This is a genomic window from Shewanella ulleungensis, assembly GCF_014648315.1.
GTDB classification, from domain to species: domain Bacteria; phylum Pseudomonadota; class Gammaproteobacteria; order Enterobacterales; family Shewanellaceae; genus Shewanella; species Shewanella ulleungensis.
In genome coordinates this window covers 1-93,633 of sequence record NZ_BMQW01000013.1, presented here as the reverse complement: position 1 = coordinate 93,633, position 93,633 = coordinate 1, and the positions used below count along the sequence as shown (strand labels likewise).

At 42.0% G+C, this 93,633-nt stretch carries 89 protein-coding genes, 1 pseudogene and 1 riboswitch; of the genes and pseudogenes, 23 read left to right on the top strand and 67 right to left on the bottom strand.

Annotated elements, in window-relative coordinates:
* Positions 1 to 347: 347 nt before the first annotated feature.
* Positions 348 to 791, top strand: coding sequence for an RNA recognition motif domain-containing protein (locus IEY40_RS18400; protein WP_188958804.1), 444 nt, complete (start codon positions 348 to 350; stop codon positions 789 to 791).
* A 26-nt stretch (positions 792 to 817) separates the two neighbouring features.
* On the opposite strand, the gene murI is transcribed toward IEY40_RS18400, so the two are convergent.
* Positions 818 to 1,597 (bottom strand): glutamate racemase, encoded by a 780-nt coding sequence (gene murI, locus IEY40_RS18395; RefSeq protein ID WP_188958802.1) that lies wholly within the window; start codon positions 1,595 to 1,597, stop codon positions 818 to 820.
* 129 nt (positions 1,598 to 1,726) lie between these two features.
* On the opposite strand from murI, the gene trmA reads away from it, so the two are divergent.
* On the top strand, positions 1,727 to 2,824 hold the full coding sequence (gene trmA, locus IEY40_RS18390) for a tRNA (uridine(54)-C5)-methyltransferase TrmA (protein ID WP_188958801.1): 1,098 nt from the start codon (positions 1,727 to 1,729) through the stop codon (positions 2,822 to 2,824).
* Between the two features lie 73 nt (positions 2,825 to 2,897).
* On the opposite strand, the gene fabR is transcribed toward trmA, so the two are convergent.
* Complete coding sequence (gene fabR, locus IEY40_RS18385; protein ID WP_188958799.1) at positions 2,898 to 3,515, bottom strand: HTH-type transcriptional repressor FabR; 618 nt, start codon at positions 3,513 to 3,515, stop codon at positions 2,898 to 2,900.
* Between the two features lie 155 nt (positions 3,516 to 3,670).
* Between fabR and IEY40_RS18380 the strand changes: the two genes are divergently transcribed.
* Entirely contained in the window at positions 3,671 to 4,777 is a 1,107-nt protein-coding gene (locus IEY40_RS18380) for an acyl-CoA desaturase (RefSeq protein WP_188958797.1), read from the top strand.
* Between the two features lie 53 nt (positions 4,778 to 4,830).
* Here the strand turns inward: IEY40_RS18380 and IEY40_RS18375 are convergent, their stop codons facing one another.
* Together IEY40_RS18375 and IEY40_RS18370 are read right to left on the bottom strand one after the other, a co-directional pair.
* A complete protein-coding gene (locus tag IEY40_RS18375) occupies positions 4,831 to 6,708 on the bottom strand; it encodes an MFS transporter (protein ID WP_188958795.1) in 1,878 nt (625 codons plus the stop codon).
* Entirely contained in the window at positions 6,705 to 7,310 is a 606-nt protein-coding gene (locus IEY40_RS18370; RefSeq protein WP_188958793.1) for a TetR/AcrR family transcriptional regulator, read from the bottom strand. Before IEY40_RS18370 ends, IEY40_RS18375 begins: the two co-directional genes overlap by 4 nt.
* Before the next feature lie 192 nt (positions 7,311 to 7,502).
* Here IEY40_RS18370 and selD point away from each other — a divergent pair, with 192 nt between their 5' ends.
* Both selD and mnmH read left to right on the top strand, forming a co-directional pair.
* Entirely contained in the window at positions 7,503 to 8,561 is a 1,059-nt protein-coding gene (gene selD / locus IEY40_RS18365) for a selenide, water dikinase SelD (protein WP_188958791.1), read from the top strand.
* On the top strand, positions 8,558 to 9,661 hold the full coding sequence (gene mnmH, locus IEY40_RS18360) for a tRNA 2-selenouridine(34) synthase MnmH (protein WP_188958789.1): 1,104 nt from the start codon (positions 8,558 to 8,560) through the stop codon (positions 9,659 to 9,661). Before selD ends, mnmH begins: the two co-directional genes overlap by 4 nt.
* 42 nt (positions 9,662 to 9,703) lie before the next feature.
* Here mnmH and IEY40_RS18355 read toward each other — a convergent pair whose 3' ends face one another.
* From IEY40_RS18355 to nudE, 3 genes are all read right to left on the bottom strand, one after another.
* Positions 9,704 to 11,035 carry a hypothetical protein gene (locus IEY40_RS18355; protein WP_188958787.1) on the bottom strand — a complete coding sequence of 444 codons (1,332 nt, stop codon included), beginning with the start codon at positions 11,033 to 11,035 and terminating at the stop codon, positions 9,704 to 9,706.
* Between the two features lie 104 nt (positions 11,036 to 11,139).
* Entirely contained in the window at positions 11,140 to 11,949 is an 810-nt protein-coding gene (gene cysQ / locus IEY40_RS18350; RefSeq protein ID WP_188958785.1) for a 3'(2'),5'-bisphosphate nucleotidase CysQ, read from the bottom strand.
* A gap of 134 nt (positions 11,950 to 12,083) precedes the next feature.
* Positions 12,084 to 12,650, bottom strand: a complete 567-nt coding sequence (gene nudE / locus IEY40_RS18345; RefSeq protein ID WP_188958783.1) for an ADP compounds hydrolase NudE — start codon at positions 12,648 to 12,650, stop codon at positions 12,084 to 12,086.
* A 77-nt stretch (positions 12,651 to 12,727) separates the two neighbouring features.
* Between nudE and yrfG the strand changes: the two genes are divergently transcribed.
* A complete protein-coding gene (gene yrfG, locus IEY40_RS18340; protein WP_188958780.1) occupies positions 12,728 to 13,375 on the top strand; it encodes a GMP/IMP nucleotidase in 648 nt (215 codons plus the stop codon).
* A gap of 100 nt (positions 13,376 to 13,475) precedes the next feature.
* Here the strand turns inward: yrfG and IEY40_RS18335 are convergent, their stop codons facing one another.
* The 12 genes from IEY40_RS18335 to gspC are packed head-to-tail and all read right to left on the bottom strand — an operon-like array spanning position 13,476 to position 24,942.
* A complete protein-coding gene (locus IEY40_RS18335) occupies positions 13,476 to 14,237 on the bottom strand; it encodes a type II secretion system protein N (protein WP_188958778.1) in 762 nt (253 codons plus the stop codon).
* A gap of 9 nt (positions 14,238 to 14,246) precedes the next feature.
* Positions 14,247 to 14,723 (bottom strand): type II secretion system protein M, encoded by a 477-nt coding sequence (locus tag IEY40_RS18330; protein ID WP_188958776.1) that lies wholly within the window; start codon positions 14,721 to 14,723, stop codon positions 14,247 to 14,249.
* Between the two features lies 1 nt (position 14,724).
* Entirely contained in the window at positions 14,725 to 15,933 is a 1,209-nt protein-coding gene (gspL, locus tag IEY40_RS18325; protein WP_188958774.1) for a type II secretion system protein GspL, read from the bottom strand.
* A gap of 51 nt (positions 15,934 to 15,984) precedes the next feature.
* On the bottom strand, positions 15,985 to 16,971 hold the full coding sequence (gene gspK / locus IEY40_RS18320; protein ID WP_188958772.1) for a type II secretion system minor pseudopilin GspK: 987 nt from the start codon (positions 16,969 to 16,971) through the stop codon (positions 15,985 to 15,987).
* Positions 16,971 to 17,642, bottom strand: a complete 672-nt coding sequence (gspJ, locus tag IEY40_RS18315; RefSeq protein ID WP_188958771.1) for a type II secretion system minor pseudopilin GspJ — start codon at positions 17,640 to 17,642, stop codon at positions 16,971 to 16,973. The genes gspK and gspJ overlap by 1 nt, the downstream gene beginning before the upstream one ends.
* Positions 17,623 to 18,021, bottom strand: coding sequence for a type II secretion system minor pseudopilin GspI (gspI, locus tag IEY40_RS18310; RefSeq protein WP_188958770.1), 399 nt, complete (start codon positions 18,019 to 18,021; stop codon positions 17,623 to 17,625). Before gspI ends, gspJ begins: the two co-directional genes overlap by 20 nt.
* Entirely contained in the window at positions 18,014 to 18,625 is a 612-nt protein-coding gene (gene gspH, locus IEY40_RS18305) for a type II secretion system minor pseudopilin GspH (RefSeq protein WP_428848171.1), read from the bottom strand. Before gspH ends, gspI begins: the two co-directional genes overlap by 8 nt.
* Positions 18,588 to 19,022 (bottom strand): type II secretion system major pseudopilin GspG, encoded by a 435-nt coding sequence (gene gspG / locus IEY40_RS18300; RefSeq protein WP_188958769.1) that lies wholly within the window; start codon positions 19,020 to 19,022, stop codon positions 18,588 to 18,590. Before gspG ends, gspH begins: the two co-directional genes overlap by 38 nt.
* 60 nt (positions 19,023 to 19,082) lie before the next feature.
* On the bottom strand, positions 19,083 to 20,315 hold the full coding sequence (gene gspF, locus IEY40_RS18295) for a type II secretion system inner membrane protein GspF (RefSeq protein WP_188958767.1): 1,233 nt from the start codon (positions 20,313 to 20,315) through the stop codon (positions 19,083 to 19,085).
* 3 nt (positions 20,316 to 20,318) lie between these two features.
* On the bottom strand, positions 20,319 to 21,863 hold the full coding sequence (gene gspE / locus IEY40_RS18290) for a type II secretion system ATPase GspE (protein WP_283108131.1): 1,545 nt from the start codon (positions 21,861 to 21,863) through the stop codon (positions 20,319 to 20,321).
* A gap of 7 nt (positions 21,864 to 21,870) precedes the next feature.
* Positions 21,871 to 24,003 (bottom strand): type II secretion system secretin GspD, encoded by a 2,133-nt coding sequence (gene gspD, locus IEY40_RS18285; protein WP_188958765.1) that lies wholly within the window; start codon positions 24,001 to 24,003, stop codon positions 21,871 to 21,873.
* A gap of 24 nt (positions 24,004 to 24,027) precedes the next feature.
* Entirely contained in the window at positions 24,028 to 24,942 is a 915-nt protein-coding gene (gene gspC, locus IEY40_RS18280) for a type II secretion system protein GspC (protein WP_188958763.1), read from the bottom strand.
* A gap of 253 nt (positions 24,943 to 25,195) precedes the next feature.
* Here gspC and hslR point away from each other — a divergent pair, with 253 nt between their 5' ends.
* From hslR to IEY40_RS18260, 4 genes are all read left to right on the top strand, one after another.
* Positions 25,196 to 25,594: a ribosome-associated heat shock protein Hsp15 gene (gene hslR, locus IEY40_RS18275; RefSeq protein WP_188958761.1), complete on the top strand. Its 399-nt coding sequence runs from the start codon at positions 25,196 to 25,198 to the stop codon at positions 25,592 to 25,594.
* A gap of 27 nt (positions 25,595 to 25,621) precedes the next feature.
* Entirely contained in the window at positions 25,622 to 26,482 is an 861-nt protein-coding gene (gene hslO / locus IEY40_RS18270) for an Hsp33 family molecular chaperone HslO (protein ID WP_188958759.1), read from the top strand.
* A 247-nt stretch (positions 26,483 to 26,729) separates the two neighbouring features.
* Entirely contained in the window at positions 26,730 to 28,286 is a 1,557-nt protein-coding gene (locus IEY40_RS18265; protein WP_268244205.1) for a phosphoenolpyruvate carboxykinase, read from the top strand.
* A gap of 144 nt (positions 28,287 to 28,430) precedes the next feature.
* Positions 28,431 to 30,293: a M14 family metallopeptidase gene (locus tag IEY40_RS18260; RefSeq protein WP_188958755.1), complete on the top strand. Its 1,863-nt coding sequence runs from the start codon at positions 28,431 to 28,433 to the stop codon at positions 30,291 to 30,293.
* Between the two features lie 34 nt (positions 30,294 to 30,327).
* Here IEY40_RS18260 and IEY40_RS18255 read toward each other — a convergent pair whose 3' ends face one another.
* Both IEY40_RS18255 and IEY40_RS18250 read right to left on the bottom strand, forming a co-directional pair.
* Positions 30,328 to 31,197 carry a transporter substrate-binding domain-containing protein gene (locus tag IEY40_RS18255; RefSeq protein ID WP_188958753.1) on the bottom strand — a complete coding sequence of 290 codons (870 nt, stop codon included), beginning with the start codon at positions 31,195 to 31,197 and terminating at the stop codon, positions 30,328 to 30,330.
* Between the two features lie 50 nt (positions 31,198 to 31,247).
* Positions 31,248 to 31,547, bottom strand: a pseudogene (locus tag IEY40_RS18250) (GIY-YIG nuclease family protein); the annotation flags it as partial.
* Positions 31,548 to 31,680: 133 nt separating this feature from the next.
* Between IEY40_RS18250 and moeA the strand changes: the two are divergent.
* Together moeA and moeB are read left to right on the top strand one after the other, a co-directional pair.
* The gene (moeA, locus tag IEY40_RS18245; protein ID WP_188958749.1) at positions 31,681 to 32,934 is read left to right on the top strand and encodes a molybdopterin molybdotransferase MoeA; all 1,254 of its coding nucleotides are present in this window, start codon (positions 31,681 to 31,683) and stop codon (positions 32,932 to 32,934) included.
* Positions 32,935 to 32,941: 7 nt separating this feature from the next.
* On the top strand, positions 32,942 to 33,712 hold the full coding sequence (moeB, locus tag IEY40_RS18240) for a molybdopterin-synthase adenylyltransferase MoeB (RefSeq protein WP_188958747.1): 771 nt from the start codon (positions 32,942 to 32,944) through the stop codon (positions 33,710 to 33,712).
* A 61-nt stretch (positions 33,713 to 33,773) separates the two neighbouring features.
* Here moeB and IEY40_RS18235 read toward each other — a convergent pair whose 3' ends face one another.
* Positions 33,774 to 33,947, bottom strand: a complete 174-nt coding sequence (locus tag IEY40_RS18235; protein ID WP_188958745.1) for a DUF2986 domain-containing protein — start codon at positions 33,945 to 33,947, stop codon at positions 33,774 to 33,776.
* A gap of 107 nt (positions 33,948 to 34,054) precedes the next feature.
* Entirely contained in the window at positions 34,055 to 34,228 is a 174-nt protein-coding gene (locus tag IEY40_RS18230) for a YqaE/Pmp3 family membrane protein (RefSeq protein ID WP_160055483.1), read from the bottom strand.
* 201 nt (positions 34,229 to 34,429) lie between these two features.
* Between IEY40_RS18230 and IEY40_RS18225 the strand changes: the two genes are divergently transcribed.
* Positions 34,430 to 35,611: a GGDEF domain-containing protein gene (locus tag IEY40_RS18225; RefSeq protein ID WP_188958743.1), complete on the top strand. Its 1,182-nt coding sequence runs from the start codon at positions 34,430 to 34,432 to the stop codon at positions 35,609 to 35,611.
* A gap of 57 nt (positions 35,612 to 35,668) precedes the next feature.
* On the opposite strand, the gene IEY40_RS18220 is transcribed toward IEY40_RS18225, so the two are convergent.
* From IEY40_RS18220 to moaA, 11 genes are all read right to left on the bottom strand, one after another.
* Positions 35,669 to 36,346, bottom strand: a complete 678-nt coding sequence (locus IEY40_RS18220) for a TIGR01621 family pseudouridine synthase (protein ID WP_188958741.1) — start codon at positions 36,344 to 36,346, stop codon at positions 35,669 to 35,671.
* 41 nt (positions 36,347 to 36,387) lie between these two features.
* Positions 36,388 to 37,629 (bottom strand): sensor histidine kinase, encoded by a 1,242-nt coding sequence (locus tag IEY40_RS18215; RefSeq protein ID WP_283108130.1) that lies wholly within the window; start codon positions 37,627 to 37,629, stop codon positions 36,388 to 36,390.
* A 67-nt stretch (positions 37,630 to 37,696) separates the two neighbouring features.
* Positions 37,697 to 38,380 (bottom strand): response regulator transcription factor, encoded by a 684-nt coding sequence (locus IEY40_RS18210; RefSeq protein WP_188958739.1) that lies wholly within the window; start codon positions 38,378 to 38,380, stop codon positions 37,697 to 37,699.
* 7 nt (positions 38,381 to 38,387) lie between these two features.
* The gene (locus IEY40_RS18205) at positions 38,388 to 38,849 is read right to left on the bottom strand and encodes a hypothetical protein (protein ID WP_229777156.1); all 462 of its coding nucleotides are present in this window, start codon (positions 38,847 to 38,849) and stop codon (positions 38,388 to 38,390) included.
* Between the two features lie 187 nt (positions 38,850 to 39,036).
* Complete coding sequence (locus tag IEY40_RS18200; protein WP_188958734.1) at positions 39,037 to 40,155, bottom strand: ABC transporter ATP-binding protein; 1,119 nt, start codon at positions 40,153 to 40,155, stop codon at positions 39,037 to 39,039.
* A complete protein-coding gene (modB, locus tag IEY40_RS18195; RefSeq protein ID WP_188958732.1) occupies positions 40,136 to 40,816 on the bottom strand; it encodes a molybdate ABC transporter permease subunit in 681 nt (226 codons plus the stop codon). Before modB ends, IEY40_RS18200 begins: the two co-directional genes overlap by 20 nt.
* The gene (gene modA, locus IEY40_RS18190) at positions 40,816 to 41,649 is read right to left on the bottom strand and encodes a molybdate ABC transporter substrate-binding protein (RefSeq protein WP_188958730.1); all 834 of its coding nucleotides are present in this window, start codon (positions 41,647 to 41,649) and stop codon (positions 40,816 to 40,818) included. Before modA ends, modB begins: the two co-directional genes overlap by 1 nt.
* Before the next feature lie 143 nt (positions 41,650 to 41,792).
* Positions 41,793 to 42,254 (bottom strand): molybdopterin synthase catalytic subunit MoaE, encoded by a 462-nt coding sequence (moaE, locus tag IEY40_RS18185; RefSeq protein WP_188958728.1) that lies wholly within the window; start codon positions 42,252 to 42,254, stop codon positions 41,793 to 41,795.
* A gap of 2 nt (positions 42,255 to 42,256) precedes the next feature.
* Complete coding sequence (gene moaD / locus IEY40_RS18180; RefSeq protein ID WP_188958726.1) at positions 42,257 to 42,505, bottom strand: molybdopterin synthase sulfur carrier subunit; 249 nt, start codon at positions 42,503 to 42,505, stop codon at positions 42,257 to 42,259.
* Between the two features lie 47 nt (positions 42,506 to 42,552).
* Positions 42,553 to 43,029, bottom strand: coding sequence for a cyclic pyranopterin monophosphate synthase MoaC (moaC, locus tag IEY40_RS18175; RefSeq protein WP_188958724.1), 477 nt, complete (start codon positions 43,027 to 43,029; stop codon positions 42,553 to 42,555).
* A gap of 67 nt (positions 43,030 to 43,096) precedes the next feature.
* Complete coding sequence (moaA, locus tag IEY40_RS18170; protein WP_188958722.1) at positions 43,097 to 44,077, bottom strand: GTP 3',8-cyclase MoaA; 981 nt, start codon at positions 44,075 to 44,077, stop codon at positions 43,097 to 43,099.
* Positions 44,065 to 44,197, bottom strand: a riboswitch (molybdenum cofactor riboswitch). Its footprint overlaps the gene before it by 13 nt.
* A 232-nt stretch (positions 44,198 to 44,429) precedes the next feature.
* Between moaA and IEY40_RS18165 the strand changes: the two genes are divergently transcribed.
* Entirely contained in the window at positions 44,430 to 46,079 is a 1,650-nt protein-coding gene (locus tag IEY40_RS18165; RefSeq protein ID WP_188958720.1) for an electron transfer flavoprotein-ubiquinone oxidoreductase, read from the top strand.
* A 235-nt stretch (positions 46,080 to 46,314) separates the two neighbouring features.
* Entirely contained in the window at positions 46,315 to 48,234 is a 1,920-nt protein-coding gene (locus IEY40_RS18160; RefSeq protein ID WP_188958718.1) for a methyl-accepting chemotaxis protein, read from the top strand.
* A 150-nt stretch (positions 48,235 to 48,384) separates the two neighbouring features.
* Here the strand turns inward: IEY40_RS18160 and IEY40_RS18155 are convergent, their stop codons facing one another.
* The 6 genes from IEY40_RS18155 to IEY40_RS18130 all read right to left on the bottom strand — a co-directional run bounded on the left by IEY40_RS18155 (position 48,385) and on the right by IEY40_RS18130 (position 53,482).
* Complete coding sequence (locus IEY40_RS18155) at positions 48,385 to 48,744, bottom strand: DUF4870 domain-containing protein (RefSeq protein WP_188958716.1); 360 nt, start codon at positions 48,742 to 48,744, stop codon at positions 48,385 to 48,387.
* A 65-nt stretch (positions 48,745 to 48,809) separates the two neighbouring features.
* A complete protein-coding gene (locus IEY40_RS18150) occupies positions 48,810 to 49,502 on the bottom strand; it encodes an MOSC domain-containing protein (RefSeq protein ID WP_188958714.1) in 693 nt (230 codons plus the stop codon).
* A gap of 217 nt (positions 49,503 to 49,719) precedes the next feature.
* Positions 49,720 to 50,565, bottom strand: a complete 846-nt coding sequence (locus IEY40_RS18145) for a PfkB family carbohydrate kinase (RefSeq protein WP_188958712.1) — start codon at positions 50,563 to 50,565, stop codon at positions 49,720 to 49,722.
* Positions 50,566 to 50,642: 77 nt separating this feature from the next.
* Positions 50,643 to 51,980 (bottom strand): coproporphyrinogen III oxidase family protein, encoded by a 1,338-nt coding sequence (locus IEY40_RS18140; protein ID WP_188958710.1) that lies wholly within the window; start codon positions 51,978 to 51,980, stop codon positions 50,643 to 50,645.
* 260 nt (positions 51,981 to 52,240) lie between these two features.
* On the bottom strand, positions 52,241 to 52,570 hold the full coding sequence (yqfB, locus tag IEY40_RS18135) for a N(4)-acetylcytidine aminohydrolase (protein WP_188958708.1): 330 nt from the start codon (positions 52,568 to 52,570) through the stop codon (positions 52,241 to 52,243).
* Positions 52,571 to 52,612: 42 nt separating this feature from the next.
* Positions 52,613 to 53,482 (bottom strand): AraC family transcriptional regulator, encoded by an 870-nt coding sequence (locus tag IEY40_RS18130; protein ID WP_188958706.1) that lies wholly within the window; start codon positions 53,480 to 53,482, stop codon positions 52,613 to 52,615.
* Positions 53,483 to 53,769: 287 nt separating this feature from the next.
* Here IEY40_RS18130 and IEY40_RS18125 point away from each other — a divergent pair, with 287 nt between their 5' ends.
* On the top strand, positions 53,770 to 54,933 hold the full coding sequence (locus tag IEY40_RS18125; protein ID WP_188958705.1) for an iron-containing alcohol dehydrogenase: 1,164 nt from the start codon (positions 53,770 to 53,772) through the stop codon (positions 54,931 to 54,933).
* Between the two features lie 111 nt (positions 54,934 to 55,044).
* On the opposite strand, the gene IEY40_RS18120 is transcribed toward IEY40_RS18125, so the two are convergent.
* The 20 genes from IEY40_RS18120 to IEY40_RS18025 form a co-directional block, all read right to left on the bottom strand.
* Entirely contained in the window at positions 55,045 to 55,377 is a 333-nt protein-coding gene (locus tag IEY40_RS18120) for a DMT family transporter (RefSeq protein ID WP_188958703.1), read from the bottom strand.
* Between the two features lie 30 nt (positions 55,378 to 55,407).
* Positions 55,408 to 56,277 carry an EamA family transporter gene (locus IEY40_RS18115; protein ID WP_188958701.1) on the bottom strand — a complete coding sequence of 290 codons (870 nt, stop codon included), beginning with the start codon at positions 56,275 to 56,277 and terminating at the stop codon, positions 55,408 to 55,410.
* A 112-nt stretch (positions 56,278 to 56,389) separates the two neighbouring features.
* On the bottom strand, positions 56,390 to 56,833 hold the full coding sequence (locus IEY40_RS18110; RefSeq protein ID WP_188958699.1) for a GNAT family N-acetyltransferase: 444 nt from the start codon (positions 56,831 to 56,833) through the stop codon (positions 56,390 to 56,392).
* Positions 56,834 to 56,845: 12 nt separating this feature from the next.
* Positions 56,846 to 57,232, bottom strand: a complete 387-nt coding sequence (locus IEY40_RS18105) for a DUF2306 domain-containing protein (RefSeq protein WP_188958696.1) — start codon at positions 57,230 to 57,232, stop codon at positions 56,846 to 56,848.
* Positions 57,233 to 57,417: 185 nt separating this feature from the next.
* Positions 57,418 to 58,389 carry a formate dehydrogenase subunit gamma gene (locus tag IEY40_RS18100; protein WP_188958695.1) on the bottom strand — a complete coding sequence of 324 codons (972 nt, stop codon included), beginning with the start codon at positions 58,387 to 58,389 and terminating at the stop codon, positions 57,418 to 57,420.
* Between the two features lie 80 nt (positions 58,390 to 58,469).
* Complete coding sequence (gene fdh3B / locus IEY40_RS18095) at positions 58,470 to 59,039, bottom strand: formate dehydrogenase FDH3 subunit beta (RefSeq protein WP_188958694.1); 570 nt, start codon at positions 59,037 to 59,039, stop codon at positions 58,470 to 58,472.
* 28 nt (positions 59,040 to 59,067) lie between these two features.
* Positions 59,068 to 61,926: a formate dehydrogenase subunit alpha gene (locus IEY40_RS18090; RefSeq protein ID WP_188958693.1), complete on the bottom strand. Its 2,859-nt coding sequence runs from the start codon at positions 61,924 to 61,926 to the stop codon at positions 59,068 to 59,070.
* Between the two features lie 18 nt (positions 61,927 to 61,944).
* Complete coding sequence (locus tag IEY40_RS18085) at positions 61,945 to 62,142, bottom strand: formate dehydrogenase (RefSeq protein WP_188958691.1); 198 nt, start codon at positions 62,140 to 62,142, stop codon at positions 61,945 to 61,947.
* Between the two features lie 383 nt (positions 62,143 to 62,525).
* The gene (locus IEY40_RS18080; RefSeq protein ID WP_188958689.1) at positions 62,526 to 63,518 is read right to left on the bottom strand and encodes an alpha/beta fold hydrolase; all 993 of its coding nucleotides are present in this window, start codon (positions 63,516 to 63,518) and stop codon (positions 62,526 to 62,528) included.
* A gap of 93 nt (positions 63,519 to 63,611) precedes the next feature.
* Positions 63,612 to 64,532, bottom strand: a complete 921-nt coding sequence (locus IEY40_RS18075) for a formate/nitrite transporter family protein (protein WP_188958686.1) — start codon at positions 64,530 to 64,532, stop codon at positions 63,612 to 63,614.
* A 147-nt stretch (positions 64,533 to 64,679) separates the two neighbouring features.
* Entirely contained in the window at positions 64,680 to 65,474 is a 795-nt protein-coding gene (locus IEY40_RS18070; RefSeq protein WP_188958684.1) for an EcsC family protein, read from the bottom strand.
* Between the two features lie 83 nt (positions 65,475 to 65,557).
* On the bottom strand, positions 65,558 to 65,944 hold the full coding sequence (locus IEY40_RS18065; protein ID WP_188958682.1) for a septal ring lytic transglycosylase RlpA family protein: 387 nt from the start codon (positions 65,942 to 65,944) through the stop codon (positions 65,558 to 65,560).
* A 215-nt stretch (positions 65,945 to 66,159) separates the two neighbouring features.
* Positions 66,160 to 67,176: a formate dehydrogenase subunit gamma gene (locus IEY40_RS18060; RefSeq protein WP_188958680.1), complete on the bottom strand. Its 1,017-nt coding sequence runs from the start codon at positions 67,174 to 67,176 to the stop codon at positions 66,160 to 66,162.
* A gap of 47 nt (positions 67,177 to 67,223) precedes the next feature.
* Positions 67,224 to 67,820 (bottom strand): formate dehydrogenase FDH3 subunit beta, encoded by a 597-nt coding sequence (fdh3B, locus tag IEY40_RS18055; protein WP_188958678.1) that lies wholly within the window; start codon positions 67,818 to 67,820, stop codon positions 67,224 to 67,226.
* Between the two features lie 25 nt (positions 67,821 to 67,845).
* On the bottom strand, positions 67,846 to 70,695 hold the full coding sequence (locus tag IEY40_RS18050; RefSeq protein ID WP_188958806.1) for a formate dehydrogenase subunit alpha: 2,850 nt from the start codon (positions 70,693 to 70,695) through the stop codon (positions 67,846 to 67,848).
* A gap of 16 nt (positions 70,696 to 70,711) precedes the next feature.
* Positions 70,712 to 70,909 (bottom strand): formate dehydrogenase, encoded by a 198-nt coding sequence (locus IEY40_RS18045; protein WP_188958675.1) that lies wholly within the window; start codon positions 70,907 to 70,909, stop codon positions 70,712 to 70,714.
* A 51-nt stretch (positions 70,910 to 70,960) separates the two neighbouring features.
* Positions 70,961 to 71,626, bottom strand: a complete 666-nt coding sequence (locus tag IEY40_RS18040; RefSeq protein ID WP_188958673.1) for a TorD/DmsD family molecular chaperone — start codon at positions 71,624 to 71,626, stop codon at positions 70,961 to 70,963.
* A 10-nt stretch (positions 71,627 to 71,636) separates the two neighbouring features.
* Positions 71,637 to 73,322: a 4Fe-4S binding protein gene (locus IEY40_RS18035; RefSeq protein WP_188958671.1), complete on the bottom strand. Its 1,686-nt coding sequence runs from the start codon at positions 73,320 to 73,322 to the stop codon at positions 71,637 to 71,639.
* Between the two features lie 142 nt (positions 73,323 to 73,464).
* The gene (locus tag IEY40_RS18030) at positions 73,465 to 74,091 is read right to left on the bottom strand and encodes a DUF3306 domain-containing protein (protein ID WP_188958669.1); all 627 of its coding nucleotides are present in this window, start codon (positions 74,089 to 74,091) and stop codon (positions 73,465 to 73,467) included.
* A complete protein-coding gene (locus IEY40_RS18025; protein WP_188958666.1) occupies positions 74,088 to 74,555 on the bottom strand; it encodes a DUF3305 domain-containing protein in 468 nt (155 codons plus the stop codon). The genes IEY40_RS18030 and IEY40_RS18025 overlap by 4 nt, the downstream gene beginning before the upstream one ends.
* 341 nt (positions 74,556 to 74,896) lie before the next feature.
* On the opposite strand from IEY40_RS18025, the gene IEY40_RS18020 reads away from it, so the two are divergent.
* A complete protein-coding gene (locus tag IEY40_RS18020; protein ID WP_188958664.1) occupies positions 74,897 to 75,766 on the top strand; it encodes a formate dehydrogenase accessory sulfurtransferase FdhD in 870 nt (289 codons plus the stop codon).
* Between the two features lie 8 nt (positions 75,767 to 75,774).
* Here IEY40_RS18020 and rlmF read toward each other — a convergent pair whose 3' ends face one another.
* Together rlmF and IEY40_RS18010 are read right to left on the bottom strand one after the other, a co-directional pair.
* The gene (gene rlmF, locus IEY40_RS18015) at positions 75,775 to 76,830 is read right to left on the bottom strand and encodes a 23S rRNA (adenine(1618)-N(6))-methyltransferase RlmF (protein ID WP_188958662.1); all 1,056 of its coding nucleotides are present in this window, start codon (positions 76,828 to 76,830) and stop codon (positions 75,775 to 75,777) included.
* Positions 76,830 to 77,228, bottom strand: coding sequence for a flagellar basal body-associated protein FliL (locus tag IEY40_RS18010; RefSeq protein WP_188958660.1), 399 nt, complete (start codon positions 77,226 to 77,228; stop codon positions 76,830 to 76,832). The genes rlmF and IEY40_RS18010 overlap by 1 nt, the downstream gene beginning before the upstream one ends.
* A 126-nt stretch (positions 77,229 to 77,354) precedes the next feature.
* Between IEY40_RS18010 and IEY40_RS18005 the strand changes: the two genes are divergently transcribed.
* The gene (locus IEY40_RS18005; protein WP_188958658.1) at positions 77,355 to 77,921 is read left to right on the top strand and encodes a chorismate--pyruvate lyase family protein; all 567 of its coding nucleotides are present in this window, start codon (positions 77,355 to 77,357) and stop codon (positions 77,919 to 77,921) included.
* 74 nt (positions 77,922 to 77,995) lie between these two features.
* On the opposite strand, the gene IEY40_RS18000 is transcribed toward IEY40_RS18005, so the two are convergent.
* The 3 genes from IEY40_RS18000 to IEY40_RS17990 form a co-directional block, all read right to left on the bottom strand.
* Complete coding sequence (locus IEY40_RS18000; protein ID WP_188958656.1) at positions 77,996 to 80,848, bottom strand: immune inhibitor A domain-containing protein; 2,853 nt, start codon at positions 80,846 to 80,848, stop codon at positions 77,996 to 77,998.
* The gene (locus tag IEY40_RS17995; RefSeq protein ID WP_188958654.1) at positions 80,848 to 81,153 is read right to left on the bottom strand and encodes a hypothetical protein; all 306 of its coding nucleotides are present in this window, start codon (positions 81,151 to 81,153) and stop codon (positions 80,848 to 80,850) included. Before IEY40_RS17995 ends, IEY40_RS18000 begins: the two co-directional genes overlap by 1 nt.
* A gap of 191 nt (positions 81,154 to 81,344) precedes the next feature.
* A complete protein-coding gene (locus IEY40_RS17990) occupies positions 81,345 to 81,941 on the bottom strand; it encodes a YhgN family NAAT transporter (protein WP_188958653.1) in 597 nt (198 codons plus the stop codon).
* 265 nt (positions 81,942 to 82,206) lie between these two features.
* Between IEY40_RS17990 and IEY40_RS17985 the strand changes: the two genes are divergently transcribed.
* The 3 genes from IEY40_RS17985 to hemN all read left to right on the top strand — a co-directional run bounded on the left by IEY40_RS17985 (position 82,207) and on the right by hemN (position 86,220).
* Entirely contained in the window at positions 82,207 to 83,850 is a 1,644-nt protein-coding gene (locus IEY40_RS17985) for a metal transporter (RefSeq protein WP_188958652.1), read from the top strand.
* Positions 83,851 to 83,909: 59 nt separating this feature from the next.
* Positions 83,910 to 84,659 carry an NRDE family protein gene (locus tag IEY40_RS17980; RefSeq protein WP_188958651.1) on the top strand — a complete coding sequence of 250 codons (750 nt, stop codon included), beginning with the start codon at positions 83,910 to 83,912 and terminating at the stop codon, positions 84,657 to 84,659.
* A 184-nt stretch (positions 84,660 to 84,843) separates the two neighbouring features.
* Complete coding sequence (hemN, locus tag IEY40_RS17975) at positions 84,844 to 86,220, top strand: oxygen-independent coproporphyrinogen III oxidase (protein ID WP_188958649.1); 1,377 nt, start codon at positions 84,844 to 84,846, stop codon at positions 86,218 to 86,220.
* Positions 86,221 to 86,325: 105 nt separating this feature from the next.
* On the opposite strand, the gene add is transcribed toward hemN, so the two are convergent.
* The gene (gene add, locus IEY40_RS17970; RefSeq protein WP_188958647.1) at positions 86,326 to 87,324 is read right to left on the bottom strand and encodes an adenosine deaminase; all 999 of its coding nucleotides are present in this window, start codon (positions 87,322 to 87,324) and stop codon (positions 86,326 to 86,328) included.
* 221 nt (positions 87,325 to 87,545) lie between these two features.
* Here add and IEY40_RS17965 point away from each other — a divergent pair, with 221 nt between their 5' ends.
* Positions 87,546 to 89,363, top strand: coding sequence for a DUF885 domain-containing protein (locus tag IEY40_RS17965; protein WP_188958645.1), 1,818 nt, complete (start codon positions 87,546 to 87,548; stop codon positions 89,361 to 89,363).
* Positions 89,364 to 89,422: 59 nt separating this feature from the next.
* Positions 89,423 to 90,397, top strand: a complete 975-nt coding sequence (locus IEY40_RS17960) for an alpha/beta fold hydrolase (RefSeq protein WP_188958643.1) — start codon at positions 89,423 to 89,425, stop codon at positions 90,395 to 90,397.
* On the opposite strand, the gene IEY40_RS17955 is transcribed toward IEY40_RS17960, so the two are convergent.
* Complete coding sequence (locus IEY40_RS17955; RefSeq protein ID WP_229777155.1) at positions 90,363 to 92,684, bottom strand: putative bifunctional diguanylate cyclase/phosphodiesterase; 2,322 nt, start codon at positions 92,682 to 92,684, stop codon at positions 90,363 to 90,365. The two genes, IEY40_RS17960 and IEY40_RS17955, sit on opposite strands and share 35 nt — an antisense overlap.
* Positions 92,685 to 93,633 lie beyond the last annotated feature (949 nt).

Sequence of the window (93,633 nt, the reverse complement as noted above, 5' to 3'; positions counted from 1 at the left end):
TTTTTGCCGTTATCTCTGCCACCTCAATGGTTTGATAACACTCACCGGCTTTTGCTTTCGCTGTCTGCCGTGTCAGTGGATGCGCATTATAGGCAGCTTAAGATTTAGTGCAAGCGCTTTTAAGTAATATAAGTTTGAACGTTGAACTTTTGCTCAAATCGATTCTTTTTTGACTTCTTTGCTCAAAGAACCACCTTTTCCTAAATCACAATATGCTTATTTTTGATATTAAAGTGAATTTGAGCTCAATTTTTCAACAGTAGTCTGGTGTAACTGGTAAATTTTAATTACTATGTAACGGTTTTTAACAGTTATTTATCATTTTCATATTCATTAGAGATTATTTTATGCAGAAATCATTCGTGATTGTTTTGATTGCGGCGCTTCTAGGCGCTTTTGTTTTTTCTCAGTTTGGCGGTACATCTTCTTCTGTAGCGTTTATTGCTGGTGTTGTCGTGGCAACGTTAATTTTCACCTTTATCCCTACAAGCTCAGCAAATTCTGCTGATGAGCCTTATGTAGGACCAACTATGACACTATATGTAGGTAATTTGCCTTATCGTGTCCATGAAGGTGAAGTGAAGGCTTTGTTTGGTGAGTATGGTCCGGTTAACTCTGTGCGTTTGGTCCGTGACCGTAAAACTGGGCGTCGTAAAGGATTTGGTTTTGTTGAAATGTCTGAAGCAGGTGCTCAGAAAGCCATGTCTAAACTGAATGACTATAGTTTCCAGGAACGTACTTTAAAAGTAAGAGAAGCTAAATCACAAGAGTCTGACTCTGATAACAGCTAATTCTATTTTGTTTATTTAGTACTGTGTTAGTCGATTATGGTTACCAGCGAAAAATCACTAAAACCATAATCGACTAATGTCTCTTTAAGCCCTTCATTTATGTCTTTGGTATAACAAGCTTGTAATTGTTTATTGCCATTGTGTTCTTTACTCAATAAAAACCTCACCCGCTTTGCTACAGCTTCTCCTGAATCCAGTAATACAACGCCTTTACCAAGATAATCACTGATCTCTGCTGCTATCATCGGGAAATGAGTACATCCCAATACTAATACATCAATCTCTGACGCTTTTATTGGTTCAAGAAGATTATGAAGTTTATCCATATCTATTTTTTGTCTTGCGACATGCTGTTCGGCTAATAATACTAAATCTGATGTACCAAACAGTTCTACTTTACAGTCTCCGGCAAATTGCTGGATTAATGTTTGAGTATAATCTCGTTTCACCGTACCAGGCGTAGCCAGTAAACCTATATGCTTTTTGGTTGATAACATTGCTGCAGGTTTAATCGCAGGCACCACACCGACTACAGGAATGGTTAATAGTCTACGCAAATGCGGCAATACTAAAGTGCTCGCAGTATTACACGCGACAACAACAATGCAGGCATTAAGCCGTTGCGCATGAAGAGTGATCAACGCAACACAACCGGTGATCAGCTCTTGCTCTGATAAGTTACCATAAGGCAAACGGGCATTATCAAACAAATAACAATAATCGTGCTGTGGTAGTTGTTTTCTAATTTCACTCATAACCGACAATCCGCCGATACCAGAATCAAACACTAAAATAGGTCCAGACAATATTGGCTCCAATTATCAATATGTTCAGTATTATTTGTCTTGTCGCTTTATACTAGGGTGCGTAACACTAGACATGAGCGTCATTTAGTATAATATTTGCGCCCTTTTTTACAGCCTTAGGTGGACAACATGAATTTAGCCGCAATGGATCCTAAAAACTACGATGCACAATTACAACAAAAGCGCATCAAGCTTGAAGAGGCCTTTGCCGATTTCACACCACCAGCGCTTGAAGTCTTTGCTTCAGAACCAATGAATTATCGCATGCGTGCTGAATTTAGAATGTGGCATGAAGGCGATGACTTATATTACTACATGTTTGATAAAGCACTGAATGCAAAAGTGCGTTGCGATCAATATTTGCCTGCTGGTGTACTCATTAATCAAATGATGGCTGAATTGATTGTTGAATTAAAACCTAATCCAGCATTACGCCATAGATTATTTCAAATCGATTTTTTATCGACATTAAGTGGCGAAATATTAGTGTCATTGCTTTACCACCGCCAGCTTGATGAAGAATGGCGCGAGCAAACAACTCAATTAAAAGCTAAGTTAGCAGCCAAATATAATGTCAATATTATTGGCCGCGCCCGTAAACAGAAAATCGATTTAGATAAAGACTTCGTTGTCGAGTCATTAACAGTCAATCAACAAGTATTACAGTACAAGCAAATTGAAAACAGTTTTACTCAACCTAATGCCAAAGTGTCGGTAAAAATGCTTGAATGGGCAATAGATGCGACTAAGCAAAGCCAAGGTGATTTACTGGAACTGTATTGCGGTAATGGTAATTTCACCATTGCTCTAGCGCAAAATTTTAACCGTGTATTAGCAACTGAATTAGCTAAACCGTCTGTTGATGCCGCACAATATAACATTGATATAAATAACGTGACGAATGTTCAAATCATCCGTATGTCTGCAGAGGATTTTAGTGATGCAATGGCGAAAAAGCGTGAATTTAGGCGTTTGGAAGGTATTGATTTAGACAGTTTTGACTGCAATACCATCTTTGTCGATCCGCCGCGTGCAGGTATCGACCCTGAAACGTTAAAGCTTGTACAAGGCTACGAGCGTATTTTATATATCTCGTGCAACCCTGAAACCTTAAAAGACAACTTACTCACACTAAGCGAAACCCATGAAATAAGTCGTTTTGCCCTTTTTGACCAATTCCCGTATACCGACCATATGGAATCTGGCGTATTGCTAGTGCGTAAGTAAGTACATAAAAATTCACTAACACAAAGGCGCGATGATTCGCGCCTTTATTTTTTCAACTTTATAACCCATCCAGTTAAGCTCGATTATCCATCTTTTGTTGTAACGCCTCAGCACCTGTAGCAACCATACGCAGCTGTAACACAAGCTGATCGGCCAATGCTTTACGCTCACTACGTTTAATATCTAATGCTGATGCTCCTGCGTTAAAGACTAAAATAACCAACGCTTCTGCCTGTGCTCGAGCTAACTCAGGAGTACGCTTAGCTTGTGCTTCGGTGTAATGAGCCAATTCAGAAATAAAATGCTCAATTTCACGCTCAACTGCCGCTCTAAAAGCTGCAGAGGTGCCAGAACGCTCATGTAGCAAGATACGAAATACGTTTGGATTAGACTCTAAAACTTCTATAAAGGTATCGACGGAAATACGGATCACACTGCCACCAGCTTCAGCACGTTGACGGCCTTTGCGCATCATTTGACGCAAGGTTAAACCGCCCTCATCAACCATGGTTAATCCGAGCTCGTTCATGTCTTTAAAATGACGATAGAAAGAAGTGGGAGCAATACCAGCTTCACGGGCAACTTCACGTAAACTTAAGCTTGAAAAACTCCGCTCTGCACTTAATTGATTAAATGCAGCATCTACTAATGCACGACGCGTTTTTTCCTTTTGTTGTGCTCTAACACCCATCTCTAATCCAATCAGTCAATATTTAGCAACAGATAATACCGTTTTTAAAACAGAAACACAGCCCTGTTAAACTTGACCCGTCCCTATCGACTAAGTTAAATTAGCGTACAATTGTACGCTCAACTTGTTATAACCTATTATTGGAATCTTATTAAATGAAAAAACCTCCAATCATTTGGCTTAATACCCTGCTATTTGCCATTACCTTAATTGGCGCTGTGGTACTAATCCCTTGGCGTGGCTTCACCCATGGCTTTGACGGCATTGAATGGATTGCATTTGTTGTTTTTGCTTACGCTAGTGGTTTATCTATTACTGCTGGTTACCACAGACTATGGTCTCATAAAGCGTATAAGGCTCACCCAGCTGTACGCTTTTTATATGCTCTTGGTGGAGCATTAGCACTACAAAATAGTGCACTACATTGGTGTAGCGATCATCGTATACACCACAAACATGTTGATAATAATGATAAAGATCCATATTCAGCAAAAATGGGGTTTTGGTATAGCCATATCGGCTGGATGCTTAGAGAGTATCAGGCGAGTCGCTACAGTGATTATAATAACGTCCGTGATTTACAAAACGATCGCATTGTTATGTGGCAGCACAAGCACTACCTAGCGTTAGTCATTTTAATGAACATTGGTTTACCGGCATTTTTAGGTTGGTTAAACGGTGACATACTCTCTATGGTCCTAATGGCGGGTTTACTTCGCTTAGTAGTAGTCCATCACTGTACATTCTTTATTAACTCATTAGCACACATCTGGGGAAAACAGCCGTACACAGATAAAAACACGGCTCGTGATAATGCATTTTTAGCTTTATTGACTTATGGCGAGGGCTATCACAACTTCCACCATATTTTTGAAAACGATTACCGCAACGGCATTAAGTGGTGGGACTACGATCCAACTAAGTGGTTAATTAAAAGTATGAGCTGGCTTGGATTAACGACCGATTTACGTAAAGTACCACAAGAGCGTATTGAAAGTGCTCGTTTGCAAATGCAACTTTTACGAGCACAGAATCAAGTGGCTCACTTGCCTAACTGTGACGAAATCATTGAGAAGTTTCAGGCTGAATACGACTTAATGAAACAGCACTTACTTGAATATTATCAAGCTAAAAAAAGCTTATTAGATGCGAAACGTAAGCAGTTAGCAGACCATAATCTTAAGCAACAAGTACAAGATTTACGTAGTAAGTTTTTAGAAAGGCAGCGACATTGGCAAAGTTTAACTGCTGCTTATGCATAATAAATTGAGCACAACAAAAAGCCATCTTGATTAAATCAAGATGGCTTTTTTATTTATTGTATCTCTACTATTGAGTGTTCGAATTGCTGTGTCACTTGTTGTTGGAGCGCGATTCGATTGGTTGTATCACCAGCAACCACAGGCGCAATATTCACCTTAACACGAGACCAAAATCGTGTTGGCATAGTCGTTAATGCATGTCCGCCTTTATGACTAAAGTACGATCCCCATAGTCCATTGAGCGCTAACGGTATAACTGGTACTGGGTCGCGTTGTAAAATGGTCTCTATTCCGGGTCTAAACTCGCCGATATCACCATCTGAGGTTAAACGTCCTTCAGGAAATATACACACTAGTTCATCATTAGCTAACGCATTATGAATTTGTTCGAACGCATTAAGATAAGTCGCCTCACACTTTTTAGGCGAGCAAATAGGAATAACACCAGCATGCTTAAATACATACTTTAATAGCGGGATTTCGCTAATCGACTTGTCCATAACAAAACGAATTGGACGAGTTGATGCCCCCATTATAATCAGCGCATCAACATAACTCACATGGTTACTCACTATGATCCCTGCACCTTGAGCCGGAATGTACTGCCTTCCTTGCACTTTAACTCGATACATTACGTGGCTAAGCAAGTAGCTAATAAATCGTTGAGTAAACTCGGGCACTTGAGAGTAAACATAAATCAGTACCACTAGGTTAAGTACACCGATAAGCGTAAATAATTCAGGAATACTCCAACTGAATACCCCTAGTAGGACTATCGACAACACCGCAGAACCAACCATAAACAACGCATTAATAATGTTGTTTGCTGCGATTGCTTGCGCACACTCTTGTTTTTCTGCGCGAGTTTGAATAAACGCATATAAAGGTACAATAAATAGTCCCCCGCTTAACCCCACCAGAAACAAATCAATCATCACACGATAATGCTGCGTGTTAGCAACAAAAGACTCAAAACTATAGACAAAACCTGGCTCAACCACTTGTAGCGGTATTGCGCCTATCATGTCAAAGCTAAATATACTGAGTCCCAATACCCCAAACGGTAATAAACCTAATTCAACATGGCCAAAAGAAAAACGTTCACACACAAAAGAGCCAACAGCAATCCCCACAGAAAATAGCGCTAACAGTAAAGACACCACCGTAGCATCGGCATGTAAATGTAGCTTGGCAAAATTAGGAAACTGAGTCAGATATGTCGCACCGACAAACCAAAACCAACTAATGGCTAAAATTGCCATCCAAATTGAGGTTGTTTCACGTGCTTTATTGATACACCGCCATGTGCCTGAAAATAACGAAAACTTATACGGGTTTAATTTACCTTGTGCAGGTAATGATGGAATTGCACGACTAGCCAAATAGCCGCAAACAGCAAGCACGCAGACTATAATGGCAGCCCAAGTTAAGCCGTTTTCATTCGACACAACCAAGCCAGCACTTAGCGTACCAATAAGAATCGATAAAAAAGTGCCCATTTCAACTAAGGCATTACCTTTCACCAATTCAGCCTCGCTCAGAGCTTGAGGCAATAAAGAATATTTAACCGGACCAAAATAAGCCGATTGGCTACCGGTTAAAAACAACAGCACCAACATGACCATATAACTCTGACTAACAATCGCAATAGCCGCTGTGGACATGATGATGAGTTCGAGTAGCTTTAAGCGTTTGATCAATACTGCCTTATTCATGTTGTCTGCCACTATACCTGCATGGGCAGAAAATAAGAAAAACGGTAAAATGAACACACCAGCGGCTAAATTGACAAACAAATTAACGTCGATAGGTAATGCATTAAGCTGACTGTAAGTCACCAGCAATAACAGGACATTTTTATAAAAGTTATCATTTAGCGCACCTAAACACAGGGTTGCAAAATAAGGAAAAAAGCGTTTGGTTAATATCATACGAACTCCCTGTTGATGCCTATTCCGGCAATATATCCTTGTACATGACTGCAAAGCATTGCTTGCAAGTCACTGTGTGTGACAAATAGTTTCCCATCTAACGCTAAACACGTTAACCCGTGAATACCGCCCCAAAGTACCCTGCTCATCAACTCCACTTTTTGAATGCTAATGTCTGCTATACATAAACGCAGCTGAGACTCGACTAATGCAAATAGTGATTTAACTAAAGCTGAATGATTAGCTGGTAAAGGTTGCTCGTTGGGCATCGATAACTCAAATACTAATCGGAAACAGCTTTTATGTTGCAAAGCAAACACACTGTAAGCTTTTGCCATATTTTGAATATTTAATATTGGAGCCTGCTCTGTAAATCCCTGCAAAGCTGCGGATAGCTTAATTAAAGTATGTTCCGAAACGGCTAATAATAAGTATTGATAGCTACCGAATATATTGATCAAAGTACTTGGCACATAACCGATTTCGGCAGCAACCTTTCGTAAGCTCAACGAATGAATGTTGTCATACTGTAAATGCTTCACTACCGCGGCGATCGCCATTTGTCTAATTTGCTCATGAGTATGTTCTTTGCGTCTAGCCACAGCGCTATCCAATATCCATTATCTTGATGACAGCTAAATTAACAGCAAACAAAATAAAAAACAATGTTCATAATAATATTATTATTTAATAAGAAACGACGACCTAGTTTGATAAACGACTAAAACACAAGATATTCTGTCTAATAATGATTATAATTACTGCTCAATACGCCATCGAAAGATCACCCTATTATGTCTGAGCAAGCAGTTAAACTTACCGAATATAGTCATGGCGCCGGTTGCGGCTGTAAAATCTCTCCTAAAGTACTAAGCACTATTCTTGCATCGCAGCTCCCCGTTTTTACCGATCCTAATTTACTCGTGGGTAATCAAACGCGTGATGATGCCGCTGTATATAAGCTCAATGAACAAACAGGTATTATCAGTACCACAGACTTCTTTATGCCAATCGTTGACGACCCATTTACTTTTGGGCGTATCGCCGCAACGAATGCGATTAGCGACATATACGCCATGGGCGGTACACCTATAATGGCCATTGCAATATTGGGCTGGCCGGTCAATATACTACCTCCTGAAATAGCACAACAAGTCGTCGATGGCGGACGTCAAGCCTGCGCTGATGCCGGTATTATGCTTGCCGGTGGTCACAGTATTGATGCCCCAGAACCTATTTTTGGTTTAGCCGTAACTGGACAAATTCCATTAGAATTAGTCAAGCAAAACAATACAGCTAAAGCAGGCGATCGTTTATATCTCACTAAGCCGCTTGGCATTGGCATTTTGACCACGGCGCAAAAACAAAAGAAATTACGCGATGAAGATAGCCAAATAGCCCCGCAAGCCATGTGTCAGCTAAATACTATTGGGATTGAGATCGCTAAAATCACTGGTGTCAATGCTTTAACAGATGTCACAGGGTTTGGTTTAGCAGGCCATTTAATTGAAGTGTGCCAAGGCGCAAAACTCAAAGCAAACCTCGCGTTAAATAACGTACCTTTACTGCCCAAGGTGGCTGATTACCTAGCTCAAGGTTGTGTACCTGGCGGCACTCATCGCAACTTTGACAGTTACGGTGAGCATTTACCGCCTTTAACCGACGACCAAAAAGCCATTTTATGTGATCCACAAACCAGCGGAGGGTTATTAGTAGCAGTTAACGCAGAAAGCGAAGCCGAACTGCAAGCGTTACTGACTGCCAATAATATTGCTGCTGTGTGTATTGGCTCAATGGCCGAATTAATCCCTGTGAATGTTGGCCACGATATTCTCATTGAGTTAACTCAATGACCGACATCATTCCCAGTTCGGAATATGGCAGGTTACTACTCGAAAACAGAGCATTAATTGATGTCCGCGCCCCTATAGAGTTTTCCAAGGGCGCCTTTAGTCACTCAGTCAACTTACCGTTAATGCAAGACGCTGAGCGAGCAAAAGTAGGGACCTGCTATAAACAACACGGCCAAGATGCCGCAATAGCATTGGGACATGACCTGGTTACAGGTAAGGTCAAACAACAACGAGTCGATGCGTGGCAAGCGCAACTGTCACAACACCCTGACAGTTATTTATACTGTTTTCGAGGTGGACTTCGCTCTAAGCTCTCCCAACAATGGATAAAAGAAGCCGGTCTAAATGTGCCTTATATCCAAGGTGGCTATAAGGCAATGCGCAGCTTTTTAATTGAAACGATAGACACTGCGCCAATGCACTCCAATATGCTAATTTTAAGCGGCATTACCGGCAGTGGTAAAACTGAATTGATTCATCAACGAGCAGAATCAGTTGACTTAGAAGGGCTAGCCAATCATAAAGGCTCTAGTTTTGGTAAGAATATTGAACCTCAGCCGACTCAAATCAACTTCGAAAATAACCTCGCGGTATCATTGCTAAAACACCAACAGCAACATCATCACTATTTGTTGTTAGAAGATGAGAGCTTCCTTATTGGCCGTTCGGCACTGCCGCACCAGTTTTATCAGTCAATGCAACAAGCAAACATTATTTTACTTGATGAACCTAAAGATGCCCGACTCCCCCGACTACTTAACGATTATGTCACTGACAAACTAGCTGATTATGTGTCACGTATGGGTGAACAAGCAGGTTTTGATGCATTTAGTGCTTACTTAACTCAAAGCCTACAAGGCATTCGTAAGCGATTAGGGGGAAAGCAACATCAAGAGTTACAACAACTCGTTAATGTTGCGCTGCTAGTACAGCAAAACCAAAATGATACGAGTAAGCACGTAGATTGGATAAATCTATTACTTGAAATCTATTATGATCCTATGTACCAATTTCAGATAGAAAAGAAAATAGACAGAGTCGTTTTCCAAGGCGACAGGCAAGCGATTCATCAATGGTTAGATTCCCGTAAAACAGTCTAAAAAATAACGCCCTCTAAATTGAGGGCGTTATATCTTGTAGGCTTAATAAATATCTACTGAAATTTGCTCAATAACATAGTTATCATAAAAACTTGAGCGAGTTTTCAAATCAGTACGTTGTATTTCGGCCACTTTGGCACGGAATTGATTATATTGGGTCGCCGAATGGCTAAAGTAGCCATAAATCATTACCGATAAATTCGCCTGGGAAATTTGCTCAAACGGTGTTTGTAAATTTGTCGGTAAATCCAAGTCAGGCAAGGTACCTTTTAACGGTGCCTCAATTGTCCAGTTGGCAATACTGCTTTGGCCAAAGTCTATCTGAAGCATTGTTTTACCAGAACCTATGCCAGTAAAATCGTAATTGCTGGCACCGTCCTCACTAAAGCTATTTAAAATTGCGTCTGTACTTTGTAACATTTTTTGCTGGTTTTGTTGTAACTGCACAACTTGCGTATCGTTAGGATCCGATACACGATGGCGACGACTAGTGTAATAAAACACTTGGCCGTAATCATCACCCCCTAATGCTTCAAAATTAGAATAGGTAATAAAGTTATTAGCAAACAATCCAGGGAAAACTTGTGCAGACATGGGCCATTGAATCCAATTGACGCGCCCATTATCTGTTTCTGAAAATGTTCTAAATTCAGGGTCATAAATATTTTCGTTACCACTGCTTAATTCGGCATTAAGTACAACACCTTCATTAGCTTGATTTTCAAAGATAGAGGGAGCGACATATATGGTGCTATTATCGGCAAAGCCATTAACATCTATTTGCGCAGCATAAGGCGTCAAACCATCATCATAGGTAGGAGTTAACACTAAATTAACCGGTGGTAAGGTTCCGTCTTGCTCACATACCTTGGCGCTAGATGTAGTGTTTTTTCCATCGATATAAACGCTATAGCCGCTGTAGTTAGCCTTAACGTCACTCAGGTCAAATTCGTAATCGGAGCAAGCACAAGCTGAATCGATATTAGCATTGCGTTCACCTACAATACCTATATCACCTGCAACAACATTCAATTTGCTGTGCACGAATAACTCACCATCAATCTGTTGCGCATATGTGAAGTGATAAGCATCAGATGGCCAAGCAATGTCAAACTTACCTGTAGATGGCACTTTTGATTGGCTTAAAATACTGCCATCTTTACGATGCACAATAATGTCTGTTCCAACCGCTGGCTGTGAAACATCACATTGCATTGCATAATAAACAATATCACCGGTTAAGCGTCCATCTGCGCTGCCACCGCCAGCAGAAGACGAGTCATCTCCGTCCCCGCCACCACAACCGACTAAACCAATGATCCCTACAGCCAACATAATCGGTGAAAAAGCCGAATACATTCCTTTGTTTTTCATGTTTCTCGCTCTCAAATAACATAGTGTTTACAATGTAAGTACAATATTCACACGTTAAAATAAAAGCAATATACGCCTTAAAATATATTTGCAGAAGACATCAACTAGGTCGTCAACAAAATATCCCAAGGTAAATTCGTGCTACCTACAACGATGAAGTTTGGGTTCTCTAAGCTTTCACGTTCGTTGTAAGTCATTGGCTGCAAGTTAATATCAATCAATGCGCCACCCGCTTCTTCAATAATTATTTGTGCCGCGCCGGTATCCCACTCACCAGTAGGCCCTAAGCGTACATAACAATCAGCGCGGCCTTCTGCGACAAGGCAACTCTTTAATGCCGCACCGCCCATCACAACTAACTCACAATGATTCGGTTTATTGAGCAGCTTCAACACAGACTGCGGATCTTGGCGGCGACTTACCGCTAAACGTAAATTATCAGTTTCATTACTTGTTAACTGTTTACTGGTAATACGGATTTCATTTTTACCGTCACGCTTATATGCACCTAATCCTGCAATGGCGTAATAACACACCTTGGTCATTGGCACATAAACAATCCCCATAATAGGACGATTGTGCTCAACCAAAGCAATAATTACAGAAAAGTCACCACTGCCTGCAATAAACTCACCTGTTCCATCAAGCGGATCGACCAACCAATAACGCTTCCATGTTTCGCGTACACTTAATGGAATATCAGCAGCTTCTTCACTCAAAATAGGAATATCTGGAGTCAACGCTGCAAGTTGTTGGCAGATTATATCGTGGGCAGCTAAATCTGCCGATGTCACAGGCGTATTGTCTGATTTGATCTCACGTTTAAAGCTACCATTTAAGTAGATCTCGCGGATTTTCTCTCCGGCCTCTGTGGCGATGCCGATAACTTGGTCGATTACATCTTCTGGCTTCATTACTACTCCAATCGCTGGGTTCGATAAGGATGACCTTCTAAGGGGATAAACTACCTTTTTACCCCCTTATGTCGCGGTTGTTGCCTAAATTATTGTGTCGCACAAATGGCATGCACGTTGAACCATAGCTAAGACTATTTTTTCGATGTCTTAGAGGTTGCTAAATATTGCTGGGTTAAAAAGAGTGCACTCACACTGCGAGACTCTGAAAAATCACCATTATCGAGTAATAATTGCCAGTCCGCTAATGGCCACGGAATGACATCTATCGGCTCAGGTTCGTCCCCTTCTAAGCGGCTAGGATAAAGCTCCTCAGCGACAAAAATTTGCATTTTGCTAGAAAAATAACCTGGCGCAAGTGACAACTCTTTTAACAGTGTCAACTTATGGCTGCCAAATCCAATCTCTTCTTGCAACTCTCTGTTTGCAGCTTCAATGGCCGTTTCACCAGGATCGATCAATCCTTTAGGGAAACCTAATTCATAATTATCTGTGCCTGCGGCATACTCACTGGCTAATAACAGCCTACCTTCGTGGATAGGGACAATCATCACAGCCCCTCTGCTACCACCTTTCATTCTTTCATATTGGCGTTCAACGCCATTAGAAAACTTAAGGTGTACCTGCTCAATTTGAAACAGTCGGCTTTTAGCAACGACTTCTGTGTGCAGGATTTCCGGCTTTTTATGCCGCTGTGTCATTGCAGCCCCGTGTGACGAATTAATAAAGACAAGGTACAATCTTACTATTCTACGTATATTCTACAACCGGAATTTACATGTTTCCATGGCATAACATAGACACAGTGCTGCTCGATATGGATGGCACCCTGCTAGATTTGCACTTTGACAATCATTTTTGGCTACAATTAGTACCACAACAATTAAGCCTATTACGCCAGATAAGCATAGCCGATGCTAATGATTTGGTGACTCAGGCTTACCATAATGTGGTCGGTACGCTAGATTGGTACTGTTTAGATTATTGGCAGCAACATTTAGGCTTAGATATTTTAGCTTTACACCATACGGCTGCAGACAAAATTAACATTCGTAATGACAGCATGCCTTTTTTACTAGCGCTTGCCGGAGCAAGCAAGCGGCGAATTTTATTTACTAATGCCCACCCTCACAGTTTGGCGTTAAAACTCAGTCACACTAATTTGGCCGATGGCTTAGATGAGTTATTGTCGAGTCATGAAAGTGGCTACCCCAAAGAGCATCCCAACTTTTGGCGTTATGCGTTTGATAAATTTAATTTAGATCCTGCTAGATGCTTATTTATTGATGACAGTGAAGTGATTTTAGCGGCGTCAAAGCGCGCTGGTGTGGGCTATCAATTAGGTGTGAGTAATCCCGACAGTAAAAAACCGCACACGGTATTTAAGCAGTTTCCCGCGGTGAGTGACTTATTACACGCACTTTAACGAGTACAAAAGAAAGTGAACATTAAAAAGCGCGTTGATATTGCTATCAACGCGCTTTTTACTTACTTCTATTTGGTGAGCCAACAATATCAGTATTGATTTACAACCCTGGCACGACACCCTGATAGTTGATTGGATAATATCCCTGGCTATCTTGGCGACCTAAAAATTGTAACGCGTCGCGTAAATCTTTTGGTTGGCTATCTGTCGGCTTAATTTTAGCGCTGACTTTAACTAAGTTTGCTTCATCTAAAATAGCTGTCCCTGTTAACCCTAATGCATTTTGAGTTTCATCTGTCGCTAATTGCAGTTGGCCGTCAAGGCAACTCAAACCTAATGCGATATTACCTACAGGGTAAGCCCCAAATTGGTTTTTAACATCTGTATTATTTAAAAATAATTTCCCACTTAATTGTTCGCACCAAGGTTTGCCTTGCTCTAAAACCTCAACCATTAAGCTTACATCACCACTCACTTGAGTTTTAAAAGGTAATTTAGCTCCGGCAAGTAAAAAACTATCTGGAACATCAAGGCGAATATTTTTGCCGCTAACCCCCGCAAGAGACCAAGTTACGCTACCTTTACCACTAACAGGTGTTGCACGATTGCCAATACTAAAATCAATATTGGCTTGGCCCATAAATAAGCCCCAAGGACTTAATTGCCAACTCACATGTTCGACTTGACGCTGATCGACACTCACCAATGCTGCTTTACCTTGCCATAAGGTTCCGTCTACACCACTCAACACCGTATTATTAGGAAGCGGTGCAATACTGACTAACCAGTTTGCAGGAATATAAGCGACGAGAAAAATAAGATAAACAATCACGCCAACCAGTATTTTAAAAAATAAACTCACAAAAAATCCTTACTGTGAAAGCTGAATACGTCTGACTTTAACAAAGCCAGTAACATCAGACTCGGCTAAATCTACGCTGTCTAGCGTTAAGCCTTTTTGTTCAACTAAATCGTGTAAATAACCAAGTAATGCATCAAACGGAACATCGTCCATCCATAACTGTATTTTGTCACCTTGCGGCTGCATTCGAGTGATTTCTAATTGGTATTGTCCAGCAGTTTGGTTAACGATTGAACTTAAGCTGCCACGCACTTTTTCTTGAGCGCCAGCTTGTTTTAAACCAGCAATTTTATTGGCGGTTTGCTTTACATAATTTAAGGTTTGTTGGGCAGCATTATGGCTGCGTTCTGCCTCTATTTGAGCATTTGATATCGGTGTCCATATACCCCAATACATAATCCCAATAATGAGTATTGCTGCACAAAAGCCAACGAGCTGCTGCTCTCTAAGCGCTAAGCCTTGCCACCAAGTACGCAAATTATTCATCTTATTTGCTCCTCAAGGTCAATGTACTTGTCACGTTTTCATCCGTGCTGTTCATAGCGCCACCATCTAATTGATAATCTTTGGCTACGATCTCTTTAAATTGATCAATTTGGGCATAATTTTGCGCGGTCACTTGCATACGTAACTCATTACGGTTGCCCTCAAAGCGTAAACTATTTGGCTTAAGATCTGGTACTTTACTGAATGCAGGTTTGAGACCGTCGAGCATTTCAAAAAATGCCGCTCCGCCACCTTGGCCTTGCATGCTGCGTAATGCACTGTCCATTTGCGAGCGCATATTAACAATGCGATTAACTCCTGGTACAGCTTGTTTAAAAATCACTTCGCTTTGAGTACGTAACACTTCAGTGTCATTATTCAGCTGATGGATCATCAAACCTTTATTCACCAATGCTAATACAATGGCGAGCACTAAAACAATCGCGGCATTTTTCCACACTAACAGATGCTTGCTATATTCACGTTTAGGCTTGTAGATACCACTGAGTAAATCAATGGGTGCATTCAACACACCTTTAGCCAACACCATCATTGGCAGATCAAGTGGCTTACTGTCTACTTGCACACCTTCAATCGCAATGTCTTCGCTATAGCTGGCTACGTTGATTTGAGCGTTATCATTGCGCTCTGTCGCTTGCTTGACTAACTGAGGCAGCGCAAAGGCTGACCACGCTTTAGGTAGGCTGATGCCGCCACCCTCAGATGTACGTATTAAATATTCGTTCCCTAAACTCATTGCAGCCCATCTGCATTGCTCTAGTGGCAACGCTAAGCAATCTGGCACAATGCGTTTTACTTTTAAGCCCGCATCTTGTAACCACGCTAACCATGTTTGCATTTGCTCATGAGCTACCGCTGCTACATTGAGATGTTCGCCCTCGCGCGGACCAACCACAAAATGCATACGTTCAACATCTGTTGCGAGCGTTTCTTCTAGCATGTAAGGCAAGGCTTTTAACGCTTGGCGCTGGCCTTTTTCAGGTAAAGCAATTTGAGTTAATGTCATACTGGCCGCTGGCACAAGTACATCAACAGGACGATTGCCCGCACGCTCAGCTAAACTGCTCAGGCTCGCGGCGTCAGCCAACTCACCTGAGGCAATAATCTCTTGCTCTTGCTCTGACCAGACAAGCCATGAACATGGGTGTTCTGATGTTTTTCCTAATCGGATAAATAGCCGTTCAGACACTGTTATTCTCCACCGCTCTCAATACGTCTTTTACACGCTATGAGCTTGTTATTATTGTTGACCACCATACTGACGGGTGAGCACTTCTAAATTATTGCCATTGCGCTTAAGCACACTGTCCATTCTAAATATAGCATTGTCGACTTTGGCGCCCGCGTGTAATAAAAAATACTCGCTATCGACAACAAAGCTCGACTTGAGGTCTGCTTCCGCTTTAATACTGCTTAGCGATGAGCTTTCCCAAAATTCTTCAATCGTACCGTAACCGTCTGCGGGGCGTTCGTTGATAATATTTTCAGCTTCACTTACCGAAACTTCATTCTCTAACATCGCGGCAAGTAAGGCTGCTTGTTCAACTTTAACGGTATTCACATTTAATAACTGTCGACTGTCACCGGGTATTGCACAGACGTAATCTAAAATATTGATGTACACATTTTGATTAAACCCAAGCACTGCACGTAATTCGCTACGATGCTGCATCAAGGTATTTGCTGCGCGATACGGCACATTACGCGACTCATATTCAGCATCTTCTGCGCCATAAGCACTCGATACCGTATCCACGTCGACGTAATCTTTTAAGGTTTGCGTTAGTTGCTCTGCACCAAACTCATCAACACCTAAGCTAATTAACAAAGATTGAAACTGCCTTGCTGCTAAGGTCATTTTAGGTTGATTATCTTCAGTAGTACTTGACGGCTCGCCTACTGCATTGACATTAAAACAGGCTCGCATATCTTCAATTTCGCCAACAATTTCACCGTACTCTGCCGGAAAGACTACATTAGCTAAAGCCCAGTATTGTTGTAAATGCACTGTGCCTTCGGCGTCTTCAAAATCTTGTTTAAGCACTTTCATGGCAAGCTCTTCAGCAGACATGGCATACCAATAAGCTTGGTCATATTGCGCCATGTTTAACGTCCGACGCATAGATAACTGGTTGCGACTGGTAATATTGGTGGCAATAATGACCACTAAAGCTACAATCAGCATAACGACAATCAGCGCGACACCTCGCTGCTTTTGGCCGCCCATTAGCTCGCGTCCTTATCGTTTGAATCTTCTGAATCTTCTGAATCTGTTGAATCGTTAACGGGTGCACCTTTAGGTAATAAAAAACGTCGTTGAATTTTACCTAAGCCTTCAATCTCTATTTCCATGGCAATACCTTTTGGCATCACTGTTCCGTCTGCTTTTGTCTGCCATTTATCATCAATAAAAAACGAATACTCAATCGATACCACATGATCAATCACTAAACTTTTTAATGGTTCTGCACCCACTATGGGTTCAGGGTACGGATAATACCATCGCTCTAAACGACCGGCTTGCACTACATAAGCAACCGATTGCACGCTGCCTCTAGGTAACATGCCATCTGGGTTTAGCCAGCCTAATCTGAAAAACATTAATGCCTGGGTGTCAGAGTCGAGAATATTATCACCAGCCTGAAAAAACTGCTTACCGCGATCGCCTTCAAATGATCTTGGCGTGCGCGCCACCATTTGTCCTAAGTCGCGCTCTAATGCGCCAAATCCTTGTTGTAATGCTTTGAGGCGAACCGCAAAATCTTTGGTCACTTCATCGTTTTTCATTACCGCAGACAATACCGAGTTAGCCGCAATGCCAAGCATGGCAAAAATCGCTATTGCGATGAGCATTTCAAGTAAGGTAAAACCGCCGACATTAGGCTTTGTTGTGCACATAACTGCTTACCTGAGCCACAATTCGTTCATAGCGGTTATCGTCGCTAACACTCACTTTAATCATTCTAAATTTATCGTCTGTGGTTTTTACCACTTCTTGTCGCCAGTACCATTCACGCCCGGCTAATTCGACCTGGCCTTCTTTTTTGCCAATATCGGGAAAGTCGCTGGTTAATCTAATGTCAACCATTTGATTGCTGGCAACCCACTGTGCAAGCGTGCGTTCTTCTAAAATGGGCATATTAGCCATTTGTTCGCTTAAGCTCTTGGTTACCGACACCGCTGCAATTGAAAACACCGCCAATGCAACAATCACCTCGAGCAAAGTCATGCCTAGATGTTTATTTAATGCACGAATAGAACGAGGTGAATTATTCATCGACTCGCCCTAACGTTAACCGCCCCAGAGCATCACCAACCACTAACACATTGACGGGTTTAAGCTCGTCATCTACGGTGGTAAAATTAAGTTCAAATGGGGTCATTTCGCCACTAGGGAATAATAAAATCTGTGGTTCTGGATGTTTTTTCTTATCATCTTCACTTTCTTCATCGATAAACGGCTCGTCAAACCACGACTCATCTTGTTCATCTTCTTGCACTAATGGCATACCATCAATGACAATATCTAACACTATCCCTGCGTCCATTTGTTGAGTCGCCAGTAGGCGGTCTTGCTCAACAGGCAGCCATTTTCCTTCTTTATAAAATACAAATTGGTATTCGTCTTCATCAATCACAATGCCAATAAATTGGCCACTGAGTACACTTTCGTCCAGCACCATTTCAGTCGCCGACATGAATCGTTGCGCCTGTTTTTTAAGTGCTTGCTCTGGCCCTGCTACGTTCATAGAAATGGTGACTGCAGCAGCCACCAAGCCCATTAACAATGCAACCAGCAGTACCTCAAGTAAGGTAAAACCTGCGTGACGACGACAATGCATATTATTGGAAGTCTTGTAGGTTCCAGCTGCCAATATCATCTTCAGTACCTGGTTGTCCGTCTGGACCGGAGCTAAAGATATCAATTTTGCCATTTTCACCTGGACTTAACAGTAAGTAGTCATTGCGCCATGGATCTTGCGGTAAACGCTTCACATAACCGCCGTCACGGAAATTGCGTGGCTCTGGCGATGACGTCGATTTTTGCACTAATGCGTCAAGGCCTTGCTCCGTAGTTGGATATATACTGTTATCTAATTTATACATATCTAAGGCGTTTTCGAGCGCAACAATATCTGAAACCGCTTTTTGCTGGTCAGCTTTATCTTTGTTTCCCATCAAGTTAGGCACAACCATTGACGCTAAAATACCTAAAATAACAATCACCACCATCACTTCTAGCAAGGTGAAACCGCGTTGTTTATTGTGTTGTTGCATTAAAGACTTCCTTCTAAAAATGACTCAAAATCTTGAGCTAATCGGCTTTGCGTGTTGCACTTAGCCACTGATTAAGTTATTTAATTCTAATATCGGCTGCAAAATGGCCATCACGATAAATAATACAACCGACGCCATACTCACGACTAGCATTGGCTCAAAAACCCCTAAGGCGATATTGACGTTAGATTCAAACTCACGGTCTTGGTTGTCTGCCGCGCGTTCTAGCATATTTTCCAATTGGCCACTTTTTTCACCTGAGGCGATCATGTACAGCATCATCGCAGGGAACAACTTAGTATTAGTCAACGCGGCACCTAAACTGGTTCCCTCACGCACACGCGCAGTTGCATCATCTACTGCGGCGCGCACTTTGACGTTTTGTAATACTTCACTCGCAATACGCATCCCATCAAGTAGTGGCACTGAACTGGCTGATAAAATACTTAAGGTACGGGCAAAACGTGCAGTATTTAAGCCTTTGCTAACTTTACCAATAACCGGTGTATTAAGTAACGCGCTATCGTATTTCATTCGCATACTTGGATTGGTTAGCATACGCTGAAACAATATCAAGGCGCCAAAGATAATTAATACCACAAGCACACCCCAATGTTGCACAAAGTCAGACGCTAGGATTAAGAATTGAGTTGTACCAGGAAGCTCTTGGCCCATATGCTCAAACTGACCAACCACTTTAGGCACTACTGCGGCAAGCAATACGGCAATAACACCTATCGCGACGACAGTAAGGACAATAGGGTAAATCATGGCTTGAGTGAGTTTGGACTTAAGCTGTTGGCGACGCTCCGTATAGTCAGCAAGACGATTGAGTACCACTTCTAAATGACCCGACTTTTCTCCTGAGGCCACCATCGCGCGATATAAATCATCAAACACATGGGGAAATTCAGCCATAGAGTCGGCTAGGCTATAACCTTCAACAACTCGAGAACGAACCGCCATGATCATATTACCTAAACGGGCTTTTTCAGATTGTTGTCCTACCGCTTTTAGTGCTTCTTCAATCGGTAAACCTGCCGCCACTAAGGTGGCAATCTGCCGAGTGATTAATGCAAGCTCCGCGACAGAAATTCGTTTTTTAAACAGATTAGCAAGACTAAAGCCGCCGCGTTGCGAACGGGCTTCTTTCTCACTTACAGGTTGTAGTTCAAGCGGCATAAGACGTTGATCACGTAGTTGACTACGAGCATGACGCGCAGTATCTGCCTCTATCACTCCTTTTTGCTGTTTGCCTTTGCTATCAAGGGCTTTGTATTCAAACGCTGCCATTGATTATTCCTCGCGAGTTACGCGTAACACTTCTTCTAACGTTGTTACACCCGCTAACACCTTGCTCATGCCGTCATGACGAATACTCGGTATCGACTTTCTTGCATATTTTTCAATGGCTAACTCGCCACGACCACCGTGAATTAACTCACGGACATTGTCATCAACGATAAGAAGTTCATGAATACCCGTTCGGCCACGATAGCCATTTTGGCTACAAGCCTTACAACCTTTAGCCCGATAAATGATTCGGGTATCGTTAGCGGTAATGCCTAATAATTCACGTTCGCGCTCATCTGGCTCGTGAGCTTCTTTACACGTTGGGCATAATGTACGAATAAGGCGCTGGGCCAAAACGCCAAGTAAACTGGATGACACTAGAAACGGTTCAACACCCATGTCTTGCAAACGAGTAATGGCACCCGATGCAGAATTAGTGTGTAGCGTTGAAATAACTAAGTGACCCGTTAACGAAGCTTGTACTGCAATTTGGGCGGTTTCAAGGTCGCGAATTTCACCAATCATGACCACATCAGGATCTTGACGCAAAATGGCGCGTAAACCACGAGCAAAGGTCATATCGACTTTAGTATTAACCTGAGTTTGACCGATACCTTCTAGCTCGTACTCGATTGGATCTTCAACGGTTAGAATGTTGGTATCTTTAGAGTTAATCTCAGTTAAACCTGCATACAAGGTGGTACTTTTACCCGAACCTGTTGGACCGGTCACCAAAATAATACCGTGTGGTTTACGAATTAACTCATCAAATTGCTCACGAATACCCGCTGTCATGCCTAATTGTTGTAGGTCTAAATTTCCGGTGTTTTTGTCTAATAAACGCATTACTACACGTTCGCCATGGCTAGAGGGCATAGTCGACACACGCACATCAACGGCACGTCCAGCAATACGCAATGAAATACGTCCATCTTGCGGTAAACGTTTTTCGGCAATATCTAAACGCGCCATAACTTTAATACGCGACACCAATAATGATGACAATTTACGGTTTGGCTTTAAGACTTCTTTAAGTACACCATCGATACGAAAACGCACAACAAGCTGTTTTTCATAGGTTTCAACGTGAATATCTGACGCTTCTTCTTTAATGGCTTCAGACAATAAAGCGTTAATTAATTTAATAATTGGCGCGTCGTCGTCACCTTCAAGTAAATCTTCGGTTTGCGGCAACTCTTCGGCAAGAGTAAACAAGTCCATTTCATTACCAATATCTTCCATAAGCTGTTGCGCTTCTGAAGAGTTAGCTTGGTAAGCCTGGGTTAACTTAGCTTCAAATTTAGCCACTTCCAGCTTTATTACGGCTAGTTCAACTCCCGCATAACGCCTCACTTCTAACATGGCGTTTAGCGGTGTGTTGTCGGTATAAAATAAACAAAGTTGCTCATTTTCTTTAGCAAGAACCAATTGAAAGCGATGCGAAAACGCAAACGGCAGACGCTCTTTACTGTTCGAGTGAAAAACTTCATCGCCTTCGACAACTTCCATAGCAACGTCACTTGATACTTGAGCTAGTGGTTCTGTCATTGCACTATCAATCATTGTCTTGAGCCTTGTCCTTTTGCATGCTTTCATCGATGACTCTTAAGGCCGCATCGGAATCACGCAAATCAGTATCTAGACGTTGACGATTTTTATAGTGTTCAAGCATGTCATTCACCTCATCAGGTAAATACGCTTCTTGGCTCCACTCTTCTAGTACAGGTACTTGGGTATTTGGCATCAAATTAACACCACGCCCCTGCTGTTCAAGCTGTAAAGCTCTGAAATAATTATATTTACGACCAGCAATGCCTTCCATCGTCATACCGTCGCGGATAATGGTAGGCTTGATGAAAATCATTAGATTCTTCTTGGTGGTACTGCTTGAGGAAGATTTGAATAACCATCCTAAATACGGAATATCACCCAAGATAGGGACTTTTTGCACACTTTCTTGCACATCTTCGCTAATTAACCCGCCTAGTACGACAATTTGACCTGAGTCAGCCATCACAGTTGTGGTTAATCGACGAGTTGAGAAACTGATATCAACACCAGTATTACCGTTAACACCCGAAACTTCTTGCTCAATCGTTAATTTAACCGACGAACCTTCGTTAATTTGCGGCACTACTTTTAGCTTAACACCCACTTCTTTGCGCTCAACCGTTTGGAAAGGGTTATCGTTATTCGAGCTAGAAGTTGAACCTGTGAGAATAGGCACCTCATCACCAACAATAAATGATGCTTCTTGGTTGTCTAACGTGGTAATCGACGGTGTAGCAAGAATATTTGAATTAGTATCACTCGATACTGCTTGAATTAACGCTGCAAAATTACCAGAAGCCACGCCCCATGCCATGCCATTCACTTTACCTAATGCTTCAGCAATTAGAGTATAGTCGCCATCTGATGTTGGGTTAGTGGTTTGGGTAGATCCACCGTCAGAGTTAGTGACGGTAACGGTAGTGCCTTCTTCTTCTTGTGCCGCAAGCACACCAGCGCCCACTTCACTGATACTCGGCCCAATATTATTAAATTGAGTTAAGCCACCAGAAGTACTGCCCCATTGCACACCAAAACCAACATTATCACCTTCTGAAATCTCAACGATAATCGCTTCAACCAATACTTGCGCGCGGCGGATATCAAGTTGATTAATGACGCTTTCAATTGTTCTTAACTGATCAGGTTCAGCACTAATCACCAATGAGTTAGTATCATTGTGCGCCATAATATTGATATCACTACGACGTTTACTTGTGCTGCCTTGTGCTGCGGTGGCGCCTTCTTTATTTTCTTGTAGGTTTTGCGCAAACCCAGTTAACACTTCGACTAAGTCTTCGGCTTTGGCATAACGTAAATAGCGTACTTTGGTATTGCCCATATTGGCTTGTTCAGCGTCGAGACGTTGAATTAATTCAATTACTCGCTCACGGCTTTTTTCATCGCCACTGACGACCACTGCGTTCATGCGTTCATCGGCTACCACTTTGGGTGCTTGCCCAGGCAATTGCGCTTGGTTAGCGGTTGAACGATATAAGGTGTCAACAATACGAACGATTTCACCGGCTGAAGCATAATTTAATGTCACCACTTCTACCGCGGTATCACCTTGCTTATCTACTCTGCGCACAATTTCAACTAATTTGTTTACTACCGCAGCACGACCAGAAATCATTAATACGTTGGCTTGATCATAGTTTACGACGTTACCGCCACCAGCATTGTCGTTTAGCTGACGTAGAAGCGGTGCAAGCTGTTTGGCTTCTGAGTTATACAATGGCACCACGCGGGTAACCATTTCGTCACCTAAACCAGGCGTGTTATCGTCTGCAACCCGAATAGCTGACGTTTTGGCGTCTTTGTCTTTAATGACTTTAATCACGTGGTTTTCCATTTCAACCACGGCATAACCATAAACTTGCAATACGTTTAAAAAGAATTGGTAATATTGGTCATCATTCAATAAATCGTAACTACGTACGTTAATTTTACCGCGAACGGTAGGATCAACAATGATGGTTTTATTGAGGTTTTTACCGACAATATTAATAAACTCTTGAATATCAGTGCCTTTAAAATTAGCCGCATATTGCTCTGACCAGGCCATAGGTGCAGCCATCATTGCAGCACCCACTAACATTCCAGCAATAATCTTATGTCGGATCCCTTTGTTATTCATTTTACTCAATCCTCTAACGCCAAATTATTCTGGCAAACTAAACATGATTTCGACCAACTGCCCTTCACGCTCTACCATGACAGCCATTTCGGTGAGCTCAGGCAGTTGCGCCATCACTTCTAAAGCCTGACCCATATCGGTCAGATCAAATCCATTAATTGATTTAGCTAAATCATTAGCCTGAAAACCCGCTTGCTTAAACAAGGCAACATCCTTACCTGGATTTAAGCGATAGCCTGATAATTCTTCACCACTACGTACAGGGGAAATGGCTAAGAAGTCGGTAATTTTACTGGGGTCGGCTAATAATTCATCGCGTGAATTAGATAGATCTTCTGAAAAATCTTGGTTACTGCGGCGATCAACTCGAGTCACTTTTTGATCGACTTTCGCCTGCTGTAGTTGTTCGTTAGCCTGACTTTCCGTTGTGTACTTTAGGCCATCTAGCATTAAAGTTTCATAGCGGCCGCCATTGGTAATAATAATCCTATCGGCATAGACTTCTTTTAATGATGCCGACGTCCCTTTAATTTTATCGCCCAAGCTATAAGTTTCTTGCTGACCGCTAGACTCAATAACCGCTAAACCTTGTTCTTCAGCAGTCGACGCAACCACACCGGTTAACTGAATAGACAAGTTAGTTTTAGGCGCATCGGTGATTTGCTCAACGGCTTCAGGCTTAGGTTTATTAGCGTTGCCATCAACTCGGCCAAACAATAATAGGTTACGTACACCAGCAAGCTCAATACGCTTAGTAGTGGTTGCAGAAATGGGGGATGGTTGCCACGTCGCAGATTGCGATGACACAGGCATCAACTTCCATGTAATTTGTGCCGCTAGCAGCAACACAATGACTAACCCAAACAAAAACACAGCAACACTTAACGGCTTATGCGGCACGGTTGCAGCTTTAGTGATCAGTTTATCTAATAAATCCATATATAATTGGACCCTCTATACGTCTTGGTACAGGTCTCTGTTCTAATTGTTGAAAAGTAATACTTAGACGCCATGCTAACCTACAGAAGATAAAGCAACAACCCTAGAGCATATCGATTGGCGAAACTGCACCAAATATGCTAAGTTTGCGCGCACAAATGAGGCTCAATTTAACCCCATATTGCAATAATACTAACATTGTATGGCAGTTAGATTACTCAGTCTGTGAAATCATCCCTGTTTTGGAGGCCATTTGAATCAAATTCAGTCCGAAAAGAGCATTATTCGGTTAGATAAATGGTTATGGGCGGCACGATTTTATAAAACCCGCGCCATTGCAAAAGACATGATTAACGGCGGTAAAGTACATTACAACGGCCAACGGACTAAATCCAGCAAGAATGCTGAAGTCGGTGCAAAAATTCGTCTACGCCAAGGTAACGATGATAAAGAAGTGATTATCAAGGAGTTATCAGGCCACCGACAAGGTGCAAACATAGCACAAACTTTGTATGAAGAAACCCCCGAAAGCATTAGCAAACGCATCATTAACGCTGAAGCGAGACGGCTCAACATTTTGAATAATCCGGCACCTGATCACAAGCCTGATAAAAAACAACGACGACAGCTTATGCGCTTTAAAGACTTTTAAGCGCCTAAAAGAGTTAAGAGAGTAAAGATGAACAACGATATTTTACATCGCTATCTATTTGATAATGCAGATGTTCGCGGTGAAATAGTCCAGCTTGAGAATAGCTATCAAGAAGTGCTATCAGCTCACGAATACCCAGTAGCAGTACAACATTTGTTAGGCGAGTTGATGGCTGCTACGTCGTTATTAACCGCCACGATAAAATTTACCGGTGATATTAGCGTACAGCTGCAAGGCGACGGTCCTGTAACATTAGCGGTGATTAACGGTAATAACGAACAAGTATTGCGTGGTGTCTCTCGCTGGAATGGTGACATTGCAGATAATGCTAGTTTGCAAGAAATGTTTGGTAAAGGCTATATGGTCATCACCCTAACTCCAGATGAAGGTGAGCGTTATCAAGGTATTGTGTCACTAGACCATATCGATTTAGCCGCCTGTTTAGAAGAGTATTTTAATCAATCTGAGCAGTTACCTACGCAGATCAAGTTATTTGCTAACGGCAAGCAAGCTGCTGGTATGTTATTACAAGTATTACCGACCAAGTCTGACCAAAATGATGACTTCGAACACTTATCAACCCTTACCTCCACCATTAAAGCTGAAGAGTTATTTAGCCTAGATGCGCCTGATGTCCTACACCGTTTATATCACCAGGAAGAAGTGCGTTTATTTGATCCTGTTGATGTAACGTTTAAATGTACTTGCTCACGTGAACGAAGTGGTGCAGCAATTAAGACGCTCTCTAAAGCAGAAATAGAAGTGATTTTAGCTGAAGATGGCAAAATCGATATGGGCTGCGAATACTGCAAAAATACCTATTCATTTGATGCAATCGATATTGCCGCCTTATACGCAGGTAGCCATAGCAGCGATGCTCAACAGTAAAGAACTGCATTTCGTAATGAATTACAAAAAAAGCGCATTAAGCGCTTTTTTTATGCGTAAATTTTGATTTTAGAATAACAAACATGAAAAACTTTCAGAAAAATTACCAAACTGTTCGTTACCAAAGGCTAAAGTTCGGTTACAATCAGCCTATTAGCTTGTAAAGCCAACGCCAATAATAATATCGAGCTAAGTAATACCCCATAACGAATAATAATGATTCATAGCGAAACCCGACCTAAAAGACATGGAGATCAACACTATGGCGGATTTATCACACCGCGTTAACCTTAACCCTACGACAGCACAGCTTGTTGAAATCGCGCTACTTCGTGGAGAAGGTCAGCTAACCGCCAACGGTGCATTAGTTGCTAAAACTGGAGAAAGAACAGGTCGCTCACCTAACGACCGTTTTATTGTTAAAGACCCAGCTACAGAAGCAGATATCGAATGGGGCAAAGTTAACCGCCCATTTGATGCCGGCAAATTTGATGCTTTGTGGGGACGAGTTGAAGCCTACCTCGCCGATAAAGAACTGTTTATGTCTGAGCTTGAAGTCGGTGCAGACGATGACCATTACATTCCTGTCCAGGTAACAACCGAATACGCATGGCACCAAATTTTTGCCCGCAACTTATTCATCACCCCAGAAACCTTTAATCGTAATAACAAAGATACATGGCAGATTATTAATGCCCCTGGTTTTGTGTGCGAACCAGAACGCGATGGCACTAACTCAGAAGCTGCAGTGATCCTTAACTTTGCCGAGCGCAAAGTACTACTAGCTGGTTTGAAGTACGCAGGAGAAATGAAAAAGTCGATGTTCTCTGTGCAAAACTTTTTGTTACCCGCTAAAGGTGTTTTGCCAATGCATTGTTCGGCAAACGTAGGGCACGAAGGTGACACTACATTATTCTTTGGTTTATCTGGCACAGGTAAAACGACACTGTCCGCCGATCCGAAGCGCTTTTTAATTGGTGACGACGAACACGGCTGGGCACCTGGTGGAGTTTTCAATATCGAAGGCGGTTGTTACGCAAAGTGTATCGATCTGAGCCAAAAAAATGAGCCGGTGATTTGGGATGCTATTCGTTTTGGTACGGTATTAGAAAACGTGGTACTTGATGAGCAACGCGTACCTAACTACAACGACACCAGCTTAACCGAAAACAGCCGTGCAGCTTACCCACTTGAGCATATAGCTCAGCGTAAGTTAGAAAATCGTGGCGCAGAACCGCATGCAGTCGTCTTTTTAACATGTGACGTATCAGGTGTTCTACCGCCAGTATCGGTATTAAGTAAAGAGCAAGCAGCTTATCACTTCTTGTCTGGCTACACGGCGAAAGTCGGCTCTACAGAAATGGGCTCAACCTCCGCTATTCAATCGACTTTCTCGACTTGTTTTGGTGCGCCATTTTTTCCACGTCCAGCTGGCGTATATGCCGAACTACTCATGAAGCGCATCGAATCATTTGGCAGCCAAGTTTACTTAGTCAACACTGGCTGGACAGGCGGCCCACATGGTGTTGGTAAGCGTTTTGATATTCCAACGACTCGCGCCATTGTCGACGCGATTGTAAGTGGTGAGCTAAAAGATGTTGAAACAGTTCACATCGATAAACTTAATCTTAATGTTCCTGTTGCTATTACTGGTGTAGACAGCAAGTTGCTAAACCCGGTTAACACTTGGAGTGATACAGCTGAATACAACAAGTATGCACAGCAATTAGCGCAAGAGTTCAGCGATAATTTTGCCAAGTATCACGTCTCAGATGCCGTTAAGCAGGCGGGTCCTAAAGTGTAAAAGACCATTCGGTTACTCTGGAGATAAACAATTAAAATCCCAACTTAAGTTGGGATTTTTTATTGCGTCATCTCATATTCGTTTATGGTAATGCTATGATGCTGTTTTAGTTTATGCCACCAACATCATTATCTCGAGGTCTTCATGTACCGTACTTTGCTTGCTAGTTTATGGGTTAGTCCTTTGTTATTGTGCACAACCTTGAGTATTGCAGCTGAAAATGCCATTCAACCACCAACGAATACAATAATTGAGCAAGAAAATACCTTTATAAACGACAGCATTTTACCGCCAATCCAACCATGGGCAGGTGCAAGTGAAGCCCTACTCTTAAATGCAGAACAACCTTGGGCGACACCTTTTGAACAGCAAGGTTATCAGAGTACACCAAACTACAACGACACAATGGCGTGGTTAGATAAACTCGTCGAAAGTAGTGATTTATTGCATAAAGTCAGCCTAGGAAAAAGCCCACAAGGGCGAGATATATGGATGATAGTCGCCTCCAGTGACGGTGCTCAAACAGCCAAAACATTAAGCGACAATGGTAAAGCGACTGTACTTGTGCAGGCCGGTATTCACTCTGGAGAAATCGACGGTAAAGATGCAGGAATGATGTTACTAAGAGACATTAGCCACGGTAATAAACGCGCGTTACTCGAAAACGTTAACTTCTTATTTGTGCCTATTTTGAGCGTTGATGCCCACGAGCGCAGCAGTGAATACAATCGAGTTAATCAACGCGGTCCAATAAATATGGGCTGGCGTACCACGGCTAATAATCTTAACTTAAATCGAGATTATGCCAAAGCTGATGCGCTTGAAATGCAGCACCTCATCCGCGCCATTAATGTTTGGCAACCCGATTTGTATATTGATGTCCATGTTACAGACGGTATTGATTACCAGTACGATGTCACTTTTGGCTATAACGTAAAACAAGGCTACAGCCCTAGCAGCTTTAACTGGTTAGAGACTGTCTATCGCCCAGCAATAGAAGCAGCCCTTACTGAGCAAGGCCATATTCCTGGGCCATTAGTGTTTGCTTTGGATAATGCCGATATGGCCAAAGGTATTTCGTTATGGAACCCCAGCCCACGCTTTTCAAATGGTTATGGCGATGCGCGTCATTTACCGACTATTTTAATAGAAAATCATAGCCTTAAACCATATAAGCAACGAGTACTCGGCACTTATGTGATGCTGGAGCAAACATTAAAAACGGTGGCGCAAAACAGTACTAAACTAAAATCAGCAATTTATGCAGATAAATACCGTAACTCAAGCCAGCTAGCACTCACCTGGCAAACTGAAGTCTTACCACAAGGCTTCGATTTTAAAGGCATTGATTACCGTATTGAAACAAGCCTAATTAGCGGGACAGATGTAGTACGTTGGACAGGTGAACCTAAGCTATATGTCAATATTCCTGTAGTGGCCAACACTAAGGCAGACATTATCGTCTCACGACCTGTTGCCTATTATATTCCTCCGCAATGGACCACAGTGATTGAACGCTTATCTTTGCATGGTATTCGTATGACGCGGCTGGAAAAATCTACACACATAGCTGCGCAACAATATCAATTTAGTGACCCGAGTTTTTCAAGCGCTGATTATGAAGGCCATCAAACCGTTACGGCCACAACAAGTACAAGTAAAGTTAATGCCCAACTTCCTCCTGGAACCGTTCGCATTGCAACCGATCAACCTTTAGGGGATTTAGCCATGTTGTTATTAGAGCCACAGGCAGAGGATTCGTTGTTTTACTGGGGATTTTTCAATACGATTTTCACTCAAACAGAATACATTGAAGATTACGCAGTCGAGCCGCTAGCCGCTAAAATGCTAGCTGAAAATCCTGAGTTACAAGCTGAGTTTACTCATGCTCTCAAAGATCCCGCGTTTGCAAAAAACAGCAAAGCTAGATTACGTTGGTTTTATCAGCGTAGTCCATATTACGATAAACAATTTTTAGTTTACCCAGTACTTCGTGCAATGAAATAGCCAAGACAACCAAAATAAAAGCGCTTCGGCGCTTTTATTCTTTTGGGAAACCAATCCAGTTATTATGTGCTCTCTCTACAACATTTGCCGGTAAAATAGCATTCTCTAGCGAAATAACGCGACTGTGCTGATAGCGACTCAACGGAAATATCGATGCGGTTGTAGGATGATGCATAATAAATTCCGTTAATTTTCCATTATTGACTAACAATAACAAACCCTCTGTAAGCCGCTGCGCAAGTAGCAAATTTTGTTTATTCACAAAAAAGTACATGGGTAATGGATAACGTAAAATTAGCTCATCGTATACCATTAACGTTTCATGACCTTGAGTATCAACTTCGGCATGTGCTTCATTTATCCCCCGCGGGAAGTAATCACACCGTTGTTGCTCTAGCATGGTATACATTAACGAAAATGAAATGACTCGTTCGACACGATAACCGTTAAACTCCAAGATATCAGAATCAGGCCATTGACTGCCTTGGCACGCAACCATTTTTTGTAATTGTTCTGCTGTTGTAATCTTGGCAAACTCACTCAAGCGATTACGCATAATCACGGGCACACGATTACCCAATAAGCCGCCGACTAATGGCACTGTCACCGCAAGATAATCGCGTTCACGCGCTATGCTAGTCCCAGCCCAATACACATCTAGCTGCTCATTTTTTAACATAAAAAAACCACGCGACTGTGATAAGGACGATTCCAAAGTCACAATATCCGCTGGGCCATATTCATCTGAGGTGGTATCGAGCACGAGTTGTAATAAGTCGACGTAATATTGGTAGGAGGTATTGTCTACAGATTGTGAAGGTTGAATACGCACGACAGTATCAGCACAAACTTGTACTGATAATAAGCATAATCCTATCGAGAAAATCCTTGATTTAAATCTCAACTATTTGAATCCATAGTGATCTAACTCAACAATATTAGCCGTAAAAACAATTAATTATCATCGAAATTTTTATTTAATATTGAAAATTGTGTAACCAGTTGTAATTTTTGTTGGCGCGACATCTTTTTAATCGCAATTTCTCGCTTTAATGCTGTACTGCGGTCAGTTAGCGTCTCTTGATAGACCAGTGTTAACGGGCCTTTACCTTTTAAAAACTTGGCCGCCTTAGGTCCACTACTTTGATGTTCAGCAAAACGACGCTTAACATCGGTAGTCACCCCTGTGTATAAATGCGAATTAGCACAGCGAATAATATATAAATACCATATAGAAACGGTTTTAATTTGAGACATAAATGATAAAAACCTTAAGTATGATCATAAAACTCTTTTGCCATCATGGCATACTAGGACCTGTTGATAGCGAACATCATATTAACTCAGTACTCATAAAGTACCTTAGGTATTCATTAAGGAAGTTCAGATGCCAAACAATCAAGACCCTTGCGCGCAACCGACATTATTGCATCCAGACCAAGCTATTGAACAATTATTAGCTCAAGTAGAGGCGACGCAAGATACTGAGCTCGTCACACTAAATCATGCAATAGATAGAGTGCTAGCCGAAGACTTGGCATCTAGTATAGATTTACCGCCATTTGATAACTCGGCAATGGACGGCTACGCATTCAGTTTTGCTGATTTAGACAGCATGCAAGATAGCACCACCCTCACGCTAGCAGGTAGTTCGTTTGCCGGTCATCCATTTCACGGTAAAGCACAGCCTAATACTTGTATCCGCATCATGACAGGAGCTCCTTTACCTGCCGGTTATGATACGGTACAAATGCAAGAAAACGCTCAAGCTAACGGCGACAACATTACTATCAGCCATCCGCATAAGTTAGGTGAAAATGTGCGCAAACGCGCAGAAGAATTACGTGCTGGCACTAAAGTTTTGCATCGTGGTGTGACTATCCGGGCCGCAGAAATGGGCGTACTGGCCACTATCGGTATTAGCCAAGTCCGTGTAACACGCAAATTAAAAGTCGCATTTTTCTCTACCGGTGATGAACTGCGCCCTGTTGGCAGTGAACTTGCGCCAGGACAAATTTATGATTCTAACCGCTATTCAATTCAAGGTTTACTGAGCAAAAGTAATGTTGAATGGATAGACCTTGGCGTTATTAGTGATGATAAAGAAGCCATTCGCGGTGCATTCAAAGAAGCTGCAAGTAAAGCCGATATGGTACTTACATCTGGTGGAGTTTCTGTTGGCGAAGCTGATTTCACTAAACAGATTTTATCGGAAGAAGGCCAAATTACTTTTTGGAAATTAGCCATAAAACCAGGCAAGCCTTTCGCCTTTGGCAAAATGGGTAAAGCCGTCTTTTGTGGCTTACCCGGTAATCCAGTGTCTTCGATGGTAACGTTTTATAAACTTGTCTTGCCTATTTTGCATAAAATGCAGGGGCTAACACCAAAAACACCACTAATTTGCCAAGCAACATTACAAACCGACATCCGCAAACATCCCGGTAGAGTAGAGTATCAGCGTGGCATATTAAGCCGAAATGAGTCGGGTGAATTGGAAGTTTCTATTACCGGCGGCCAAGGCTCTGGTATGTTGACGTCAATGAGTTTAGCCAACTGTTTTGTGATTTTAGAGCAGTATCAAGGTGACCTGGCTAAAGGTAATATCGTGACCGTTGAGCCATTTAATAGCGTACTTTGCTAGGAGAATTATGCAGCCTGAAGACCAAGATATTCTGAGCGACAACGAGATGTTGCGCTACAGTCGTCAAATATCCATTAAAGCAATGGACATCGAAGGCCAAGAAAAACTCAAACTGGCAAAAGTATTGATTATTGGTGCAGGGGGTTTAGGGTGTGCGGCTAGTCAGTATCTTGCTGTCGCAGGCGTGGGAGAAATAACGATTGTCGACTTTGACACGGTAGAGCTATCCAATTTACAACGCCAAGTTTTGCACTTTGATGCCAATATTGGTCAGGCTAAAGTAGAGTCGGCTAAACAAACACTGGCTCAACTCAATCCTCTTATAAAAATTAATGCGTTAAATGCGCTTCTAGATGATGCAGAAATCGACTCGCTAGTCAGTCAGCACAGCTTAGTACTCGACTGCACCGACAACGTGATGGTACGCGAACAGCTCAATAAGAGCTGTTTTAAACACAAGATTTCGTTAGTGTCTGCTGCGGCTATACGCATGGAAGGCACAGTAACCGTGTTTGACTATCAAGCTGATACGCCTTGCTATCAATGTTTTAGTGCATTGTTTGGTGAGCAACAGTTAACTTGTGTCGAATCGGGTATTTTAGCGCCCGTAGTGGGAATGATAGGTTGCATTCAGGCTACGGAAGCCATCAAAGTCATCAGCGCTATGGGGCAAGCTTTATCAGGAAAGTTGTTAATGATCGATGCGATGACCATGGAGTTCAGACAAATGACATTACCGAAACAACCACAATGTAAAGTATGCGGTTTCGGCACATAAAAACTTAACCCGTTAGAATAAACCAGAACAAAAACACAAGAGGGCAGCCCTTGTGCTTTTGTTATGCTACCGGCACATCATTGACGTTAGTATCAGCCGAAAGTAATGCTTGTTGCGCTAATCGTTCACGCTCTGCTTTAGCAATGTACGGATTTTTATTCGCGGCATGTAGCTTCGCATTGGCTTTTTTAGACTTAGCCTTCAATGTTTGGTTAATTTTCTTTTTACGGTTCATATAATTCACATAATCGACAAAATATTAGCACGATTATAGCGTCAAACGCCCTCTTGCTCTATTCATTCTAGCGCTTAACTTTTCTTACACTCCGAGCTGGCAGCCGTTTATAAATCTTCTTGCAACACTACCCATAGAGCATGAATCAGCCCCGGAATAAAAAAGAAAAAGCACAGCAATACATTAATCAATAAATCTTTACCCAAACCCTTTTTTAAAAATACCGCTAACGGTGGTAATAATATCGCAATGATGACCAATAATAATTTATTTGTGTCCATTTTTTCATCCTTATTATGTTGCTTAATTAAGAGAATACAATTATAAAAATAGCATAATATACAATTTGTTAAACAGCACATTTACGTTAACGTTTGAACACCGTTTAGCAAAGCGCTTATCAAGGTATTCTATTAACGATGTGCTATGGTTAACCTTTAGCACGCTATTATTCAGCCAATGCCACAATACTGATAGGTCATATGGAACATCACCAAAGTATTATTTTTGTTCAATTTTTTTGCTTAATTGGTACAAGCTGTGCCATTGCATGGGCAATGTACGCAGGTGTGTTCCGCATTGCCCCTAGAGCAAGTTGGCGCTTCACTATGGCCAATATATGCACTGTAGCTGGTGTGTTACTTTACACTCAACGCAGTGAAGCCATTAGCTATTTATACTGGTTTACCGCCGACATGGCCATTTTATTGGGGCTTGCATTAGTACGTTGGGGTTGCCAGTATTTATTTAAACACCCGGTATCTTATCTATTTGACTTGGTATTGTTAACCAGCTGCGCCTTATTGATGTTATTGGTTCCACCATCTCTAGCATATGCCGTATACCTGGTGATTATTATGAGCATCACAGCTGCCACGTTGATCTCACTAACAGGTATTGATAACGTAAAGGCATCTAAAATACACATGCCGATTTTTTACGCTGTGTTAATTAATGTGCCCTTTTTTATCATGGGTACCCTATTTATCATCCGAGCTGTAGCTCTGTTTCTCTATCCTGAAGATTTAGCCAAACTCTCTGCCGCGAATAAACTTAACGCCCCAATAGTAATGTGGAGCTATATCATTTTACTGTTACTGACTAACTTAGTCCTATATGGCAATGCATTGACACGGCTAGTGTATAAAGTAGCTCGTTTAGTCAATAGAGATCAGCTGACAGGGTTATGGAACAGGCACGCCTTACTCGATAAGTTAGATGAAGTTGATGCCTTATGGCAACGAAGTGGCTCGGCATATAGCTTACTGGTGTTAGACCTTGATCACTTTAAGCAAGTCAACGACACCTATGGCCATATGGCTGGTGATACTGTACTAAAGCACACAGCAAACCTATTACAACAAACGTTACGAAAAGTTGATTTTATTTGCCGTTATGGCGGTGAAGAATTTTTGATTATTTTACCAGCCACTAACGCCGATGAGGCAATGATTGTCGCAGAAAAAATACAATCTAAAATCAATAGCACATCTGTACTGTGGCAACAAAAAGAAATGACTTTTACCTTAAGTATTGGCTGTGCCACATGTAAAACTCATATAAACGTTGATCAATTATTACAGTTAGCTGATGAGGCCATGTATCTTGCTAAAAATACTGGCCGTAATACCATTTGCACCAAAGAGTTGAACATGTCGACTTAAAAGGTACGGAGCAACCCGCCTGATAATCAACTGAAGCAGACAGAAATGACTAATACACTAGTTTTTAGCTGGCCAAGCGAGGCTATCGGGTTGTTGCCATTGCTCGGCGACTATCGCTGCAAAAGGTTTATCAACAAACCACTCTCCTTGAGTAGGGAATTGCTGAAAAGTATATTGCTGGCCTAAATAGTTAAAATACAAACTATATGCATGTAAGTAACAACGATCACTTACATCTTTACCGTAAAGAGTGTCACCTAAAATAGGCACACCAATGCTAGCTAATGCCACTCTTAGCTGATGTGTTTTACCGCTTAATGGTTTCAATAAATATGCGCGCTTCCCTTCACTAATACTCATACAAAAAAACTGTGTCATGGCGGGATTTTCTGTCGTTCGCAGTAATTTATACATACTGCGACGAGATTTAGCCATGTCACCCACAATCCAACCTTGCTTCTTTTTAGGTTTACCTAATGCAATGGCTAAATAGTATTTTTGCACTTGATGAGCAGTAAACATCTGTGTAAATACATTGGCAGCTTGTGGCGAACGAGCCACGATTAACAACCCAGAGGTCGGAGTATCCAAACGATGTACCGGATACAGCTTATAGCCTAAATCGGCTTCAGCTTGCGCGATAACCCCTGCATTGCCATCTTGACTATGAAAGTGAACATGAGGCGCTTTATTAATCACAATAAAGTCAGGTTGCTCGCTCAGCAATTGATACATTGATGGATCCAACTCGATTACACCTGCAGTTAAACTACGGGTTATTTAAAATGAATGTTCACTAACAACCCAGGGTTATTGTCATCTAATGAAATAGTGGCTTTATGCCGAGATAAAATCGCTTTTACCATCGATAAACCCAGACCCGTGCCCTTGTAATGACGGCTAGGATCAAGACGAACCAAACGATCAAACACCCGCTCTTTATCTTCATCCAAAATGCCCGGACCATTATCACTAATCTGGATATGTTTGCCACGCTGTTTAATACAAATTGCAGCACCTACCGGTGAATACTTAATCGCATTATCGACTAAATTAAATAGCGCTTGGAATAACAGGTATTTATCACCATGAATTTGTACATCATTTTCAAGCGAAATCTCTAATACTTGGTCACGAGATTCGGCGATAACATCGGCCATTTCAAATAAATCTTGGCAAATCTGTTGTAAACTCACTGGCTGTAAATCAAGAGTTTGCTGACCTTCTTCTATTCGAGTTAATGATAACATCGCATCAAACGTGCCTAAACAATGATCTAATTCTTCGAGTAATTCTGCAGTGGCATCGGCCAATTGATGAGTCGGTTTATCGGCAAGCTGCTCTATCCCAATACGTAAATGCGATAAAGGCGTACGTAAATCATGGGCAATATTATCGGTAACACCACGAACAGCGCGTAGGTTTTGCTCCAAGGTATCGAGCACTAGATTAAATTGCCGCGCTAACATGTCAAACTCATCCTGGCTGTCGCTGACAGGTAAACGGGTTTCGTAATGTCCGGCCTCAATTTGCTCACTCAAACGGTTGTATTCGACCAGTCGTCTAAGAATAGCTTTTGAGAAAATGTAACCCAACGCTAAAGTGAGTCCTAATGTAAAAGCGACCGCCCAAAATGCTGCGTTGATAAACTTTTCAATGAGGGTTGCGAGGTGATCGGTTCGCGTTGCAATAAGCACTGGACCGTAGCGCGTCATCACTAATCCACCCGTTAAGATATGTAGCTTATCTGGGCCACCAGTAAAGATAGGAAAGTCTTTGGTTTCTGGCAACTGAGGCATGTTTTCTGGTAAAAAGGTCAATGCCCCAACCATATCAACACTGTTACGCCAGGCGATTAGTGCCGTTTTAGGATCAGCGGCACGGATCTGTGCCGCAAAACTACGGCGATTAACCGTTAATGCTAACTGCTGATAGCGCTGCATTTCTGCCGCAAGATGCTTATCAACTTGGTTTTGCTGTTCAATGACTAACTGTCGATAAAGGCTTAATACCAACATCACAATTAAGATGGTCACTAACGTCGAGAAGATAAGCGTGATGCGCCACGCACTACTTTGATATGGCTTAATGGCCTTTGCAGAGGCGATAACCCGCACCCCTTACTGTTTCAATTAACTCACCATGTCCAAGCTCTTCAAACTTACGACGTAATTTTGCAATATGTACATCGATGACATTAGTTCGAGGGTCAAAATGATAATCCCACACGGCTTCAAATAGTAGGGTACGGCTAATCACTTGATTAGGGTGTTCCATTAAATACTTGAGTAGTTGAAACTCTTTTGGTTGCAGCATTAACTCACTGTCATCAAGTGTCACTTTACGGGTCAACAACTCCATTTTCAGACCGCCAACTTCAATGTCCGTCGCGGCAGGTTCAACAACATTACGTTGCACCAGCTTTTCAGCACGCACCAATAGCTCTGCAAATGCAAACGGTTTGGTCATGTAGTCATCACCGCCAGCACGTAAGCCTTTAACACGCTCATCAACGTGGCTCAATGCCGATAGAATCAATACCGGCGTTTTATTACCGCTGGTACGCAATGCCGACAATAAGGTTAGCCCGTCGAGCTTAGGTAGCATGCGGTCTAAAATGAGTAAGTCATATTGATTGTGCTTAGCTAATGTTAAGCCTTCTTGACCATCTGTTGCACTGTCTACTTGGTACTTCTGTGCAGTAAATCCGTCGGCCACATACTTTAATGTTGTGGCATCATCTTCAACCAATAAAATACGCTTAGTCATAGAGTCTTTAATCCCATTTGAGCAGTGGAAGTGGACGTAAGGTTTCAATATCGAAAGCAATGGTGTTCTTACTATCTTGATTGAGGATTTTTAGTTCGAGATAACTAATGGATAAATCGTGGTCCAATTCCGCTTGCGTTAAGTATCCTTGTTGATCTTCAATCGCTAAAGCGACCAGTGCAGAAAATGTCATGTGTTTGGCTTGCAGCATTTTTGCCGCACTCACAGAGCCAATATCATCAGAGCTATAAACTGATGATTTTTCATTTAGCAGCACGCCATCTAGAGCTCGGTACTGATATTTACTCATTTTACGAGTTTCTACGTTGACCATAGAAATTTTGTAAACCAGTAATCCTTCTTCCACATCAACATCAAAGTCACAAATTGTGCCTTTGTCTTGTTGTTCTAACTGCTCCATGACCACAATGGGCTTTAGAAAATCGCCATTGATCAACAAAGTATGCATAGATGGCGTTGCCATCACGGCACAAGGAAGAAAGCATATTGCTAATAGCAACCGAACCATCACTAGCCTCTATATGATTGAAAATTTTATTACCGCACTACTCTACCTAACCGCGGCCAAAGTCCCAAGAAATCTAAGATTAATAATTGATCATAAATACCGTAAAACAGGGCGTTATCGCTAAAGGTTAACTTGAAGGTGGGGAGTTTAAGATATGGATTTGATCTGACTTTAATGCGATTGTGGTTTGAACACCTGCTTGCAAACCGAGTTTATCAACCAAATGTGTTGGCACATCGGCATTAAACATTGAACCAATCCCAATAACCGATGCAATCACACGCGACGACTCGCCCATCACTAATACCGACTCAATTAATACATCGAGCTTATTGATGCTTTTGCATAAACGGCCACTGCTAATGGCATTAAAACGAATACCTTGATTGGGAATAACCCAACGGATGGCTTGCTCATTAACTAGCGCAGGAGCACTGTCACTAACAATCAATTCATCACCAAGCTTAAACCACGTCATATTGCGTTCAATGTCTTGTTCAACGACTTGACCATCAAAAATATTCCGTAATCCCATTTGTCTTGCGACGGCCTCATCGTGTGGATGAGACAACACCTCAAATGGCTTGCCTCGCTGCAACATTTTGCCTTGGCTTATCAGCATCATTTTATCTGCTAATAATAGGGCTTCATGAATATCGTGCGTGACCATGACCACTGGAATTGATAGCTGTTGCTTTAATCTTGCAAGCTCAATGTATAAACGCTCACGCGTTTCACGATCTACCGCGGAAAATGGTTCATCAAGCAGTAATATTGACGGTTCACGGGCTAAAGCACGCGCTAACGCTACACGTTGACGCTGCCCTCCAGAAAGTTGTGCTGGTAATCTATCTGGCAAGCCGTGAAGATTAACCCGTTCTAACCAATCTAACGCACGCTGCTTACGCAATGCCTTTGGCACATGGTCGAGTCCTGCTATCACATTATCTAATGCCGACAAGTGTGGAAATAAACCGAAATGCTGTGGCATATAGCCAATATGACGTTGTTGTGGGGTTAACGATAATGACGATTGTGCATCAAACCAAAGGGTATCACCACATTGGATGTGGCCATCTTTAGGTGTTGTTAACCCTGCAATCATTCTTAACAAGGTTGTTTTCCCACCACCTGACGGCCCTACCACGGCAAGCACTTCACCTGCTTTACAGGTGAAGTTAGCGGCTAATGGTATCGGTAATTCTTGGCTAATATGACAAACTAAATCAGCGCTGCGTGGCACCATTATGCCCTCCTAAACGCCGTGACATACTGGTAGTTAGTGCAAGCGCACTCACCGCAAATAATAATAAAACCAAAGACATCATTCCAGCGGAATCAAAGTCGAAAGCTTGCACACTATCGTAAATAGCTATTGAGATAGTTTTGGTTTCGCCAGCTATATTGCCACCGAGCATTAATACCACGCCAAATTCACCCAATACATGGGAGAAACACAATACCAACGCAGTCAATACACCAGGCCACACCATAGGCAATTCAACTTTAAGGAAGATCCTCAAGCGGCTCATACCACAACAAGCTGCTGCGTCGCGAATATCTATTGGGACGGTTTCATAAGCACGTTGTATAGGCTGCACAGCAAAAGGAATATTGACGATAATGGAGGCAATCACTAACCCAGAGAAATTAAACACCAGTTGTTGGCCAAAAAATTGTTCGGCAAAACCACCAATAAAACTTTGATTGCCTAACCCCACCAACAAGTAATAACCAATTACAGTTGGAGGCAATACCAAAGGAACTAGGATTAAGGCTTCTAACCAAGATTTACCGCGAAATTGATAATATGCCAAGCCTCGACCGACCAGTATGGCTAACGGGATCAAAAATAAAACTGTAAAACAGCTCAATTTGACCGACAACCATAATGCTTGCCAATCCATCAGTCGTGCATCTCTGTGGTGTGAGGTAAATTAAAGCCAAACTCGCTTAGAATGGTCTGCGCTTGTGGGCTTTGCAGGTATTGATAAAAACGCTCTGTCGTTTCAGATGCATTAGGCATTAACGCCATACGTTGATAAAGCGGTTGATATAGATCATCAGGGATGATTACGTAATTAGCCAACTTGGTAAATTGCGGTGCTAATGCCAACGACAAAGGCACGATACCACCTTGAGTTGATCCGCTAATGGTAAATTGGGCTGCTTGCGAGGCATTTTCGCCAAGAATAAGTTTAGGTTGCACCTCATCCCACAAGCCTTTGTTTGTTAAAATTTCACGAGCGCGCTCACCATATGGAGCGTGATCTGGATTAGCTATAGCAAAGCGAATTAGTTTCCCGTCGGTAATAAATTGCGCTAACCCTACCAAGCCAGGATCAAGAATTAACTCAGATTGCTTTGGCGCAGCGAGTGCAAGACGGCCAATGGCATAAATAACCCCTGCATCTTGGGTATAGCCTGATTTTTGTAACTGTTCAATATAAAATTCATCGGCACTAAGCATCATTTCAAATGGTGCTCCATGCTGTATCTGAGTCACAAAGTTCCCAGATGAGCCATAGCTAATGCGCACACTTAAGCCTGTTTGCTGCTTAAATTGGCTAGCGATATCATCTAATGCAAATTTAATATTGGCAGCTGCAGCAATGGCCGGAGCGTCAGCCGCTTTGGCAACTGACACCGGAAGAATAAAGCCCAAACAACTCATCATTAATATTGCAACAGTGACACTTTGGCGTAATAAGCGGCCTATCGATAACGTAAAGAAAGACATGTATAGCTGACCCTATTAGTTAAGCGACACTATGATTAAAGTGCGATGATTAAGCTGTAATGGTTAATATCCATGAGTTAGCCGTGAACGTGAAAACAACAGATAACAACGAATATTCATAAGACCATTTAAAACTCATAACATCATTTCTGCCACATTTTAGCAGCCTGTTCATCACTATCACGGGCTTCTACCCACTTGCTGCCTGCATCGTTTGCCTCAAGCTTCCAAAATGGTGCTTTGGTCTTTAAAAAATCAATTAAAAACTCACATGCAGCAAAGGCAGCCTTGCGATGAGCACTGGTTACGCCGATAAATACAATCTGTTCACCTAATGCCATAGTGCCGACACGATGGATAATCGTCACCTTGTTTAGTGGCCAGCGATCACGTGCTTGTTGGCAAATTTGATTTAATACCGACTCGGTCATGCCTGGATAATGCTCTAACGTTAAGTCAGTCACAGCACTGCCATCATTAAAATCGCGCACCTTACCAATAAAATTGACCACCGCACCATCTTGGTTGTCATTGGCCAGCAAGGCATATTCATCAGCGACACTAAAGTCTTGGGTTTGCACTCGAACAGTGGTGAATACTGTCATGTTTAACCTCCTGTTACTGGAGGGAAAAAAGCAACTTCGTCACCGGCCTTTATCTGTGTATCCCATTGGCTTATCGTTTGATTAACAGCCACTAACAGTTTGTCTGAGGCAAGTACTTTGGCCCATTTATCATCGGTTGCAGCTAATGCTGCACGCAATTCTTCTGCGGTATGGATATTGGCGCTACTGTGCTCCACTTTCGCAGTACCGAGTAACTCACGGATTTGCGCAAAAAATAATACTTGGATCATAGTGGTCTCTCAATGCATATGATAGATAACAATAAATAAATTAACGACTAAACAGTAAAGTGGCCAGATTTTCCACCACGCTTTTCAAGCAGTCTCACCTGCGAAATAATCATGTCTTTTTGCACCGCTTTGCACATATCGTAAATGGTTAATGCCGCCACAGACGCTGCTGTTAACGCTTCCATTTCTACACCTGTTTTACCAGACAGTTTACATAAACTAGTAATACGTACTCGGTTATGTTCAGGTTGTGCGTCAAGGTCTACTTCCACTTTGGTGAGCATTAATGGATGACATAGTGGGATAAGATCTGAAGTTTTTTTAGCAGCTTGAATACCGGCAATACGTGCAGTAGCAAACACATCACCTTTATGATGGCTACCACTCATAATCATTGCCAGTGTATCTGGAGCCATATCAATAAAAGCTTCCGCTCTGGCTTCACGTTCTGTTACTGCTTTTTCAGTAACATCGACCATATGAGCATTGCCATCAGCATTAATGTGGGTAAAACGATTACTCATGATATGAATACCTTATCAAAAAGAATTTGCAGGTTATTGGCGCACGTTGAACGAAGAAAGGTAGCGACTAACCACCAATTGAAGCAAGGTGCTTAGTGACGCCAGTAATACCTTGATGCAGAAAGTGGGTTTCTTTCTTTTGAGCTAACTGCCCGTGCAAACGTGTAATTAACTCATCACGCTGAGAGGCATCTTGCAGTAAGTCGCGTAAATCAACACCATTTTCTGTGAATAAGCACAAATGCAACTTACCTTTTGCAGACACTCTTAAACGGTTACAGCTGGCACAAAAGTTTTTGGCGTACGGCATAATAAGACCAATACGGCCTTGATAATCACTGTGACTGAAGTTTTGCGCAGGACCATCGTCAACACTGGGTAAATCGTATAACCAACCATCTTGCTCAAGTTGTTTTTTAATGTCGATACCGGCTAAATGATGAGCATTAAAATAGTCGCGACCTAAACCAGTTTCCATTAGTTCAATGAAACGCAAGTCAATAGGAGTGTGCTTTATCCAATGTAAAAAACGCGGTAAATCTTTATCATTTAAGCCTTTTAATAGCACCGCATTAATTTTAACGCGCTCAAAACCCGCCTCAAGAGCAGCATCAATACCGCGCATGACTTGGTCGAATTTATTCTCGCCAGTAATTTGATAAAACATTTTAGGGTCTAAACTATCAACCGACACATTGATGCGCCGCAATCCTGCGTCATACCATTCTTTAGCATGTTGCTGTAAGCGATATCCATTGGTCGTCATTGCGACTGTATTAACATTGGCTGTGTTAGCAACAATACGCACGATGTCAGTAAAGTCTTTACGGAGGGTAGGTTCACCACCTGTGATACGAATTTTTTGCGTACCCACAGCAGAAAAGCCGGCAACTAGATTTTCAATTTCGTTGAGAGTTAGAAACGTAGGTTTACCATCAGGGCGATAGCCATCCGGCAAGCAGTAAGTGCATTTAAAATTACATACGTCAGTAACTGACATACGTAAGTAATGAAAACGTCTACCAAAATTGTCTTGTAACTGGGACATGTTAACCTTTCCAAGTGTGGGAGGTAAGTGCATTTCTTTACTCACCCCGGTGGCAAAATTACCACGGCTAAATACCCATATCAATGACGTAGGGCAAAAAGCTCGGAGAACCGTCAGACTTAATTATAGGCCTATTTGTGGGTTTACAAATACCCCTTTAGGTGAATATCTTATTCAAAATGCTTACGTCGTTAACTATTTGTGACTCGACTCACGTAGATAAGATTGTGTTTGCTACTGTGACAAAAGTGAATTTTGCGGTAAGGTGAGTAAAAGGATAAACGATCGTTTAACTATCGTTATAGAAAAACAATAAACCCGCGATGAACGGGATACTTTGAAAGGTGAGAACATGGAACGCGAGTCAATGGAGTTCGACGTCGTAATTGTCGGTGCTGGCCCAGCAGGTTTAGCTACCGCTTGTCGTTTAATGCAAATATCAAAAGATGCCGAGAAAGAAATTACCGTTTGTGTGGTAGAAAAAGGTTCTGAAGTGGGCGCCCACATCCTATCTGGTGCGGTATTCCAACCAGATGTGTTAGATGAACTGTTCAGCGACTGGCGCGACTCAGATATTCCACTTAATACTAAAGTCAGTCACGATGAGATTTACTTACTCAATTCAGACACTAAATCACGCTTAATGCCTAATAGCTTAGTGCCGAAAACCATGCATAACGAAGGTAACTACATTATTAGTGTAGGCAACCTAGCGCGTTGGTTAGCCAACCGTGCAGAAGCAATGGGGGTTGAGATTTTCCCAGGCTTTGCGGCCAGTGAACTGCTGTTTAATGAAGACAACAGCGTTAAAGGTATTCTCATTGGCGATATGGGTGTCGGTGAAGACGGCCAACCTAAAGACAGCTATATGCCAGGCATGGAGTTGCACGCTAAATACACTGTATTCTCTGAAGGTTGCCGCGGCCACCTTGGTAAGCAACTGATTCAGAAATACCATTTAGACAATGGAAAAACCCCTCAGCATTACGGCTTAGGGTTTAAAGAAATTTGGAAAATCCCTGCCGAGCAGCATCAGCAAGGTAAAGTTGTCCATACTGGCGGTTGGCCATTAGTGAATGGCTCGTCTGGTGGCGGATTCTTATATCACATGGAAGACAACCAGGTCGCTGTGGGATTAATTATCGATTTAAGCTACAAAAACCCTCATTTAAGCCCATTTGACGAATTCCAACGTTATAAAACTCATCCCGTGATTGCCCAAACACTCACCGGCGGTGAACGCTTAACTTATGGTGCTAGAGCAATTGCTAAAGGTGGCTTAAACTCGCTGCCTAAAATGAGCTTTCCTGGTGGATTAATTATTGGTTGTAATGCTGGCACCCTCAACTTTGCTAAAATTAAAGGTACACACACAGCGATTAAAAGCGGAATTATTGCCGCTACAACATTAGGCGAAGGTTTAATTGCTGGCCTAGAAGGTGGTAAAGACCTTGATTGTTTTCAGCAGCGTTTTGAAGAAAGCTGGCTTTATGAAGAACTCTATCAATCACGTAATTTTGGTCCAGCTTTACACAAGTTTGGTACTATTGTGGGTGGCGCATTTAACTATATCGACCAAAACTGGTTTGGCGGTAAGTTCCCTGTAACGTTCCGCGACACAACGCCAGACTATGCTTCAATGGGTTTAGCTAGCGAATACAACAAGATTGATTATCCAAAGCCAGACGGAAAACTCAGCTTTGATAAATTATCGTCGGTGTATTTGTCGAACACCTACCATGAAGAAGGCCAGCGTTGTCATTTACACTTAAAAGACCAAAGCATTCCAATATCAGTTAACTTAGTCAAATTTGACGAGCCGGCACAGCGTTATTGCCCTGCAGGTGTCTACGAAGTCGTCGAAGATGCTGGCGAGAAAAAGTTTGTCATTAATGGTCAAAACTGTATTCACTGCAAAACCTGCGACATTAAAGATCCAAGCCAAAATATCACCTGGGTAACCCCTGAAGGCGGCGGTGGACCAAACTATCCAAACATGTAAACGATTTAGTTGATAACTCGTTGTTCGCCAATCGTTAATTAATTGGCTACTGTCAAAAAAACGCACCTAAAAATAGGTGCGTTTTTTTTATTTTTTCGACTATCATTAGCGTCATAACATCACAAAGACCTACACCATTCACGTTTTTGTACTTTAGTAATAAATACAAAATAACTATCAATTTATTGCCATTGTGACCGATATAACCAAGAGAAACTTCTAGAGGCCGTTGTAGATGAATACATTTAACACCCTTACCATTAAGCAAAAAATCTTGCTCACGGTAGCATTTGCTGTGCTGCTATCAACCATGTTAGTTGGGTTGCTAAGCCAGCGAAGTGCCAAGCAAGTCGTTGAGCAGCGGATGCTTGAATCAGAAATGCCGAGTATAGTCATGCAAATTCGTAATGACGTAGACTTACAAATAAGCAGCTTAATTCATGCAGCAGAACAGTTAGCTAATAGCCGCATGTTAGGTGCTTGGCTCGAAGAAGGTCGGCCAGCGAACCAAGAACCCTTGGTTACAGCTCAGCTTAAAGACATGCAAAATCAATTTGAGTTAGTTCAAGCTTCTTATGCCGACCGAGATACCGGTGCTTATTACACGCAAGATGGTTTTTTACGCATATTAAACCAACAGCAAGACGCATGGTTTTTTGATTATCGTGCCAGTAAACAAGAGCGGATGTTAAGCGTATATACCGAAGCCACAGGCGAAGTAAAACTGTTTGTGAGCTACCAGCAACCTAATGGTCGAGGCATGGTCAGCTTAGCCAAATCATTAGATGATATGGTGAGTTTACTGTCTTCATTTAAAATTGAAGACACAGGTTTTGTTTACCTTATCGACGCCAATGGTAGTGTTAAATTGCACCCAGATAGCCAACAGGTTGGTAAGGCAACGTTAGCTAACTTATACCCTAACGCCAATACTAACGGCTTACTCAATAAAAATGATTTCAACCTCGTCAAAGCCAACGTTAACGGCGAAGACATGCTCATAGCCAGCAGCTATATCAAATCAATGGACTGGTATTTAGTTGCACAAGTGCCTGAAGCAGAAGTATTCGCATTACTTGATGAATCGGCTTATCAAATCCTGTTATGGACAGTGTTAATTGCTGCTGTATTCATTGTGATTGCCATTTCAGTTGCAGGTTCAGTAAGTCGCCCAATTGCTCAAGTTGCTGAAATGTTCAGAAACATTGGCGAAGGTGAAGGTGATTTACGTCAGCGTTTACCGGTAAATGGTGAAGATGAGATAGCTCAACTGGCCCGTGGTTTTAATAGCTTTATTAGTAAAATCCAAGAAACCGTTGTTGAGGTTGCTGAAACCAGTCAACAACTTGGTTTATCGGCTATTGATGTATCAAATCAAGCACATCAAACACTCGACGACAGCCATTTACAAAAAGACCGAACCATGATGGTTGTTGCTGCCATTAATGAAATGGGCGCTACGGTAAATGAAATTGCCGCTAATGCCGCCCAGGCTGCGGTAACGGCGCGCGATGCTGATACTGAATCGGTCGATGGCCAAAAAGTCGTCACGCGTGCACGTTCAACCATTAATCAGCTGTCTAAAGATGTTGCCCAGGTTGGCGAAGTCATTGAGTCTCTAGCGACTCATACTAAATCGATTGGCAGCATTTTAGATGTTATCCGTGCGATTTCAGAACAAACCAACTTACTGGCACTAAACGCCGCGATTGAAGCTGCTCGCGCTGGTGAAGCGGGCCGAGGCTTTGCGGTTGTGGCTGATGAGGTGCGAAATTTGGCATCACGTACTGCAGCATCGACTAACGAAGTACAAACCATGATTGATAAACTGCAATCAGAAGCCAGTCGTGCAGTGAGCGCCATGGCACAGTCGAGCAGCCGCTCAAAAGAAGGGGTCACTGCGGTAGACGAAGCCAGTCAATCATTAAGCGGCATTAGCGAGCGAATTGCTCTTATTAGCGACATGAATATTCAAGTCGCTGCAGCAACAGAAGAACAATCAACCGTAGTTGAAGACATTAACCGCAACGTGACCGAAATTAACGATATCACTCAACGAACCTCTGACACCGCACAAGCGGCTGCAGAAGCAAGTAAAGCCTTGAACCAGCTTGCAAGCCGATTAGATGTTTTGGTAGCGCGATTTAAGGTATAAGTTCAACTTAGGCTAACCTGTCGATTAATATCTAATGCCACTCTCTGAGTGGCATTACTTTTATGAGGTTGGTTATATAAGATTGCTCGCACAAGACTAGTTGTATCAAGCCGAGTTTATAAGATGGGTTTTGTTAGTTAGAAACCCAATCTATTTTAAAAACTTAATTGACAACGGATATTGATAAGCTATCCCGTCGCTGGCTTTAACAATAGCCATGATGGTGCAGATAATATCTAATAATGCCAAGCCTGCTAGCAATAACACCCCGACGCCAACCAATATTAAAATAGCTGAGATTAAGGCATAAATCAGTAAGCTTAACTTAAAGTTAAGGCAGTTTTTACCGCACTGATTAGCAAACTCAAACTCGTCACGTTTCATCAACCACACAATTAGCGGACCTAACACGCTACCAAGCGGAAACACATAACCTGCAAAACTGGCGGCATGGATCAATAACCCCATGTCTTTTGCTTGTTTACTTACTTCACCTGTCGGTTCAGACATTCGATGTTCCTTATCATATTATTATTTTGTATTTGTCATTGTCATACTGGTTTACCGGTATTTAATTAACTGGCTTTACCGTATAGGCGCATTGTCCAATCTTCTATATTTTGTTGCTCCATTCTTCGCTGGAGTGAACTCACCCAGCTTTGAGCTAATCCCTCGCACTCGAGTAAAGTGAGGTATTGCGTTGCATCAAACTCGGGTAAAAAGTAAATCTGCATTGCTTTAGCCACACTAATATCGGTTTTTCGCTCAATTAAACGAATACTGTCATTTGGCTTTATATCGCCTTCAGACAAAACACGATAAAACCAACCACACATGCGGCTTTCTTGCATTGCTAGGGCAAATTTAGGATGTTCAAACTGCAAGTTAAGCTTAAAACAAGGCGAGCGAGGTTGAGTAACTTGTAACGTAACATCACCGATTTGCACAATATCGCCAATGTTAACTTGTGCTTCGTTTAAGCCAACGGTACTAATATTTTCCCCCATTGACGGTGCATCACGAAAACTCGACATTAAGTCCCAACGACGGTATTGGCCATAATGCTCCCTGGGAAAATGATGCAATACTCGGTCTAAGCCACCATGATGGTTAGGATCGGCCTCACAATTACCGACAACACGATCAAACAACACGGTTAGTTGTTTTACTGGATGCTTTTGGTTAATACAGCTGGCTACACCATTGTGCATCTGCACTTGGTCGCCTAAATACAAACCCGAAATACTATTAACCAAACGCTTATTCATCCAGATAGCCCTATTTAAGTGTGATTGCATACAATTAATATACTCAATTTTCAGGCAAAAAAAAGCCTTACTAGGGGACAGTAAGGCGATAAATAACATGGGAGAACGTACCGTTAAAAAGTCATAAGTGGTTAACTCAATAAATTACGGTACAAGTTGTATTAGACGAGAGCATCATAAACATTATTGATGACATAAAAATGACAGCAGACTCAATTTACGACAGATAGCTTTTCAGTGCCTCACCTGGAATAGAACTTTGAGTCGCGACCGCAAATGATGCCCATAACGCACCTTCGTGCATTGCCTCTGTAATCGACATTTTTTGGCATAATCCATGGATAACACCTGCAGCATAAGCATCACCTGCACCAGTTGTGTCCACCACATTAGCAAGTACAGCTGGAACATGTTGCTTTCCTTCAGCGCTATACACGATCGCACCTTGATCACCGTCAGTCACAATAAAATACTGTAATGAATCACCCGCTATGGTTTGAGCAAACTGCCATGGAGCTTGGTTACATCGGCCTTGCATATCGGTAATAGAAGCAATTAACACATGACAAGGTCGATCGCGTTGATCTTTGGCCAATTGCGCAACCACGATACAATCTGGATTATGACTTATAGCATCTTGCGCCCATTGCTCTGCACCATTGGCTGAGGAATTAATATAAAATGCGTCCCATGGTTGCCAATCTGGCGCTGCAGATAATTCAAATATCGGCCGTTGTGGTCGTATAATTGTGCGTTCGCCATCAGGTGTCATGACTAACAACATTTCGCATGTATTGCCGCTAAAGCGATGCACCAGGCGGCAATCTAACCCTAATGTGCTCGCTTTTGCTAAAATCCAATCGCCAATATCATCACTACCGACTTCGCTAACTAACGACACATTGTGTTTAGCCCACACCAAACCCAAGCCGGTATTGGCACCGCCACCACCTAAACGCAAGCCACCATCTTGATAATGAAACCGTCCACCAGTTTGCAACGGCTTATCAAGACGTAAAATACGGTCACAGTTTATATTTGCAAGTAACAAAATATTGGCCATAGCAATACCTAAAATAACCTCTAAAAAGAGTGTTAAGTATAACAAAACCAGCGTAGATCACACGGCTATCAACATAATTACATGTCAGTCTCTGCAAGCGGTTGACGTAACTGTGCACGTACATTGTCCATACCGGAATAAAACTCTTTCATCATTAACAGGCCCAACATCTTACCGTTGTCGGTCACAATTAATTCATCAGGATTAAGCGGATCATTTTTTAACGCGCCCATGGCTTTCATTGATGCCATTTCTTTAAACAAGGCTGTATCCAGATTCACGTTAAAGGTATCACGGAAATACTGACGCGATAATCGACCCGAAAACATCCCTAATAAAAAGCGGTATTGCATCACTTCTTTGAGTTGATATTTTTTCTGCTGCTCAACTGCCATGCGGCCTTGAGCAATACGTTGTTGATATTTTTTAAGCGAAAAAGTATTCACGTATAAAGTGTCATTTAAAAAACTGAATGACCCAGAACCCACACCTAGGTATTCATCGTAATCAATCACGTACTCATCAAAACCTTCATTATCGGTCTTGCCAAACGCCCATGCTGAAAGCTGGTTATACTGACCCGTTAAGCTATTTAAAATCTGACGATACTGGTTAACCATTTCGCCATGAGGAGCCGCTAATTGGCCTTTAACGCTTTTACGGGTTTGATGAGTAATCATTAACGGATAAGTGGTAATTTGGCGCGGGTCGAGCTTAGATGCCATGTCGAGATCAGATTGAATAATCTCGTCGGTTTGGCCTTTAAATCCAAAAATCAAATCAACGTTGATAATCGGAAATAACTCTTTAGCCGCCATAATGCGGTCAAATGTTTCTTGGCCTGAACCAAACTTATCTAAACGGTCGGTCATCTTTAAAATGCCATCATCAAAGCTTTGCACCCCTATCGACATTCTGTCGACAAGACCTTTTAGTTGTTTAAACTCAGGGCTTGCTAAGTGTTGCGGATCAGACTCACAAGACACTTCTTTAATGCCAGGGAACAGATTTTTTGCATGTTCAATCGTACGAGCTAACTCGTCTTCAAGCACAGTAGTCGTGCCGCCGCCAATGTACATAGACTCAAATTCATAACCTAAATCTTTTGCCATCTGCATTTCTTTACGCAGCGCAATAAAGTACTCGCGCGCTTTGTCTTCACGGAATAAAAAACGGTGAAAAGTACAAAACGAGCACAAGGTATGACAGAAGGGAATGTGGGCGTACAACATGTACTTTTTACCTTCCACCGGCTTAGGCATACGGTCAGTAGAAATAGTGTCAAGACGCAGGTTTTTATCAACATAATATTGCATCACTCGTTCCATTGAACTGATCATCCAATTGGGCACGGTAATATTGGCTTGGTAAGGTTTAATCAACTCCTGGCTGGCTGATTGAATTATTGAAGACATAGAAAATCCTAATTGAATGAAGCCCTGAGAGCAAAACCATTGATAAAAAGCGTAAACTAAACACGTATACTGTAAGCAGATAGCAAAAATACCATCATAGAGACAGTTAAAACGTGAGTTAGCCAATAGATATGCAAACTAACATGGTTGGCGTCAGTCAATTGTTAAGCAGATCATGTTTTAGACACTGCTGTTAAGGATTTTTCTCTCTAAGTAAAATGTTAGATATAACGGGTAGATACCCTGCTTGGCAGTAAGTACTAGGCTTCAACTAACGAAAATGAAATCATAAATAGACGTGGTTGGTCAGGATAAACCTTGTGTATTAACTGCTTCAGCTCATCTAATGGCAAACTCTCTTGCGTTGCATGAAACTCATTAATGTCCGCAAATGCCAGTGGCTCAACAGCCAAAATCACAATGTCGCATACCTTTACATCTGTTTCTAAAGTGAATACTTCAACTATAGTGCCTGGTTGATAATGGCTTTCACTGCTATCACGTATCGTAATGGTCTTTTGACCCGACGCCACTAACGGCGTCAAAAATTCAAAAAATGTCATTTTTGTCGGTACAGGTACTACAGACATATTCATCCCTTAATCAATAAACTAACGCAATACAAGCTCGTATTACAACCTTGCGAATTCACCCGGGCTTTGATCAAAGTAGCGTTTAAATTCACGGCTAAACTGTGCAGTACTTTCATAACCCACTTGAGTAGACACCTCTTTCACTTTCATTTTTTGGGATTGCAGTAGCTCTCGAGCTTTATTTAAACGGATTTTCTTTACATATTGAATTGGCGATGATGATGTCACCTCTTTAAAGCAGCGGTGAAACGCTGAGGGACTCATATTAACTAAGCCCGCTAATGTATCAACCTCGACCGAATCACCATAGTGTTTGTGAATATAGCTAAGGGCTTTTTCTACTCTCGACAAGCGAGTATGGCTTAACGACAAGGCATAAAGCGGCGCGGCATTTGGTGAGTCTAATAACCGGTAGAGCAACTCTAGCACCAATGCCTCCCCCATCACCTTTGCTTCTAATGGTGACTGCAAAGCTTGTAATAATCGAATAACACTGCAATCCATATCCTCAGTGCTGTCGGCAATAAAAAAGCCGCTCTGGCGAGATTCATTTAAGTCTTTTGGAATTTGATGATGTTCATCCATTAACCTGATGATGTAATTGAGTTGCACTAAGTTAATATCAACCATCAATACCAAAACAGGCTCTTCAATGCTGGCAAAGGTTTCACATTCAACGGGGAGCGGCACGGTCATCACTAATGAATGCTGGCGATCATAATCAAAGGTTTGATCTTCTATATACACCCGCTTTTTGCCCTGACCGACAATCAACACCCCCTGGGAATAGCACAATGGTCCTCGAGAAGCATACTGTGAGCCACGAAACACACGTACACCAACCAAATGAGTATCATTAACCCCTTCTTGTGGGGCTAACTGTGCCATTAGCCTTGCTATCTCACTCATAAAACCACCTTAATAAAATTAACTGTACCGCTGCCGAGCTAAGATTGATATTACCAAAAAAGTAGTAAAAGGTATTATATTTATCAAATAAACATCTTATTCAAACAAAAAAGGCAGGAATGAGCATAAACACAATAGTTCTGTGTATGTTTATTTTGACTCAAGAGACTATTATAGACACATGATTTCTGATTGCAGTTTGTGCCATTCTTAAAACCTGAAGTTTAAGAGTATGGGTAAACAGCAACATCTTTATTGTTTTATCGCTAAACCAAAAGGCGTCAATTATGCTTAACTTTAATTATCGTAACCCTACTCATGTTGTTTTCGGCAAAGACCGTATTGCAGAGTTAGATCAACTTATACCAGCAAATGCCAGAGTCTTAATCACTTATGGCGGTGGTAGCGTGCAACGTTTTGGCACGCTTGATAAAGTCAAAGCCGCATTAGGCGATCGTACTGTATTTGAATTTGGTGGTATTGAAGCCAACCCAAAATACGACACTCTATTAAAAGCTGTAGAAGTTGCACGTAATGAAAAAATCGACTTCCTACTTGCTGTCGGCGGTGGTTCAGTAATGGACGGCACCAAATTTATCGCACTTGCCACTCAGTTTGAAGGTGACACAGCAAGCCTATTAAAGCACGGTTTCAACCCAGTGCCCGTTGCTGATGATAAAGTGATTCCTCTTGGTGTGATTGCTACGCTACCTGCTACCGGCTCTGAAATGAATGCCTTTGCCGTTGTGAGCTATCAAGGCGGCAAGTTCCCGGTAAACCACCCATGTGCGTACCCAACATTTGCCATGCTAGATCCTGAGTTAACCTTCAGCTTGCCAAAAATTCAGGTGGCCAACGGTGTGGTTGACGCATTTGTGCATGTACTTGAACAATATGCCACTTATCCTGTTGATGCCCGTGTACAAGACCGCATGGCAGAAGGTATTTTACGTACCTTAATTGAAGTTGGACCTATCACTGTTGAAGAGCCAACTAACTACGATGCCCGTGCAAATTTGATGTGGAGTGCAACATCAGCCCTTAACGGCATGATTGGCACAGGTGTACCATTAGATTGGTCAACTCACATGATTGGTCATGAGCTAACTGCCCTATTTGATATTGACCACGCACAAACGCTCGCGGTGATATTGCCATCATTATGGCGCGTGCTGAAAGAACAAAAACACGCTAAATTAGTCCAATATGCAGAGCGCGTGTGGGATATAACTGAAGGTGATGAAGCAAGCCGCGTAGACCAGGCTATTGATAAGACTGAAGCTTTCTTCAAGCAAGTGGGTTTACCAGTGCGTTTACGCGACCATGGTGTAACGCAAGAGCAACTAGCTCAAGTTGTTGACGCGTTAGAAGCCCACGGCATGACTGCATTATCTGAAAGCGGTAAAGTTGATTTAGCCACCAGCCGTAAGATTTTAGACATGGCGTGGTAATGAGCTTGTAATCGAAGCAACATTTGGTTGCTTCGACTTAACCCCAACTAAAAAGGGCTTAACAATGACATACATTGTTAAGCCCTTTTTGATTAGCCTGTCTTTTTTACGCTAATGCGGAGTCACATTAGAAAATAAATTCATTATCACCACACCTATCAGAATAAACCCCATACCAACTAGTGCGCCTAAATCTAATTTTTGACCGTACAACACCCACGCTATCAGGGTAATTAATACAATTCCAAGGCCTGCCCATGTGGCATAAGCGACGCCGACCGGGATCCCTTTTAATGCAAGAGAAAGAAAGTAAAAAGACAACACATAGCCAATAATAACCAAAACTGAAGGCGCAATTTTAGTAAAACCGTCACTGGCTTTAAGCGCGGAGGTGGCTACCACTTCCGTTAAAATAGCTACACTTAACAATAACCAACTTTTCATTTTACATACCATAAGCTAACAAAAATAATGCTACACACCCATCTCGACTGCTTTTTTAGGGGTGAAGCTACTTCCTATTGAAGCAAGTATCACTAAACCAATTGCAGACCACTGAAGTACGGTTAATTGCTCACTTAAAATAACAAATCCAGCCAAGGCAGCAATTGCCGGCTCTAAACTCATAAGTACACTAAAGGTCTGAGTGGGCATATTACGCAGCGCGACCATCTCTAATGAATAGGGTAATGCACTTGATAACACCCCAACTAATAAGCCAAGTGGCAACACATCCCAGCTCAGCAACGCTAAACCTTGGGTAACAGCCCCCACTGGGACCAATACCACTGCAGCGACAGTCATCCCTAACGCAACAGTAATACCACCAGAGGCTTGCTTGCCTGTACGAGTACCAAATAAAATATACCCGGCCCAACAAGCTCCAGCGCCTAAAGCCATTAATGCACCGACTAAATCAAGCCCTTGTGCACTAGACAAGCTTGGCATCAGCAACAAAATTCCTGCTATGGCGCAAGCAACCCAAAACAAATCACTTTTACGCTTAGAGCTAAATAATGCCACAGCTAAAGGCCCGGTAAATTCTAGAGCGACGGCAATTCCTAGGGGGATACGTTCAATAGCCAGATAAAATAAAATATTCATTCCACCAAGGAACAGCCCATAAATAATAATGCTTTGCCAATCACGGCCCTTAGGCAGTGCACGCCAAGGACGGAATACTAACCACAATACTGCAGCAGCAAAGCCTAAACGTAACGCCGTGGTACCTTCTGGCCCTACAATAGGGAAAAGTTGTTTTGCTAATGAGGCACCAGACTGAATCGTCACCATTGCCAGCAATACACTACCGACTGCGATTAGAAGTACACGATTGATTTGCATAGAAAAAGCCCAAAAATTAAAAACGCAATAACGGCATTCTACATGAGCAAGTTAAAACCGAGCAGCAATAAATATCATCATGCACAGAAGTCATACCATTAAGAGATGAATCTTATGCCTGTGCGATGTTTTTTATAAAGGCGATTTTGCTATTCATTGTTGAACCATTATTGTCATAACCACAGATATGATAACCACTGGCAATAAGCATATGTAACATGTTGGGAAACTGATTCATGGACTTAACCTTAATCGCTTTAAATCCTTGCGCAACAGCCCAAGACTCTTGCATCTGGCGCAACTGAGAAGCGACTTTCATTTCTCTGTGCTGTGGTGTAACACCGCCAAGCCAACTGTAAAACTCATCATGATTGAGCGAGTAGCCCACTTTAAAACCAATAGGCGTTTTATTGTACTTAGCCACTAAAATTAAAGCGCTTTTACCTGCAAGACGCTCGGCAATTGTGGTTGCCTTAATGCTATTGCCAAACTCAGGTACGAATGCAAGTACCGCGACGATATCGTCTACCGTACCTTCAATAAATTGGTAAGTCATAATGCCCTCTCTTTATCCCACTAACCAACTATGTAATAACCGACCCGGCATAACCGCAAATGTTCCCGCAACAATTAACCCTCCGCAATACAACACAATCATGCTGCGTTTATGGCCATTAACATTACCTTTTCTAATATAAAAATACCCCGCTGGTACCGCGTAAAGTGTTAATAGGCTGAGTAAATGTATGTAACCAAAATGATTAAAAAATAGCGAGCCTAATTGCGCAGGCATAAACAAAGACACCATGGCGGTAAACAACATCGACAGCATATAAATTTTACCTAATGATTTGTGTTTAGGCGTCCCTTTTTTGACGAGCAGTAAATAGGTACCAATCAAAAAAGCCGGCACCACCGTGGCTAAATGCAGATAAGCTAAATAAACATAATCCATATGCTTGCTTCTCCCTTAAAAATATCGTTTACCCGGAAAGTTAATGGTTTGTGCGATACGCAGTGTTTCAAGATAGTGCATAAAGCCATTATTAATCAATAATGATGAAGCCTCTTTCTTAGGCATAAATAAAAACACCTTATCAGTTGCCCAATAAGGTGTTTAACAGGTGATATGGCATTAATTTACTTTTTGTAAGTTAAGGTGCCATTTTGTTTGATCTCATCAAACCACAAATTGTGATGTTGTGTGGCCCAGTTTTCGTCGCAGTAGCCAGATACCATGCACTCCATACCGCCTTCAGACATAACTGTCGCCATAAAGATATGCACGATAGAGAATGCTGTAATGATAATGGCGCTCACAGAGTGAAGCACTAAAGCTATTAAGCTCAAGGTACGGCTTGGTTCAAATATATTTGGGAACAGTAACAACATGCCTGAGGCACAAATCACTAGACCAAATAGCGCAAACGTCCAAAACCATAATTTTTCACCGGCGTTAGCAAATCCTGCGTCAGGGTGTTTACCTTTAAATGGACCAAAATTAATATAACCACCCACAACGATCATCCACTTGATGTCGTACATTTTTGGCATTTGATTTTTAGCCCAAAGTACGGTCATTAGTAACCAACCGAACATAAATGGAATAGCCATGTAGTCATGCACTAATTTAGCGGCATTAATTAATCCAGCCCACAAGCCTTCACTCAAATATGGGTGGAAAAAGAAACGGCCCGCTAACAAAGTTAACCCGGTTAAAATCAGTAATAAGCAAGGTATTGCACCCAACCAGTGAATACTGACATCAAACTTTGACCAACGATGTACCATTTTTCCAGAAAAACCACCGTGTAATTTTGAAATGCCATTTACTTTAATAAACAACACAAACACGATAATCATGCCGAACAACGCAGCCATAATGGCGGGTGCTAGTAAATCGCTACGTAGCTGAAAAACACGCATATCGTAGGTATTAATTAGCTGGTTATGAGCCTGGCCTTTAGACGTAGTAACGCCTTGAGCCCCCTCTTTTACCTGCGTCCACATTAGCTCATTGGCTGAACTTGGCTCTTCTGCGGTATTTGCCAGGGCAAAACCACAAAATAGTAAACTCAGCGCTACAGATAACGCGATTAGTATTTTTTTCATGTTACATCCTTTTGATGTCGCTAGATGCTCAATATCTTGAATACCTAGCAACACTTGGAAACTAACTTAGCAACAGAGAATTAACCCCAAATCGCCTTGTTAGACCCACGAGAAGCAACACGCTCACGGTAGATATTTGATACCACACCGGCATCACCCGCAAGCAACGATTTAGTTGCACATAACTCAGCACACATTGGCAACTTACCTTCTGCAATACGGTTAGATCCGTATTTGAGACGTTCAGCTTCTGAATGATCTTCTTCAGGGCCGCCCGCGCAGAAAGTACATTTATCCATTTTTCCACGGCCACCAAACGTTGACTGTTGTGGAAACTGAGGTGCGCCAAAAGGACACGCATAAAAACAATATCCACATCCGATACAGGTATCTTTATTGTGTAGTACGATGCCGTCTTCGGTACGGTAGAAACAATCTGTAGGACATACCGCCATACAAGGTGCGTCAGTACAGTGCATACACGCCACTGAAATAGAAGCTTCACCTGGTACACCGTCGTTAATTGTCACTACGCGACGACGCTGAATACCCCACTCTAGTGCAGAGTCGTTTTCGTTTTTACATGCAGTGACACAGCCATTACATTCAATGCAGCGCTTGGTATCACATAAAAATTTCATTGTAGCCATATTGGCAATTCTCCTAGCTTAACTGCAATTACGCTTTTTCAATCTGACAAAGTGATGCTTTGGTTTCTTGCATTTGAGTCACTGGGTCATAACCATAAGTCAATGCAGTGTTAGCCGATTCACCGATAACGTAAGGCACTGTGCCTTCTGGATAGTTAGCCGCTAAACTTTCCCCGTGCATAACACCGGCAAAGTGATATGGCATCCAAGTAACACCAGGCTTAACACGTGGCGTAACCATAGCTTTAATCTTAATTCGGCCACCCTCAGCACCTTCAAGCCATACCGTGTCACCATCACGTAAACCGCGGTCAGCTGCATCAGCTGGACTAATTTCAACAAACATTTGTTGCTGCAGTTCAGCAAGCCAAGGGTTAGAGCGTGATTCTTCGCCACCACCTTCATACTCAACTAAACGGCCAGATGTTAGTACCAGTGGATATTTAGCCGAACTATCACGCTCTTGAATCGATTTGTACAAGGTCGGCAAACGGTGTACTTGCATGTCATTATAAGTAGGATACTTGGACACTAGATCGCGACGCGGCGTGTATAACGGTTCGCGGTGAATAGGCACTTGATCAGGGAAGTTCCACACGATACAACGTGCTTTTGCGTTACCGTAAGGAATACAACCATGCTTCATCGCCACGCGCTGAATACCACCTGAAATATCGGTTTTCCAGTTTTGACCTTCTGCATGTTGCTTTTCTTCAGTGGTGAGATCATCCCACCAGCCAAGCTGTTTAAGCATGTCTGCCGTAAATTCTGGATAACCATCTTCAATTTCAGAACCTAAAGAGAAACTGCCTTCGGCTAATAAATTTTCTCCAAGGTATTCAACACCATAACGAGCACGGAAGTTACCGCCACCCTGCAGCACATGCTTGCTTGTGTCATACAAAATTTGGGTGCCTGGGTGTTTCTGCTCTGGCGTGCCCCAACATGGCCAAGGTAAACCGTAAGTTTCGCCTTTAAGCTCGCCACCAAGCGCTTCTAAGGTCTTATTGCTAAACAAGCCCCAGTTTTGGGTATGTTGTTTAAGACGCTCAGGGCTTTGGCCAGACATACCAATAGTCCACATGCCGCGGTTAATTTCTCGAGTAATGTCTTCAATCACTAACATGTCGCTAGCATCTTTGGCGATACGCTTGGTGTACTCTTTATCAAAGCCTAGTTTTTGCGATAAGCGATACATGATTTCAAGGTCAGTTTTCGACTCAAATAAAGGCTCAATAACTTTTTCACGCCATTGCTGGCTACGTCCTGAGTTTGACACTGAACCTTCAGTTTCAAACTGAGTCGCAGCAGGCAATAAATACACGCCATCTTGACGACGATGCATCACACCGGCCATGGTAGGAAATGGATCGACAACGACGACAGTTTCCAGTTTATCTAATGCATCGCGTACATCAGATTGACGAGTTTCAGTATTAACTGACTGCCCCCAAAAGAAAGCCATTCGCACACGATCTCGTTGGGCTAATTTTTCAGGGTTTTCTAATACGCCGTCGTGCCAGCGAGAGCAAGGAATACCTGGAGTATTCATTGGTACACTGCCTAAGTATTCGTTTTGGTCAAAACGCGATTTAACCCAATTTAAATCTAAACTCCAAACGTTGGTCCAATGGTCCCAGGCGCCAGAGGTTAATCCGTAGTAACCTGGTAAGTTATCAAATAACAAACCTAAATCGGTCGCACCTTGCACGTTATCGTGGCCACGGAAAATGTTAGTACCACCGCCAGATACACCCATGTTGCCAAGTGCAAGCTGTAAAATACAATAAGCACGAGTGTTGGCATTACCTACGTGATGTTGAGTTCCCCCCATACACCAGATAACAGTACCTGGACGGTTTTCTGCCATGATTTTAGCGGCTTGATAGACTTCGTCTTCGCTACAACCAGTAATGTGTGCCACTTCCTTAGGAGGAAACTTCTTCACTTCGGCGCGAATTGATTCCATTTCGAAAACACGCTCTTTGATAAAGTTTTTATCTTCCCAGCCGTTTTCAAAAATGTGCCATAACATCCCGTAAATAAATGGAATGTCAGTACCAGGACGTAGACCGCAATGTAGATCAGCATGCGCAGCAGTACGTGAGAAACGCGGATCAACGACTACGATTTTGGCGTTATTTTTTTCTTTGGCGATTAAGATATGTTGCATTGCAACCGGATGCGCCTCAGCAGGATTAGCACCGATAAAAAAGATTGCATTCGCATTTTGGATATCATTAAAAGAGTTCGTTTGCGCACCATAGCCCCAAGTGTTAGCAACACCGGCTACCGTGGTAGAGTGACAAATACGTGCAGAATGGTCGACATTGTTTGTCCCCCACATTGCTGCAAGTTTACGATACATGTAACAGCCTTCGTTCGAAAACTTAGCGCTCCCCATAAAGTAAACAGAATCTGGACCAGACTCATTGCGAATATCCATCATCTTGTCACCAACTTCATTAAAAGCTTGATCCCAAGAGATTTTTTTCCACTTTCCACCCACTAATTTCATTGGGTATTTTAGACGTTTTTCACCGTGGCCATGCTCACGTAACGCAGCACCTTTAGCACAATGACCTCCTGCATTAAATGGATGATCAAATGCTGGTTCTTGGCCTGTCCATACACCATTTTGAACTTCAGCGTATAATCCACAACCCACGGCACATGCACTGCATATTGTACGTTTGATTTCTGTTGGAGCATTGTGTGGTACATCTTTCGCTTCAGCGCGGCGGATCATACCAGTACCCATCATAGACGCTGCGGCAATACCACCAGTCGCAACACCCATTTGCTTCATAAACTGACGACGATTAATACCAAGCTTATTAGAAGCATTATTGGTAGCAGCCGTATCTGACTTGCGAGTTAATTTCATCGCTTAAAATCTCCTAAACTAGCCGCGTAAGCTATCGTAATAACTGCGAATATGGGCTGTTTCTTGATAGCCTTTAATGTGAGAAGTGCTTGCACTTTGCTCTGTTGCGTTGGCAACCTTAATGCCTGTCGCGGCAATCGCGACGCCTGCTGTACTACCTATAGTGATAGCTTTCAGCAAAGATCTGCGATTCAGATCAGGTTGTTGCTTACTCATGTAATCTCCATCGAAATATATGCTTGCTGTAACACACTACAAATGCTGCATAATTGTTATAAAAATAAACGTAACACCTTGCCTAAGCTCAGTATTTAAATTTCGCAGCGATAATAAGAGGGGCAAGAGGAGGATTAGTTGATCTACATTAAGAATGAGCAAGATTATTGATACGAATAACAAGAAATAACTTATAGATCACATTGATGACAGGCTAAAAAAGTAACATTGCGTAAAATCGACAAAGCTCGGCAGAGCATGCTATCAAACATGAATAAGAACATAAGCTCTGGGTGGTATTAATTAATAAAAAACACCCCGAGCCCTAAAGTTCGAGGTGTCTGTAGGTTGGCCATTATTTTCAGTCAAACAACCCTGTTATGTTATTTACTCAGCGCTTGATTAAACGCTTTAGTAAAGACTTCATAATCTTCAATTTGCGGCATGTGGCCAAGCCCTTCAAGTTCAATTAATGTCGAGCCTTTAATTAACTGATGAGCATTAACGCCAAGCTTTTTGTAATCACCTAATGTTCTAGTAACACCCTCTTTGAGCCAACCGCGACCAGGGCCAGTTTGGTCTCGAGTACCGATTATGAGTACCGTTTCACTGGTTATTTGCGAAAATCTATCGACGACGTTTTCTGAAAAAATCGGGCCGTAAGTTAATGCATTATTCCAAGCAACAATAGGCCAATCTTCGCCTGCCAACATCCCTTGCATGGGCACTAATAATTTCTCGTATTCATCAGACCATTTTCCATCGTAATAATTGGCTTTTTGGTAGTTTCTTGCTTTATCGACACTGGCGGCTAGCTCATTTTTATAGAAAAAGTTAACGTCTTTAAATTGCACATATCGACTGTAATCTTCTAACCCAATTGGGTTAATCAAAATAAGCTTATTAATTGCACTTGGGTAATTAACCGCAAAAGTTGTCGCTAACATACCACCCATAGAGTGACCAACAAGATCAAACTTATTAATATGTAAGCTGTCTAATAACGACTTAGTATTTAAGGCTAATTGACCAAAACTGTATTGATAAAACTCCGGTTTGGTTGATTTACCAAAGCCAATTTGATCAGGAATAATGACTCTATAACCCTTGGCTAGTAGATCATTTGCAACCTGCTCCCAGTAGTAGCCGGAGAAGTTTTTGCCGTGTAACAGTACAATAACTTTCTTAGCGTCTTTAGCGCCCACATCCATATAGCGCATCGCTAAATCTTTGCTTTGCGAGTTAAAATTAAACGTCTGTACCTCAAATGGATAATTAAACCCATCCAACTCTTTATTATATTTAACGGATTCTGCAGCAAATGCAGGTGCAAACACTGTAAATAGGCTCAATAATACTAAATAAAAACGCTTCATATCTATCTCACTCAAAGAAATGATAAACCAATAAAAACTGTAAAATACCAGCCACTTAAATCTAACACAACATCGTTTAATTCATCTGTCGAACTACATTTCTTGGCGAACTTGACCATAAGCTAACATTGCAAACAAGCCTGTGCCACCAATGATATTACCAAGTAACGTTGGGCCAATGTAATGTGTCCACGCAGTAAAGAAATTTAACTCCCCATTAAGCACTAAGGTAAATATTTCATTCGAACCCGCAATAACATGAGTGAACTCACCTGCTGCAATTAACCAGGTAAACATGATGATGACCAGTAACTCAGATCCTTTTGCAGAAGGTAACATCCACACCAATGCCGCAATAAAAAATCCAGCAGGAATACCACGTAATAACGATTCAGATGGCGTTAACTCTGCAACATGTCGTGATATCTGTAATATCGCGCTAAATATATCTTCCGTTAATATTCCACCATGCACCACCATAGCGGCTGTAAAAAAAGTGCCGACAAAATTAGCTCCTAGCACCACAGCCCATAAGCGGGCAGTGCTCACTAGGCTTTGCTTTGTGGTGTTTGCCAATAACGGCAAAATTACGGTAATGGTATTTTCAGTAAATAGCTGCAGTCTGGCTAAAATCACCAGAACAAAGCCAAAGGTATAGCCCAGGCTTTCAATCAAAGATAAATAAGGATGATCGCTACCAAGATTGCTGCGGATAACTGCTTCCGCTAATACCGAAGATGAAATACCGATTCCGGCAGCAATACCTGACCACCACAAAGATAGCATTGGTCGCTCTAATTCTTCTTGCCCTTCTCTGAGTATGATTGAGTATACGGTCAGCGACGAAAGGCTGCTATTTTCAGCTACAGCTTCACGCTCAGAACCTGTTAAGGCCATTTCTGATGGGGTTGTTTCTTGTTCCCGAGCTTCACGTTTGACCGCTTTGTCGTTAGATTGCATATTCGACGTTGCCGCGTGACGATTGTCGGGTTGATTAGGTCCATTTTGTGTCATGATGCTTTCCTTTTCTGGGTTAAACTTAGGGCTTATTCATCTTTTGATGCTTTGCCGTCAAGACAACCAGGTCTAGTTTGATACCCCTATTTAAAAGCGTAATAAATACCCTCTATTGTTGTTAATACTTGTTGATGATTACAACGCTTAATTCGCATTTTTAGGTAATAAGTTATATGCATCCCTAACAGTATCATAGCCATATTGCCGCTCTAATTTACGTACAATAAAATGGCCTCTGGCCATGTCTTGAAAGTGGTCAATAAACAAAGTGTTAATGAGCGCACCACCGGCTGCGCCTATTGCTGGTATGGCTTGAGCTGCAGCTTTTTGTGTGACTTGTACGCCAAATTTCTCAGCTATATTACTGATGAGTTTGACTAAAAGAGGCGCGGCTTCGTCGGTAATGCCTTTTTTAACCATAAACTCAGCCGCTTCTGACACCGATTTAGCCAGCGCAGCTCTCACAGCAAAGTAACCTGATTCACTGCTATCGTCTAAATCACTCGCGCCGCCTAAAGCAAACACTTCTAAACAGGCCATTTTTGTATCTAAAGAGGTAATTAATTCACCTTCACTGCGGGCAATATCCGCAATAGAACGCAACATAATAGAAGTTGAAACCGGAAGTTCAACTGCAATAGCGGCCAAACCAAAAAATCCCCCCATTCCACCACTTACCGCGACACCTAGTTTGTGCCAACGATTAGATGACGCTTCTCCAGGAATGTCTTTCATTGTAAAGATAGCGGCTTCAGAGGCTTTCATTAGTGATTTTTCGGTGACGTTAGCGATATTTCTATTCCAGTTATCGGGTAATAACGCCAACCCCTTTTCAATCGGTGTACCGATATAATTCGTTATTTTGACCGCCAAACCAGGGTTTTCTAATAATGACTTAGCAATAGCCAACTCTTTCTGATGTGACTCTGAAATATTCACTCATTCCCCTTCGCAATAAATCAATGCATTCGAACAAAACGCTCTCTGGCTAGCGTTACTCCAAAAAGCATTAGAAGTATAAACTATCTGACAACTTCAATTTTAACCTCGATTACCCCTGCCGAAATATTGCTAATACTGCTGAATGCCGATTTGGATAGATCGATAATCCGTCCTTTTACAAAAGGACCACGATCATTAATATTAACGATAACACTTTTACCATTGGCAATATTAGTGACTTTAACATTCGCACCAAAGGGTAACGTTTTATGGGCGGCAGTTTTAAAATTGTGCTGGTATACATCTCCATTGGCAGTTTGGTTATTTTGGTGAATATCTGAATAATATGAAGCTTGGCCAAACTCAGTAAAACCTATCCGATCACGACTATCGGGCTGGATAGTAGAACAGCCAACCAGGATTAATGAAAATGAAAACAGTAGAAATATTCGAGAAATGGCAACCATGTTTAATCTTATTGTGTGTTCACATAACGAGCCAAGACTTTCACTCGCTTTGTCGTGTCATCATGTGATGAACAGTAACTGACTTTGAATAGTGATTCAAATGAAACTATCGATAAGACTTATGCTTATTATCCAATAAAAAACACCTTGTGAGTCGCCCCACAAGGTGTTTTAGATTTACAATAATCGAGTGCATTCACACTACGACTGTAAGCTTACTCTTTGTATTTTAGCGTGCCATCGGCTTTGATTTCGTTGTACCACACATTGTGGTGCTGCGAAGCCCAGTTTTCATCACAATAGCCTGATACCATACACTCCATACCGCCTTCGCTGAGTACAGTCGCCATCCATATATGCACAATCGTAAATGCGATTAAAATCGTCGCGCTTACACCGTGAATAAGTAAGGCAATCATAGACAGCTCACGTGGCAATTCAAGTGTAGGGAACACTAGCATAACTCCGGTAGCACTGATGCTAAGACCAAAAATAGCTAAAGTCCAAAACCACATTTTTTCACCCGCATTGGCAAATCCACTGTCTGGATGCTTACCTTTAAACGGACCAAAATTAATGTAGCCACCTACCACTAAAAACCATTTTAAATCATACATTTTAAAGGTTTGTAGTGGCATCCACTTAATAATACACAACAACCAAGAGACCATGAAAATAGGCCCCGACCAGTCGTGGGTAAACTTACTAAAGGCAATGACTCCAGCCCAAATGCCGTCGCCGACATAGGGGGCTAGAAAATGCCGACCTAGCATAATAACCAAACCCGTTAACATAAGCGTTAGGCAAGATATCGCCATAACCCAATGTAACCAGAGGTCAGCTTTGCTCCATCGAAGTACCATTTTGCCTGAAAAGCCTTTACTCAGTTTTGATGGACCATTAACTAAGTAAAATACCAAAAAGGCTGCAAAAACACCGACAACAGCTAAGCCGATGGCGGGTTTTAGATAAGTATTTCGCAATGCCTTACCTTCATTACCTGCGACATTGATAAGTACATCGGCTTCTAGGGCTTTATCTGTACTGTATCCCGGTTCGCCGGCTTTAACTGCGCGCCAGAGATCTGCATCGCTGGTTTTCGACTTTGCTTGTTGCTGGCTAGATTGTTCATCCGCGGCATACACCGGCGATGTAACCAACCCCAATCCCATACACAGAACCAACAGAGCAAACATCCTGCGCAGTGATTTGTTTAACGTTAAAGTTAACATTGTCACTCCTTATATGGCTGCGAACTTAATCGCAGCACATGCTCTGGTTAGATCATTTCGCCGGTTTTAGGGTTGTAGCCCCAAATCACATTTGGATTACCGCGTGATGCCATACGTTGACGGTAAATGTCAGACACAATGCCTGCATCGCCCGCTAGTAACGCTTTGGTTGAACACAACTCGGCACACATTGGTAATTTACCTTCTGCAATACGGTTAGAACCGTATTTGAGGCGCTCTGCTTCAGAATGATCTTCTTCAGGGCCACCTGCACAGAAAGTACATTTATCCATTTTGCCACGGCTACCAAATGCAGTCTTTTTAGGGAACTGCGGTGCACCAAACGGACAAGCATAGAAACAGTATCCACAACCGATACAGGTATCTTTATTGTGTAACACTATGCCGTCTTCGGTACGGTAGAAACAGTCTGCAGGGCATACCGCCATACAAGGTGCGTCGGTACAGTGCATACATGCTACTGATATTGATGCTTCTCCTGGTTCACCATCGTGAAGTGTCACCACGCGGCGACGTTGAATACCCCACTCTAAAGCAGAGTCGTTCTCGTTTTTACAAGCTGTGACGCAACCGTTACACTCGATGCAGCGTTTGGTGTCACACAGAAATTTCATGACTGCCATAATGGCTTATCTCCTCATCAAGTGTTTAGGCTTTGCTGATCTGACACAAGCTAGACTTAGTCTCTTGCATCTGAGTCACAACGTCATAGCCATAGGTCATTACGGTGTTAGCTGATTCGCCAATCACGTAAGGTACAGTGCCTTCTGGGTAGTTTTTCTCTAGGCTCTTGCCTTCAAATACACCCGCAAAGTGGTACGGCATAAAACATTCACCAGCAATAACACGTGGTGTCACCATTGCTTTAACAGTGATTTTTGCCCCTTCTGGGCTGTGAACAAACACGTCATCACCATCACGTAAACCGCGATCTGCAGCATCTGCTGGGTTGATCTCGATAAACATTTCTTGCTGTAGTTCTGCAAGCCATGGGTTTGAACGTGATTCTTCGCCACCACCTTCGTATTCAACCAAACGTCCGGTTGTTACAGCAAGTGGATAGTCGGTAGCAAAATCCTTGTCTTGAATTGACTTATAAAGTGTCGGTAGACGCGCCACCATACGGTCTTCATAAGTTGGGTACTTAGCCACTAAGTCACGACGAGGGGTGTATAACGGTTCGCGGTGTAATGGAATGTCATCAGGGAAGTTCCATACAATACAACGCGCTTTTGCGTTACCGTAAGGAATACAACCGTGCTTAATTGCCACACGTTGAATACCACCAGAAATATCTGTTTTCCAGTTTTGCCCTTCTGCTTTTACTTTTTCTTCCGCTGTAAGGTCGTCCCACCAGCCAAGCTGCTTAAGCATATCGGCTGTAAACTCTGGATAACCGTCTTGAATTTCAGACCCTTTCGAGAAAGAGCCTTCAGCAAGAATGTTATTACCTTCATGTTCAACACCATAACGTGCACGGAAATTACCGCCACCGTCTTTAACTTCACGGCCAGTACGATATAAAATTTGCGTACCAGGGTGTTTCTGCTCTGGTGTGCCCCAACAAGGCCAAGGTAAACCATAAGTTTCACCTTTGGCTGGGCCGCCAGGTGCTTCAAGTGAGTTAACGTCAAACGTGCCCCAGTTTTCTTGGTGCATTTTTAAACGTTCTGGGCTTTGGCCTGTGTAACCAATCGTCCACATACCCGTGTTAAATTCGCGGGTGATGTCTTCAATTAATGGTTCTTCACCATTGACTTTGATGTGCTTACAGAATTGCTCTGCAACGCCCCATTTTTTAGCCAATTTATACATGATGATGTGGTCAGGTAAAGACTCAAATAGTGGTTCAATAACTTGCGAGCGCCACTGAAGTGATCGGTTTGATGCAGAAACAGAGCCATAGGTTTCAAACTGCGTTGCTGCTGGTAGTAAATACACGCCATCTTGGCGTTCATGCATAACACCGGCCATAGTTGGGAATGGATCGACTACCACAATGGTGTCCATTTTGTTGAGTGCTTCTCGCACTTCACGACCACGGGTTTCGGTGTTAACTGACTGTCCCCAAAAGAAGCCCAGACGAATATTGTCTTTTTGGGCAATCTTAGTTTTGTCTTCTAACACGCCATCGTGCCAACGTGAACAAGGAATACCTGCTGAGGTTTGTGGGTCTTGGCCTAAGTATTGAGCTTGGTCGAAACGACTTTTAATCCAGCTTGGCTCTAGATCCCACACATTGGCCCAATGGTCCCATGCACCTGACGTTAAACCGTAATAGCCTGGTAAGTTATCAAATAACAAACCAAAGTCTGTTGCACCCTGTACGTTATCGTGACCACGGAAAATGTTTGTTCCGCCGCCTTCAATACCCATGTTGCCAAGGGCTAGCTGTAAAATACAGTAAGCACGAGTGTTAGCATTACCAATATGATGCTGAGTACCACCCATACACCATACGATGGTGCCAGGTTTAGTTTCTGCCATCATTTTAGCTACGCGATACATTTGCGCTTTTGGCACACCAGCAACATGCTCTACTTCTTCTGGAGTGTATTTTTTCACTTCTTCCTGAATACGTTCCATGCCGTATACACGTTGAGAAATGAACGAATCATCTTGCCAGCCGTTTTCGAAGATGTGCCATAACAGACCATAAATAAATGGAATGTCGGTACCTGGACGAATATGAACATATTCATCAGACTTAGCCGCTGTACGAGTAAAGCGTGGATCAACTACGATGATTTTGGCACCGCGTTCTTTACCAATCAAAATGTGCTGCATCGCCACTGGGTGAGCTTCACATGGATTAGAACCAATAAACATCATGCACTTTGAGTTGCGCATGTCATTAAACGAGTTAGTTTGCGCACCGTAACCCCAAGTGTTTGCAACACCGGCTACAGTGGTAGAGTGACAAATACGTGCAGAGTGGTCGATATTATTCGTGCCCCACATTGCCGCTAATTTGCGATACATATAAGATTGTTCGTTTGAAAACTTAGCACTACCCATAAAATAAACTGAATCAGGACCAGACTCTTGACGAATCGTTTCCATTTTATCGCCTACTTCATTGATGGCTTGCTCCCATGATAGACGCTTCCATTTACCCCCTTCTAATTTCATTGGGTATTTTAAGCGTTTTTCACCGTGACCATGCTCACGTAATGCTGCACCTTTAGCGCAGTGTCCACCTTGGTTAAATGGATGATCGAACGCAGGCTCTTGCCCAGTCCAGACACCATTTTGTACTTCGGCGTAAATACCACAACCAACAGAACAATGAGAACAAATCGTTCTTTTCACTTCTGTAGGTGCGTTATGAGGCACATCTTTTGCCTCTGCTTTACGCATCATACCTGCACCAAGCATTGATGCTGCGGCAATACCACCGGTCGCCAAACTGGCAGACTTGAGGAATTGACGTCGGTTAAGACCTAAGCCGGACGTTGTTTTAGTCGCGACTGTGTCTGATTTGCGGGTTAATCGCATCACACACTCTCCTTTGTTATTTACTTAACGAAGCATAATAATTACGAATATGCTCTGTTTCGCGGTAGTTATTGCCCGTAGGCTCTTGTGTAGACGGTTTAGTTACTTGGGCAAGTGCGGGTGCACTTACACTAGCAACAGCACCTGCCGCACTGCCGAGCGCTAATGCTTTTAGCATTTGGCGACGACCCATGTCGGAAGCTTGCTTCTTCATAATGTCTCCTTGTTGATAAAAAGATGAGGCTCATTGCAGCCACCATCACGTTTAGTTAATTTGCACAGCCTGTTCATCAATCGGTTCAAGGTCAGTACTACCTGGACAGTTCACCGGAATGTTTAAACTCAGTTGTTCAAATTCGTTTGCTTCTGCCGTAAAAAAGGCATTCGCGAGTTGCGCAACCGCAACGTAAAAATGGGCACTAGGTGTTTTAGCTAAATTATTGCAAAAACGAATAATCCAACTACTTATATGACGTTGATAAAACGCCAATTGTCGGTACCCAGGAGCTTCTAAAATAAGACAGCCCATCACTTCGCATAACGCGGCAACATGATCTTCTGGTTCTTTGACGGTTTCTTCACGTTCAAAGCCAAGTTGCATTAAGTCACTACGTAATGCAGCTAAAGGTTTGTCCATTAATGAACCCGTCATAAACCAACTGCCATAAGGCATAATCTCACCGCTGCCAACGCCTAAGAAAATAGCAAAATATTCATCTTCTAGGGTATCGGTATCACTTTTTTGTGCTGCTTGCTTCAATGCTATCCAGGCATCGCTCATAGCGTTGCCTTCTTCGACGTCTATGTCTAAATCAGCTAAAAACTGCAATAACTCGGCACTCGGCTGGCGGCGCATTAGCGCGGCCAACAACTGATAAATATCAGCTCTTAATTGGTCGTTTTCGCTTATTTGTCTCACTGTTTCTGTCATAGCAGATCTCTTATTGCAATTGCTTTTCTGGATCGTCAAGGATGTCTTCAAACATGTCTTTTACACGGCAATCGCCACACATTTTCAAACGTTCTATATTGGCGCTAAACGCACTGTGCGCGCCGACCATTTCGACCATTTTATGTATCATAGATTGGGTGGCAAATTCGCTACCGCAACGAATACACTCAAATGGAGGCTCTTCTTTTAGTATTTGGACTTGCTGACGCTGTTGTGGATTAAAGTTGATTTGAGCCACTAAACTAATGACTTTTTCAGGGCAAGCTGCTTCACACAAACCACATTGCACACAGTCTTGCTCAATGAATTTAAGTGCAGGTGTATCCCCACCATCTTTCAATGCTTGGGTAGGACATGTCGCAACGCACGACATACATAACGTACATTTGTCGCTATTGATGTTCACAACACCGTAAGGAATATTGGCCAGCGCGAATACATTATCAACCGCAGCTGCCTGACTATTTAGATGGTCAATTGCTTGAAACAACAAGCTGCGCTTGGCATTAGTTGTAGGGGTTATATCAGCCGGATTAACAACCATAGGCATAATCACAGGCCATGCGAGGCTGATAGCTAATGATGGATATAAATCGGCAAGATCGTCTGGGCTAATTAAGCGAATACGCTGTGGTTGTCCCATTTCATCTAAAATACGATTCGCTAACGCTAATTCGCCATTGAGCATTTGCGTTAACGTTGGCGCAGTCAGTGCTGTATTTAAAATAAGGAGCTCACGAGCACCATAAGCTAACGTGGTCATCCAATGATCAATACTGGCTACGGTAATTTCTTCCATTGCCACGGGTAACACATCGCCACTTAATTCGTCGGTAATATACTGAGCACCGGCTTCGTTGTCGTGAAATAACACTACTGGCGCTGTCTGTGCTTGCTGGCGATAACGGCTTACTAACTTTTCAAGATAAGTATGTAATGATTTAGGTGTAGGTAAATCGTAACTTAATGCTCCGGTTGGACAAGCATTAGTACAGCTACCGGCACCATGGCAAAGATAAGGATCAATTTCAATTTTTTGCGCTACGCTGCTAATGGCATCGGCAGGGCAAAAATTTAAACATCGATTACAGCCATTCAAGCCATGTTTGTTATGAGCACAAATATCGTGATTAACTTTTACATATCGCGGCTTATCAAACTGCCCGACTAAATCAGGTATTTGCTCAAGAGCATCTGCCAGTAATGCTTTGTCTTGGCCAACGTAAAAATACCCAGGTGGTAACATTTCTAAGTTAATACTTGGGCTGTGGCTTAAGTCGAGCACGATATCGAAGTGTGCTTGGCGAATAGCCACAACACTTAGTTCACTGACACCATTATCGCCTTCAACTTTTACCTGAAATTGACCTAAAAAGCCTTTAATACTTACCAATTTATTGTAGTAGCTCTCAACTTGAGTAGCAGCATTCATTACCGCTTCAAGGTGTGCTTCATCTTGGCTTGTAATCGCTTCATTGGCTAAAATGACACAGCTACTCATAGTGGACAATTTGTCCGCGGCTAAACGAGCAAGGTCTTCTGGGCCAATGACTAACACATTACCTTGAGTGGTATAGCTGACTGTTGGCGGGATCAGATTTTGTAAAATCTGGGTACTTGCCATAACCTGTTGCCGAGCTTGTTTCAGCATAGGCTGGTTTTTTATTATGCTCATTGCGTTCCTAATATCGATTTTTGTCTCTGGTTAATCACAAGGCTCACGGTGCAATTAACACTTTTTATTTATATCAACTCAGCAAATCGACTGACTGCATAACCGATCACATATCAATATCATATCGGCTGAATATGGTCTGTTAGCCTTTAGCCTCATCACTGGCAAAGACTGGCTCAAGTAGGTCATCATCCTGTACTTGGGCGTTAGCCGATAACGTTTCCGATTGCTGAGTAATGACTAACGACTCATCAACTTCTGTCGATTCTGTTTCACTGCTTATTTGGGTTGCCACTGCTTCATCACTAGCCATTTCGGCCTCAGAATCAGCAAGCAATTCATCTTCCGCAGTCTCTGTTTTTTCAACCACATAACGAAACACTTTACTGGCTAACTCTGCCGAAACATCAGCAGACAAAATAGGTTGATTGCTGTAATCCAATGCATATTCTAATAAACCGTCAATATGACCGTATTGTGGTTGTTTCCATAAGGCGCGCAATGCGGCAGCCTTAGCGGTTGGATCAACATTTTTAGCCATAAATCGGGCAAAACTACCGCCCACTTCAATAGTGCTTGGGTCGGGTAACGGCTCCTCTTCAGGACTTACATCCGGTAACGCATCGTCAAGTTCTGCAGGCTCTGTTGCTTCGGATACCAGCTCAAGCGATTCATTAGCCTGAGTATCAAGTGCTTGCTGCTCAGCTTCTGCGGCCACTCGCTGACGACGTAATTCCCAACGACTCAATAATCCGTCTTGACTGCTCATTGCATATTCCCGGGACGGTTTGCACTTGGACCTTCATTTTTACGACGATTTACATGTTTACGACGATGAGCGCTAATTTCAACTTCACCATGGCGAGTAATGAACGCCTCAATCCAACATGCAATAGCGCTAGGCATCGGAATGTTCAATACAGGCGTGTCTGATTCTAGACAGCCGGCACTCACGTGTTGATCGGCAGAGATAATCGCAGGTATCCATGTACCATCACTGAGTTCATCGCACACTATGTATAACGTTGGGTTATTCATATCGAGGTTAATTCGGTAGCTACCACGCTGATCTTTATAAAGTTCAAGCGGAATTAGCACCGCATTATCAGGTTTGGGTTGTGTTGCTGGCACCATGTGCTCAAGCTCCCAGCGAACCGATGTCCAGCGCCCAGTTTGCACTTGCACTTTTTTAAGTGACACATACATCGGCCATATCTTGTCGGTATGTTGCATATTGATGCTGACCTCTGAGTAGATGACGCGCTAAATAAGCCACGTGTGATTGAATTGCTATACTTAAAGATAGAGCAATAATGATGCCAACTAAAAAGTAAAATTAACTTTGAACTTGATCTCAATTTACCTATTAACAATAGGACATTCTGTCCACATCGCAATAACAACTGGGACATTAATACACGTTAAAAGTATTGATTTGTTGAAGATTTGCGCTAGATCACGCTTAAGTAAGATGTTTTCAGTTTAGGGAATAATAATTGCTATGCTAATAAACCTATGAGGCCATTTACACGTGCCGAACCTATCCATAAAAAGACACTTCAAGAGGCTTACTTATGACCCAATCTGCTTCGGCAATGTCCTCAGCACGCAAACCCGTTAAATTTGTAAAAACAGCCACTCAAGTTCCATTAACTATTGCGGTTAAAGCGGTGGATGACCAAGGAGTTGTGGTCGATAAGTTTGTCGCCTGCGAACGACCGCTCACAGTGTATTTAAATTGGCGCCCCATAGTAACGTTAATGACATTAGGTGCAAAACCTGAGTCATTGACAATTGGCTACCTAAAAAACCAAGGGTTTATTAGCGACTTAAGCTTATTAGAGTCTGTTATTGTCGATTGGGATGTCAATTCTGCAGCGGTGATTACGCAAGAAATATCGGAAGATATTGAGCAAAAGTTGTCGGAAAAAACCGTTACATCTGGCTGTGGACAAGGCACTGTTTACGGTGGGTTTCTGCAAGGTTTAGATGAGATATCGTTACCAACGCCAGCCTTAAAACAATCAACTATTTACGCTTTGCTTAATAACATTAATGCTTATAACGAAACCTACAAAAATGCAGGAGCTGTGCATGGATGTGGGATCTGCCAGCACGACAAAATACTCGCTTTTGTTGAAGATGTAGGCCGCCATAATGCCGTTGATACCCTGGCAGGTGACATGTGGTTAGAACAACAAGCTGGGGGAGACAAAATATTCTATACTACTGGCAGATTAACGTCCGAAATGGTCATTAAAGTAGCCAAAATGGGTATACCTGTTTTGTTGTCACGCAGTGGTGTAACCCAAATGGGATTAGATTTGGCTATGCAACTGGGGATTACCTTAATTGCACGTGCCAAAGGACGCCATTTTTTAGTGTATCACGGTAGTGAGACAATAGAGTTTGATGCCCTTAAAAACGAAGCGAACCATAATTAATCTTGTAATTAGCCCCGTAACTTAGCCCAATGCTGGCGAAGTTTTGCGGGGATAAAACTCCATACCAAAATTCGAGTAATTTTGTTACCTTGAGTCATTTCAATTGTGGTTACCTCTGCCGCATGTAAGTGTTTTAGTAATTGGTAACACGGCTTAAGGTTATCAGATTTGGACACTAATGAAGTAAACCACAGTACTTGACTGGCGTATTCTTTGCTTTGGGTGATCATGTCAGCCAAAAATTGCGCTTCGCCACCATCACACCATAATTCCGCTTTTTGACCGCCAAAATTCAACTTAGGGCTTGCTTGTGCTGCGGCCAAATTGTGTGATTTTTTACCGTGTTTTTGCTGTTGGCTTTTAGCCAAGTTCGTCACTTTACGTAACGAGCCTGCTGATGCTTCAGCTAAAGAACGATGAAATGGTGGATTACACATGGTGACATCAAAACGTTCATTACCTGCAATAATGCCTTTGAAAATATGTTGCGGTGTAGATTGCAGCCTTAACTGCAAGTTAGCATCAATACTGGGGTTTTGTTTCGCAATTTTCGCTACATTGTCAATCGATACAGGATCAATATCAGATGCGACAAACTGCCATCCGTAAGTCTGAATACCTAGCAACGGGTATATACCATTAGCACCAGTACCAATATCTAGAGCGCGAATGTTCGGCCCATGAATAAGTTGTCCTTTTGGCGCTAACAAGTCGGCAATGTAGTGTAAATAATCAACACGACCAGGAACTGGCGGGCACAAATATCCCTTAGGAATATCCCAGTTTTCAATCTTGTAGTCACTGAGTAGTAAGGCCGAATTTAAGCATTTTACCGCGTCAGGATCAGCAAAATCGATTGACGGATTACCATAGGGATTAGCACGTACAAAGCCGCTTAATGATGGCATTGCCGTGACTAACGCAGCAAAATCATAACCATGTTGATGGGCATTTCGCGGATGCAGTTTTTTCGATATGCTAGCGTTATTCGATACTTTCTTTTGAAGTGTTGGCGAGCGTTTCGCGTTTAGCTCGGCTCGCCCCGCAGGATTTGAACGCATCATTAATCGTATAAATACTTAGTAAATAACAGGTTCACCACTATCGCTTTTCCGACTTCTTGTTCCATTAAACGATTTACCGTCTCGTAGCACTCACGGCGGATTTCTTCACGGCCCGACAATGATTTCACTTTATCTTCGGCCTGATTTCCTAAAATTTCGACTATAGCAGAACGTAAAAGTGGATCGTGATGCTCTAAACTAACCAAATCATTAGGATCTTTTACCATCAGCTCTACACTAATTTTAACAAAGCCTAATTTTTTACGGTTAGATATGTAATTAGTGACGATATCAGGCTCAAAACCATAATATGCATAATCCTCGACGCCTTCATCTGCTGCGTGTACATGAAATGCTGCGCAACATAATATAACTAACGTTGAAAGCCATTTTTTCATAATAAGAGACACTCCTAAAGATGTAACGTTAATTAAATCGGCCATGTTGCTCACACCTTGAGGCGTGTTTGGTTATTCACGACATGATAGACTATTGCTGTTGAGGTATATTGTAACGAGTTTTAGATGAACGTGACCAGTGTTAGCTTTCCATATGGTGAATCAATTCATTGGTTTTCGCCACAAAAAATCCAATCATTACCGGATAACCAGCTTAAAGACTGGTTATTAGCCACAGGCAGTTTAACTCAACGCCTCAAAACGCATTGTACTCATTTTGAAGTCAAAATATTAGGCGAGCACTTACTCACCCCTCTACAAGATGAGTTTCCAAGTCATCGCGAGCCAGTATGGATCCGTGAAGTGTTATTATGCCTAGACGGCACTCCATGGGTATTTGCCCGCACGTTGATCCCGCAAAATATTTTGGACTCGACCCGCAACCAATTTACTCACCTTGGCACTCGACCATTAGGTGAGCTGTTATTTACTAGCCCAGATATAACACCGGGCAATATTGAAGTTGCACAGTTTGAAACCTGCGGCCGCCTTGCCGCATTAGCCACCAGCTTAAATCAGCAAGTTGACGCCAGTTTATGGGGAAGAAGACGTTATTTTAACTTGCATGACTCGCAGTTAATCGTTAGCGAGATTTTTTTACCTGCCGCTGTTGAGCACATCAATAATGTCTAGCTGATACTGATATAACACCCACAAAAATGCCCACTCACAATGTGATGGGCATTTTGTATACAGTCAAAGAATGTTTAATTAACTCGTTTGCGTAAAGTCCCGACTAAAACGAGTAACATCATGCTTAACCACCCTAAACTACCGCCACCACTGCTACTGTCTGTAGATGTGGTGGTAGGGGCTGTCGGTGTTGTAGTAACTGCAACTGTCACGGTAACATTTTGACTCACGCTTGATTCATTACCTAATGAGTCAGTCGCCACTAATATCACAGCGTAAGTGCCGCTCTGGGTATAAGTGTAACTCGGGCTTTGTGCTGTACTTGAGGCACTACCATCACCAAAATTCCATAGGTAAGTGAGCCCACCAAACCCCTGAGTTGAATTATTTGTCATACTTACGCTTGCATCAGTTTGAGTTAAGGTAAATGCAGCCACTGGCGCAATAACAACCCTTACCGTTTTAGTTGCATTAACCGTGTTACCAGCACTGTCGGTAACGAGCACATTAACAATGTAATCACCTGAGGCCGGATATGTATAACTTGGGGAACTTGCGGTACTGGTGGCGTTACTTACGCCAAATGACCATGCATAGGTATAACCACTGCCGCCACTCACTGCAGCACTAAAATTCACTTTGGCACCAGTGACCTCAGCCGTAATATCAGCCGTTAAGTCTACCTCAGGCAAAATACTGCCATCAGCTAATGCAAACTCAACCGTTGCACTACTACTGTCGTTTGCTTGCTCGGTAACCAGCATGGTTAACCCTAACTCTGGAATTATCATCCCTGCCTGTGGTTTAAGCGGAGCGCTGTAATCACGGCTATCATCAAATAATGATTCGGCATCTAAATGGGTGTCGCCAGAATAAGCACTTTGAGCATATAAACTAAAAGCTGCATCACGAACCTGAACCTCAGTACCTCTGGTGCCAATAAGGTTTTGGTCGGCATCAATTACACCAATCAATCCTTCTCCAGGATGTTCTGATACATTGTTATCGTACTGGTTAAAGTTTTCTAACCATAACAATACGCCTGGTACATATTTACTGTAAGCTAACCCCGCATCAATACCTTGGTGGCTTCGTAATTGTACAATGTAGCGCCTAGCTTGACCCGGCAGGCTATCATCTATTCGACTAAACCCTGCTAAAATAGCGACATCGCTGGCTTCAGCGCCATCAACATAAAAAGCATTACCTTGATTAGTAAGCTGAATATCATCAATTGCCATACCGTACTCACCTACGGCTTCATCCGTTTTGTACACAACACTGATTTGTACATTACGCCCTGCATAAACACTGAGGTCAAAACTTAAATCAACCCAATTATCAGCCCCTGATGACGTCGCAATGTCGCTAGACTGGCCACTAATGAAGTTCTTTACTGTGGGATAAACCGTATTATTGTTGCTGGTATAGTTACCTTCAATTGCGACACTGTCGACTAGCACCTGTACATAGTCATAGTCTTCTTCAATGTCCCAATGTGCCTTAAAGGTTAATGCAAGCGGTGTCTCTAACGGTAATGTCACATCAAAAGACATGGCATTATTGAGCATATTTCCTTGACCTGAATAATACTGATACTCCCCTGTAAAAGGGGCTTTAAACGGTACACCTTGTGCTGGAAGCGCTATCGATAATTGGTTTACCGCATCGGTATTAGTTGCATGATTAAGCTGTACAGATGTACCGCTGCTAGTTAAATTTGCTAGCGAAACATTTTGCTCGTTAACCCATTTACCTTTATATTTTTGCTGTAAATAAGACTTCGCATATGGGCTAAAGCCACTAGGTTGTGAACCTGCAATACTGCCAGTCCAACTGCCACCAGACATCAACGACCATTCGCCAACAGGTGAACCATCACCACTGTTTGTTGTGTCATATTCGTCGGGTAGACCTAAATCATGACCGAACTCATGAGTACACACCCCAGCAGCTGAGTCGATTGGCTGCACGGTATAACCAAACACTTTTAAGCCTCGCCCTGGAATGCTGTAACCATTTGTAGCCGAATCGACATAATACCTGTGCGACCAAATCGCATCGTCACCTAAAATACCACCACCGGCTTCTTCACCTATACTTGAGTGAAATAGCATTACGTGATCGATAATACCATCGGCTTCATCGTAGTTACCGTCACCATCTAAATCATATGGGTCTTCAATATCATAACTATTGAGTTCAGTATCGCTCATCCCCTCAATCGCTTTCACAACGGATTCTTTCACTAACTCAGGTACCGCTTTGTCGTCTTCATCCTCATTATTACCGCCGTAGTATGCGGCATTGTTATTTGCGGTAACCCAGTCTTGAACCTGGCCAGTAAAAAAGAAACTATTACCTGATGCGGCCTGAAAGTATTGATACGCCGATTGCAGCGTTTGACTATTGGGGCCTGCAAAACCGGTTTCTGAAAACAATAATTGTTGATAATGCGATGCCGGATAGCTGCTGTAATACATATCGGTATCGCCAACAGCAAGTTGATTCGCATCGTGTGGTAAATCAGGAAAGTCCACCAGCACAGCTAGCACTTTTACTGTTTTAGTAATGTCTTGGTCAGCCAACACTTTATTATTAACGGCTACATACTGGGCACTTTTTGTGCTTTTTTGCGCGGCTTGTTGAAGACGCATTTGTTCCGCTTTGACTTCAATCGCCGCGGGTTTAAATTTAGCGTCACGACCACGGCTAACAAAAGCATCAATGGCGGCTTGTTTTTCTTGCTCAGTCGCATCAGCAGCCAGCTCACCACGCTTGATTAACCAATACAGCACTTGCTGTTCGTTAATGAGTGCGCCATCTGCTGGCGTGCCTGTTTGTGGGGCCGCTAGTGCTGATGCACTGCAACATGCCAACAATAAAGTGGAAATAGCAAAACTTTGATATTTAGTTAACTTACTCATTACGACTTACCTGTATTGGGTGTAGGTTTGTGGCATTTTTCAAATGCTTTTTGACGCTTGGTAATATAAGCGGCAACTGTTTTATCTATTTGTGCTTGATCCATATCATCAGTTATTAAGCCTTTCTCACGCAGGTTCTCAATTAATTTACTGCGATCACGTATTGGTGGCATCCCACTGGGACCACAGTCTTTAATCAATGGCTTGGTGGCAGCCACAACGGGTACAGGTTCTGCTGTTGATTGATGTTGGCACCCTTGCACACTCAGCATGGCAAGTCCCAACAAGAAGAAAATAGACTTCATAAATCACCCCAAACAATAATTACATGACATTAACAGCTGCAACTATAGGGTTACAATTAAAGTTAGACATTCTTTAATGTAAATGTGACCGTTCGATTAAAAAGTAGTAAATAAATCATTGCGAGGGCTTAACAAAGTAAAAAAACCGACTCATTTAAGTCGGCTTTAAAAGTAAATGCTCTCAATTGGGATTAACTTGCGGTGTGGCTTATATAATTTGAAATACCATCTAGGAGCATTTGCACTGAAATCATCACCAAAACCATACCCATTAGACGTTCAACGGCGGTGAGGCCTTTTTCACCTAATATGCGAGTAAACAATTTATAAAACATTAATATAAATGCACTTAGTGCCCAAGCTGACACCAGTGCAATAGTCCAATCAATCATGCGGCTACTGTCGGTGTGTGCTAATAATATTAATGCCGCCAAAATAGACGGGCCAGCCATTAAAGGTATAGCCATCGGAACAATAAAAGGCTCTTCACCTGCTGCTAAGCCTGCAACACCTCCAGGTGATGGAAAAATCATTTTAATCGCAATTAAAAATAGAATAATCCCACCGGCAATACTGACAGATTCTGAACGCAAATTAAGAAAATTCAAAATAGCTTCGCCAACGTACAAAAATGACAGCATGATAATTAAGGCAAATAACAATTCACGGATTAAGACTCTGCGGCGCTTTTTGGGATCGATGTGGCGCAATATGGAAGCGAAAATAGGTAAATTACCGAGCGGGTCCATAATCAGAAATAACATCACAGCAGCAGAAAAAATATCCATAGACAACAATCTTTTAATTTGTAAAACAATGGTTATATTGTATACCGAAACCACCACAACAATCGATGAAATGGCTCAGTTATTCATGTATTCTGTGGTCAATTACACTGCAAACACCTCGGACTAAAGCTTATTGCAAAAGATAGGATATTACTCACATTGCCTATTTTAGGTAAATTTTTCAGCTTGAGATGATTCGCACGCTACAACAGAATTGAAAAATGTTATACTGCGGTGTTTTTTTTCGATTGAATCCTTGGATAACATGCTCTATCTCATCGCTAGCTGTATCGCATTATTATTTGGGCCGCTTTTTTATCGCTACTTTTCATCGGGAAGTGGGCTACAAAAAGGCCTAGACGGTTTTATCTTCGTCTCGCTAGGCGGGCTAGTGCTCATCCATATTTTGCCTGAACTACTCGAGCACGGTGGGTTTATCACCTTATTTTTTGTGCTGCTAGGTGTTTGGGGCCCTACGGCAAGCGAAAAACTCTTCCATCGTTATTCAAATATTACCCACAACATTACCCTCATACTCGGTATTGGCGGCCTATTGCTGCACACTATAACCGATGGCGGCGCAATGGTACTTGCACAGCAAGAAGGCAACTCAACCCTACTTGCGCTAGGTGTGATTATGCACCGCTTACCCGTTGGTGTTGCGATTTGGTGGTTATTAAAGCCTCAGGTTGGGACGCGCTGGGCGAGTGTTGTATTAGCTGCAATGATGGTATTAACCGCGGTAGGCTACTTTGCTGGTGAGCATTTACTAACTCAATTGAGTTTAGAAAATACCGTTTATCTGCAAGCTTTTGTCACAGGCTCTATCTTGCATGTGGTGCTACATCAACCTCATGGCCACCAGCACGAAGACAAGCAAGGGAAATATCAGTATCAAGCGGGTATTGGCAGTTTATTGGGCTTAGGTTTGTTGGCGTTATTATTGTTGATGGACACCGGTGGTCACGAGCATGCACATCAAGACCATGGTTCTGAACAATTTGTGAGTTGGTTATTAACCATTTCACCTATTTTATTAGTAAGTTACGTTATCGCGACATCACGTTTCGCACTGGGTTTACGTCCGTCACACGCTTCATTGGGATTACGTTGGCTACAACGCCTTGCGGGGCCAGAAGCCTTATTGGTTACCCTGTTATTGCTGGGGCCGTGGTTTGCTTTATACCAAACACTGGGATTACTCGCGATTGGTATATTGATGACAATAACTCAAGTTAAGATTACCGATCCACATCCTGCTTTACCTGATTCGGCTTGGCGTTTTGGTTTTGGTCATTTAGTCGATAGAAGCGCGCCGTGGATTATACTGAGTTTAGTGTTAGCCAATTTAATCGGCCACCCTTCGGTTCCATTAGAAAACCCTGCGTTGCAGGTGTTTATTTTACTTTTAGTCTTTTTACCAATGCGTTTTTGTAACCTAGGCACAGTTATATTAGCCTTGGCGCTTGCTTACAGCGGTTGGAGCGAAATAGCTGTCGCATTTACCCTACTCGCAGCGCCAGTAGTCAGTATTGGTCAGTTAAAACTGATGAATTGGAAACAAGGTTTGATGTTAGGCGGTATTTTGTTAGCGGGCTTAATGGTGGCAGATCAAGTGACATTGGGTTCAACAAACACTCTACATTTACCTGACACAATGAATATTATTGGCTTAATCGCTATCATCTTACTGTTTGGAGCCAGTTTACTTAGATTGGGGCCGAGACAGTTTTTAAGTCGCCTTATGATCAATATAAAAACGGCGCCTCATGTCCATAACCACGCTAAAGGCCATGAACATGATACTGGTCATAGCCAAGGTAGCAGCCAAGGTAGCAGCCATAGTCACAGCCACGAACATTCGCATAGCCACACTCATACCGCGGACAATGATACTCAACATAAATAACCAGTAAATCGATTAATTTATGGTTATGATGGGGTTATCGTCCTTAAACGAGAAACCCCATGTGCATTTTGTTTGTTGCCATTAATACTCACCCAGATTACCCACTGATAGTTTGCGCCAACCGTGATGAATTTCATCATAGAGCAACAGAGCCCGCCTATCGCTGGGCAACGACACCGACTATTTATGCAGGCCAAGATAAACAAGCTGGGGGCACATGGCTTGGGGTAAATGAGCAAGGACAATTTGCAGGTTTAACCAATATAAGAGTGCTTGACCAACAAGATGGTGTTCGTAGCCGTGGGGAGCTAGTGGTTAACGCCTTATGCACCAACGATATAACTCATCAATGGCTTAGCGAACACGCCATGAACTACAATCCTTTCAATCTTGTTTTCCAACAACACGATGAGCTTTATTGCTTCAATAGTAAAACCTTACAAACCAGCAAGCTATCATCTGGATTTCATGCAGTGAGTAATGGTGCCCTAGATGATGTGTGGCCCAAAATGGCCAAAGGACAACAAGCGCTACAGCGTTATATTAATCAAACTGCTGAACCAGATATTGAAGCGTTGCGCGCATTAATGCTCGATACCTCACAACCTGAAGATCACGCACTTCCTAAAACAGGTGTTAGCCTTGAATGGGAAAGAAGACTCTCATCAATTTTTATTAAGCATGACGAATATGGCACCCGCTCAACTAGCATTATGTTGAAACACCGTAATGGCCAAATAACATTTTCAGAGACTCGCTATGACGGTAAGGCGCGTAATTTAGGATCGCAACAGTTTATCATCGGTTAACTTCAATATTTCAGTGAGGCAGACTGTGACGAACACCTCATTATTCACAAAATACCATATCAGTAACGACTAATGTGCCTGAGTTTACGCAGGCAACATTCATTTTTACAACCTAGATCAAGTTAATTTGTTTGTGAACATTGCATACTTCGCCTGTTGCTAATTTACCCCCGGAGGACACGCCTTGAAGCAGCCCACTCAGATTAGTTGGGATCAGTCGATGATCGAAAAATACAATTACAGCGGTCCCCGTTATACTTCTTATCCGACTGCATTAGAATTCGATGACGCCTTTACTGAGCAAGATTTACTGACATCGATTAAAAACAGTAAAACCGACAAACTGTCGTTGTATGTGCATATTCCTTTTTGCGCCAAGCTTTGTTATTACTGTGGTTGTAATAAAATTATTACTCGTCACGCCCACAAAGCAGACCAATACATTGAATATTTAGCCGCTGAGATTGTTAAACGCGCACCGCTATTCAAAAACTACACAGTAACTCAAATGCATTGGGGCGGCGGTACTCCTACCTTCTTGAGTCCTGAGCAAATCCTTAAATTAACAGCGTTGATTAAAGAACACTTTAACTTTGCTGAAGTGGGTGAATACTCAATTGAAGTCGATCCACGCGAAATAGAGCTAACGATGTTAGACACGCTAAAAGAAGCCGGATTCAACCGTGTTTCAATTGGTGTACAAGATTTTAATAAAGATGTTCAAGTGGCGGTAAATCGCGAACAAGATGAGCAATTTATTTTCGATTTAATAGCCAGGGCAAAAGCACTCGGATTTGTATCCACTAACGTTGACCTTATTTATGGTCTACCGCTACAAACACCTGAAAGCTTTGCTAAAACTATCGCGCGTATTATTGAGCTATCGCCAGATCGTTTATCTGTATTCAACTATGCGCATTTACCGTCTCGTTTTGCCGCGCAACGTAAAATTAAAGATATCGATATGCCATCTCCACAACAAAAACTCGATATGTTGCATCAAACAATTGAGTCGTTAACGGGTGCTGGTTATCAATTTATTGGTATGGACCACTTTGCTAAGCCAACAGATGAATTAGCTAAATTACAAAATGCCGGCAAACTGCACCGTAATTTCCAAGGATATACCACACAAGAAGAATGTGACTTATTAGGGTTAGGCGTTTCTTCCATCAGCCAAATTGGTGATTGTTATGCGCAAAACCAAAAGGATATTCGTCCATACTATGAGTCAATTGACGCAAATGGTCATGCATTATGGAAAGGCTGTAGCTTAAATCGCGACGATGAAATCCGCAGAGCAGTCATTAAGCAAATTATTTGTCATTTTGATTTAGACATGGCCAAAATTGAAAACACATTCGATATTCAATTTGAAAGCTATTTTGCAGAAGACTTAAAGTTATTACAGACCTTTATTAACGATAAGCTAGTCGACATTACCGACCGTAAACTTACAGTTAGCACGACCGGTCGTCTATTGATTCGTAATATCTGTATGTGTTTTGATGTATATTATCGTCAAAAAGCCCGTCAACAGCAGTTTTCAAGAGTAATTTAATTTAGATTTTACTTATCTCTGAACATAAAAATAGCCAGCATTTGCTGGCTATTTTGTTATTACTTTATAAGGTTTAGCTCAAAATCTTACAGCATTTACTAAAGACTATTTTGCTTTTTTTGCGTACAGCGCTTTGCGTTCACTATCAGACAAAAAGGCCATTTCAACACCATTACGTTGCAAGGTTGCCAATTGACTATTACTCAAACCCATTTCAGATTTAACTACACGATACTCGTGCGCGATATCAATCGCACTCACTCCTGGGTCATCGGTATTTAAACCAATTAACACACCAGCGTCTAAAAACTTACGCAGCGGATGTACATCATAATTTGCGACGGTTGAAGTATGTAAATTACTGGTTGGGCAAGACTCAATACCAATACGGTGCTTGGCAAGATATTCCATTAGCTTAGGGTCATGAATGGCATTTACGCCATGACCAATTCGTGTAGCACCTAATACATTAATGGCTTGCCACATACTTTCAGCGCCTGCAGCTTCACCCGCATGTGCAGTAATTTGTAATCCTGCATCACGCACACGTTTAAAGTGTTCGGTAAATAAGTCTCCAGGGAAACCAAGCTCATCACCAGCCAAGTCCATTGCAACAATGTTGTCACGGTGAGCTAAAATACCTTCAAGTTCTAAACGGCATTTTTCTTGACCAAAAGAACGCGACATAATACCAATTAGTTTAATTTGGATGTTATGCTCTTTAATACCAGCACGCATGCCATCAATAACAGCTTCAACTACGCCTTCAATCGGTAAATTATGATTCATCGCCATATAATAAGGGCTAAAGCGCAACTCTGCGTAATCTAATCCTTGGGCTGCGGCATCGACAACGTTTTCGTAGGCAACACGTTTAACAGCATCTAAATCCGCCAAAACAGCAACCATCCAATCTAGTTTCTTTAAGAAGTCGACTAAATTGTTTTCTTTACCTTGAATCTGCACAAAAGGTGCAAGTTCTTCTAACGAATTAGCGGGTAACTTAATGCCATGTTGATGGCCTAATTCCCAAATGGTTTTTACGTTAACATTACCGTCTAAGTGACGATGCAAATCAACCAGCGGAATGGTTGTATCTATCATAATTAACCCCTATAAACTTACCCTGCCATTGGTTTGATTTTGTCGGTCAGAGAATAGTATTCAGTTTAACATGTATTTACATTATTTCTGATGACGATTGTTTTTTTCTGAATTCAGTCACAACATATTCACAACTGTGTTTGCGATGTGTTTTTTATGTTGAAATCGGGCATACTCTCAATGAACTAAAGCATACACACAGCCACACTAAAGGACTTTTGATGCGCTTGCTTATCTTACCGGCACTCATTGTATTCAGTTTATTGGGATGCCAAGTTAATACGACACCACAATCTAACGCCGATACTATTGATCGTACCGCCACGTCTAAAACGATTGCTGAACAAGACTTGCAAACACTAATCGACAAAAGTTGGACACTCACTTTAGCGCATTCGCCAGAACTTGCAGCGAGCTTAGGCGATGTTGAAGCGGCCAGTAAACTCACAGACCTTTCACCACACGCTTTAGCGCAAAAGAATCAGCAAACACTCGAGATACTCGATACGCTTAGCAAGCTAAATCGTAAAGATTTATCAAAAGAAAGCATCATTAACGTTAATATGCTGCAAGCGCAATTACAAAACGACGTCGATCTGTATCATTTTAATGACCATTACTTACCCATTACCGCCGAAAGCGGCTTTCATGCCTACATAGCTTCTATAGCAAAATCTCGGTTTAGTCGTATGGAAGACTACCAGCAATATATGGCTAAATTAACATTGATGCCACGCTATTTTGCACAACAGACTTATTGGCTCAAACAAGGTATGGCCAAAGGTATTACACCTGCGAGGGTGACGTTAAATGGTTTTGAAGACAGTATAAGTGCCTTTATTGTCGAACCAGAACAAAGTGGCTACTTTGCACCATTTACTCAATATCCAGATCACTTTAGTGCTACAGAAAAAGCGGCTTTAACCCGGCAAGGGCTAGCACTAGTGTCACACACTGTATTGCCTCTGTATCAGCAGTTTTATGACTTCATGACCCAGCAATATATCCCTAATGCCCGCATCGACATTGCCGCATCAACATTGCCGGACGGTGTCGAGTTTTATCAAAATAGAGTCAATTACTATACTACTGTCAACTTAAGTGCCGAACAAGTACACCAATTAGGACTTCAAGAAGTTGCTAGAATACGCACCGAAATGGATGCGATTATTAAACAAGTTAACTTTAACGGTAGTTTTGCAGATTTTTTACATTTCTTACGTAATGACCCACAGTTTTATCCTAAAACCGCAAAAGAATTACTCAAAGAAGCCGCTTTTATAGCAAAGAAAGCTGATGCTATGCTACCGAAATACTTCGGTAAACTGCCACGTACACCCTATGGTATTGAACCGGTTCCCGCAGAAATAGCGCCTAAGTACACAACAGGTCGTTATTCAGGATCAAACCGTGATGACGAACCTGGATATTATTGGGTCAATACTTACGCATTAGATAAACGCCCTTTATATGAGCTAGAAGCACTGACGCTACACGAAGCAGTACCAGGCCATCACTTACAAATATCACTGAACAAAGAGCTCGCAGATTTACCCAATTTTAGACGTTATAGCTATATTTCAGCATTTGGCGAAGGCTGGGGTTTATATTCTGAATACCTCGGACTGGAAGCAGGTTTTTACCAAGACCCATACAGTAATTTTGGTCGTTTAACATACGAGATGTGGAGGGCTGCAAGGTTAGTTGTTGACACGGGCATGCATGCAAAAGGCTGGACTCGCAAACAAGCAATTGATTTTATGGCCAGTAATACCGCGTTATCAATGCATAATGTTACCACCGAGATTGACCGTTATATTTCATGGCCTGGACAAGCTTTATCATACAAAATCGGTGAATTAACCATTAAACGTTTACGCGCTAAAGCAGAGTCGGCATTAGGGGCTGATTTTGATATTAGAGCTTTTCACGATGCTGTACTTGAAAATGGATCAATCCCAATGTCAGTATTAGAGCAAATGATCGATCAGTTTATTGTGCAACAACAGGCTTTAATAAAAGTTAATAACCAAATTTAACCACCAGATTTAGCACAACAAACAACACTAAAACATATTAACAAGCTGGCTTATAAATAATGCATTACATGAAATTTTCGTCGGAACTCAAATTAAACACCAGCGCTCAGCGCAATTTTTGGCTAGGCGTAATTAAGAGCCATTTTAGTACCCCAGACGGAATAAAAATTGCCTATGCCTACGTTCAACATCCAGATAATAACAAAGCGATAGTGATTAGTAATGGTCGCGTTGAATCATATATAAAATACAAAGAATTGATGTTTGATTTATATCAACAAGGTTTTAGCGTATATGCCTTAGATCATCGAGGACAGGGCTTATCAGATAGGATGACTCATAATCCTCATCAAGGCTATGTTAATAAATTTAGCGATTATACAGACGATCTCAGTCAGTTTATTAATGACGTAGTTACTCCAAATAAGCATACTGAGTTATTTATACTAGCCCACTCAATGGGATGTACTATCGCAACAGACTATATCCAGCAACACCCGACAACATTTACCGCAGCCATTTTTTCGGCCCCTATGCTCGGAATAAAACTGCCTTTTGCAGCAAAAACAGTCCGTTGGTTAGCAAGTAAATTTGATAATAGTCACGTGGTCGACGGAAAAATACATAGTCGTTATGTACTAGGTGGCGGTGCTTACCAAGCGGTGACATTCAAGCGAAATCAATTAACGCACAGTAAGGCGCGCTATCAACAATATCGTAACCAATTTGATGCTACGCCTAAAGCACAGTTGGGTTCGCCAACAAATCGCTGGTTACTTGAAGCTATGTCAGCTGCGCAGAGATGTATTGATTATGCCAAACACAGCCAAACACCCATTTTAATTTTACAGGCAGAAAAAGACAGTATTGTCTGTAACGAAGCACAAAACCTTGCCCTTAGTAGTCGTTGTCACAAGGTTGTTATTGAGGGTGCTTTTCACGAAGTGTTTATCGAAACTGATAACATGCGCAATATTGCGCTGTCTTATACTATGGATTTTATGGCACAACACTCAAAGATAACTGGGTCTTAATTAACTGGATCATATCTTCTTTATCTAGAGGCCGACTAATAATATACCCTTGAAACCAAGTACACTTTGCATGTGTCAACAAATTAAGTTGTTGTTTATTTTCTACTTGCTTAGCAACTACCGGTAACTTTAATTTAGTCGCAAATTCAACTACTGCATTTACAATATTGAATGTCTCCGGGTTATATTCTATTTCATCTAAATATACCGCGGCTAATTTAACCTGAGAAAAATTAATTCCTTGTAATTGATGTACACCACACGATCCGCCACCAAAATCATCCATTGCGATATTAATGCCAAAACCTTGTAATTCTGAAATTTTACCTCTGGCTATATTAGCATTGACCGTAAATATATCTTCCGCTAACTCAAGCTGTAATAAAGATGGTGAAATTTGCGCCGCATTAATCCTATTCATTAAAACATTGACGAAATGGTCCTGATGAAAATGTCTTGAAGAAACATTTAACGACATAATGGGTACGGTGGATTGCGCTTGCTGCAGTGTATTAATCATGTCTAATACCTGATCTAAAGCCCAAAGCTCGAGTTCAAAAATGCAGTCTGTTAATTCTGCAGCAACAATGAATTTAGCCGGACTAATAAAACCAAACTGAGGGTGATACCAGCGCATCAATACCTCTACGCTATGCAGTCGTCCAGCTTGATCTACAACGGGTTGATATACTAACGACATTTGATGGTTACTTATGGCGTCCTTTAACTCGTTTTGTAGTTTAAAAGGTTGAATTTGATTTTTGTCTAGCTGCGGTTCATAAATAGCACAACCATTCGACCGGCTATCTTTTGCTTGCTCTAGGGCGCTATCTGCACGAGCTAATAATACTTGAGGCTCTAAAGACTCAATACCATCAAACACGACTAGGCCTATTCTTGCTGAAATAGATAAGTTTTGTTCTGAAATTGTAAACCCACGACCAATAAGCTGCCTTACCTCACTTGCTAATGCTAAGGCTCGCTTATTTGCTTGATCTATTTCGCTACCCAAATTTTTGGCTAAAATCACAAATTCATCTGCACCAAGTCGAGCCACTAACCCCGCATTCGAAAAATTACCAGACAACCTTGCAGCAATCTGCATTAATAACCTATCACCGAGCTGCCTGCCAAGGGCATCATTAATTAACTTAAAATTATCTAAATTAATCATTAGTAGTGACGAGAATTGGCCTGTTTTTCGACTAAAAACCTGTAAATCATATAGTTCGTCAGCCAAGACTTCTCTATTAATCAAATCAATTAAACCATTATGATTAATTTTATCTACAGAAATACGCTGATTTTTTACATCGCCGGACACATCAGTAATGGTACCAATAATTCTTAATGGTCTACCAGACTCGTCCCACTCAACTATCTTGCCTCGATCAAGAACCCAAATATAGCGACCATCTTTGTGGCGTAAACGATGAACACTTTCATATTCATCATGCTGATTATTAATATAATTCTGTAACGTATTTAAGACTTGTTCTTTGTCATCTCTATGTAAACGAGATTCCCATACTGAGTAATCATTATCTAATTCATAATGTTGATAGCCAAGCATCTCTTTCCAACGATCAGAAACAAACACCTCACCAGTCGCAATGCCCCAATCCCAAATACCATTACGAGCTCCTTCGACAGCAAATAACCATCGTTGCTCAGCATCATTAAGACGCTTTCTACTTCGAGACAAACGACCTTTAACTAAATTTAGATAATCACGGAGATTATTTATTTCAGTTGTTATGCAAATAATATTGTTACTAAAGTCCGGATTATCTAAATTTTTTGCGGCCTGACTGAGTTGGGTTAAAGGCCTAATTAAAACGTAATGCAATAACAAACAGAATAGGGTGAGCACTAACGCCCCAAAACCCCATATTTCAATAAACCTTTTTAATAAACTTTCAGACGCTTCAGACAATAGATTAGCGATATCATATTCAAGATATACAAGCTCAGCGGCATTTGAATAACTAAAACGAGAATTAGAATTAAGCGGGTAATACGCTTGGATTGAGAGGCGATCAAAACTAACATTAATATAAGGTTTATTGTTTGTTATTGATGAGCGATGTTGTTCAGCAGAGTACCCTTCAAGTACATTGCTCGCATTGCTATCACGCCAAATAATATGGTTTGCGTATTGAATTTCACTAGATGAATCCAAAATCACATATACCATCATATTCTGCTCAGTTGAAACAAGTGCGACTTCTTGTTCGATCCGCTCAAAATCTTGAGTCATAACTGCTGACTCAATAACATGGCGCATTCGAAATAGATCCTTTTGGATCTGCTCTGTCTGTCTCAATGCCAACTGATCATTTAATTCTGCGTGCTCATAAAAATACTCCCCACATACCAAAGAGAGGTAAAGGATAAAAAAACATAAAGGAACAAGCACAGATAGAGAAAGTGTTGGCAGCCGAAGCAAAATAAACCCACCCAATTAAATAGATAAATATATGCTAGCGGTAATCTTAGCATTAAGTAAAGAAATAGTTATAGATGTAACCACATAAACGATTAAAAACTGTATATGAATTAATAGCTTTTAAGAAAATAATTGATATTTACATAATTTATCTGATTGCGTTATCGTGATTACAATGCTCAATATTAACATAATGATCGAGTCAAAAACTGAGTAAATTATTAATACGAGCATTGGCGTTAACTACAATAAATAAGTACCTTAAAAACACATTGCTTTTGCAACGGACTTATCACTCTCTTTTCAGAGAAATTAGGCGTCTGGAAATGACCGACTCTCGTATGGGCATGTCAACCACACTAACATCCGTGTTGTTTAGTAGTAAATTTCAGATATATAAAAGCCCGTTGCGTTAGCAACGGACTTTTCACTCTCTTTTCAGAAAAATTAGGCGTCTGGAAGTGACCGACTCTCGTATGGGCATATCGACCACACTCATAACCTTGTTTAGTCGTAAAATTCAGATNGGCTTATCACTCTCTTTTCAGAGAAATTAGGCGTCTGGAAATGAAGCTCTATGGTTTCCAGACAAATTTTTCTATCTAATGCTTATTTAAGCATTAGATAATAATTCGAAAAGCTGATTATGCTTTATTAAAACTTACTTGAGTTATCACACTATTTAAGCGCTCTATTCTAACCACTAAGGTCAGTAAAACCCATCTGGGTTGTATGGTTAAGCCTCACGGGTCATTAGTACAAGTTAGCTCAACGCCTCACAACGCTT

Bases quoted from the DNA above. Each gene is read 5' to 3' on its own strand.
- IEY40_RS18400 (WP_188958804.1), top strand. From the start codon at position 348: ATGCAGAAATCATTCGTGATTGTTTTGATTGCGGCGCTTCTAGGCGCT.
- trmA (WP_188958801.1), top strand. From the start codon at position 1,727: ATGAATTTAGCCGCAATGGATCCTAAAAACTACGATGCACAATTACAA.
- fabR (WP_188958799.1), bottom strand. From the start codon at position 3,515: ATGGGTGTTAGAGCACAACAAAAGGAAAAAACGCGTCGTGCATTAGTA.
- IEY40_RS18380 (WP_188958797.1), top strand. From the start codon at position 3,671: ATGAAAAAACCTCCAATCATTTGGCTTAATACCCTGCTATTTGCCATT.
- IEY40_RS18375 (WP_188958795.1), bottom strand. From the start codon at position 6,708: ATGATATTAACCAAACGCTTTTTTCCTTATTTTGCAACCCTGTGTTTA.
- selD (WP_188958791.1), top strand. From the start codon at position 7,503: ATGTCTGAGCAAGCAGTTAAACTTACCGAATATAGTCATGGCGCCGGT.
- mnmH (WP_188958789.1), top strand. From the start codon at position 8,558: ATGACCGACATCATTCCCAGTTCGGAATATGGCAGGTTACTACTCGAA.
- IEY40_RS18355 (WP_188958787.1), bottom strand. From the start codon at position 11,035: ATGAAAAACAAAGGAATGTATTCGGCTTTTTCACCGATTATGTTGGCT.
- cysQ (WP_188958785.1), bottom strand. From the start codon at position 11,949: ATGAAGCCAGAAGATGTAATCGACCAAGTTATCGGCATCGCCACAGAG.
- nudE (WP_188958783.1), bottom strand. From the start codon at position 12,650: ATGACACAGCGGCATAAAAAGCCGGAAATCCTGCACACAGAAGTCGTT.
- yrfG (WP_188958780.1), top strand. From the start codon at position 12,728: ATGTTTCCATGGCATAACATAGACACAGTGCTGCTCGATATGGATGGC.
- IEY40_RS18330 (WP_188958776.1), bottom strand. From the start codon at position 14,723: ATGAATAATTTGCGTACTTGGTGGCAAGGCTTAGCGCTTAGAGAGCAG.
- gspK (WP_188958772.1), bottom strand. From the start codon at position 16,971: ATGGGCGGCCAAAAGCAGCGAGGTGTCGCGCTGATTGTCGTTATGCTG.
- gspJ (WP_188958771.1), bottom strand. From the start codon at position 17,642: ATGTGCACAACAAAGCCTAATGTCGGCGGTTTTACCTTACTTGAAATG.
- gspI (WP_188958770.1), bottom strand. From the start codon at position 18,021: ATGAATAATTCACCTCGTTCTATTCGTGCATTAAATAAACATCTAGGC.
- gspH (WP_428848171.1), bottom strand. From the start codon at position 18,625: ATGATATTGGCAGCTGGAACCTACAAGACTTCCAATAATATGCATTGT.
- gspG (WP_188958769.1), bottom strand. From the start codon at position 19,022: ATGCAACAACACAATAAACAACGCGGTTTCACCTTGCTAGAAGTGATG.
- gspF (WP_188958767.1), bottom strand. From the start codon at position 20,315: ATGGCAGCGTTTGAATACAAAGCCCTTGATAGCAAAGGCAAACAGCAA.
- gspE (WP_283108131.1), bottom strand. From the start codon at position 21,863: ATGACAGAACCACTAGCTCAAGTATCAAGTGACGTTGCTATGGAAGTT.
- gspD (WP_188958765.1), bottom strand. From the start codon at position 24,003: ATGAATAACAAAGGGATCCGACATAAGATTATTGCTGGAATGTTAGTG.
- gspC (WP_188958763.1), bottom strand. From the start codon at position 24,942: ATGGATTTATTAGATAAACTGATCACTAAAGCTGCAACCGTGCCGCAT.
- hslO (WP_188958759.1), top strand. From the start codon at position 25,622: ATGAACAACGATATTTTACATCGCTATCTATTTGATAATGCAGATGTT.
- IEY40_RS18265 (WP_268244205.1), top strand. From the start codon at position 26,730: ATGGAGATCAACACTATGGCGGATTTATCACACCGCGTTAACCTTAAC.
- IEY40_RS18260 (WP_188958755.1), top strand. From the start codon at position 28,431: ATGTACCGTACTTTGCTTGCTAGTTTATGGGTTAGTCCTTTGTTATTG.
- moeA (WP_188958749.1), top strand. From the start codon at position 31,681: ATGCCAAACAATCAAGACCCTTGCGCGCAACCGACATTATTGCATCCA.
- moeB (WP_188958747.1), top strand. From the start codon at position 32,942: ATGCAGCCTGAAGACCAAGATATTCTGAGCGACAACGAGATGTTGCGC.
- IEY40_RS18235 (WP_188958745.1), bottom strand. From the start codon at position 33,947: ATGAACCGTAAAAAGAAAATTAACCAAACATTGAAGGCTAAGTCTAAA.
- IEY40_RS18230 (WP_160055483.1), bottom strand. From the start codon at position 34,228: ATGGACACAAATAAATTATTATTGGTCATCATTGCGATATTATTACCA.
- IEY40_RS18225 (WP_188958743.1), top strand. From the start codon at position 34,430: ATGGAACATCACCAAAGTATTATTTTTGTTCAATTTTTTTGCTTAATT.
- IEY40_RS18220 (WP_188958741.1), bottom strand. From the start codon at position 36,346: ATGTATCAATTGCTGAGCGAGCAACCTGACTTTATTGTGATTAATAAA.
- IEY40_RS18215 (WP_283108130.1), bottom strand. From the start codon at position 37,629: ATGTTGGTATTAAGCCTTTATCGACAGTTAGTCATTGAACAGCAAAAC.
- IEY40_RS18210 (WP_188958739.1), bottom strand. From the start codon at position 38,380: ATGACTAAGCGTATTTTATTGGTTGAAGATGATGCCACAACATTAAAG.
- IEY40_RS18205 (WP_229777156.1), bottom strand. From the start codon at position 38,849: ATGCATACTTTGTTGATCAATGGCGATTTTCTAAAGCCCATTGTGGTC.
- IEY40_RS18200 (WP_188958734.1), bottom strand. From the start codon at position 40,155: ATGGTGCCACGCAGCGCTGATTTAGTTTGTCATATTAGCCAAGAATTA.
- modB (WP_188958732.1), bottom strand. From the start codon at position 40,816: ATGGATTGGCAAGCATTATGGTTGTCGGTCAAATTGAGCTGTTTTACA.
- modA (WP_188958730.1), bottom strand. From the start codon at position 41,649: ATGTCTTTCTTTACGTTATCGATAGGCCGCTTATTACGCCAAAGTGTC.
- moaE (WP_188958728.1), bottom strand. From the start codon at position 42,254: ATGACAGTATTCACCACTGTTCGAGTGCAAACCCAAGACTTTAGTGTC.
- moaD (WP_188958726.1), bottom strand. From the start codon at position 42,505: ATGATCCAAGTATTATTTTTTGCGCAAATCCGTGAGTTACTCGGTACT.
- moaC (WP_188958724.1), bottom strand. From the start codon at position 43,029: ATGAGTAATCGTTTTACCCACATTAATGCTGATGGCAATGCTCATATG.
- moaA (WP_188958722.1), bottom strand. From the start codon at position 44,077: ATGTCCCAGTTACAAGACAATTTTGGTAGACGTTTTCATTACTTACGT.
- IEY40_RS18165 (WP_188958720.1), top strand. From the start codon at position 44,430: ATGGAACGCGAGTCAATGGAGTTCGACGTCGTAATTGTCGGTGCTGGC.
- IEY40_RS18160 (WP_188958718.1), top strand. From the start codon at position 46,315: ATGAATACATTTAACACCCTTACCATTAAGCAAAAAATCTTGCTCACG.
- IEY40_RS18155 (WP_188958716.1), bottom strand. From the start codon at position 48,744: ATGTCTGAACCGACAGGTGAAGTAAGTAAACAAGCAAAAGACATGGGG.
- IEY40_RS18150 (WP_188958714.1), bottom strand. From the start codon at position 49,502: ATGAATAAGCGTTTGGTTAATAGTATTTCGGGTTTGTATTTAGGCGAC.
- IEY40_RS18145 (WP_188958712.1), bottom strand. From the start codon at position 50,565: ATGGCCAATATTTTGTTACTTGCAAATATAAACTGTGACCGTATTTTA.
- IEY40_RS18140 (WP_188958710.1), bottom strand. From the start codon at position 51,980: ATGTCTTCAATAATTCAATCAGCCAGCCAGGAGTTGATTAAACCTTAC.
- yqfB (WP_188958708.1), bottom strand. From the start codon at position 52,570: ATGTCTGTAGTACCTGTACCGACAAAAATGACATTTTTTGAATTTTTG.
- IEY40_RS18130 (WP_188958706.1), bottom strand. From the start codon at position 53,482: ATGAGTGAGATAGCAAGGCTAATGGCACAGTTAGCCCCACAAGAAGGG.
- IEY40_RS18125 (WP_188958705.1), top strand. From the start codon at position 53,770: ATGCTTAACTTTAATTATCGTAACCCTACTCATGTTGTTTTCGGCAAA.
- IEY40_RS18120 (WP_188958703.1), bottom strand. From the start codon at position 55,377: ATGAAAAGTTGGTTATTGTTAAGTGTAGCTATTTTAACGGAAGTGGTA.
- IEY40_RS18115 (WP_188958701.1), bottom strand. From the start codon at position 56,277: ATGCAAATCAATCGTGTACTTCTAATCGCAGTCGGTAGTGTATTGCTG.
- IEY40_RS18110 (WP_188958699.1), bottom strand. From the start codon at position 56,833: ATGACTTACCAATTTATTGAAGGTACGGTAGACGATATCGTCGCGGTA.
- IEY40_RS18105 (WP_188958696.1), bottom strand. From the start codon at position 57,232: ATGGATTATGTTTATTTAGCTTATCTGCATTTAGCCACGGTGGTGCCG.
- IEY40_RS18100 (WP_188958695.1), bottom strand. From the start codon at position 58,389: ATGAAAAAAATACTAATCGCGTTATCTGTAGCGCTGAGTTTACTATTT.
- fdh3B (WP_188958694.1), bottom strand. From the start codon at position 59,039: ATGGCTACAATGAAATTTTTATGTGATACCAAGCGCTGCATTGAATGT.
- IEY40_RS18090 (WP_188958693.1), bottom strand. From the start codon at position 61,926: ATGAAATTAACTCGCAAGTCAGATACGGCTGCTACCAATAATGCTTCT.
- IEY40_RS18085 (WP_188958691.1), bottom strand. From the start codon at position 62,142: ATGAGTAAGCAACAACCTGATCTGAATCGCAGATCTTTGCTGAAAGCT.
- IEY40_RS18080 (WP_188958689.1), bottom strand. From the start codon at position 63,518: ATGAAGCGTTTTTATTTAGTATTATTGAGCCTATTTACAGTGTTTGCA.
- IEY40_RS18075 (WP_188958686.1), bottom strand. From the start codon at position 64,532: ATGACACAAAATGGACCTAATCAACCCGACAATCGTCACGCGGCAACG.
- IEY40_RS18065 (WP_188958682.1), bottom strand. From the start codon at position 65,944: ATGGTTGCCATTTCTCGAATATTTCTACTGTTTTCATTTTCATTAATC.
- IEY40_RS18060 (WP_188958680.1), bottom strand. From the start codon at position 67,176: ATGTTAACTTTAACGTTAAACAAATCACTGCGCAGGATGTTTGCTCTG.
- fdh3B (WP_188958678.1), bottom strand. From the start codon at position 67,820: ATGGCAGTCATGAAATTTCTGTGTGACACCAAACGCTGCATCGAGTGT.
- IEY40_RS18050 (WP_188958806.1), bottom strand. From the start codon at position 70,695: ATGCGATTAACCCGCAAATCAGACACAGTCGCGACTAAAACAACGTCC.
- IEY40_RS18045 (WP_188958675.1), bottom strand. From the start codon at position 70,909: ATGAAGAAGCAAGCTTCCGACATGGGTCGTCGCCAAATGCTAAAAGCA.
- IEY40_RS18040 (WP_188958673.1), bottom strand. From the start codon at position 71,626: ATGACAGAAACAGTGAGACAAATAAGCGAAAACGACCAATTAAGAGCT.
- IEY40_RS18035 (WP_188958671.1), bottom strand. From the start codon at position 73,322: ATGAGCATAATAAAAAACCAGCCTATGCTGAAACAAGCTCGGCAACAG.
- IEY40_RS18030 (WP_188958669.1), bottom strand. From the start codon at position 74,091: ATGAGCAGTCAAGACGGATTATTGAGTCGTTGGGAATTACGTCGTCAG.
- IEY40_RS18025 (WP_188958666.1), bottom strand. From the start codon at position 74,555: ATGCAACATACCGACAAGATATGGCCGATGTATGTGTCACTTAAAAAA.
- IEY40_RS18020 (WP_188958664.1), top strand. From the start codon at position 74,897: ATGACCCAATCTGCTTCGGCAATGTCCTCAGCACGCAAACCCGTTAAA.
- rlmF (WP_188958662.1), bottom strand. From the start codon at position 76,830: ATGATGCGTTCAAATCCTGCGGGGCGAGCCGAGCTAAACGCGAAACGC.
- IEY40_RS18010 (WP_188958660.1), bottom strand. From the start codon at position 77,228: ATGAAAAAATGGCTTTCAACGTTAGTTATATTATGTTGCGCAGCATTT.
- IEY40_RS18005 (WP_188958658.1), top strand. From the start codon at position 77,355: ATGAACGTGACCAGTGTTAGCTTTCCATATGGTGAATCAATTCATTGG.
- IEY40_RS18000 (WP_188958656.1), bottom strand. From the start codon at position 80,848: ATGAGTAAGTTAACTAAATATCAAAGTTTTGCTATTTCCACTTTATTG.
- IEY40_RS17995 (WP_188958654.1), bottom strand. From the start codon at position 81,153: ATGAAGTCTATTTTCTTCTTGTTGGGACTTGCCATGCTGAGTGTGCAA.
- IEY40_RS17990 (WP_188958653.1), bottom strand. From the start codon at position 81,941: ATGGATATTTTTTCTGCTGCTGTGATGTTATTTCTGATTATGGACCCG.
- IEY40_RS17985 (WP_188958652.1), top strand. From the start codon at position 82,207: ATGCTCTATCTCATCGCTAGCTGTATCGCATTATTATTTGGGCCGCTT.
- IEY40_RS17980 (WP_188958651.1), top strand. From the start codon at position 83,910: ATGTGCATTTTGTTTGTTGCCATTAATACTCACCCAGATTACCCACTG.
- add (WP_188958647.1), bottom strand. From the start codon at position 87,324: ATGATAGATACAACCATTCCGCTGGTTGATTTGCATCGTCACTTAGAC.
- IEY40_RS17965 (WP_188958645.1), top strand. From the start codon at position 87,546: ATGCGCTTGCTTATCTTACCGGCACTCATTGTATTCAGTTTATTGGGA.
- IEY40_RS17960 (WP_188958643.1), top strand. From the start codon at position 89,423: ATGCATTACATGAAATTTTCGTCGGAACTCAAATTAAACACCAGCGCT.
- IEY40_RS17955 (WP_229777155.1), bottom strand. From the start codon at position 92,684: ATGCGCCATGTTATTGAGTCAGCAGTTATGACTCAAGATTTTGAGCGG.